Annotated in this window: 98 protein-coding genes and 3 tRNA genes (1 of these 101 only partly in view); 54 read left to right on the forward strand and 47 right to left on the reverse strand. The window is 64.0% G+C overall.

What is annotated here, in order from left to right:
- The 5 genes from ACNFH5_RS13225 to ACNFH5_RS13245 all read left to right on the forward strand — a co-directional run.
- Positions 1 to 556, forward strand: partial view of an alpha/beta hydrolase gene (locus ACNFH5_RS13225; protein ID WP_416746557.1) — the 3' portion only. 407 nt of this gene lie to the left of the window's left edge; only the last 556 of its 963 coding nucleotides appear in the window; its start codon lies off the left edge, out of view; it ends in the stop codon at positions 554 to 556.
- Positions 553 to 1314, forward strand: coding sequence for an SDR family oxidoreductase (locus ACNFH5_RS13230; RefSeq protein WP_416746559.1), 762 nt, complete (start codon positions 553 to 555; stop codon positions 1312 to 1314). Before ACNFH5_RS13225 ends, ACNFH5_RS13230 begins: the two co-directional genes overlap by 4 nt.
- A gap of 33 nt (positions 1315 to 1347) precedes the next feature.
- A complete protein-coding gene (locus tag ACNFH5_RS13235) occupies positions 1348 to 2031 on the forward strand; it encodes a hypothetical protein (RefSeq protein ID WP_416746561.1) in 684 nt (227 codons plus the stop codon).
- Between the two features lie 278 nt (positions 2032 to 2309).
- Positions 2310 to 2648, forward strand: a complete 339-nt coding sequence (locus ACNFH5_RS13240) for a ribonuclease E inhibitor RraB (RefSeq protein WP_024765445.1) — start codon at positions 2310 to 2312, stop codon at positions 2646 to 2648.
- Between the two features lie 215 nt (positions 2649 to 2863).
- Complete coding sequence (locus tag ACNFH5_RS13245) at positions 2864 to 3568, forward strand: type 1 glutamine amidotransferase (RefSeq protein WP_416746563.1); 705 nt, start codon at positions 2864 to 2866, stop codon at positions 3566 to 3568.
- A 195-nt stretch (positions 3569 to 3763) separates the two neighbouring features.
- On the opposite strand, the gene ACNFH5_RS13250 is transcribed toward ACNFH5_RS13245, so the two are convergent.
- The 5 genes from ACNFH5_RS13250 to ydcS all read right to left on the reverse strand — a co-directional run bounded on the left by ACNFH5_RS13250 (position 3764) and on the right by ydcS (position 9640).
- Positions 3764 to 5188, reverse strand: a complete 1425-nt coding sequence (locus ACNFH5_RS13250) for a gamma-aminobutyraldehyde dehydrogenase (protein ID WP_416746565.1) — start codon at positions 5186 to 5188, stop codon at positions 3764 to 3766.
- Positions 5189 to 5346: 158 nt separating this feature from the next.
- Positions 5347 to 6168: an ABC transporter permease gene (locus ACNFH5_RS13255; protein WP_416746567.1), complete on the reverse strand. Its 822-nt coding sequence runs from the start codon at positions 6166 to 6168 to the stop codon at positions 5347 to 5349.
- Positions 6158 to 7051, reverse strand: a complete 894-nt coding sequence (locus ACNFH5_RS13260; RefSeq protein WP_416747302.1) for an ABC transporter permease — start codon at positions 7049 to 7051, stop codon at positions 6158 to 6160. The genes ACNFH5_RS13255 and ACNFH5_RS13260 overlap by 11 nt, the downstream gene beginning before the upstream one ends.
- 5 nt (positions 7052 to 7056) lie before the next feature.
- Positions 7057 to 8076 (reverse strand): ABC transporter ATP-binding protein, encoded by a 1020-nt coding sequence (locus tag ACNFH5_RS13265; protein WP_416746569.1) that lies wholly within the window; start codon positions 8074 to 8076, stop codon positions 7057 to 7059.
- Between the two features lie 391 nt (positions 8077 to 8467).
- Positions 8468 to 9640 (reverse strand): putative ABC transporter substrate-binding protein YdcS, encoded by a 1173-nt coding sequence (gene ydcS / locus ACNFH5_RS13270; protein ID WP_416746571.1) that lies wholly within the window; start codon positions 9638 to 9640, stop codon positions 8468 to 8470.
- Between the two features lie 351 nt (positions 9641 to 9991).
- On the opposite strand from ydcS, the gene ACNFH5_RS13275 reads away from it, so the two are divergent.
- From ACNFH5_RS13275 to ACNFH5_RS13290, 4 genes are all read left to right on the forward strand, one after another.
- On the forward strand, positions 9992 to 11404 hold the full coding sequence (locus ACNFH5_RS13275; protein WP_416746573.1) for a circularly permuted type 2 ATP-grasp protein: 1413 nt from the start codon (positions 9992 to 9994) through the stop codon (positions 11402 to 11404).
- Between the two features lie 4 nt (positions 11405 to 11408).
- The gene (locus ACNFH5_RS13280; protein WP_416746575.1) at positions 11409 to 12359 is read left to right on the forward strand and encodes an alpha-E domain-containing protein; all 951 of its coding nucleotides are present in this window, start codon (positions 11409 to 11411) and stop codon (positions 12357 to 12359) included.
- Complete coding sequence (locus ACNFH5_RS13285; RefSeq protein ID WP_416746577.1) at positions 12356 to 13165, forward strand: transglutaminase family protein; 810 nt, start codon at positions 12356 to 12358, stop codon at positions 13163 to 13165. Before ACNFH5_RS13280 ends, ACNFH5_RS13285 begins: the two co-directional genes overlap by 4 nt.
- A gap of 67 nt (positions 13166 to 13232) precedes the next feature.
- Positions 13233 to 13967 carry a peptidase gene (locus ACNFH5_RS13290; protein ID WP_416746579.1) on the forward strand — a complete coding sequence of 245 codons (735 nt, stop codon included), beginning with the start codon at positions 13233 to 13235 and terminating at the stop codon, positions 13965 to 13967.
- 116 nt (positions 13968 to 14083) lie between these two features.
- Here the strand turns inward: ACNFH5_RS13290 and ACNFH5_RS13295 are convergent, their stop codons facing one another.
- Positions 14084 to 14887 carry a c-type cytochrome gene (locus ACNFH5_RS13295; protein ID WP_416746581.1) on the reverse strand — a complete coding sequence of 268 codons (804 nt, stop codon included), beginning with the start codon at positions 14885 to 14887 and terminating at the stop codon, positions 14084 to 14086.
- A gap of 690 nt (positions 14888 to 15577) precedes the next feature.
- Here ACNFH5_RS13295 and ACNFH5_RS13300 point away from each other — a divergent pair.
- From ACNFH5_RS13300 to ACNFH5_RS13315, 4 genes are all read left to right on the forward strand, one after another.
- Complete coding sequence (locus tag ACNFH5_RS13300; protein ID WP_416746583.1) at positions 15578 to 16783, forward strand: acetyl-CoA C-acetyltransferase; 1206 nt, start codon at positions 15578 to 15580, stop codon at positions 16781 to 16783.
- A 105-nt stretch (positions 16784 to 16888) separates the two neighbouring features.
- A complete protein-coding gene (locus ACNFH5_RS13305; RefSeq protein ID WP_416746585.1) occupies positions 16889 to 19033 on the forward strand; it encodes a 3-hydroxyacyl-CoA dehydrogenase NAD-binding domain-containing protein in 2145 nt (714 codons plus the stop codon).
- A gap of 169 nt (positions 19034 to 19202) precedes the next feature.
- Entirely contained in the window at positions 19203 to 19757 is a 555-nt protein-coding gene (locus ACNFH5_RS13310; RefSeq protein ID WP_416746587.1) for a cysteine hydrolase family protein, read from the forward strand.
- 204 nt (positions 19758 to 19961) lie between these two features.
- Positions 19962 to 20714, forward strand: a complete 753-nt coding sequence (locus tag ACNFH5_RS13315) for an amidotransferase (RefSeq protein ID WP_416746589.1) — start codon at positions 19962 to 19964, stop codon at positions 20712 to 20714.
- A 180-nt stretch (positions 20715 to 20894) separates the two neighbouring features.
- Here ACNFH5_RS13315 and ACNFH5_RS13320 read toward each other — a convergent pair whose 3' ends face one another.
- Positions 20895 to 21866: a magnesium and cobalt transport protein CorA gene (locus ACNFH5_RS13320; protein WP_416746591.1), complete on the reverse strand. Its 972-nt coding sequence runs from the start codon at positions 21864 to 21866 to the stop codon at positions 20895 to 20897.
- A gap of 99 nt (positions 21867 to 21965) precedes the next feature.
- Positions 21966 to 22187 (reverse strand): hypothetical protein, encoded by a 222-nt coding sequence (locus tag ACNFH5_RS13325; protein ID WP_416746593.1) that lies wholly within the window; start codon positions 22185 to 22187, stop codon positions 21966 to 21968.
- Between the two features lie 284 nt (positions 22188 to 22471).
- On the opposite strand from ACNFH5_RS13325, the gene ACNFH5_RS13330 reads away from it, so the two are divergent.
- Entirely contained in the window at positions 22472 to 22975 is a 504-nt protein-coding gene (locus ACNFH5_RS13330) for a macro domain-containing protein (RefSeq protein ID WP_416746595.1), read from the forward strand.
- 106 nt (positions 22976 to 23081) lie between these two features.
- Here ACNFH5_RS13330 and ACNFH5_RS13335 read toward each other — a convergent pair whose 3' ends face one another.
- Both ACNFH5_RS13335 and ACNFH5_RS13340 read right to left on the reverse strand, forming a co-directional pair.
- Positions 23082 to 23273: a hypothetical protein gene (locus ACNFH5_RS13335; RefSeq protein WP_081520664.1), complete on the reverse strand. Its 192-nt coding sequence runs from the start codon at positions 23271 to 23273 to the stop codon at positions 23082 to 23084.
- Positions 23274 to 23431: 158 nt separating this feature from the next.
- Positions 23432 to 24121: a crotonase/enoyl-CoA hydratase family protein gene (locus tag ACNFH5_RS13340; RefSeq protein WP_416746598.1), complete on the reverse strand. Its 690-nt coding sequence runs from the start codon at positions 24119 to 24121 to the stop codon at positions 23432 to 23434.
- Positions 24122 to 24358: 237 nt separating this feature from the next.
- Here ACNFH5_RS13340 and ACNFH5_RS13345 point away from each other — a divergent pair, with 237 nt between their 5' ends.
- Positions 24359 to 25633 (forward strand): hypothetical protein, encoded by a 1275-nt coding sequence (locus tag ACNFH5_RS13345; RefSeq protein WP_416746600.1) that lies wholly within the window; start codon positions 24359 to 24361, stop codon positions 25631 to 25633.
- Between the two features lie 22 nt (positions 25634 to 25655).
- A complete protein-coding gene (locus ACNFH5_RS13350; RefSeq protein WP_024765462.1) occupies positions 25656 to 25940 on the forward strand; it encodes a GNAT family N-acetyltransferase in 285 nt (94 codons plus the stop codon).
- Positions 25941 to 26157: 217 nt separating this feature from the next.
- Here the strand turns inward: ACNFH5_RS13350 and ACNFH5_RS13355 are convergent, their stop codons facing one another.
- Both ACNFH5_RS13355 and ACNFH5_RS13360 read right to left on the reverse strand, forming a co-directional pair.
- Positions 26158 to 27234: a 3-deoxy-7-phosphoheptulonate synthase gene (locus ACNFH5_RS13355; protein WP_138525137.1), complete on the reverse strand. Its 1077-nt coding sequence runs from the start codon at positions 27232 to 27234 to the stop codon at positions 26158 to 26160.
- Positions 27235 to 27413: 179 nt separating this feature from the next.
- Positions 27414 to 27833 (reverse strand): PilZ domain-containing protein, encoded by a 420-nt coding sequence (locus ACNFH5_RS13360; protein WP_416746603.1) that lies wholly within the window; start codon positions 27831 to 27833, stop codon positions 27414 to 27416.
- On the opposite strand from ACNFH5_RS13360, the gene ACNFH5_RS13365 reads away from it, so the two are divergent.
- The 5 genes from ACNFH5_RS13365 (at position 27832) to cysB (ending at position 31818) form a co-directional block, all read left to right on the forward strand.
- Positions 27832 to 28218 carry a thioredoxin gene (locus ACNFH5_RS13365; RefSeq protein ID WP_416746605.1) on the forward strand — a complete coding sequence of 129 codons (387 nt, stop codon included), beginning with the start codon at positions 27832 to 27834 and terminating at the stop codon, positions 28216 to 28218. The two genes, ACNFH5_RS13360 and ACNFH5_RS13365, sit on opposite strands and share 2 nt — an antisense overlap.
- Positions 28218 to 29165, forward strand: a complete 948-nt coding sequence (locus tag ACNFH5_RS13370) for a putative 2-dehydropantoate 2-reductase (protein ID WP_416746607.1) — start codon at positions 28218 to 28220, stop codon at positions 29163 to 29165. Before ACNFH5_RS13365 ends, ACNFH5_RS13370 begins: the two co-directional genes overlap by 1 nt.
- Before the next feature lie 17 nt (positions 29166 to 29182).
- Positions 29183 to 30094, forward strand: a complete 912-nt coding sequence (locus ACNFH5_RS13375) for a 5'-nucleotidase (RefSeq protein WP_416746609.1) — start codon at positions 29183 to 29185, stop codon at positions 30092 to 30094.
- A gap of 96 nt (positions 30095 to 30190) precedes the next feature.
- Complete coding sequence (locus ACNFH5_RS13380) at positions 30191 to 30676, forward strand: universal stress protein (protein WP_416746611.1); 486 nt, start codon at positions 30191 to 30193, stop codon at positions 30674 to 30676.
- 167 nt (positions 30677 to 30843) lie between these two features.
- Positions 30844 to 31818 carry an HTH-type transcriptional regulator CysB gene (cysB, locus tag ACNFH5_RS13385; RefSeq protein ID WP_088417489.1) on the forward strand — a complete coding sequence of 325 codons (975 nt, stop codon included), beginning with the start codon at positions 30844 to 30846 and terminating at the stop codon, positions 31816 to 31818.
- Positions 31819 to 32179: 361 nt separating this feature from the next.
- Here cysB and ACNFH5_RS13390 read toward each other — a convergent pair whose 3' ends face one another.
- The 3 genes from ACNFH5_RS13390 to ACNFH5_RS13400 all read right to left on the reverse strand — a co-directional run bounded on the left by ACNFH5_RS13390 (position 32180) and on the right by ACNFH5_RS13400 (position 34611).
- A complete protein-coding gene (locus ACNFH5_RS13390) occupies positions 32180 to 33364 on the reverse strand; it encodes an MFS transporter (RefSeq protein WP_416746613.1) in 1185 nt (394 codons plus the stop codon).
- Between the two features lie 82 nt (positions 33365 to 33446).
- Positions 33447 to 33791, reverse strand: coding sequence for a hypothetical protein (locus tag ACNFH5_RS13395; protein WP_416746615.1), 345 nt, complete (start codon positions 33789 to 33791; stop codon positions 33447 to 33449).
- A gap of 85 nt (positions 33792 to 33876) precedes the next feature.
- Positions 33877 to 34611: a phosphoadenylyl-sulfate reductase gene (locus tag ACNFH5_RS13400; RefSeq protein ID WP_416746617.1), complete on the reverse strand. Its 735-nt coding sequence runs from the start codon at positions 34609 to 34611 to the stop codon at positions 33877 to 33879.
- A gap of 190 nt (positions 34612 to 34801) precedes the next feature.
- Here ACNFH5_RS13400 and thrH point away from each other — a divergent pair, with 190 nt between their 5' ends.
- Positions 34802 to 35419, forward strand: coding sequence for a bifunctional phosphoserine phosphatase/homoserine phosphotransferase ThrH (thrH, locus tag ACNFH5_RS13405; protein ID WP_416746619.1), 618 nt, complete (start codon positions 34802 to 34804; stop codon positions 35417 to 35419).
- 251 nt (positions 35420 to 35670) lie between these two features.
- Here thrH and pabB read toward each other — a convergent pair whose 3' ends face one another.
- The gene (gene pabB, locus ACNFH5_RS13410) at positions 35671 to 37014 is read right to left on the reverse strand and encodes an aminodeoxychorismate synthase component I (RefSeq protein WP_416746621.1); all 1344 of its coding nucleotides are present in this window, start codon (positions 37012 to 37014) and stop codon (positions 35671 to 35673) included.
- A 162-nt stretch (positions 37015 to 37176) separates the two neighbouring features.
- Between pabB and ACNFH5_RS13415 the strand changes: the two genes are divergently transcribed.
- From ACNFH5_RS13415 to ACNFH5_RS13445, 7 genes are all read left to right on the forward strand, one after another.
- Entirely contained in the window at positions 37177 to 39885 is a 2709-nt protein-coding gene (locus ACNFH5_RS13415) for a LuxR C-terminal-related transcriptional regulator (RefSeq protein ID WP_416746623.1), read from the forward strand.
- A gap of 1 nt (position 39886) precedes the next feature.
- Positions 39887 to 42610, forward strand: coding sequence for a LuxR C-terminal-related transcriptional regulator (locus ACNFH5_RS13420; RefSeq protein WP_416746625.1), 2724 nt, complete (start codon positions 39887 to 39889; stop codon positions 42608 to 42610).
- A gap of 230 nt (positions 42611 to 42840) precedes the next feature.
- Entirely contained in the window at positions 42841 to 43296 is a 456-nt protein-coding gene (locus ACNFH5_RS13425) for a DUF6160 family protein (RefSeq protein ID WP_017516894.1), read from the forward strand.
- An 89-nt stretch (positions 43297 to 43385) separates the two neighbouring features.
- Positions 43386 to 44147 carry a C39 family peptidase gene (locus ACNFH5_RS13430; protein ID WP_416746627.1) on the forward strand — a complete coding sequence of 254 codons (762 nt, stop codon included), beginning with the start codon at positions 43386 to 43388 and terminating at the stop codon, positions 44145 to 44147.
- 48 nt (positions 44148 to 44195) lie between these two features.
- The gene (locus ACNFH5_RS13435; RefSeq protein WP_416746629.1) at positions 44196 to 45200 is read left to right on the forward strand and encodes a transporter; all 1005 of its coding nucleotides are present in this window, start codon (positions 44196 to 44198) and stop codon (positions 45198 to 45200) included.
- 18 nt (positions 45201 to 45218) lie between these two features.
- On the forward strand, positions 45219 to 46817 hold the full coding sequence (locus tag ACNFH5_RS13440) for an outer membrane protein transport protein (RefSeq protein ID WP_416746631.1): 1599 nt from the start codon (positions 45219 to 45221) through the stop codon (positions 46815 to 46817).
- A gap of 55 nt (positions 46818 to 46872) precedes the next feature.
- Complete coding sequence (locus ACNFH5_RS13445; RefSeq protein ID WP_416747304.1) at positions 46873 to 48009, forward strand: MalM family protein; 1137 nt, start codon at positions 46873 to 46875, stop codon at positions 48007 to 48009.
- A gap of 215 nt (positions 48010 to 48224) precedes the next feature.
- On the opposite strand, the gene ACNFH5_RS13450 is transcribed toward ACNFH5_RS13445, so the two are convergent.
- From ACNFH5_RS13450 to ACNFH5_RS13475, 6 genes are all read right to left on the reverse strand, one after another.
- Positions 48225 to 49211, reverse strand: a complete 987-nt coding sequence (locus ACNFH5_RS13450) for an alpha-L-glutamate ligase-like protein (protein ID WP_416746633.1) — start codon at positions 49209 to 49211, stop codon at positions 48225 to 48227.
- Between the two features lie 3 nt (positions 49212 to 49214).
- Positions 49215 to 50747 (reverse strand): inactive transglutaminase family protein, encoded by a 1533-nt coding sequence (locus ACNFH5_RS13455; RefSeq protein ID WP_416746635.1) that lies wholly within the window; start codon positions 50745 to 50747, stop codon positions 49215 to 49217.
- A 4-nt stretch (positions 50748 to 50751) separates the two neighbouring features.
- Entirely contained in the window at positions 50752 to 51294 is a 543-nt protein-coding gene (locus ACNFH5_RS13460; protein WP_416746637.1) for an ATP-dependent zinc protease, read from the reverse strand.
- A gap of 274 nt (positions 51295 to 51568) precedes the next feature.
- The gene (locus ACNFH5_RS13465; RefSeq protein WP_416746639.1) at positions 51569 to 52462 is read right to left on the reverse strand and encodes a DUF2950 domain-containing protein; all 894 of its coding nucleotides are present in this window, start codon (positions 52460 to 52462) and stop codon (positions 51569 to 51571) included.
- A 10-nt stretch (positions 52463 to 52472) separates the two neighbouring features.
- Positions 52473 to 54113, reverse strand: a complete 1641-nt coding sequence (locus tag ACNFH5_RS13470) for a DUF3300 domain-containing protein (RefSeq protein ID WP_416746641.1) — start codon at positions 54111 to 54113, stop codon at positions 52473 to 52475.
- A 160-nt stretch (positions 54114 to 54273) separates the two neighbouring features.
- Entirely contained in the window at positions 54274 to 55092 is an 819-nt protein-coding gene (locus tag ACNFH5_RS13475; RefSeq protein WP_017516884.1) for a pyruvate, water dikinase regulatory protein, read from the reverse strand.
- A gap of 166 nt (positions 55093 to 55258) precedes the next feature.
- On the opposite strand from ACNFH5_RS13475, the gene ppsA reads away from it, so the two are divergent.
- The 8 genes from ppsA (at position 55259) to ACNFH5_RS13515 (ending at position 63312) form a co-directional block, all read left to right on the forward strand.
- Positions 55259 to 57628 (forward strand): phosphoenolpyruvate synthase, encoded by a 2370-nt coding sequence (gene ppsA, locus ACNFH5_RS13480; protein WP_416746643.1) that lies wholly within the window; start codon positions 55259 to 55261, stop codon positions 57626 to 57628.
- 65 nt (positions 57629 to 57693) lie between these two features.
- Positions 57694 to 58668, forward strand: a complete 975-nt coding sequence (locus ACNFH5_RS13485) for an alpha/beta fold hydrolase (RefSeq protein WP_416746645.1) — start codon at positions 57694 to 57696, stop codon at positions 58666 to 58668.
- A gap of 96 nt (positions 58669 to 58764) precedes the next feature.
- Positions 58765 to 59253, forward strand: a complete 489-nt coding sequence (rraA, locus tag ACNFH5_RS13490) for a ribonuclease E activity regulator RraA (RefSeq protein WP_416746647.1) — start codon at positions 58765 to 58767, stop codon at positions 59251 to 59253.
- A 98-nt stretch (positions 59254 to 59351) separates the two neighbouring features.
- A complete protein-coding gene (locus ACNFH5_RS13495; protein WP_416746649.1) occupies positions 59352 to 60350 on the forward strand; it encodes a zinc transporter ZntB in 999 nt (332 codons plus the stop codon).
- 48 nt (positions 60351 to 60398) lie between these two features.
- Positions 60399 to 60653 (forward strand): CrfX protein, encoded by a 255-nt coding sequence (locus ACNFH5_RS13500; protein ID WP_416746651.1) that lies wholly within the window; start codon positions 60399 to 60401, stop codon positions 60651 to 60653.
- 2 nt (positions 60654 to 60655) lie between these two features.
- Entirely contained in the window at positions 60656 to 61480 is an 825-nt protein-coding gene (locus ACNFH5_RS13505; RefSeq protein WP_017516811.1) for a mechanosensitive ion channel family protein, read from the forward strand.
- A 73-nt stretch (positions 61481 to 61553) separates the two neighbouring features.
- The gene (sigX, locus tag ACNFH5_RS13510) at positions 61554 to 62144 is read left to right on the forward strand and encodes an RNA polymerase sigma factor SigX (RefSeq protein WP_416746653.1); all 591 of its coding nucleotides are present in this window, start codon (positions 61554 to 61556) and stop codon (positions 62142 to 62144) included.
- A 109-nt stretch (positions 62145 to 62253) separates the two neighbouring features.
- Positions 62254 to 63312, forward strand: coding sequence for an OmpA family protein (locus ACNFH5_RS13515; protein ID WP_416746655.1), 1059 nt, complete (start codon positions 62254 to 62256; stop codon positions 63310 to 63312).
- Positions 63313 to 63378: 66 nt separating this feature from the next.
- On the opposite strand, the gene cobA is transcribed toward ACNFH5_RS13515, so the two are convergent.
- The 12 genes from cobA to acnB all read right to left on the reverse strand — a co-directional run bounded on the left by cobA (position 63379) and on the right by acnB (position 80311).
- Positions 63379 to 64116 carry a uroporphyrinogen-III C-methyltransferase gene (cobA, locus tag ACNFH5_RS13520; RefSeq protein WP_416746657.1) on the reverse strand — a complete coding sequence of 246 codons (738 nt, stop codon included), beginning with the start codon at positions 64114 to 64116 and terminating at the stop codon, positions 63379 to 63381.
- A gap of 36 nt (positions 64117 to 64152) precedes the next feature.
- The gene (locus ACNFH5_RS13525) at positions 64153 to 66867 is read right to left on the reverse strand and encodes a molybdopterin-dependent oxidoreductase (RefSeq protein ID WP_416746659.1); all 2715 of its coding nucleotides are present in this window, start codon (positions 66865 to 66867) and stop codon (positions 64153 to 64155) included.
- A gap of 22 nt (positions 66868 to 66889) precedes the next feature.
- The gene (nirD, locus tag ACNFH5_RS13530) at positions 66890 to 67219 is read right to left on the reverse strand and encodes a nitrite reductase small subunit NirD (RefSeq protein WP_416746661.1); all 330 of its coding nucleotides are present in this window, start codon (positions 67217 to 67219) and stop codon (positions 66890 to 66892) included.
- 56 nt (positions 67220 to 67275) lie between these two features.
- A complete protein-coding gene (nirB, locus tag ACNFH5_RS13535; RefSeq protein ID WP_416746663.1) occupies positions 67276 to 69726 on the reverse strand; it encodes a nitrite reductase large subunit NirB in 2451 nt (816 codons plus the stop codon).
- A 274-nt stretch (positions 69727 to 70000) separates the two neighbouring features.
- Positions 70001 to 71665, reverse strand: coding sequence for a protein kinase domain-containing protein (locus tag ACNFH5_RS13540; protein ID WP_416747306.1), 1665 nt, complete (start codon positions 71663 to 71665; stop codon positions 70001 to 70003).
- Positions 71666 to 71808: 143 nt separating this feature from the next.
- Positions 71809 to 73020 (reverse strand): nitrate/nitrite transporter, encoded by a 1212-nt coding sequence (locus tag ACNFH5_RS13545; protein ID WP_416746665.1) that lies wholly within the window; start codon positions 73018 to 73020, stop codon positions 71809 to 71811.
- 469 nt (positions 73021 to 73489) lie between these two features.
- Positions 73490 to 73981, reverse strand: coding sequence for a cytochrome C (locus tag ACNFH5_RS13550; protein ID WP_416746667.1), 492 nt, complete (start codon positions 73979 to 73981; stop codon positions 73490 to 73492).
- A 70-nt stretch (positions 73982 to 74051) separates the two neighbouring features.
- Positions 74052 to 74480, reverse strand: a complete 429-nt coding sequence (locus ACNFH5_RS13555) for a thioesterase family protein (RefSeq protein WP_416746669.1) — start codon at positions 74478 to 74480, stop codon at positions 74052 to 74054.
- Between the two features lie 110 nt (positions 74481 to 74590).
- Positions 74591 to 75283 (reverse strand): polysaccharide lyase family 7 protein, encoded by a 693-nt coding sequence (locus ACNFH5_RS13560; RefSeq protein WP_416746671.1) that lies wholly within the window; start codon positions 75281 to 75283, stop codon positions 74591 to 74593.
- A gap of 236 nt (positions 75284 to 75519) precedes the next feature.
- Positions 75520 to 76098 (reverse strand): ANTAR domain-containing response regulator, encoded by a 579-nt coding sequence (locus ACNFH5_RS13565; RefSeq protein WP_416746673.1) that lies wholly within the window; start codon positions 76096 to 76098, stop codon positions 75520 to 75522.
- A 2-nt stretch (positions 76099 to 76100) separates the two neighbouring features.
- Positions 76101 to 77306, reverse strand: coding sequence for a CmpA/NrtA family ABC transporter substrate-binding protein (locus tag ACNFH5_RS13570; RefSeq protein WP_416746675.1), 1206 nt, complete (start codon positions 77304 to 77306; stop codon positions 76101 to 76103).
- 395 nt (positions 77307 to 77701) lie between these two features.
- Entirely contained in the window at positions 77702 to 80311 is a 2610-nt protein-coding gene (acnB, locus tag ACNFH5_RS13575; RefSeq protein ID WP_416746677.1) for a bifunctional aconitate hydratase 2/2-methylisocitrate dehydratase, read from the reverse strand.
- Positions 80312 to 80693: 382 nt separating this feature from the next.
- Here acnB and ACNFH5_RS13580 point away from each other — a divergent pair, with 382 nt between their 5' ends.
- Complete coding sequence (locus tag ACNFH5_RS13580; RefSeq protein WP_416746679.1) at positions 80694 to 81170, forward strand: DUF1289 domain-containing protein; 477 nt, start codon at positions 80694 to 80696, stop codon at positions 81168 to 81170.
- Between the two features lie 148 nt (positions 81171 to 81318).
- Here ACNFH5_RS13580 and ACNFH5_RS13585 read toward each other — a convergent pair whose 3' ends face one another.
- Positions 81319 to 82182, reverse strand: a complete 864-nt coding sequence (locus ACNFH5_RS13585; protein WP_416746681.1) for a universal stress protein — start codon at positions 82180 to 82182, stop codon at positions 81319 to 81321.
- 165 nt (positions 82183 to 82347) lie between these two features.
- Here ACNFH5_RS13585 and ACNFH5_RS13590 point away from each other — a divergent pair, with 165 nt between their 5' ends.
- Positions 82348 to 82965, forward strand: a complete 618-nt coding sequence (locus ACNFH5_RS13590; protein ID WP_416746683.1) for a tRNA-(ms[2]io[6]A)-hydroxylase — start codon at positions 82348 to 82350, stop codon at positions 82963 to 82965.
- Positions 82966 to 83112: 147 nt separating this feature from the next.
- On the opposite strand, the gene ACNFH5_RS13595 is transcribed toward ACNFH5_RS13590, so the two are convergent.
- The 3 genes from ACNFH5_RS13595 to ACNFH5_RS13605 all read right to left on the reverse strand — a co-directional run bounded on the left by ACNFH5_RS13595 (position 83113) and on the right by ACNFH5_RS13605 (position 85801).
- On the reverse strand, positions 83113 to 84444 hold the full coding sequence (locus tag ACNFH5_RS13595; protein WP_275607661.1) for an SPFH domain-containing protein: 1332 nt from the start codon (positions 84442 to 84444) through the stop codon (positions 83113 to 83115).
- Positions 84445 to 84567: 123 nt separating this feature from the next.
- The gene (lpxH, locus tag ACNFH5_RS13600) at positions 84568 to 85290 is read right to left on the reverse strand and encodes a UDP-2,3-diacylglucosamine diphosphatase (RefSeq protein WP_416746686.1); all 723 of its coding nucleotides are present in this window, start codon (positions 85288 to 85290) and stop codon (positions 84568 to 84570) included.
- 4 nt (positions 85291 to 85294) lie between these two features.
- Positions 85295 to 85801 (reverse strand): peptidylprolyl isomerase, encoded by a 507-nt coding sequence (locus ACNFH5_RS13605; RefSeq protein WP_275607659.1) that lies wholly within the window; start codon positions 85799 to 85801, stop codon positions 85295 to 85297.
- 121 nt (positions 85802 to 85922) lie between these two features.
- On the opposite strand from ACNFH5_RS13605, the gene ACNFH5_RS13610 reads away from it, so the two are divergent.
- Together ACNFH5_RS13610 and cysS are read left to right on the forward strand one after the other, a co-directional pair.
- A complete protein-coding gene (locus ACNFH5_RS13610) occupies positions 85923 to 87605 on the forward strand; it encodes a glutamine--tRNA ligase/YqeY domain fusion protein (protein WP_416747308.1) in 1683 nt (560 codons plus the stop codon).
- Positions 87606 to 87608: 3 nt separating this feature from the next.
- A complete protein-coding gene (gene cysS / locus ACNFH5_RS13615) occupies positions 87609 to 88997 on the forward strand; it encodes a cysteine--tRNA ligase (RefSeq protein WP_416746688.1) in 1389 nt (462 codons plus the stop codon).
- Between the two features lie 63 nt (positions 88998 to 89060).
- Here the strand turns inward: cysS and folD are convergent, their stop codons facing one another.
- On the reverse strand, positions 89061 to 89915 hold the full coding sequence (gene folD / locus ACNFH5_RS13620; RefSeq protein WP_416746690.1) for a bifunctional methylenetetrahydrofolate dehydrogenase/methenyltetrahydrofolate cyclohydrolase FolD: 855 nt from the start codon (positions 89913 to 89915) through the stop codon (positions 89061 to 89063).
- A gap of 262 nt (positions 89916 to 90177) precedes the next feature.
- Here folD and ACNFH5_RS13625 point away from each other — a divergent pair.
- From ACNFH5_RS13625 to ACNFH5_RS13665, 9 genes are all read left to right on the forward strand, one after another.
- A tRNA-Arg gene (locus ACNFH5_RS13625) sits at positions 90178 to 90254 on the forward strand.
- 31 nt (positions 90255 to 90285) lie between these two features.
- Positions 90286 to 90361 (forward strand) — tRNA-His (locus ACNFH5_RS13630).
- A gap of 52 nt (positions 90362 to 90413) precedes the next feature.
- A tRNA-Leu gene (locus tag ACNFH5_RS13635) sits at positions 90414 to 90498 on the forward strand.
- Positions 90499 to 90640: 142 nt separating this feature from the next.
- A complete protein-coding gene (tig, locus tag ACNFH5_RS13640) occupies positions 90641 to 91951 on the forward strand; it encodes a trigger factor (RefSeq protein WP_416746692.1) in 1311 nt (436 codons plus the stop codon).
- Between the two features lie 93 nt (positions 91952 to 92044).
- Complete coding sequence (clpP, locus tag ACNFH5_RS13645) at positions 92045 to 92683, forward strand: ATP-dependent Clp endopeptidase proteolytic subunit ClpP (RefSeq protein ID WP_081516473.1); 639 nt, start codon at positions 92045 to 92047, stop codon at positions 92681 to 92683.
- Between the two features lie 107 nt (positions 92684 to 92790).
- The gene (gene clpX / locus ACNFH5_RS13650; RefSeq protein WP_017519553.1) at positions 92791 to 94071 is read left to right on the forward strand and encodes an ATP-dependent Clp protease ATP-binding subunit ClpX; all 1281 of its coding nucleotides are present in this window, start codon (positions 92791 to 92793) and stop codon (positions 94069 to 94071) included.
- 134 nt (positions 94072 to 94205) lie between these two features.
- Positions 94206 to 96602, forward strand: a complete 2397-nt coding sequence (gene lon, locus ACNFH5_RS13655) for an endopeptidase La (RefSeq protein WP_416746694.1) — start codon at positions 94206 to 94208, stop codon at positions 96600 to 96602.
- A 136-nt stretch (positions 96603 to 96738) separates the two neighbouring features.
- Positions 96739 to 97011 carry a nucleoid-associated protein HU-beta gene (hupB, locus tag ACNFH5_RS13660; RefSeq protein ID WP_003087931.1) on the forward strand — a complete coding sequence of 91 codons (273 nt, stop codon included), beginning with the start codon at positions 96739 to 96741 and terminating at the stop codon, positions 97009 to 97011.
- A gap of 227 nt (positions 97012 to 97238) precedes the next feature.
- Complete coding sequence (locus tag ACNFH5_RS13665) at positions 97239 to 99128, forward strand: SurA N-terminal domain-containing protein (RefSeq protein ID WP_416746699.1); 1890 nt, start codon at positions 97239 to 97241, stop codon at positions 99126 to 99128.
- Positions 99129 to 99215: 87 nt separating this feature from the next.
- Here the strand turns inward: ACNFH5_RS13665 and fabI are convergent, their stop codons facing one another.
- The 8 genes from fabI to gloB all read right to left on the reverse strand — a co-directional run bounded on the left by fabI (position 99216) and on the right by gloB (position 110037).
- Positions 99216 to 100013, reverse strand: a complete 798-nt coding sequence (gene fabI / locus ACNFH5_RS13670) for an enoyl-ACP reductase FabI (protein ID WP_416746702.1) — start codon at positions 100011 to 100013, stop codon at positions 99216 to 99218.
- Between the two features lie 28 nt (positions 100014 to 100041).
- Entirely contained in the window at positions 100042 to 101652 is a 1611-nt protein-coding gene (locus ACNFH5_RS13675) for an ABC transporter ATP-binding protein (protein ID WP_416746704.1), read from the reverse strand.
- 1 nt (position 101653) lies between these two features.
- Complete coding sequence (locus ACNFH5_RS13680) at positions 101654 to 102673, reverse strand: ABC transporter permease (RefSeq protein ID WP_416746706.1); 1020 nt, start codon at positions 102671 to 102673, stop codon at positions 101654 to 101656.
- Between the two features lie 4 nt (positions 102674 to 102677).
- Positions 102678 to 103760 (reverse strand): microcin C ABC transporter permease YejB, encoded by a 1083-nt coding sequence (locus ACNFH5_RS13685; RefSeq protein ID WP_416746708.1) that lies wholly within the window; start codon positions 103758 to 103760, stop codon positions 102678 to 102680.
- Positions 103760 to 105625 (reverse strand): extracellular solute-binding protein, encoded by a 1866-nt coding sequence (locus ACNFH5_RS13690; protein ID WP_416746710.1) that lies wholly within the window; start codon positions 105623 to 105625, stop codon positions 103760 to 103762. Before ACNFH5_RS13690 ends, ACNFH5_RS13685 begins: the two co-directional genes overlap by 1 nt.
- Entirely contained in the window at positions 105622 to 107451 is a 1830-nt protein-coding gene (locus tag ACNFH5_RS13695; RefSeq protein ID WP_416746712.1) for an extracellular solute-binding protein, read from the reverse strand. The genes ACNFH5_RS13690 and ACNFH5_RS13695 overlap by 4 nt, the downstream gene beginning before the upstream one ends.
- Before the next feature lie 116 nt (positions 107452 to 107567).
- Positions 107568 to 109178, reverse strand: coding sequence for a LysM peptidoglycan-binding domain-containing protein (locus ACNFH5_RS13700; RefSeq protein ID WP_416746714.1), 1611 nt, complete (start codon positions 109176 to 109178; stop codon positions 107568 to 107570).
- A gap of 79 nt (positions 109179 to 109257) precedes the next feature.
- The gene (gene gloB, locus ACNFH5_RS13705; protein WP_416746716.1) at positions 109258 to 110037 is read right to left on the reverse strand and encodes a hydroxyacylglutathione hydrolase; all 780 of its coding nucleotides are present in this window, start codon (positions 110035 to 110037) and stop codon (positions 109258 to 109260) included.
- A gap of 89 nt (positions 110038 to 110126) precedes the next feature.
- Between gloB and ACNFH5_RS13710 the strand changes: the two genes are divergently transcribed.
- The 4 genes from ACNFH5_RS13710 to ACNFH5_RS13725 all read left to right on the forward strand — a co-directional run bounded on the left by ACNFH5_RS13710 (position 110127) and on the right by ACNFH5_RS13725 (position 114687).
- Positions 110127 to 110882 carry a class I SAM-dependent methyltransferase gene (locus ACNFH5_RS13710; protein ID WP_416747310.1) on the forward strand — a complete coding sequence of 252 codons (756 nt, stop codon included), beginning with the start codon at positions 110127 to 110129 and terminating at the stop codon, positions 110880 to 110882.
- An 11-nt stretch (positions 110883 to 110893) separates the two neighbouring features.
- On the forward strand, positions 110894 to 111337 hold the full coding sequence (gene rnhA, locus ACNFH5_RS13715; RefSeq protein ID WP_024763291.1) for a ribonuclease HI: 444 nt from the start codon (positions 110894 to 110896) through the stop codon (positions 111335 to 111337).
- A gap of 72 nt (positions 111338 to 111409) precedes the next feature.
- Positions 111410 to 112147 carry a DNA polymerase III subunit epsilon gene (gene dnaQ / locus ACNFH5_RS13720; RefSeq protein ID WP_416746719.1) on the forward strand — a complete coding sequence of 246 codons (738 nt, stop codon included), beginning with the start codon at positions 111410 to 111412 and terminating at the stop codon, positions 112145 to 112147.
- 287 nt (positions 112148 to 112434) lie between these two features.
- Positions 112435 to 114687: an Orn/Lys/Arg decarboxylase N-terminal domain-containing protein gene (locus ACNFH5_RS13725; protein WP_416746721.1), complete on the forward strand. Its 2253-nt coding sequence runs from the start codon at positions 112435 to 112437 to the stop codon at positions 114685 to 114687.
- The last annotated feature ends 53 nt before the right edge of the window (positions 114688 to 114740 follow it).

The following is a 114740-nucleotide window of genomic DNA, read 5'->3' on the forward strand; positions in this document are numbered from 1 at the left end:
CGCCGTAGCGGCTTATCGTGCATTGCTCGACAAGGGCATCCCCGCACCAACCATCGCGGTAGCCGGCGACTCCGCCGGCGGCCACCTGACCCTGCAGTTGGCGCTGGAAGCCAAGGCGCTGGGCCTGCCGATGCCAGGTGCGCTGGTCACTTTCTCGCCGGTGACCGATCTCTCCGGCGAGCATTTGCACGCCCCGGCGGCGGGCGATCCGCTGATCACCCGCGCCTGGATGGACAGCGCCATGGAGATGTTCTGCCCGCCCGGCGTGCCCCGCGCGGACGCCCAGTTGTCGCCGCTGCACGCTGATCTCAGCGGCCTGCCGCCGCTGCTGATCCAGGTTGGCGAGGACGAGGTGTTGCGCAACGACAGCCTGCGATTCGTCGATGCGGCACGGCGTTACGGCAACACCGTGCAACTGCAGCGCTTTCCCGGCTGCTGGCATGTGTTCCAGGCTCACGCCGGCCTGCTGGACGTGGCCGACCGTGCCTTGCAGGACGTCGCCCATTTTGTCGCCAGCCATCTACAGGTCGCCCCCTTGCAAGGAGTGCAGCGATGAACACCATTCTGATCAGCGGGGCGGCCTCGGGCATCGGCGCCGCCACCGCGAAACTGTTTCATCAGCGCGGCTGGCGCGTTGGCCTGATCGACCTCAATCCCGAACCGCTGGCGGCGCTGGCTGCCGAGCTCGGCGGCGCCTGGCAACGGGCGCTGGACGTCACGGACGCCGAGGCTGTGACGGCGGCGGTGCGCGGATTCGCCGACGCACACGACGGCCATCTGCGCCTGCTGTTCAATTGCGCGGGCATCCTGCGTTTCGGCCGCTTCGAGGACATCAGCCTTGCCGAGCACAACCGCATCATCGCCATCAACGTGCAGGGCGTACTCAATTGCTGCTACGCCGCGCTGCCGTACCTCAAGCGCACGCCGGGCGCGCAGGTGCTGAACATGGGCTCGGCATCCGGGCTCTATGGCGTGCCGCAGATGGCCAGTTATTCGGCCTCGAAGTTCGCCGTGCGCGGGCTGACCGAGGCGCTGGAGCTGGAGTGGCGCGAGCTGGGCATTCGCGTCGCCGACCTGATGCCGCCGTTCGTGCGCACGCCGATGGTCGCCAGCCAGACCTTCGAACCGCCGGTGTTGCGCCGCCTGGGCGTCACCCTGGTGGCTGAGGATATTGCCCAGGCCGCGTGGCGGCAGGCCCAGAGCGGCGGCGTGCATCGGCCCATTGGCGCGATGTTCCGCGCGATGTACTGGTCCGGCCAGCTGTCGCCACCGGCGATCAACCGTTGGGTGATGGCCTGGCTCAGCCGTGCCTGAGTAGACTGGAGGGGCGGCGAAGGAGGCCGTCCCATGCAGCGAAATCCGGAACCCCAGCCTTCGGCCTGGCAGCGCGTGCTGCAGGACATCACTTCACCCTTCGACCGCATCAGCGAGATGACCTATGGGGTGATCATGACCCTGACCATCATCTCGGTGATTTCCGCCGCCAGCGGCGGGGCCAGCCGGCAGGATCTGATCGTCGCTGCACTGGGTTGCAACCTGGCCTGGGGGCTGGTGGACGCGATGCTGCTGCTGGTGCGTCTGCGGGTCGAGCGGGTGCATCGGCACGGCCGCCTGCGAGCCCTGCGCAGGACGTCCAGTGATATCGATTTCCGCGAGGGCCTCGACGAGTTCCTGCCGCCGCGGCTGGTGGCTGCGCTGCAACCAGACGAGGTCTGGCGACTGCGCCAGCGGCTGATGCGCTCGGACCTGGGTACCGGGCAATTGCGTCATGGGGGCGCGGAAGTCTGGCTGGCGGCGCTGCTGATCGTGCTGCTGGTCAGCGGCATCACGCTACCGCTGATCCTGCCGCTGTGGCTGGTGCCAGATGATCTGCTGGCGCTCCGCCTGGCCCAGGGTATCGGCGTGGTCATGCTGTTCGGCTTGGGCTGGCTGCTCAGTCGCTGGTCCGGCGACTCACCCTGGCCGGGGGCGCTGGGTTTCATGGCGCTGGGCGTGGCCATGACAGGCCTGTGCATAGCGTTGGGCGGCTAGCGACGCGGGATGGCGCCTTTCTGCCGCCCGTCGCCGCCGAACGGCGCGAAGCGCCAAAGGAGCGGCAGGTCGCGAGCTCAGGCGCTACTCTGAGAAATGTGGCCGGGACATTTCCGCGGCGCCATTCGTCGCGTTCGGCGGAGTTGGCCACCATTTCGGGGGACGTTGCGTCATTTGACGTTTCCCGGCGGCACACTGAAGTGCCCGGAATACGCCCTTGCAGGGCGTGTTCGTTGGCGGGGAATACACTCTGAACGTCTCGACAGGAGGTGCGTACCATGGAAAAGCCCCTCTCGGAGGATATCAGCGTCAACGTGTTGCGCCGGATGAAGGAAGGTGGCTTCGATTTCGCACGCATTCATCCCATCGACTTTTTCGCCATCTTTTCCGATGAACAGAACGCCCGCAAAGCTGCCCGGCAGTTTCGCGGCGAGTCGCTGAGAACCCAGGTCGAAGCCCGCGATGACGGCGGCTGGAGCCTGCAGATCAGCAAGGTGATGTTCGCCACCCATGCCGCCATCGGCGATTTCGAACACGACCTTGAGGAAGTCGTGGTGCCACTGGGCGGAATTCTCGATGGTTGGGGTGTGACCCAGGAGGTCACCTCCCTGCGTTGATCGCAACACGTCGTTGAGCCGTCGCGCGACGGCCGATCTTCTACCCGCGCTCTTTACCCGTAAGAATGAAAATGCGCGCTGTCGCCAGCAGTGACGGCGCGCCTTTTTTCGCCTGGGCAACGGCGCCTGCGCGGCAGCCGTGCAAGGACAAGCTTGCGGACACGCCAGGTTTCTTCATCGCCACCGATGCGGCAGACTGCCGCGCGGAGGTGACCATGACCGATATCCTGATCCTGACCCACGTCGATTTCTGCCCGCCCGGCCACCTGGGCGCGGTGCTCGACCGTCTGCAACTGCCGTTCGATGTGCTTCGCGTCGACCTGGGCGAGCTGGAAGGCTACGACCTGGAGCGGCCCAAAGCGGTGGCCATCATGGGCGGGCCCATGAGCGTGAACGACGAGCTGCAGTGGCTGCGCGACGAGATCGCCGCGATCCGCCGTTTCATCGAGCGCGACGTACCGATGATCGGCCACTGCCTGGGCGGCCAGTTGCTGGCCAAGGCGCTGGGCGCCGACATCCACCGCCTGCCGTACACCGAGCTGGGCTGGCAGCCCATGCGGCGCCAGGAAGCGCAGAGCCCGTGGCTGGCGCACCTGCCTGAGGAATTTCCGATCTACCAGTGGCACGGCGACACCTTCGACATTCCCGAAGGTGCCACCCGCGTGCTGTCCAGCCCCTGGTGCGAGAACCAGGCGTTCAGCTATGGCGAGCGCATCCTCGGCCTGCAGGGGCATCCGGAGATGACCGAAGAACTGGTCAGTGATTGGGTCAACGGTTTCCCGGAGTACCTCGATCCGAGCCAGCCGAGCCAGGAAAGCGCCGAGGTGATGCTTGAGGGCCTGCCGCAGCGGGTCGCGGCGATGAACCAGGTGGCGGAGGGGTTCTACCGCCATTGGTTGAAGCTGGCCGGGTTGATCTGATCCGGCGATCTTTGCGGCGCTGGGATATCGCGGACGGAGTCCGCTCCTACGCAGAAGCGGGCTCTTCGTAGGAGCGAGCTTGCTCGCGAACAACCCCCGCTACGGGGCCAGGGTTCGCGAGCAAGCTCGCTCCTACAGGTCAGGTTCACGCCGTAGGGCGTACAACCGTTTGCGGCTGTACGCCGGTGTCGCGGCTCAGTGCTTGAACATGATGTGCCGCGCCACGGTGTAGTCCTCCAGGCCGTACATGGACAGGTCCTTGCCGTAGCCGGACTGCTTGAAGCCGCCGTGGGGCATCTCGCTGCACAGCATGAAGTGGGTGTTCACCCAGGTGCAGCCGTACTGCAGCCGCGCGGCCACCCGTGAGGCGCGGCCGACATCCTTGGTCCACACGGACGAGGCGAGTCCGTAGTCGGAGTCGTTGGCCCAGCGCACGGCTTCGTCCGCATCGCTGAATGGCGTTACCGACACGACCGGGCCGAACACTTCGCGGCGGACGATCTCGTCGTCCTGCTGGGCGTTGGCCACCACCGTGGGTTCGTAGAAGAAGCCCTTGCCGCTGACCACCTTGCCGCCGGTAGCGATCTGGATATGCGGGCTGGCCTTGGCACGCTCGACAAAGCCGGAGACGCGGTCGCGCTGGGCCGCGGTGATCAGCGGGCCGAGTTCGGTATTCGGGTCATTCTGCAAACCCGTCTTGAGACTCGATACCGCGCTGGCGAGATCCGCGACGAAGTTGTCGTAGACCTTTTTGCCGGCGTAGATACGGCACGCGGCGGTGCAATCCTGCCCGGCGTTGTAGAAGCCGAAGGTGCGGATGCCGGCAATCACGTCCTCCAGGTCTGCGTCGTCGAACACGATCACCGGCGCCTTGCCGCCCAGCTCCATGTGCAGGCGCTTCACGCTATCGGCGGCGCTCTTGATGATGGCCTTGCCGGTACCCACCGAGCCGGTCAGCGAGACCATGCGCACCAGGTCATGGCTGACCAGCGGGGCGCCCACGCTCGGGCCGCGACCGAAGACCATGTTTACCACGCCGGCGGGGAACAGCTCGGCGATGAATTCCGCGACGCGCAGGGCGGTCAGCGGCGTCTGTTCGGAAGGCTTGAGCACCACGCAGTTACCGGCGGCCAGGGCCGGGCCCAGTTTCCACGCGGCCATCATCAGCGGGTAGTTCCAGGGCGCGATGGAGGCGACCACGCCCACCGGGTCACGGCGAATCATCGAGGTGAAGCCGGGCAGGTACTCGCCGGCGGCGGAGCCGGGCAGTACGCGGCAGGCACCGGCGAAGAAACGGAACACATCGGCGATGGCCGGGATCTCGTCATTCAGCGCGGCGGCATAGGGCTTGCCGCAGTTGTCCGATTCCAGCTTCGCCAGTTCCTCGGCGTGCTCCTCGATACGGTCGGCCAGGCGCAGCAGGAGCATGGCGCGGTCTTTCGGCGCAGTCTGCGACCAGCCGTCGAAGGCAGCGTCGGCGGCGCGCACCGCGGTGTCCACCTGGGCTTCGCTGGCTTCGGCGATCTGGCCGATCACTTCGCCCGTGGCGGGATTGAGGACGTCCAGCTTCGTGCCTTCGCCGGCGACGAATTGGCCGTTGATGAGTAGTTTGGTTTGCATGGGGGCTCCTCTCGTCAGTGGGGGTTCCCTCTCCCCAGCCCTCTCCCTGAAGGGAGAGGGAGCTTTTCGTGCCGGCTGAAACCGTGGTTTCCTCCTGCGCCGATCCAGTCCCCTCTCCCTTCAGGGGGAGGGTTAGGGAGGGGGCGCATGGCACAAGGTCACTTGCCACTCCCCGCCACATCACTGGTCCCGCGTGTGAGGTAGTACGCGCCGAGGATCGGCAGCATGGTGGCGAGCATCACCAGCATGGCCACGACGTTGGTGACAGGCACGTCGCGCGGGCGGGTCAGTTGGTTGAGCAGCCACAGCGGCAGGGTGCGCTCGTGGCCGGCGGTGAAGGTGGTGACGATGATCTCGTCGAACGACAGGGCGAAGGCCAGCATGCCGCCAGCCAGCAGCGCCGTGGCGATGTTCGGCAGGATGATGTAGCGGAAGGTCTGCCAGCCGTCGGCGCCCAGGTCCATGCTCGCCTCGATCAGGCTGAAGGATGTGCGGCGGAAGCGGGCGATCACGTTGTTGTAGACGATCACTACGCAGAAGGTCGCGTGGCCGATGACGATGGTCAGGAAGCCGGGCTCGATCCCCAGTGTCTTGAATGCCGAGAGCAGGGCGATACCGGTGATGATGCCGGGCAGGGCGATGGGCAGGATCAGCATCAGCGAGATGCTCTCCTTGCCGAAGAAGTCGCGGCGGTACAGCGCACCGGCGGCAAGGGTGCCGAGGATCATGGCGATCAGCGTGGCCACGCAGGCGATCTTTACCGACAGCCAGATGGCATCGAGCACATCGCCGCGGCCGAAGGCGATGCTGAACCACTTCAGCGTGAAGCCCTGCAGCGGGAAGCTGTAGGCCGACTCCTCGGTGTTGAAGGCGTAGAGCAGGATCACCAGGATCGGGAAGTGCAGGAATACCAGCCCGCCCCAGGCCGCCAGGCGCAGGAACCAGGAGGGGCGATCGGTGGAGTGGGCATCAGAGCGCATCGAAGGCCCCCAGCCGTTTGGCGATGGAAAGATAAACGGCAATCAGCACGATGGGCACCAGGGTGAAGGCCGCCGCCAGCGGCATGTTGCCCACCGCGCCTTGCTGGACGTAGACCATGGTGCCGATGAACAGCCCGCTGGGGCCCACCAGTTGCGGGATGATGAAGTCACCCAGGGTCAGGCTGAAGGTGAAGATCGAGCCGGCCACCACGCCGGGGAAGGCCAGCGGCAGGATCACCTGGAAGAAGGTCTGCCGGGGATGCGCGCCGAGGTCCGCCGAGGCCTGCAGCAAGGAGGGCGGCAGGCGCTCCAGGGCCGCCTGGATCGGCAGGATCATGAACGGCAGCCAGATGTAGGTGAATACCCAGAAGCGTCCGATGTGCGAAGTCGACAGGGTGTTGCCGCCCACGCCGGGCACTTCCAGCAGCAGGTCCAGCAGGCCGAGCAGATGCAGGTGTTCGATTACCCAGTAGAGGATGCCGCCTTTGGCGAGGATCACCGTCCAGGCGTAGGCCTTGACGATGTAGCTGGCCCACATCGGCAGCATCACCGCAATGTAGAAGAAAGCCTTCTCCTTGGGCCCGGCATAGCGCGCCATGTAGTAGGCAATGGGGAAGGCGAGGATCGCGCTGGCCACCGAGACGGTAATTGCCATGCTGAAGGTGCGCAGGACAATGTCGTAGTTGGCCGGGTTGAACAGCGCCTTGTAGTTGGCCAGGGTCAGGTCCGGCGTCACCGCCATGGTGAAGTCGTCGAAGGTGTAGAAGCTCTGCCAGAGCAGGGCGAACAGCGAGCCGATGTAGATCACCCCGAACCACAATAGCGGCGGGATCAGCAGCAGCAGCAGGTAGAGCGTGCTGCGCCGGTAGAGGAAGCTGGAGATCGCCCTCACGACGCCGGCTCCTCGAGCAGCGGCACCAGCGCGCTGCGTGCCCAGCAGGCGGTCACCGCATCACCCGGTTTCGGCCTCTGCTCCTCGCGCTCGCCGTTGGGCAGCGCGGCGACCAGGCGCACGCCGTTCTCCAGTTCGATCTCATAGCGGCTGCTGGCGCCCATGTACTGCACGTCGAACAGGGTGCCGCTGACTTCCAGTTCGCCTTCGCCGGCGCGGCCGAAACGCACGTGTTCCGGGCGCAGCGAGTACGGGCGGGATTCGCCGAGCAGGCGCTGGGCGAGATCGCCGCGCAGCACGTTGGCGGTGCCGACGAACTCGGCGACGAAGCGCGTGGCCGGGCGGCGGTAGAGATTGCCGGGGGTATCGACCTGTTCGATGCGGCCCTTGTTGAACACCGCCACGCGGTCGGACATGGACAGCGCTTCGCTCTGGTCATGGGTGACGAAGATAAAGGTGATGCCCAGCTGGCGCTGCAGTTTCTTCAACTCCACCTGCATCTGCTCGCGCAGCTTCAGGTCCAGCGCGCCGAGGGGTTCGTCCAGCAGCAATACGCGCGGTCGGTTCACCAGCGCTCGCGCCAGCGCGACGCGCTGACGCTGACCGCCGGAAAGCTGCGCCGGTTTGCGCTTGCCGTAGCCGGCCAGGGCGACCATGCCGAGGGCTTCCTCGGCGCGGTGGTAACGCTCGGCCTTGGCCACGCCCTTCACCTTCAGGCCGTAGGCGACGTTGTCCAGCACGTTCATGTGCGGGAACAGCGCATAGTCCTGGAACACCGTGTTCACGTCGCGCTCGTAGGGCGGCAGGCCCGCCGCTTCCGCGCCATGGATGCGGATGGAGCCGGAGGTGGGCTGCTCGAAGCCGGCGATCAGCCGCAGGCAGGTGGTCTTGCCCGAGCCGGAAGGGCCGAGCATGGAGAAGAACTCGCCGTCACGAATCTCGATGGACACCGCATCGACGGCGCGCACCTCGCCATAGTGACGGCTCACGTCAGTGAACTGGACGGCTGTGGTCATGCTGCGGGCTACCTGCGTGGCGGGGGCTGCATCAGAAAAGGTAGCGCATGGGGGAAAGGGCGCTTGTTCAGCCGGAGAACAGGGTGTAGCTGGTAGCGCGTTCCCTCTCCCTAACCCTCTCCCTGAAGGGAGAGGGGACTGTTCGGCATGTGCGGTTGGTTCATCGCTTAATGCGAAAGCGAAGTATCCGGCTGACTCTGTATTCAGCTTTCGCTCGGATGACCCCCTCTCCCTGAAGGGAGAGGGGACTGTTCGGCATGTGCGGCTGGTTCATCGCTTAATGCGAAAGCGAAGTATCCGGCTGACTCTGTATTCAGCTTTCGCTCGGATCGCTCCCTCTCCCTTTAGGGAGAGGGCTGGGGAGAGGGGCTTTCCGGCGCGGAGTACAGCGTCACCTCCCACCCATGATCGCAATGTAGTCCTGCGTCCACCGGCTGTACGGCACGCACTGCCCCTGCTCGCACTTGGCTTGCGGGGTCTTCCAGAAGGCGATGCGGTCGAACTGGTCGTAGCCATTGGTGGCGCAGCCTTTTTCGCCGAGCAGCTGGCTACCGGTGCAACCGTCGGGCGCGGCGGGGACCGAGCCGAACCAGGCGGCGACGTCACCCTGCACCTTGGGTTCCAGCGACCAGTTCAGCCACTTGTAGGCGCACACCGGGTGTTTGGCGTCCGCATGCAGCATGGTGGTGTCGGCCCAGCCGGTGACGCCTTCGCCAGGGATGGTCGAGGCGATCGGTTGCTTCTCGCCCTGCAGCGCGTTCACCTGGTACGGCCAGGAGCCTGACGCGGCCACGCCTTCGTTCTTGAAGTCGCTCATCTGTACCGTCGCGTCGTGCCAGTAGCGGTGGATCAGCTTCTGCTGCTCGCGCAGCAGCTTGAGGGCGGCGGCGTACTGCTCCTCGTTGAGCTCGTAGGGGTCCTGGATGCCCAGGGCGGGCTGGGCAGTCTTCAGGTAAAGCGCGGCGTCAGCGATGTAGATCGGGCCGTCGTAGGCCTGCACGCGGCCCTTGTTGCTCTTGCCGTCAGGCAGCTTCTGCTCGGTGAACACCACGCTCCAGCTTTCCGGCGCCTTGGGGAAGACCTTGGTGTTGTACATCAGCACGTTCGGCCCCCACTGGTAGGGCGTGCCGTAGTGCTTGCCGTCCACCGTGTGCCAGGGCGCGTCCTGCAGACGCTGGTCGACGTTCTTCCAGTTGGGCACCAGGGCGATGTTGATCGGCTGCACACGCTTGCCGTAGACCAGCCGCAGCGAGGCGTCGCCCGAGGCGGTGACCAGATCGTAGCCACCCTTGGCCATCAGGCTGACCATCTCGTCGGAGGTAGCGGCGGTCTTTACGTTGACCTTGCAGCCGGTGTCCTTCTCGAACTGGCTGACCCAGTCGTAGTTCTTGTCGCTCTCGCCCCGTTCGATGTAGCCGGGCCAGGCAATGATATCCAGCGCGCCTTCGGGGTTACCGAGCTGCTTGAGCGCCTCGGCGGCCTGCAACGTGCCGCTGGAGAGCAGGCTGACGCCGGCGAATGCCAGCGCCGCGACTTTCGTTGAAAACAATTGCACGGATGACATGGACGGACTCCTGTTGTTCTTCGTTGTGGGAGCCACTGCGATACCAGCGCGCAGAAATTTGGCACCTCTGTTGATCGCTGCATGTCCATAGCGAATGGACACGCTCTTGCAGCGTAGTTCCGGGCCCATAGGCTGACAAGAAAGCCCCTGGCGCCCCGCAAAGGCCCGCCCGCCGGCGCTCGCGGCCCCAAACGGGGCGAGCTGGGGCGGGCGGCCGGGAAAAGCGCACCGAGCTGGTGCGAGGTGCATCGGCAGCCTTTGCAAGTCATTGAACCAACAGGAAATCGACCTCTGGCACGGGCCTTGCGACGGCCTTCGCAGCCGAGGACGAGCGGCAACAAGGAGTAGAAGATGGCTCGGGTGTTCTATGACGAAATGCATGACGCCGCTGGCGCCTGCCGACCGCACTACACGGAGTTCGCCCGCTGGCTGGCGGACATGCCCGGCGAACAGCTGCAACAGCGTCGTCGCGAAGCCGACCTGCTGTTCTATCGCGCCGGCATCACCTTCACCCTTTACGGCGACGACCAGGGCACCGAGCGCCTGATCCCCTTCGACACCATCCCGCGCAGTATCCCCGCCAGCGAGTGGAAGATCATCGAGGCCGGCTGTATCCAGCGCGTCCAGGCGCTCAATCTGTTTCTCGCCGATCTCTACCACGACCAGCGCATTCTCAAGGAAGGCCTGATCCCGCCCGAGCAGGTCCTGGCCAACGACCAGTACCAGTTGGCCATGCAGGGCCTGGACGTGCCCGGCAACGTCTACGCGCACATCGCCGGGATCGATCTGGTTCGCGACGGCAATGGCGCCTACTACGTCCTCGAGGACAACCTGCGCACGCCCAGCGGCGTCTCCTACATGCTGGAGAACCGCAAGATGATGATGCGCCTGTTCCCCGAGCTGTTCGGCGCCCAGCGCATCGCGCCCATCGACCACTACCCGAACCTGCTGCTCGACACCCTGCGCCAGGCCAGTGAAGTGGAGCAGCCCTGCGTGGTGGTGCTGACGCCTGGCCGCTTCAACAGCGCCTATTTCGAGCACGCCTTCCTGGCCCGCGAGATGGGCGTGGAGCTGGTGGAAGGCGCTGACCTGTTCGTCCGCGACGAGCGCGTCTATATGCGCACCACCTCCGGCCCGATGCCGGTGGACGTGATCTACCGGCGGGTGGACGACGACTTCCTCGACCCGCTGGCCTTCAACCCCGATTCCATGCTCGGCGTGCCCGGCCTGCTGGCCGCCTACCGCGCCGGCAATGTGGTGCTGGCCAACGCCATCGGCACCGGCGTGGCCGACGACAAATCGGTCTACCCGTACGTGCCGGAGATGATCCGCTTCTACCTCGACCAGGAACCCATCCTGCACAACGTGCCGACCTGGCAATGCCGCCGTCCGCAGGACCTGTCCCACGTGCTGGCGCATCTGCCCGAGCTGGTGGTGAAGGAGGCCCAGGGCTCCGGCGGCTACGGCATGCTGGTCGGCCCGGCGGCCAGCACGGCGGAAATCGAAGCCTTCCGCGCCCGGCTGATGGCGCGCCCGGAGGCCTATATCGCGCAGCCGACCCTGAGCCTGTCGACCTGCCCGACCTTTGTCGAGAACGGTATCGCCCCGCGTCACATCGACCTGCGGCCCTTCGTGCTGTCCGCGCCGGACAACGTGCGCCTGGTGCCCGGCGGGTTGACCCGCGTGGCGCTGCGCGAAGGCTCGCTGGTGGTCAACTCGTCACAAGGTGGCGGTACCAAGGACACCTGGGTAGTCGAGGACTGACACCATGCTGAGTAGAACCGCTTCCGACCTGTACTGGATGTCGCGTTACCTGGAGCGCGCCGAGAACCTCGCGCGCATGCTCGACGTGTCCTACTCGCTGTCGCTGATGCCTCAGGATGGCCGTGGCGATGGCCTGGAGGAGCTCGCCATGCCGCTGCTGATCACCGGCAACCTCGACGCCTATCTCGCCCGCCACGGCGAGCTGCACGCCGAGCGCCTGTTGAACTTCTTCGCCCTGGATGCGCAGAACCCGGCGAGCATCTATTCCTGCTTCGGCGCGGCCCGCGCCGGTGCTCATGCGGTGCGCGGGCGCATCACCACCGACATGTGGGAAAACATCAACGCCACCTGGCTGGAGATGCGCGACATCGCCCACCAGGGCCTGCTGCGCTACGGAATCAGCCACTTCTGCGAATGGGTGAAAGACCGCTCGCACCTGTTCCGTGGTGCCACCTTCGGCACCAGCATGCGCAATGACGCTTTCCACTTCATCCGCCTGGGCACCTACATCGAGCGCGCCGACAACACCCTGCGCCTGCTCGACGCCCGCCACCAGGTGCTGGGCGAACACAGTGCCGGCCCAGCCGAGGGCTCGGCGCGCGGCTATTACCAATGGACGGCGCTGCTGCGCGCGCTATCGGCTTTCGAGGGCTACACCGAACTGTACCGCGACGCCCTCAATGCACGGAACATCGCCGAACTCCTGCTGTTGCGCGAGGACGTACCGCGCTCGCTGCTGGCCTGCGCCGAGGAACTGCGCCAGATACTCGCCAGCCTGCCCGGCGCCAACGGCCGTCCGGCCCAGCGCCTGGCCGCCGAGCTGGAAGCGCGGGTGCGCTACACCGGCATCGACGAGGTGCTGGGCAACGGCCTGCACCCCTGGATCACCGACCACATCGGGCTGGTGCGCCAGCTCGCCAACGCCATTCACAGCTCGTACCTGGAGGCCGCATGAAACTCTCCATCCGCCATGACACCACCTACCGCTACGAAGACCAGGTGCGCGCGAGTATCCAGTACCTGCGCCTGACCCCGCAGGAAAGCGAGCGCCAGCATGTGCTCGACTGGCAGTTGCACCTGCCGCGTCCGGCGCATCCGCAACGCGACGCCTACGGCAACATCCTCCACGTGCTGACCCTCGACGAGCCCCACGAGGCCATCGCCATCGCCGCCCACGGCAACGTCGAAATCGACGTGGAGAACGAGTGCGAGCACGATCACTTGTCGCCGCTGCCGTTCCTGCGCAGCACCCGGCTGACCCAGGCCGATGGTGCGTTGCAGGAGTTTGCCCGCGCCCAGTGCGCCGAGCGCCGCGACCGCAAGGCCATGATCCACCTGATGCAGGCGTTGAATGAGCGCATTGCCTACGTGCCTGGCTCGACCCAAGTGGACAGCACCGCCGCCGAAGCCTTTGCCGCCGGGCAGGGCGTCTGCCAGGACCACGCCCACGCCTTCCTCGCCTGCCTGCGCTATCTGGGCGTGCCGGCGCGCTACGTTTCCGGCTATCTCTACACCGATGTCGAGGAGCACCTCGCCAGCCACGCCTGGGCCGAAGCCTGGGTCGGCGACGCCTGGTACAGCTTCGACGTGACCAACGTGCTCGACCGCCCCGAGCGCCACCTGAAACTGGCCGTCGGCCTGGACTACCTCGACGCCTGCCCGGTGCGCGGCATGCGCCGGGGCGGAGGCGGCGAGCAGATGCACGCCCGCGTCACCGTTGCGCCGGGGCACCTGCAGCAGATGCAGCAGGCGCAGCAGTGAGGATGCGTGGCACAAGCGCCGGCACCGGCATAAGATCGGTGCCAGTTCCTACCGCCATGAGAAAGCCATGACCTACTGCGTCGCCATGAACCTCGCCCAGGGCCTGGTCTTCGTTTCCGATTCGCGCACCAACGCCGGCGTCGACAACATCGCCGTATTCCGCAAGCTGCACATCTTCGGCACGCCCGGCGAACGTCTGATCGTGGTGCAGAGCGCCGGCAACCTGGCCACCTCGCAGTCGGTGATCAGCACGCTGCGCCAGCGCATGGGCAGTGACGGGCTGAACCTGGGCAATGTCGAGAATCTGTTCGAGGCGGCCCGTTTGGTGGGCTCGACGCTTCGCGAAGTGGTCGACCACGATGAGAACATTGGCCAGAACCAAGGCGTCGACCTGGGCAGTTCGTTCCTCGTCGGCGGGCAGATCGGCACCGAGGTGCCTCGCCTGTTCAACGTCTACCCGCAGGGCAACTTCATCGAGTCGTGCCGCGATACGCCTTACTTCCAGATCGGCGAGAGCAAGTACGGCAAGCCGATCATCGACCGCGCCATGAGCTATGCCACGCCGCTGGAGCAGGCGCTGCGCTGTGCGCTGATCAGCTTCGACTCGACCATCCGCAGCAACCTCTCGGTAGGCATGCCGCTGGACCTGCTGGTGTACCGCGAAGGCAGCCTGGAGGTGCCGGCGGGGTACCGGATCCAGGAAGGCGATGCGTATTTCGAGGGGATTCGCGGGCAGTGGGGCGCGGGGTTGCGCCAGTTGCTCGGCGAGCTGCCGGCGCCGCCGGGGGATTACTGGCACTGACGGTTTGCTGCGGGGTGGGTTCGCGAGCAAGCTCGCTCCTACAGGGTTAACGCAGGAGCTCGCTCGTTGTAGGAGCGAGCTTGCTCGCGAACCCACTGCCGTGCTGATCTGTCCGATCAGCTCCCGGCTTTAACTTTCCGCCCGGCCATGTGCTTCAGGTAGGCAACGATCTGGTCCAGTTCCTGCTCGCTGACCACATCGGTGGCAAAGCCCTTCATTCGCGCCTCCGGCCAGTGCCGCAGGCTCTGCGGGTCGCGGATGTACTGCTTGAGGTAGCCCGCGGCGAAGTACTCGGTGGGATTGTGCGGCAGGTTCAGGTCCGGGCCGAATTGCGAGTCGCCGGCGCCGTTCAGGCGATGGCAAGCCAGGCAGTTCTTCTGGAACTGGGCAAAGCCCTTCTGCACTGAATCGGGCGCATTCTTCGCCGGCAGCAGCGCCGGGAAACGTTCTGCCAGGGGCTTGAGGTAACGGATACTGGCAACCTGGAACGGCCACTGTTCCGGGCCAATGCCGGCGGCTTTCGGGTCGGTCCACACCAGGTAGAACGGCCCGGCTGACGGCTTGCCGTCGCCCAGCTTTGGCCAGGGTTTGTCGGCTTCCTCGATGGCCAGCCAGGCGCGCGAACCTTTTTCCGCCAGCAGCGGCGCCGCCGGCAGTTCGGCGGCAAAACCATCCAGCGCCACGGCCTGCAGATGATCACCGGGTTTCAGGCCTTGCAGCAGCGCCGCCAGAGGTACCGCGCGGTAATGCATGGTGCGGTTGTAGGAAACGTCGGCGGGAATCTCGATGTCTTGTGCCTGGGGATCGGCCAGCAATTGCTCGCTGGTCAGGCTGTGCTTGCCATCGGGCAGTTCCAGGGTGAGCGTCGCGGCGAAAGTGGTGGGGCAGAGCAGGAGCAGCGTCAGCAGCAGTGGGCGCATGGCGGGTTCCGGTGGGCGGGTGGGCCGCGGAACATTAGCAGAGGTGCGGGCGCAGCAGGAGGTGGGTGGCTCCCGCGCTGCGTTGACCGTGGCTCGCGAATGGCGGCACGCGGTACGCAGCGGCGGGGTAGCCGGGTGTTGGCCCTAGCCGACCAGACGACTCAGATTGGGGATGATCAGTACAACGGTGGTTGCGAAGACGATCAGGCTAGCCTGACGCCATTTTCTCGATTGTTTGTCCATGATGTCCTTCCGCCTTTCTTGTTCTTGGCACGGCTCACTCACGGCCTGTTGATAGTGGCGCTCATGCCTTGGCTTCTGGTTTCTCGAGCCGAGCCGGCAAAACCCGGCAACGGCACTCTTCGCATCATCTGCACGCTTTTCATTCACTGCACATCGGAGTCTAAGCCTAGTGCCGCGCGGGCTTAGACCGTCTGGCAGCAAGTGATGCAGTTCCAGGCATATTCCCTCTATATGACCGGGGCGTGACAGCTCTGTTCAGCTTTTCGACCGTTCGTCCGCCTGCGCCGTCAGCCCCTGTCCAGAGCCTTCGAAGCCGCCACCGTCGGTCGGTGGCTGAGCGTGGCGGTCAATTGCGCTGAGCGCTGCGGTCATTGCCCCTGGCTGTCACGCCGCTAAGGTAGGCCGACACGCCACGCCTGCGTGACGACAACTCTAAGAGAGAACGCCATGACCGAAGCATTCATTTACGACGCGGTGCGTACTCCCCGCGGCAAAGGCAAGAAGGACGGCGCGCTGCACAGCGTCAAGCCAGTCAACCTGATGGCCGGTGTCCTGCGTGCGCTGCAGCAGCGCAACCAGCTCGATACCGCCCAGGTCGACGACATCGTCCTGGGCTGCGTGACTCCGGTGGGCGACCAGGGCTCGGACATCGCCAAGACCGCTGCGCTGGTGGCCGATTGGGACGAGCAGGTTGCCGGCGTACAGATCAACCGCTTCTGCGCCTCGGGCCTGGAGGCGGTCAACCTGGGCGCCATGAAGGTGCGCTCGGGCTTCGAGGACCTGGTGGTAGTCGGCGGCGTGGAATCCATGTCCCGCGTGCCCATGGGCTCCGACGGCGGCGCCTGGGCGCTGGACCCGGAAACCAACCTGCACACCAGTTTCGTTCCCCAGGGCATCGGCGCCGACCTGATCGCCACCCTGGAAGGTTTCAGCCGCGCCGACGTCGACGCCTTCGCCCTGCGCTCCCAGCAGAAGGCCGCCAAGGCTCGCGCCGAAGGACTGTTCGCCAAGTCGCTGGTGCCAGTCACCGACCAGAACGGCATCGTCCTGCTCGACCATGACGAGTTCATCCGCGGTGATTCCACCCTCGAAGGCCTCGGCGCGCTCAAGCCCAGCTTCGAGATGATGGGGCAGATGGGCTTCGACGCCAGCGCACTGCGCAAGTACAGCTTCGTCGAGCGCATCGAGCACGTGCATACGCCGGGCAACAGCTCCGGCATCGTCGATGGCGCCACTGCCATGCTCATCGGCTCCGAAGCCAAGGGCCGCGAGCTGGGCCTGAAGGCCCGCGCGCGTATCGTCGCCACCGCGGTGACCAGTACCGACCCGACCATCATGCTCACCGGCCCCGCGCCGGCGACCCGCAAGGCACTGGCCAAGGCAGGGCTGAAAGCCGAGGACATCGATCTCTATGAAGTGAACGAAGCCTTCGCCTCGGTGGTGATGAAGTTCATGAAGGACATGGGCGTGCCGGAGAGCAAGGTCAACGTCAACGGCGGCTCCATCGCCATGGGCCACCCGCTGGGCGCCACCGGCTGCATGATCCTCGGCACCCTGCTGGACGAGCTGGAGCGGCGCAATCTGCGCTATGGCCTGGCCACTCTCTGCGTGGGCGGCGGCATGGGTATAGCCACCATCATCGAACGAATCTGATCGAGTAGGAGCGAGCTCGCTCGCGAACAGCCCAGAGCTTCGCGAGCAAGGACTAGGCGTCCCCCTCGCTCCTACTGGTCTCCCACCCTTGGGAAGAGAACAAAAATGACTGATGCCATCCGTTATGAAAAAGGCCAGGACAACATCGTCGTCCTGACCATGGACATGCCCGGCCAGAGCGCCAACACCATGAATGGTGCGTACCGCGAGGCCATGGCCGCCACCGTTGCGCGCCTGGAAGCCGAGAAGGGCTCGATCGCCGGCGTGGTGATCACCTCCGCGAAGAAGACCTTCTTCGCCGGCGGCGACCTCAATGAACTGATCAAGGTGACCAGGGCCGACGCCCAGGCTTTCTACGAAGGCATCCTGGTGCTCAAGGGCCAGCTGCGCCGCCTGGAAACCCTCGGCAAGCCCGTGGTCGCTGCCATCAATGGCGCGGCCCTGGGCGGCGGCTGGGAAATCTGCCTGGCCTGCCACCACCGCATTGCCCTGGACGAAAGCCACGTCCAGCTCGGCCTGCCGGAAGTCACTCTGGGCCTGTTGCCCGGCGGTGGCGGCGTGGTGCGCATGGTGCGCCTGCTCGGTCTGGAGAAGGCCCTGCCGTACCTGGCCGAAGGCAAGAAAGTGCGCCCGGACCAGGCGCTCAAGGCCGGTCTAATCCACCAGTTGGCCTCCAGCCGCGAGGACATGCTGGCCAAGGCCCGCGAGTGGATCGCCGCCAACCCGGCCGCCAAGCAGCCGTGGGACACTACCGGCTACAAGATCCCCGGCGGTACGCCGTCCAGCCCGGCCGTGGCACAGATGCTGGCCATCGCCCCCAGCGTGTTGCGCGACAAGACCAAGGGCTGCTTCCCGGCGCCGGAGAAGATCATGTGCGCGGCCGTTGAAGGCGCCCAGGTGGACTTCGACACCGCCCAACTGATCGAGGCGCGCTACTTCACCGAGCTGACCACCGGCCAGGTGGCGAAGAACATGATCGGCACCTTCTGGTTCCAGCTCAACGAGATCAATGCGGGCAAATCGCGCCCGCAAGGCATCCCGCCGCAGCAGACGAAGAAAGTCGGTGTGGTCGGTGCGGGCATGATGGGCGCGGGCATCGCCTACGTCTCGGCGGCCGCCGGCATCGATGTGGTGCTCAAGGATGTCTCCCTTGAAGCAGCAGAGAAGGGCAAGGCCTATTCCGCCGGCCTGCTGGACAAGAAAGTGGGCAAGGGCCAGATGGGCGCCGAGAAGCGCGATGCCTTCCTCGCCCGTATCAAGCCGACCGCCAGCGACGCCGACTTCGAAGGTTGCGACCTGATCATCGAAGCCGTGTTCGAGGACCGTGGGCTGAAGGCCAAGGTCAGCGCCGCTGCCGAGTCCGCTGCCCTGGCGGATGCGGTGATCGCCTCCAACACCTCGACCTTGCCGATCACCGGCCTGGCCGAAGCCGTGGCGCAGCCGCAGAAATTCATCGGCCTGCACTTCTTCAGCCCGGTGGACAAGATGCCGCTGGTGGAGATCATCCGCGGCGAGAAGACTGACGACGTCACCCTGGCCCGCGCCTTCGACTACGTCCTGCAGATCAAGAAGACCCCGATCGTGGTTCACGACAGCCGCGGCTTCTTCACCTCCCGCGTATTTGGCACCTTTACCAACGAAGGCCTGGCCATGCTCGGTGAGGGCGTGTCGGCGGCGATGATCGAAAACCGGGCGCGCCAGGCCGGCATGCCGGTGGGCCCGCTGGCGATCAGCGACGAAGTGTCGATGAGCCTGATGACCCACATCCGCGAGCAGACCCGCAAGGACCTGGAAGCCGAAGGCAAACAGTTGCCCAGGCACCCGGCGTTCTCCGTGGTGGACCTGATGGTCAACGAATACAAGCGTCCGGGCAAAGCAGCCGGCGCCGGTTTCTACGACTATCCCGCCAACGGCAGGAAGCACCTGTGGCCGGAGCTCAAGCAGCGCTTCGAGAAGGCCGACGCGCAGATATCCGCCGAAGACGTGCGTGACCGCATCCTCTTCGTGCAGGCCATCGAGACGGTGCGCTGCGTGGAGGAGGGCGTGCTGACCTCCACCGCCGACGCCAACATCGGCTCGATTTTCGGCATCGGCTTCGCGGCCTGGAGCGGCGGCGCGCTGCAGTTCATCAACCAGTACGGCCTGAAGGACTTCGTCGCCCGCGCCCAGTACCTGGCCGAGCAATACGGCGAGCGCTTCCTGCCGCCGGCGCTGCTGCTGGAGAAGGCGGCGCGCAACGAGCGGTTCTGAGCGTACGTGTAGGAGCGAGCTTGCTCGTGAACCACCCTCGCTGCGGGGCCGTTCGCGTGCGAGCTCGCTCCTACAAATCGTCGCTCCACAAAACCGGCCCGAGTGGCCGGTTTTTTCTTGCTTGCTCAGGTCGTAGGATGGCGCCTTCCGACTCGCCAGGACCGCACCGATGAATGCTCCCGCCCTGTTGATCATCGACCAGCAGCAAGGCATGCGCACTAGCCCCGAGCCGCGCAACAACCCGCAGGCCGAACTGCGCATCGGTGAGCTACTGGCAGCCTGGCGCCAGGCAGGCTGGGCGGTGGTGCATGTGCGGCATATTTCCCGTACACCAGGCTCACCGTTCTGGCCGGGCCAGCCCGGCGCGGAATTCCAGCCGGAACTGGCGCCGCTGAACCACGAGCACGTGGTGGAGAAGAACGTCCCCGACGCCTTCATCAACAGCGCCCTGGAACGCTGGCTGCGCGTGCGCGGCATCGAATCGGTGGTGATCTGCGGCGTCAGCACCAACAACTCGGTGGAAGCCACGGCGCGGACGGCGGGCAATCTGGGCTTCGCCACCCAGGTGGTGGCGGATGCCTGCTTTGCCTTCGAAAAACGCGATTTCAACGGTGTGCTGCGCAGCGCGGAGGAGGTCCACGCCATGTCCCTGGCCAACCTGCAAGGCGAATATGCGCACGTGCTGGATGCGAACTCGGTCCTGCGTGAGCGGTCACTGGACTGAATCCTTGCCAACCGGCCGTCACCCCTGTGCGCCGGTGCAATTGAAGGAAGTCGGTTTTTCCGGTATTTCCCCTGAAATTCCTGCACAAGAATCGGCCTCGGCATCTTGTGCGGTGAAAAAATAGGGCGTAATTTTCACGCGCGTTTTATCAGTGTCAGGAAAACCATCCTTATCAGCCGCTAACCCCCCAGGAATCACCCCTGCATGTCGTTGCACATCTGCATTCTGGAAACCGACATCCTCCGCCCCGAACTCATCGATCAGTACAAGGGCTATGGCTGGATGTTCCAGCAACTGTTCGCCAAGCAACCCGTTCCGGCCGAGTTCAAGGTCTACAACGTGGTGGAAGGGCATTACCCGCCCGAAGATGAGAAGTTCGACGCGTACCTGGTGACCGGCAGCAAGGCGGACTCCTTCGGCACTGATCCCTGGATCCAGACCCTCAAGGACTATGTACTCAAGCTCTACCAGCGCGGCGACAAGCTGCTGGGCGTGTGCTTCGGCCATCAGTTGCTGGCGCTGGTGCTGGGCGGCAAGACAGAGCGCGCCAGCCAGGGCTGGGGCGTGGGTACGCACGACTACTGCATTGAGGAACAGCCGGAGTGGATGAGCCCGTCGCTGGGCGATGGCCTGACCCTGCTGATCAGCCACCAGGACCAGGTCACCGAACTGCCCCACGGCGCGCGTCGCATCGCTTCCAGCGACTTCTGCCCGAACGCCGCCTATGCCATCGGTGACCAGGTGCTGTGCTTCCAGGGCCACCCGGAGTTCCAGAGCGACTACTCCCAGGCGATCCTGGAGCTGCGCAAGCACATCTTCAGCGAGCCGATCTTCCAGTCCGGCATCGACAGCCTGGCGCGCCCGCACCAGGGCGCTGTGGTGGGCGAGTGGATGATGCGCTTCGTCCAGCAAGGCCGTGACCAGAAGAAGAAAGCCGAGAAGAAAAGCGCGGCCTGATTCCTGCCGTGTTGACTGAAAACGCCGCTCAATCGAGCGGCGTTTTCGTTGGTGCCGTGGGACATCGTTCCCGGTTGGATAGGTGCAGAGCCGAGCCGATCGCGGACAGAGTCCGCTCCTACACCCGCCGGCAAGCGTAGGAGCGGACTCTGTCCGCGATTGCCTCCCGGCTGGCGCGGATCACAACCAATCCGCCTGTTTGAAACTGATGTACAACCCGACGCAGCCCAGCACCAGCAAACCCATGATCAGGAAGTAGCCGTAGTGCCAGTGCAGCTCCGGGATGTATTCGAAGTTCATCCCGTAGATGCCGGCCACGGCGGTGGGGAACGCCAGGATTGCCGCCCAGGCTGCGAACTTGCGCTGCACCACGCTCTGTCGTGATGATTCCAGCGCCAGTCCGACTTCGATGGTCTGGCTGGCGACGTCGCGCAGGGTGGTGAGGTCTTCCAGCAGACGGTTCACGTGGATCGCCACGTCGCGAAAGTAAGGCCGCATCTGCTTGTCGATGAAGGGGAAGTCCAGGCGCTGCAGCTCCTGGCAGATCTCCACCATGGGCGCGGCATAGTGCTTGAGCTTGAGTACCTCGCGGCGCAGACCGTAGATTTTCTCGATCTGCTCCTGGGTCAGCGATTTGCGCAGCACCTGCTGCTCCACCTCCTCGATTTCCCCACGGATCGCCTCGACCACCGGCTCGTAGTTGCTCATCACGAAGTCCAGCAGGGCATAAAGCACGAAGTCGGTGCCATGGGCCAGCAGCAGCGGTCGCGCTTCGCAGCGCTGTCGGACCTGGGCGTAGGACTGGGAAAAGCCGTGGCGCGCGCTGATGATGTAGCCGATGCCCGCGAATAGGTGGGTTTCGACGAACATCAGCCTGCTATCGGCGCGGATCGGTGAATAGATGACGATGAACAGCGCATCTCCGAAGGTTTCCAGCTTCGGCCGGCTGTGCTTTTCCAGGGCGTCGGACACGGCCAGTTCGTGGAGGTTGAACTGCCGTTGGAGGTTGAACATCTCTTCCGGCGTAGGCTCCTGCAGGCCGGTCCAGACGAAGTGGTCGGGCTGGCACGCCCAGCGGTAGCCGTCCTCGAGCGGGATGTCGGAGACCTTGCGGCCCTTGCTGTAGACGGCGGAAGCGATGACTCGGCCCATGCTGAAGCCCACCCTGCTGTGAATCTGGTGTGGAGTCGGGAGTCGTTCTGCAGGGATTGAGTGTTGGCCAGCCTGGCGCGACGCGCCAGCGAAGAAGGGTCAGGAGTGCGGTCTGAGCGCTTCCTGGAGGCCCTGCAATGCCACGGGCACCGCCTGGTTGAAGCGTTCGAAGAGCCCGCTGCGGTCGATGTTGTCCACCGGGGCGTGGCGCGCGCCGTCGAAGCCGGCAGTGAGGGCGGTAACCACCAGGGTCACGATGGTGTAGAGCCCCAGGGCGGCGAGTGCGCCGTTGCGGGCATAGCGGTGGGCTTGGCGATTCATGCTGGCGACTCGGGTCCGGGTAAGTGATGGCCCAGTGTCGCTTTGGTCATTTCGATTGAATAACGATGCCGGTTGGTTCCGAGTATCAGGCGCATTGATAGATGGCGGCGCGAGTACCAGGCGCAGGGCGGTGGGCGGCGGGATGACGTCGGATGTTTCCGGGACTCTGGCGGGCTTCATGGCTGCTTGACCCTCGTCAAGGAGGGGGAGGTTACCCGGCGTAACGTGGAAATCAGGTGGTGGCGCGAGGCTGCCACGGACTTCCCGGACGCAAGGAACTTCCCATGATTCGATACGTTGAAGGCGACATTCTGCTGAGCAAGGCGCAAGTCATCGCCCACGGCATTGCGCCGCAGGACCATTTCGACAGCGGGCTGGCGCTGGATCTGCGCGAGCGCTGGCCATCGATGGTGCGCGACTACCGTCACGCCTCGCATTCGAACGCGCCTAAGCCGGGCTCGATCTGGATCTGGTCGGGTGTTGACGCGGACGGTTCCACCCGCTGCATCGCCAACCTGCTCACCCAGGGCATGCAAGGCGACGGGCGCGCGGCGAAGCCGGCCGGAGCGACAGTGGAGAACGTCGGCCACTGTTTGAAGGAGTTGGCCAGGTACCTGCAAAGCGAGCATGTTGAAAGCGTGGCGCTGCCGCGCCTGGCGACCGGTGTTGGTGGGTTGGACTGGAAAGAGGTGAAGCCGCAGGTAGAGCGGTACCTGGGCGACCTGGATGTCAGCGTGGTGGTCTATGAGACCTACCGCCGAGGTGTGGTGGCCGTCGAAAATCTCTGAGGTTGCGTCATTGACCCTGAAAGGCCCGGCATCACGCCGGGCTTTTCGCTTCGGGCTCGACTGCATGACGTCACCTGCTGCAGGCGGCTGGTGGGGTGTGAAGGTTTCAGCCTTGCTTGGAGGCGGCTTCGACGTTCACTTGGCTGGCGGACTGCTCGGATTGCTGTTGCTGGATAGCGGCCTGGGTCATGTGAACCATGCGGTCCTGCATCAGCGGGGACTCTTCGGCGAAGCTGGCCTGGGCGGCAAAAGCGGTAGCGGCGGCCAGTACGCTGGCGGCGATGATGTTGAGTTTCATGATGAACACCTCCGGGTTGGTTTTGCTTGGGTTCATCTATAGGTTAATGCGTAATAATTTTTGAAAAATAGCAAACAGGATTAATCAGTGTTGCCTTTTGAGTAACAGTGGTGGCATGAAAAAGCCCGGCACATGGCCGGGCTTTATTCCTCGAGCGATCAGGCCAGGTGGTTCCTGTCCAGCTCGATGGACTTGTCGAGGGTTTCCAGCAGCTGCTTGCGCACTTTCAGCTTGGTGTTGCGGTGCGCTGTCATGTTCAGCTTCTTCAGGTGCTGGGCGGCCTCCAGGGCAGCAGCTTGCAACTGTTCGGCCGGGACCACCTTGTCGAGGAAACCGGCGTCCACGGCGTCGCGCGGGTTGAACATCTCGGCGTTCACCACGGAGCGGGTGAAGGCGGAACGGCGCAGGCGATCACGAGCCAGCTCGATGCCGACGTGGTGCATGGTCATGCCGATGGCTACTTCGTTGAGGCCGATCTGGAACGGGCCGTCGACGCCAATGCGGTAGTCCGCCGAGAGCAGGATGAAGGCGCCCTTGGCCACCGCGTGGCCGGTGCAGGCGACGATGACCGGGAATGGGAGGGACAGCATGCGGCGGGCCAGGGTAGAGCCGGCGGCCACCAGGTTCACGGCGTTTTCCGGACCGGAGGTCATCACCTTGAGGTCATAGCCGCCGGAGAGGATGCCCGGCTGGCCGGTGACGATGACGATGGCACGGTCTTTCTCCGCCTGGTCCAGGGCCTGGTTGAAGGCTTCGATGACCGCCGGGGAGATGGCGTTCACCTTGCCGTTGTTCAGGGTCAGGGTGGCGATGCCGTCTTCGAATTGGTAGCTGATCAGCTCACTCATGGCAGAGAGTCCTGGGTTGGAGTCCTTGGGTTGGAAGTGGCCAGAACATACTGACGCAGGGCAGGGGCGTAAAGCGTTTTGGCTGACTGATGAGTCAGCCGCATGCCACGAAAATCGGCCGATTTCTGTGCGCTATGCACGCAATTTCCGACGGCGCTCGTGGAGAGGTTCAGGGTGTGCTGTTAAGCTGCCAGTATCCCTGCGTCCCGCTCTCGCACAATCCAGGATGTGCCTTCCATGTCGAAGATTCTCAAGTGGTCTCTTTTTGCCGTTGTTGCGATCGCCCTCATCATCAAGGCGTCGCTCTGGCTCTCCGTACGCAGCGTGGTGAACGACGCCATCGCCCGCGTTTCGCCGTTCATGGAAATTACCTACGGCGGCATTTCCTCGTCCTTCGACGGCCGGGTGGGCCTGCAGAACGTGGTGATCAGGGTACCGATGGCCCATGACAGCCTGAAGGTCGCCCATGCCCAGCTGAAGTTCAACGGCCTGCGTGAACTGCTCAGCTTCAAGGAGCGTCTGGGTGACGGCAAGCTGCCGGAGCAGATGGCAGTGGACCTGAAAGGTGTGGAACTGCAGATTCACGGCCCGTTCATGCAATCGCTGTATGCCCAGCCGGCGGAGGCGAGCGCTTTCACCGCGATGAGCGAAGTGGCCTGCGGCAATGTGCACAACATCGGTGTCGATGAGCTGCTGCAGATGGGCTACCGCACCCTCGAATCGGACATCGAATTCTCCTACCGCATGCAACCGGGCGCGCAGACCCTGACCTTTGACCTGCGCAGCGATACCCGCGACATGCTGGATATGCACACCAGCATGACGCTGATGAACGTCTCCGAACGCCCCGGCGACATGCGTGTGAACCCGCCGCGGGTGTCGCAGTTGGTCGTCGAGATGAACGACAACCAGTATCAGCGCCGCGTCAGCGAGTTCTGCCGGGGCAAGCTCGGCGTGGACCAGAAAGCGTATACCGCGATGGCGCTGGAGCAATTCGACAAGGCCCTGCGCCAACAGCGCATTGCCCTCGACAAGCCACTGCTCGAAGCCTACGGCCGCTACCTGAGCGATCCGCGCTCGCTGCGCGTGGAGCTGACGCCCACCGAAGGCATGGCCTGGGACGGTCTGCAGTTTTTCGAGCCTAAGGATGTGATCCAGATGCTGCATCCGGTCGTCTTAGTGAACCAGGAGTCGGTCACACCGCTGGGGTTCGCCTGGGTCGATCCGCTGAAGAAAAAAATCACGCCGGAAAGCCAATATCAAATGGTTTCGGCCCCGGAAACGGTTGAGTCGCAGGCCAAAACGCAGCAATATGAGTTCGTTAGCGTTGAAAGCCTTGCCCAGTACACCGGCAAGCGTCTGCAGTTCATCACGTTTGATGGTGCGTATTACCAGGGTGTGCTGCACAAGGTGGAGAACGGCCGAGTCTATATCACCGTCATGATTGGGACGGGCTCGGCAGAAATGTTCCTCCGCCTGAACAAGATCAATCAGGTGCGGGTCATGTTGTGAGGCCCCCGGAAGGAGAGAGCAAGTGAGTGAGTCGTTGTCCATCCAGCATGATGAAACCAGCCACCAGTTCGTAACGACTGTTGATGGTCATCGCGCCTATCTGGCCTACATGGATCTGGGCAAGCAGACGCTCGACATCTATCGCACTTTCGTTCCCGACAGCCTGCGTGGCCGTGGCATCGCCGCCGCACTCACCGAGCATGCGCTGCAGTTCGCCGAGCGCAAGGGCTACAGCGTCATCCCGTCGTGCTCCTACGTCGAGCGCTACCTGGAGCGCCGCCAGCGCCACACCGATACCGCGCTCTGAGCTTCAGGGCGCAGAAAAAGCCCGGCAAATGCCGGGCTTTTTTGTGCCTGATGCAATTCCATCCCCGACATCGGCGGCAGCTTTGTAGGAGCGAGCTTGCTCGCGAACCGCTTGAAGCTGGTATAGGCGGAAACTCCGTTCGCGAGCAAGCTCGCTCCTACATGGGCCAAGAAAAAAGCCGGGCATATGCCCGGCTTTTTCATTGCCGCTGGAAGCGTCAGCCGCGCTGACGCTTGGGCAGGACGTCCTTGAGCTTGGTGTGCATGCTGCGCACGGCCTTCTCGGTGGTGTCCCAGTCGATGCAGGCGTCGGTGATCGATACACCGTACTGCAGCTGGCACAGGTCCTTCGGGATCGGCTGAGCGCCCCAGCCCAGGTGGCTTTCCACCATCAGGCCGACGATGGAGTTGTTGCCTTCGGCGATCTGGTTGGCGACGTTGTCCATCACCAGCGGCTGCAGGGCCGGGTCCTTGTTGGAGTTGGCGTGGCTGCAGTCGACCATCACGTTCAGCGGGATCTTCGCCTTGGTCAGTTCCTGTTCGCACAGGGCGACGCTGACCGAGTCATAGTTCGGCTTGCCGTTGCCGCCACGCAGCACCACGTGGCCGTAGGCGTTGCCCTTGGTAGTGACGATGGAGACGCCGCCTTCCTGGTTGATGCCCAGGAAACGGTGCGGGCTGGAAACCGATTGCAGGGCGTTGATCGCCACGGTCAGGCTGCCGTCGGTGCCGTTCTTGAAGCCGACCGCCGAGGACAGGCCGGAAGCCATCTCGCGGTGGGTCTGGGATTCGGTGGTGCGCGCGCCGATGGCCGACCAGCTGATCAGGTCCTGCAGGTACTGCGGGGAAATCGGGTCGAGCGCCTCGGTGGCGGTGGGCAGGCCCATTTCGGCGAGGTCGCGCAGCAGCTGGCGGCCGATGTGCAGGCCGTCCTGGATCTTGAAGGAGTCGTCCAGGTACGGGTCGTTGATCAGGCCCTTCCAGCCGACGGTAGTGCGCGGCTTCTCGAAGTACACGCGCATCACCAGGAACAGGGTGTCGGAGACTTCCGCGGCCAGCACCTTCAGGCGCTCGGCATACTCGTGGGCGGCCTTGATGTCGTGGATCGAGCAGGGGCCGATCACCACGAACAGGCGGTGGTCCTTGCCGTCGAGGATGTCGCGCACGACTTGGCGGCCGTTGGCGACGGTGCGCAGGGCGGCGTCGGTCAGGGGGATTTCGCGCTTGAGCTGCTCCGGCGTGATCAGTGTCTCGTTGGAGGCAACGTTAAGGTCATCGATCTGTAAATCAGCCATCGTGGTACTCAATCAGGTCACGGGTGCCGGCCGCCAGGAATCCCCGTGCGAGGGGCGCAGGCAAATGTGTCGCTAAGGGGAACCCGAACCTTAACCGTTCAGGCCTCGCCTCGACAATGGTTCGATGCAGGAAAATGCCCGCAACACGGGCATTTGCGCGACTTTCTGCGGGGCGGCGATCAGACCGCGCAAAACAATGGGAAGTCGGCGGCGTTGCGCGCGATCCATTCCAGCGCCAGGTCCTCGATCGGCTGCTCGTCGCCCAGCACCTGTGCCTGCTGGCGGCGGTAATGCTCGATCTGGCAGACCTGCTCGATCATCCGGGCGCGAAACAGGGTGTCTTCGTCGATGAAGGCAATGCCCACGCGGTAGTCGCTGCTCTGCTTGCGGCTCCAGGCGATGACGCCTGGATAGCGCGCGGCGTCGCCCAGCAGGGGGATGCGCAGTTCGATGGAAGTGCCGCGGCGAAAACCCCGCGGTGAATTGCACGCCACGCCGCCGAGGCTGATATTGTGCAACCGCTGGCGCGGCAGGAAGGTCTGCTTGCGGATGACCAGCTCGACCGGAAGGTCGCAAGGGTGACGCAGGAACTGACGCATGACGGAACGCTCCGACTGCAATCTTTATAGTGGTGGCACCTTGAGTATAGTGCCGGCCCTGGAGCTGACTGACCTGGATGCCGACCGCCGGCTGCTGGAGCTGCCGGGCGTTTCGCTGCTGGTTTTCACCGGCGCGGGCTGCTCCACCTGCCGCTGGGCGCGGCAGGCTTTGCCGCAGTTCCACTTGCCGGTGGACCGCCTGTGCTGGATCGACGCGGGGCACAGTGGCGGGCTGGTCGAGCGCTATGAAGTCTTCCACCTGCCTTCCCTGTTCCTGGTGCGCGACGGCCATTTCCTGGGCCCGGTCCACGCACCGTTGCGCCCCGAACCCCTGATCCAAGCCCTGCGCGCTGCCTTGTTGCGCCCTGTTGAGGAATTGCCTTGATGAATCTGCGAATCGGCATCATCGGAACCGGCGCCATTGGCGGTTTCTATGGCCTGATGCTGGCCCGCGCCGGCCATGACGTTCATTTCCTGCTGCGCAGCGAGTATCCCGCCGTTGCGCAGAACGGCTTGCGCCTGAACAGCCAGGTGCACGGCGCGCTGAGCCTTTCGCCGGTGAATGCCTACGATGACGCGACGAAGATGCCGCCCTGCGACTGGCTGCTGGTGGGCGCCAAGACCACCAGCAATGCCGAACTTGCGCCGCTGATCATTCAGGCCGCCGCGCAGGGGGCCAAGGTCCTGCTGTTGCAGAACGGCCTCGCAGTGGAGGACGAACTGCGTGCGCTGTTGCCCGAGCACATCCATCTGCTGGGCGGGCTCTGCTTCATCTGCGTTCACCGCGCGGAGCCGGGCGTGATCGAGCACCAGGCCTTCGGTGGAGTGAACATCGGCTATCACTCCGGCCCAGCGCAGGAGGCCGAAGCGCGCCAGGCGATCGTGGAGGAGGGCGCCGCGCTGTTCCGCAGCGCCGGCCTGGACTCCAACGCCATGCCCAATCTGGAGCAGGCGCGCTGGCAGAAACTGGTCTGGAACATTCCCTACAATGGCCTTTCCGTGCTGCTCGACAGCGGTACGCGGGCGATCATGGATAACCCTGACAGCCGCACCCTGGTCGCCGAGCTGATGGAGGAAGTCATCGCCGGCGCCGCCGCTTGCGGGCACTTGCTGCCACAGGGCATCGTCGGCGCGATGCTCAGCTCCACTGACGCCATGCCGGACTACCTGCCCAGCATGTACCATGATTTTGCCCAGGGCCGGCCGCTGGAGCTGGGTGCTATTTACGCCGCGCCGCTGGAGGCTGCACGCCGGGCCGGGCGTGAACTGCCGAAGATCGAGGCGCTGTATCGCGCGCTGCGCTTCATCGACGCGCGCAACCAGGCTCGCTGATGAACGCCGGGGGAAGCATGGCAAAAGGACTGGGCGACAAGCTGGTGGTGGCGATTTCCTCGCGGGCGCTGTTCGATCTGCGGGAGAGCCATCAGGTCTATGAAAGCGAAGGTGTCGAAGCCTATCGCCAGTACCAGATCGCCCGCGAAGACGACGTGCTGCCGCCGGGCGACGCCTTCGCCCTGGTGCAGAAGCTGCTGGCCCTCAACGGTGGAACCGAGAGCGCGCCGGTCGAAGTCATCCTGGTTTCGCGCAACAGCGCCGATACCGGCCTGCGTGTGTTCAACTCCATCCAGCACTATGGCCTGGGCATCTCCCGCGCCGCCTTTGTCGGCGGCCGCAGCCCCTATCCCTACCTGAAGGCGTTCAACTGCCACCTGTTCCTCTCCACCCATATAGAGGATGTGCGCAATGCGCTGGACGCCGGCTTTGCCGCCGCGACCATCCTTTCCGGCGGTGCCCGCCGGGAGGCCAATGGCGAGTTGCGCTTTGCCTTCGACGGCGATGCGGTGTTGTTCTCCGACGACTCCGAGCGCGTCTACCAGCAGGGCGGGCTGGACGCCTTCCAGACCCACGAGCGCGAATCCGCCCGCGAGCCGCTTCGTGGCGGGCCGTTCAAGCCCTTCCTGGCAGCACTCAACCGCGTGCAGCAGGCCTTCCCGCAGGAGTCCTGCCCGATCCGCACGGCGCTGGTCACCGCGCGTTCCGCACCGGCTCACGAACGGGTGATCCGCACGCTGCGCGAATGGGACATCCGTTTGGACGAATCGCTGTTTCTCGGTGGTCTGGACAAGGCCGCTTTCCTCGAGGCATTCGCCGCCGACGTATTCTTCGACGACCAGCCGATGCACTGCGAGAAAGCGCGGGATGTGGTGGCGACCGGCCATGTTCCCCACGGCGTCAGTAACGAGAAGAAGGTCGCCGGATAGCCACCTGGCCGCGACATCCGGCCTTCTCGGAGCGATTCGCGTTCTCCTGCTACGCTGCTGGATAGGCCCCGCCGCGCAGGCAGTCGAGGAGGCCGCATGATCCGAACGATTCTTTACGCCACCGACCTCGGTCTTTACGCCCCCTACGTCCTTCAGCACGCACTTTCGCTGGCCCGCGCCTACAGCGCCGAGGTTTACGTCGTGCATGCGGTGGAGCCGCTGGGGCTGTTCGCCGAGTCCGTTCTGCAGACCTACCTGGACGAAGGCACGCTGAAGGAGATGCGCACCAATGGCCTGACCAACGTCATGGGCAGCATCGAGCAGCGGGTGATGGAAGGGTTCCGCGATGAACTGGGGGAAGCGCGCCAGGACGCCGAGCTGATCCGCTCGGTGCGCGTGATACAGGGCGATGCACCGATGGTGATTCTCGACGAGGCCAAGCGCCTGGACGTCGACATTATCGTTGCCGGCAGCCACAGCCATGGGGAAGGGCTGAATACGCCGCTGGGGCGCACCGCCGCGCGCCTGGTGCAGCTGGCCGAGGTGCCGGTCTACCTGGTGCCGATGCTGCAGCATCGTTGAATGCTTTGTGACGATATGTCGGACAAGCCCGGAATTTCCGTAGGGCTTTAGACGAATGGCATGCAGGGCAAAAAAAAACGTCTAGTTTTATTCCTTAAACCATTAATATGGTTATAAAACGATAAGCCCTTGATCGCGGGTCGCGACATTCATTTCGAGGAAAGTCCATGAAGCTTCAGCAACTGCGCTATATCTGGGAAGTCGCGCACCACGATCTGAACGTCTCCGCCACTGCCCAAAGCCTGTATACCTCCCAGCCCGGCATCAGCAAGCAGATCCGCCTGCTGGAAGACGAGCTGGGCGTCGAAGTCTTCGCCCGTAGCGGCAAGCACCTGACCCGCGTCACTCCGGCCGGTGAGCGAATCATCACCACCGCCGGCGAAATCCTGCGCAAGGTCGAGAGCATCAAGCAGATCGCCCAGGAATTCTCCAACGAAAAGAAGGGCACGCTGTCCATCGCCACCACCCACACCCAGGCGCGCTATGCGCTGCCCGGCGTAATCAGCGGCTTCATCAAGCAGTACCCGGACGTCTCCCTGCACATGCATCAGGGCACGCCGATGCAGATCGCCGAAATGGCTGCCGACGGCACCGTCGACTTCGCCATTGCCACCGAGGCGCTGGAGCTTTTCGGCGACCTGATCATGATGCCGTGCTACCGCTGGAACCGCTGCGTGATCGTGCCCCAGGGCCACCCGCTGACCAAGGTGCCGAAGCTGACCCTGGAGCTGCTTGCCGAGCAGCCCATCGTCACCTACGTATTCGGCTTCACCGGCCGCTCCAAGCTTGACGAGGCCTTCAACCAGCGCGGCCTGGTGCCGAAGGTAGTGTTCACCGCCGCTGACGCCGACGTGATCAAGACCTACGTGCGACTGGGCCTGGGCGTGGGCATCGTGGCCCACATGGCGGTCGATCCGAAGCTCGACAGTGACCTGGTGATGCTCGATGCCAGCCATCTGTTCGAGTCCAGCGTGACCAAGATCGGCTTCCGTCGCGGCACCTTCCTGCGCGGCTTCATGTGCGACTTCATCGAGAAGTTCGCCCCGCACCTGACCCGTGACCTGCTGGCCAAGGCCGTGCAGTGCCACAACAAGACTGAGCTGGACGAGCTGTTCGACGGTATCGAACTGCCGATCTACTGATTGCGCGCGGGTTTCCGTTTGATGCCGTAGCCTGTCTGCTCCAGAAAAAACGCCGCGATCCTCCCCGAGAGTCGCGGCATTTTTCATTGGCCGGTTCTCGAGGCTGCAGGTCGACCCCTGACGCTTTCTGTAGGAGCGAGCTTGCTCGCGAAAGGAGCTACCGAGCACGCCGATGTGGGTCTGTTCGCGAGCAAGCTCGCTCCTACAAAGGCGCCTGTTTCAGCCGATACGCCAGCGCAGCAATTGTTGGTCTGTTCGCGAGCAAGCTCGCTCCTACAAAGGCGCCTGTTTCAGCCGATACTCCAGCGCGGCAATTGTTGGTCTGTTCGCGAGCAAGCTCGCTCCTACAAGGTGCCCTGTTTCAGCCGATACGCCAGCGCAGCAAAAGCAGGGCGGCGAATGCCAGCGCCGCGCCGACAAGGAAGGTCCAGCTGGCGCCGAAGCTTTGCCATAACCAGCCGGCCAGCACGCTGGCCATCAGCATGGCGATGCCGCTGGCGAGGTTGAACACACCGAAGGCGGTGCCCTTGAGGTCCGCTGGCGTGGTGTCGGCGATCAGCGTCGCCAGTAATCCCTGGGTAAACCCCATGTGCAGGCCCCAGAGTGCGACACCGAGGAGCATCAGCGGCGTGCTGTCTGCCCCGGCCAGCAGCAGGTCCGCCGCCACCAGCAATAGCATGCCGATGGCCAGCAGGCCGGTGCGGTCAGTGCGGTCTGACCACCAGCCCACCGGGTAGGCCGAAAGCATGAACAGCAGGGCCATCACCACCATCACCACTGGCGTCCAGGCCATCGGAAGGCCGATATCCTGGGCGCGCAGCACCAGAAAGGCTTCGCTGAAGCGGGCGAGGGTAAAGACCGCGCCGATGCCGACAACCCACCAGTAGCGCGTCGGGAAGCTGCGCAGAGCGTCGCGATGGATCGGCGAGCGGAAGCGATGCGTGCCTTCGGCGTGCTCGGGTTCCTTTACGAAGAAGACAATGGCCAGCACCGCGATAGCGGCCGGAATACAGGCAAACCAGAACACCAGCGGCAGATTGTTGCCCAGCCAGAGCATCAGCACGATCGCCAACAGCGGGCCGGCGAAAGCGCCGACGGTATCCATGGACTGGCGCAGGCCGAAGCAGGCGCCACGGATCGATGGCGGTGAGACATCGGCGATCAGGGCGTCGCGGGGTGCGCCGCGGATGCCCTTGCCGATGCGATCGAGCAGGCGCGCGGCGAAGATGGTCTCGCCCGAGGTAGCCAGCGGAAACAGCGGCTTGGACAGCGCCGCCAGGCCGTAGCCGAACAGCACCAGGCCCTTGCGCCGGCCGAGGAAGTCACTGATGGCGCCGGAGAATACCTTGACGATCAGCGCGGTGGCCTCGGCGATGCCCTCGATCAGACCTACCGCGACCATGCTCAGCCCCAGGCTGCCGACCAGGAACAGCGGCAGCAGGCTGTGCAGTAGCTCGGAGGACACGTCCATGAACAGACTGACGAACCCCAGCGCCCAGACAGTGCCGGGAATGCGAGGGCGTGGACGATCCGAGCTGTCGGCCATGGTGAAACATCCTTGGAGGGGAGAACAGTCTGGCCGATCGACTATCAAGAAAGCGTCAAGTCAGACGCTTACAGGCACGTACTCATAGACGGTCAAGATCGTCGCGCTGGGCCAGTTCGGCCAGGGCTTCGCGGGAGTCCAGCGGTAGCTCGCCACGGCCTTCGAGCACTTCGTGCAGGAAGCTCATGAACACCGTGTAGACGACCTCGCGGCCGTCATCGTGGCGGACGACGAAGAAGGGCGCGGTGTCCACTCCATACTGGGCCGCGACCAGCCAGCCGGTGCTGGCTGGGTTGCGCTCGTCGGCGACCAGGGTGCGGTCGATACGATTCAGGTGACCGCCCTTGACCAGGCGTTCGTGGACTTCGCGGCACTTGCGGCAGTCCTGACCGTCGGCCAGGACCTTCTTCACCAGGGTGATGCGCATGGGATCGGCTCCGCCGCAGGCATGCAGGCGTCCGATCCTGGGCTGCGGGCTGACAGGGAAATTTCCGTCAGCCGAGGGTAAGGCTTCAGGCCTTGCTGATCAAATTGCCGGCGTGCAGGCCGCACTCTTTCTGCGTGGCTTCTTCCCACCACCAGCGGCCTTCGCGCTCGTGCTGGTTCGGCAGCACAGGGCGGGTGCAGGGTTCGCAGCCGATGCTGATGAAGCCGCGCTCGTGCAGGTTGTTGTAGGGGATTTCCAGCATGCGGATGTAGGCCCAGACTTCCTCGCTGCTCATGTTGGCCAGCGGGTTGAACTTGACCAGCGGTTTTTCCGGAGTGGAGAAAGCGCCGTCCAGTTCGACCACGGCGACCTGGCTGCGGGTGCCGGGGCTTTGGTCCTTGCGCTGGCCGGTGGCCCAGGCGGTCACGGTGGACAGCTTGCGCTTGAGCGGCTCGATCTTGCGGATGCCACAGCACTCGCCGTGGCCGTCCTTGAAGAAGCTGAACAGGCCCTTCTCCTTGACGAACGGTTCCAGCAGGCGCGGGTCCGGGGTCATCACGTCGATGGCGATGCCGTAGTGCTCGCGGACCTGCTCGATGAAGCGGTAGGTCTCCGGGTGCAGGCGGCCGGTGTCCAGGCTGAACACCTTGACGTTCTTGTTGAGCTTCCAGGCCATGTCCACCAGCACCACGTCCTCGGCGCCGCTGAAGGAAATCCACAGCTCGTCGCCGAAGTGCTCGAAGGCAAGCTTCAGGATGTCCTGTGGGGCTTTGCTGGCATAGCTCGCGGCGATTTCCGCGATATCGAACGGGAGGCTCATCAGGCGGTATTCCTAGTTTTAATGGCGCAGGGGCGCTCTGTGGGCGCGATGGTAGCAAAGAGGCGGATATGCCCCTAAATAACCATCAGGAAGGTGGACTGTGGTGTTTGGGTATAAGTGCCGCGTTGCGCCGCTTGGAGCGAGCCGCTAGAGTGCCGCCTCTCAAGTCAATCCTGCGGGGAAATCGTTCGTGGAAATCGCCTGTCTCGACCTGGAAGGGGTTCTGGTTCCGGAAATCTGGATCGCCTTCGCTGAAAAAACCGGTATCGAAGCGCTGAAGGCGACGACCCGCGATATTCCGGATTACGACGTGCTGATGAAGCAGCGTCTGCGCATCCTTGACGAGCACGGCCTGAAGCTGTCCGACATCCAGGAGGTGATCGCCACCCTGAAGCCACTGGAAGGCGCGGTGGAGTTCGTCGACTGGCTGCGCGAGCGCTTCCAGGTGGTGATCCTCTCCGACACCTTCTACGAGTTCTCCCAGCCGCTGATGCGCCAGCTCGGTTTCCCGACCCTGCTGTGCCACAAGCTGATCACTGACGAGACTGATCGCGTCGTCAGCTACCAGCTGCGCCAGAAGGATCCGAAGCGTCAGTCGGTCATCGCCTTCAAGAGCCTGTACTACCGTGTCATCGCCGCTGGCGATTCCTACAACGACACCACCATGCTCTCCGAAGCTCACGCCGGCATCCTGTTCCATGCGCCGGAGAATGTGATTCGCGAGTTCCCGCAGTTCCCGGCGGTGCACACCTATGAGGACCTGAAAAAGGAATTCCTCAAGGCGTCCAACCGCCAGCTCAGCCTGTAAGATCGGCCGAGACGAAAAAGCCCCGCAAGTGCGGGGCTTTTTCTTTCCGGCAGTTTTTTGTAGGAGCGAGCTTGCTCGCGAATTGCCCCAACATCGATGTGGCCGGTGGATCTGTTCGCGAGCAAGCTCGCTCCTACAGTCGTTCGGCCTGCGGCATCAGCGTTACAGGGCCGTAGGGCGGATAACGTTCGACGTTATCCGCCGATCAGCCTTGGCGTCAGTCCGCTCTGGAGTTCCGCCGGGCGTAGGCCCTACAGGTTCTCCAGCGTCCGCAGCAGCACACCCACCTTGGTCAGCGATTCCTCGTATTCCTCTTCCCATTTTGAGTCGGCCACGATACCGCCGCCTGCCCAGCAGCTCGCCTGGCCGTCTTTCACCAGCACGGTGCGGATGGCGATGGAGCTGTCCATCTCGCCGCGCACGTCGAGGTAGAGCAGGCTGCCGCAGTAGATGCTGCGCTGGGTTGGTTCCAGCTCGTCGATGATCTGCATGGCGCGGACCTTCGGCGCACCAGTGATGGAGCCGCCCGGGAAGCTGCCTTCGAGGAGGTCCAGTGCATCCTTTCCGTCCGCCAGTTCGCCACGCACGCTGCTGACCAGATGGTGCACGTTGGGGTAGGTCTCTACCGCGAACAGCTCGGGCACGCGCACACTGCCTGGGCGGCAGCTGCGCCCCAGGTCGTTGCGCAGCAGGTCGACGATCATCAGGTTCTCGGCACGGTCCTTCTCGCTGGCGAGCAGGGCTTCGGCATTCCGCTGGTCGGCCTCGGGCGTGTCGCCGCGCGGGCGGGTGCCCTTGATCGGGCGGGTTTCCACCTGGTTGCCGTGGAGCTGGATGAAACGCTCCGGCGACAAGCTGAGGATCGCGCCTTCAGGCAATGCCATGTAACCGGCAAAAGGAGTAGGGCACGCCTCGCGCAGCGCTCGGTATGCCAGCCACGGGGAGCCGCTGCAAGGCGCGCGGAAGCGCTGGGTGTAGTTCACCTGATAGCAGTCGCCGGCGAGGATGTAGCTGTGCACGCGCTCCAGTGCCTCGCGGTACTGCTCGCGGCTCAGGTCCGGGCGGAATGGCGCGCCAAGCCCAAAGGGCGGCAGCGCCTCATCGTCGCGAGCCCCTTCGAACAGGGCGATCAGGCGCTCCCGCTCGCTCCTTGCCAGCGACGGGTGGAACACCAGTTGGCTACTGCGTTCCTCGTGATCGGTGATAAGCGCCCAAGCGTACAGGCCCAGGCGCGCATCGGGGAGGGCGAGGTCGTCGAGGTTCGGCTCGCGCAGGCGCTCGACGCGCCGACCGAAGTCATAACCGAGATAACCGATCATTCCGCCGACGAATGGCACTTTGTGATTGTCCGGGACTTTTGCCTCGCCCAGGCTCTGCAAGGCGGATCTTGTGCGAGCGAAAAAGCTCTTGGCCGATTCGTCGGCAGTCGGTGCCAGTTCTGCCAATGGCCAGGCGCTCAGAAGGTCATAGCGTCCACGTGTGGCAATGGGGCGGCCGGCGTCCAGGAGAACGGCACCAGGTGCCCGATGGATCAGGGCGAAGCGTTCGCCCGGGTCTTCCCGGTAAGGAAGCGGGTACAAAAAACAGTCAGGCATGGGTAACAGCGTGCAGGCAATTGAGGTGATCAGGTCGGCTGAAGTGTCGATCCTAGAGCTATTTCTTCGGTTTACGCAGGAAACGCATTCTGATAAGAAGTGACGAATCCCACGCGGACAGTGCTCCGTACCAACAACGATAATGACATAGGGATACAGGCCGTGGATGTAGTGCTCGAGCCCGCAGCCGGCAGCCTTCTGCGCTCCAGATTAACACCCCCCCGGGTGCCTGCTGATTATTTGATTCGTCCCGAGGTCCAGAATGCCCTGGACCGACATCCTTATGCCTCGATACTGCAGTTCTGCGCCCCAGCCGGTTTCGGCAAGACCACCGCGCTGGCGGCACTGGCCGGCAGGCGTGCCAGTGAAGGCCATCAGGTCGCCTGGCTCTCCCTTGAGGGTGATGACGACGACCCCGGCCGTTTCTGCCTGAAGCTCATCCAGGCGTTGGCCAGCGCTGTGCCGGGCACCGGCGAGGACGCGCTGGGCTATGTGCGCAACACCATGCGCGTGCCCGTGGTCGCGGTCATGGAAAGCCTGCTGATGGACCTTTCCCGCGACGAGCGCAAGGTACTGCTGGTACTCGACGACCTGCATGAGATCACCCATTCCGACGTCTTCGCCGGCCTCAATCGCCTAGTGCAATACGCCCCGCCAGGCCTCACCCTGGCGATCGGCAGCCGTTCGCAGCCGCCGCTGAACCTTGCCACCTGGCGCGCCAAGGGGCTGCTGCTGGAAGTTGGCCAGGACGAGCTGCGCCTTTCCCGCGACGAAACCCGCGAATACCTGGCCCGTGATGGCCTGCAACTCGAAGATAGCTGCCTGCAGTCGCTGCACAACCAGACCGAAGGTTGGATGGCGGGGGTTCATCTGGTCAGCCTGTGGCTACGCCAGCAGCCGGGAACACCGGAAGATCTCAAACTGTTCAGCAGTGACAAGGCGGCGGTGGGCGATTACCTGCTGCGCGCGGTGTTCGAGCGCCTGCCGGCCGATGTGCAGGACGCATTGCTATCACTGGGGATCGCCAATCGCCTGAATGGCGACCTGGCCAACACGCTGGCCGGTCGCCAGGACGGCCAGGCGCTGCTGGAGCACCTGGACAGCATGCAGCTGTTCCTCCTGCCGCTGGACCGTGATCGCCAGTGGTACCGCTTCCACCAGTTGTTCGCCGATTTCCTCCGTGCGCGCCTGCGCGAGCGCGACCCGGAGCGCTTCAAGCAACTGCATTTCAACGCCAGCCTTTGGTTCACCAACCATCACATGCCGACCCTGGCCATCGAGCACGCCTGCCTCGCCGAGGACCCGGAGATGCTCGCCGCGCTGGTGGACGGGTGCGGCCTGGAGCTGATCAACCGCGGCCAGCTCTACCTGATTTCACGCTGGCGCAAGCACGTGCCGGACGAGATCGCCGAGCGCTACCCGATCCTCGTGCTCAGCGACGTCTGGACCCGCGCCACGGAGCTCAGCCTGCCTGAAGCCAATCGCATGATCGATGAGCTGCTGGCGCGCTGGGGCGACTCGCGCGGCAACGGCCCGATGGGCAATCAGTACCTCTCGGCGCTGGCGGTGAAAGCCGTGCTGGCCTTGCAGAAGGATGACCTCGAACAGTGCATCACTCTGGCGCGCAAGGTGGAGAGCCAACTGGGGCAGAATTCGGCATTCCTTGAAGGCGCCATCCTGCTGATCGGCGCCTTCGCCCAGGTCATCCGCGGCCAGGCGGAGCAGGCGCGCCGCCTGATGGGGCTGGCGCAACAACGCAATCACTTCCTCGACGGCCGCTACCTGCACATGCAGCAGTGCACCATCGAAGTGGTGCTGGCGCTGGAACAGGGCCAGGTCAAGCAGGCGCAGATGCTCATCGAGCGCGTGCGCGAGCAGGCCATGCCGTTGTTCGACAAACGCTCCCAGGCCCTGGCGCTGCCGGCCATCGCCGAAGCGCTGACGGCTTACTACCGCACCGAACTGGACGGCCTGGAAGATCGCCTGCGCTGGGCGTTGGGCCGGGTCGACGTGGTCAACCCCATCGATCTGTACGCACAGGGCATGCAGTGCCTGGCGCGCATCCAGCGCCTGCAGGGGCGCGGCAAGGAGGCGCTGGCCACGCTCGGGCTGATGCAGACCCTGGCTTCGCGCAACCAGTCCTGGCGCTTCTTCGCCATGGCGGTGGGCGAGGAGATCAACCTGATCCTCCAGGAAACCGCCACCGATCGCTGCAAACGCGCCGAGCAGCGCCTCAAGGCGATCGATTGGGTGAAGCTCGCCAGCCATTACAAGCAGATGCCGTTCAACCCGGTGCTCTGGGTGCAGGGCATCAGCCGCGTGCGCCTGCTCCAGGCGCGCGGGCACTTCAGTGAGGCGCTGCACGAAATCACCCAACTGCGCGGCATGCTGCAGGCGGGCTGGCACGGCCTGCAACGGCTGCGCCTGGACCTGCTGGCGGCTCTGAGCTACCAGCGCCTGGGCTACCAGGAACGTTCCCACAGCCTGCTCGGCCAATGCCTGGTCGGCGCCGAACGGGAAGGGGTGCGGAGCATTTTCATCGAGGAAGGCGAGGGGATTCGCCAGTTGCTGCAGCAGCTGGAGTCCACCGAGCGACAACCGGCACTGCAGGTCTTCATTCGTGGAATGTTGACCGTCTGGCCGGGGCAGGAAGCACGCAGGTCGCCCGAGGTGCTCGAAGAAGGTCTGACTGACCGAGAGCGCGAAGTGGTATGCCTGGCGGCCCAGGGACTCTCCAACGAGGAGATCGGCCAGCAGCTGTCGCTGGCCCTGGGCACCGTCAAATGGCACCTGCACAACATCTACGAGAAGCTCAAGGTGCGCAATCGGACCCAAGCGATACGCCGTGCCCGCGAGCTGAGTCTGCTCTGACATGACGACCCTGACCACATTGCCGCAGCAGCCTACGCCGCTGCTGCGCACCAAGCTGTTCCCGCCGCGCACCGACAGCGTTTCGCTGCTGCAGCGGCGGGCATTGATCGACCGCCTCTACGCCAACCGCACGCAGCGCGTGCTGATCCTCAGCGCCCCAGCCGGCTTCGGCAAGAGCACCATTCTCAGCCTGTTCCGCCAGCGTTTGCTGGAGGGCGGTGCACGGGTTGCCTGGATGTCCTGCGACGAGGGCGACAGTGAGCCGCAGCGCCTGGTGCAGTACCTGGTGGCGAGCATCCGCAGCGTCGAGGCGGACTTCGGCACCAACACCTCGAACCTGCTGCAGTCGGACATGACTCTGCCGCTGGAAGGCATCATCGACGCCTTCCTTTCCGATCTGCGCCGTCTCGACGGGCCGCTCTACCTGCTGCTCGACGACTTCCACCAGATCCGCCACCCGGCCCTGGCCCACGGCGCGCGCTACCTGATCGAGCACCTGCCGGACAATATCCGCCTGGTTACCAGCACCCGCTACCGCCCACGCTTCCTGGTGGACGAGCCGGGCCTGGCGCCCTGGGCTTTCTGCCTGAGCGGCGACGATCTGCGCCTGACCCGCGAGGAAACCGACACCTTCCTCACCGAACTCAAGGGCCTGGCCCTGAGCGACAGCGAGCTCAAGCTGCTGCACAAGCGCACTGAAGGCTGGATCACCGCGTTGCACCTCGCCGCCCTGGCGCTGGCGCGCAACCCGGATCGCGCGGCGCTGCTCAAGGGGCTTTCCGGCACCGAACGCGACCTCGCCGACTACCTCGCCGAGGACGTGCTGCGTAGCCTGCCCGAACCCTTGCAGCAGTTTCTCGACCAGACCTCGGTGCTCGACGAATTCTGCGCCGAACTGTGCAATGCCCTGACCGGGCGCCGCGACGGCCTGGATATGCTGATGCGGCTGCAGAACGAGCAGCTGTTCATCATCCCGCTGGACGACCAGCGCGAGTGGTTCCGTTACCACCACCTGTTCGCCGAATTCCTCCAGGGCCGCCTGGCGCGCAACTCCGACCCGACGCCGTTGCTGCATGCTGCCGCGCGCTGGTGCGAAGGGCGTGATATGGCCGACCGCGCGATCAAGTACGCCCTGCGCGCACGCGACTATGCCTTCGCTGCCGACTTGCTGGAGCGCCAGGGCGCCAAGCTGATTGCCGGCAACCGGGTCTACGGCATTCTTGGCATGCTCAGCAGCATTCCCGCCGAGGTGATCCGCGAGCATCCGGTGTTCCAGATTTTCTATGCCTGGCAGTTGGCCTTCGAACAGAAGTTCGCCGAGGCCGAGGCGCTGATCGAAGAGCTCAGCGGGCGGTTGCTGCAAGGGCAGGGCAAGGTGCGCCACTTCGGCATGGCCGAGCTGCTCGCCGTGGCCCAGGTGCTCAAGGCACTGGTGCTGCTCTATCAGGACAAACTGGAAGGTTGTCTGAAGGTGGCGCGCCAGTGGTTGGCGTTGGTGCCGGGTAATCAGCCGGTGTTCCGCGCCAGCCTGTCGTGCATCCAGGCGGCAGCCTATGCGCTGCTGGGCGACTACGCTGAGGCGGCCAATGCCATCGGTGTGGCCCGCGATTGTCTGCGCATGGCCGACAGCGAATACCTGCAGGTCGTGGTCAGCATGATCGAGGCGCTGATCTGCAAGGAGCGCGGCGAGCTGGAGCGCGGCCGGACCATCGCCGAAAGCGCGCGCAGCCGCGTGGAGCGCGTCTTCGGTCGGCGCAGCCGGGTCGGTGGGCCGCTGTCGCTGGCCTATGCCGACCTGCTGTACGAGCAGGATCGCCACGCGGCGATCCTCGCCGAACTACCGCTGGCCACCACCTGGCGCGACGTCGCCACGCCGGTGGAACTGATCAGCCGAGGCAAGCTGGTGATGGCCAAGGCGCGATTCTTCGCCGGCGAGGCCGAACAAGGGTTGGCGCAGCTCGACGAATGGCTGGTTGGCCTGCAGTCGCCCGGCTATGAACGGGTGCATGCGCTGGCGATGAGCTGCAAGGTGCAATTGCTGCTGTGGATGCGTCGGCCCAACGAGGCCGAGCGGGTCTGCCTGCAACTGGAACGGCACCTGTCCGGACTCAATGCCGAACGCTATGCCGACGCCCATACCGCCCTGGTCCTGGCCGAAGCGCGCCTGGCGCTGTCGGAGCGTCGTGCCGAACGGGCGCAGCAGCGTCTGGAATCGTGCCTGGCGGGCTTTACCTCGCCCTATCAGCGCGACCGGCGGCTGCGTCTGTCGCTGTTACTTTCTGTGGCGTATTGGCAGAAAGGTAACAGCGAAAAAGCCTTTGCCTTGTTCGCCCCCACCCTCGAGGAAGCCTGGAATCTGGGCTACCGGCGGCTGTTCCAGGATGACGCGCTGTGGCTGCTGCCGCTATGGGATGCCTGGAAGGGTGCCGAGCCCAAGCGCGCATCGGCCTGGCAGGGGGTAGCGGAAATGCTCCGCGAGCAGTGCCGCAGACTTTCCGTCGACCCGGAAAGTTTCGATGAAAATCAGGATGTTAGCCATCGCGAACGGGAGATTCTGCGGCTCGTCGCGGCGGGTTTGTCGAACCGGGATATCGCCCAGGCGGTGCATCTGTCGGAGGCCACCATCAAGTGGCATCTGCACAACCTGTTCGCCAAGCTCGGCGTGCGCAGTCGGACCCAGGCGGTACTCAAGGGGAAGAGTCTGGGATTGCTGAGCGAAGCTTGAGTCAGACGGTTGGTTTGCGCCATCCCTTGGATGGGCTGGCAGGTTCACGGCGGGTCAGTAGCTTGGAGATCAGGACGCGAAGCCTCGTGCTTCACGAATCCATGCCCGCGGCGCCTAAGGAAGAAGTCGGGGGTCTGGAAGATCGGCAGCAGCCGGTCAACCTGCAGCGGGGTAGGACGCCCCTTGCAGTGCCTGGGGCAACCCCACCTGAACACTGGAGAGTTATAACAATGAAAATCAAGCAACTGGTTCTTGCAAGCGCAGTTCTGGCCGCTCCGTTCCTGGCACATGCCGACATGAAATCCATGGATGACGCTGCACTGTCCGGTATCACCGGCCAGGATGGCATCAGCATTTCCGGTACCTTCAACGCCTCCATCGGCGCTGTCACCTACAAGGACGCCGACACCAACGGCGGTTCCCTGGTCCTGCAGGGTATCCACCTGCCGAGCGTGACCATCGCCGACAACGCCCCGATGACCGTCGACGTGGTGAAAACCAACATCACTCCGGTTGGCGGCGGCACCGCCGTTGCCACCGAGCAACTGGCCATCGGCCTGCCCACCGTGACCGGCGACGTCACCATCGACGCGGTCAAGGTCGGCACCGGCGGCGCCAGCATCGGCTCGCTGACCGTTTCCAACCTGAACCTGGCCGGTTCGACCGTGAAGGTCTGGGGTCACTGATCCCAAGGGTGAAGCGCAGTCCCCCTTGCCGGCGTCTGCCGGCAAGGGTCTTCCAGGATTGATTTCCAGTATTTGAAGAGAGGGGTGGGATGTTCGAGATTCTGCTGGGAAGCCTGCTGGGCCTGTTCGGTTTTACCCAGGCCGTGGATACCAAGCCGCAACAGCAGGGCACAGTGAACATCTCGCAGCCGCTCACGCCCAACGGTCCCTTCCGCGAGTCGGTCCAGCTCGAGCCGATGAGCCAGGTGCAGTTCCGCAACGTCATCCGCCAGGCCTACGACTACAGCTGCGGCTCTGCAGCGCTGACCACGCTGCTGGATTACTACCTGGGCCGCAACCTGGAAGAGCGTCAGGTCATGGAAGGCCTGATCAAGTACGGCGAGGCCGACAAGATCGTCCAGCGCCGTGGATTCTCGCTTCTGGACATGAAGCGCTACGCCGCCGCACTGGGCTACAAGAGTGGCGGCTTCCGTGCCGAGTTCTCCGACCTGGACTCGCTCGAACACCCGGCGCTGGTGCCGATCCACTATGCCGGCTTCAAGCATTTCGTCGTGGTCCGCGACGTCTACAACGACCACGTTTTCGTTGCCGATCCTGCCTTGGGCAACATCAGTTTCACCCGCGCCCGTTTCGAGGAAATCTGGGACCAGAACGTACTCTTCGTCATCTACCCCAGCGGCCAGGAGCCCAGGAACGCCCTGGAGCTGCGCGAGGCCGACCTGCGCCTGGTGGACGACCGGACTGTCAGCCTGCTGGCTTTCCGCGAATTCCCGGAGATGAGCAAGGTCACCCAGAACCAGATTGGCGAAGCCGCCACGAATGGAGATGTCCAGTACATCCGGCGCAAGTGATCGCCCGATCGGCCCATACGAATAAGAACAAGACCAGGGGATAGCAACATGGATTTCAAGGGGTTTGCGTGCGTTGCCGCTCTGGCCTTGCTGGCAAGTACCAGCACATTCGCCGAAGAAGCGACAACCGAAGACGCGCGAGATGCGCTGGCCAAGAAGGATACCGACGCCGACAGCGCCAAGGCGTTGGAGCAGGTATTCCAGGCAGCCGAGAAGAGCTACACCCTGCTCAAGAAGGGTGAGCGCCAGCTGACCTACGGCTTCGACTACACCCTGATGCGCGACACCCGTCTGCAGGCCGTGCGCAGTGGCGAGAACGTCTACAGTGTGCTGGCCCAGAGCGAGGCGCAGCACACCTTCACCAACTCCTTCACCTTCGACTACGGCATCTGGGACAACCTGACTTTCAGCATGCGCCTGCCGTTCGTGGCCAAGTACGACACCGAGCGCGACATCCATGCCTACAGCCTGGGCGACGTCTCCGCGACCCTGCGCTGGCAGCCCTGGGCCGCGCGCCGCGGCCGGCCGGTCACCACGCTCTACGCGACCCTCGGCCTGCCCACTGGCGACAGCCCGTACAAGGGCAACGTGCAGGACGACGTATCCACCGGCGCCGGTTACTACAGCCTCGGCGCGGGGGCCAACATGTCCTACGTGATCGACCCGGTCGTGCTCTACGGCTCGCTCGGTTACACCTACAACATGAAGGTCGACGACATCCACCAGAACCAGTTCGGCGAAGAACTGGAGAAGGTGGTACCGGGCGATACCCTCAACTTCGCCATGGGTATGGCGTACGCGCTGTCCTACGACGTGTCCCTGGCCACTTCCTACCAGATGGCCTACTCGTTCAAGAACAAGTACTACTTCAACGACCGCACGGTCGAGGCGCCCGAGCAGACCAGCGCGATCATGAACTTCTCGCTCGGCCTGCGAACATCGCCGGATTACATCGTCAACGTGAACGCCGGTTTCGGTCTGACCGAAGACTCGCCGGATGTACTGCTGGGGGTTTCCCTGCCCCTGGATATCCAAGGCCTCAAAGCCCAGTAACCGACGAGCGACCACCACATGACTATGCGCATTTCGCCCCTCGCGGTGGCGATGGCAGGGGTAGGGTTTGGCTGGGCGACGCTGGCCAACGCCCAGTTGGCCAACGACCTGACCATCGGCAACCCCAAGGCCATGGCCATGGCCAACGCGGTCACGGCCGACTCCACCGGCATCGACGCGGTGCACTACAACCCCGCCGCCCTGACCAAGCTCAAGGGCCGTCAGACCCAGATCAAGCTGATCACCGGGGTCATGGATATCCGCGCCGGCTTCAAGGCGCCGCCGGATTACGGCTCTTCCTCCTTCGGCCTGGACGACGACCCGGTGGCGGGCGAAAACAGCCGCACCCTGACCCCGACCATGTACCTGCCCGGCCTCGGCGGCATGACCGACATGCCACTGCTGGTGGCGCCGCTGGCTGGCTTGTCGATCAACCCGCCGGGCTCCAAGTTCACCTTTGCCACCAACGTCTACGCGCCCCAGGCCCTGGGCTATTCGCGCGATTCGGACAGCGATCCGGCGCGCTACGAAGGCCGCCGCGTCTCGCTGCAGCGCATCACCTACTTCTCGCCCTCGGTGGGCTACGAGGTCAACGACGACCTGTCGGTGGGCTTGAGCGTCGGCTTCTCTCACCAGGCCATGGCGCTGGACACCGACTTCCGCAACCCAGGCCTGCTCACCGGCCTGCTGCAGACCCTGCACGACACTACCTGCGTGCCCGGCGCCCAGGAGATCGTCGAACTGGTATTCAACGTCTGTGGCGGCCGCATCGGCCCCTACGACTCATTGGCCAACCTCAAGCTGGACATGCAGCAGACGCTCTCGCCCAGCTTCAACCTGGGGGTGCTCTGGGAGCCCTACGATTGGCTGGCCTGGGGCGCGACCTACCAGAGCGAGTCGCGCATGCACCTCAAGGGCAAGTATCGCGTCGACTACACCAAGGACTGGCAGGGCTTCTGGTCGGGCATGCAGAGCTCGGTGTTCGGCGCTTTCCTCAGTCCGCTGTTCCCCTACGGCAACGCCGAGGAAGAACATGGCGTGGCCACGCTGAACATGGTCAACCCGGACAGCTTCTCCACCGGCATCAAGCTGCGTCCGTTCGACAAATGGCAGTTCAACTTCGACCTGAAGTGGACCGACTACAGCGACTGGAACAAGCTGGAAATCGAATTCGACAAGGAACTCGACCTGCTGCGCATCGCCAAGAACTTCGCACCCAACGGCGCCACCGACCACAGCATCATCCTCGACCGTGGTTACCAGGACACCTGGAGTTACGCCATGGGGATGCAGTACGACGTCAACGACCGTCTGCAACTGCGCGCCGGCTACGAGTACCGCCCCTCGGCAATCCCCAAGGACAAGGCCGATGCCCTGGTGCCCATCGGCGACGCCGACCTCTACGGCCTGGGCCTGGGCTACCAGTGGGACAAGGACACGGTGATCGACCTGGGCTTCAACTACTTCGTCTCCAAGCAGAGCATCAAGGCAGGCACCAGCTGCAACCTGAACTGCACCGGCATCGACAACCTGGTCTACAACCCCTATGCCGGCCTCGACGTCAGCACCACGGTGAAGGCCTACGTCTTCGCCATGACTTACCGCACCACTTTCTGAGGGCTTGAACATGAGCAGGCTGACCCTCCTGATTTCCTGCTGCGCCGCCATCGGCATGAGCGCGTCGGCGCAGGCAGCCAGCGGCCGCTACTTATCGTGGATCGACGACAGCGGCCAGGTGCACAACACCTTCGTCGACGCCAACTACGCCCAGCAGCAGCGCCAGGCGGACAAGCGTATCGACCAGAGCGATCGCGCGCGGCTGATCGATCTCAGTGCCACCCAGTGGCCGGGCAGCCGGCCGGCGGGGGAGAGTAAGCGCCGCTACTTCACCTGGGTGGACGCCCAGGGCAACCTGCAGAACAGTTTCTATGCTGCCGGTCAGGTGGCACCCGGCCGTGCCGACTACGTGCTGCCCAACGGCGACCACTCCTCCGAGTACATCGACGCGGAGTCCTATGAGGATCGCGGTTTCGTCCGTAGCGAAAACGGCAACCCTTACTTCACCTGGGTCGACGACAAGGGCCAGGTGCGCAACTCGCCGATCACCGCGGAGCAACGTGGCGAGATGTTCCGTCGGGGCGAGCAGGGCGGCAGCAACATCGCCTTCACTGAAGGCCGCCAGATCGACTTGAAGACGCGCCCGAGCAACTTGCCGGGGCTCGATGGCGCGGGCGAGCAGACCGATGCCATGAAGGCGCTGCTCAAGGGCAGCGGCAAGACCCTGGATGACCTTTACGTCGACCTGCAGCGGCGTTGCTGCGATCAGATGGGCGACGGCGATTTCACCGAGTTGTCGGCGGAGGAACCGCGCTACGAGGAGCTGAACAAGTTCTCGCCGAGCTTCGACTTCCCCATGGGCAAGAGCTATTTCGTGGCGATGAAGCTGCCCAGCTCCCAACGCGTCTACGGCCTGCGCGTGCGCAGTTTCGCCAATCACCAGGTGGTCTACCCGTCGCTGCTGTTCCTCGATGAACAGAAGCGCCCGACCCGGCTGGTGAGCGATGCGGTGTACAAGCTGAACCCGGAAACCTGGTACCGCTATGCGTTCATCGAGGGGACCATCCCGGTGCGCGCCAACCAGGGCGAGCGCTACGTGCTGCTGCTCACCACCGACGAGGACCGCAGCCTGCAGACCCTCGACAACAAGCCCTACAAACGCCCGCTGGAAGACCTGGCGGTGAACGAGGCGGGGATGAAGGTGCGTGAGCACGGCGACCAGGGCGGGTTCGAGCTGGCAGTGGTGCGCTGAGCTGATGCTCTTTGTAGGACCGAGGGGACGCCTGGTTCTTGCTCGCGAACCGCCCAACTGCGGAGTCGCCGCGGAGTCCGTTCGCGAGCAAGCTCGCTCCTACAGTCCTGCGCCACCGCTCATTGTCGGAGCGCCCCATGGTCGCGATCGCGGGCACCGGAGGGCAATAAAAAAGCCCGGCATTTTTGCCGGGCTTTTTCATGGGGCAGGGCGCCTCAGACTTCCTTCGGATGCACGTGGCCGAAGAGTTGCTGGGAGAAGCGCACGCGCTCCTCCACGGTCTCCTTCACGCCCTTGGCTTCCAGTTCGGCGATATGCGCTTCGACGGCATGGGTGCGCAGGGTGAGACCGCAGTCGTTGGCGATCTGGATGTTCAGGCCGGGGCGTGCGTTGAGTTCGAGGATCAGCGGGCCCTTGTCCTGGTCCAGCACCATGTCCACGCCGATGTAGCCCAGGCCGCACAGCTCGTAGCAGCCGGCGGCGAGCTTCATGAAGCCGTCCCAGTTGGGCAACTGCACGCCGTCCACCGCATTGGTGGTGTCCGGGTGCTTGCTGATCTTGTTGTTCAGCCAGGTGCCGCGCAGGGTCAGGCCGGTGGCCAGGTCCACACCCACGCCGATGGCGCCCTGGTGCAGGTTGGCCTTGCCGTTGGACTGGCGGGTCGGCAGGCGCAGCATCGCCATCACCGGGTAGCCCATCAGAACGATGATGCGGATGTCCGGCACGCCTTCGTAGCTGATGCTCTTGAAGATCTGGTCCGGGGTCACCCGGTACTCGATCAGCGCGCGGTCGCGGTGGCCGCCCAGGGAGTACAGGCCGGTGAGGATGCTCGACAGCTGGTGCTCGATTTCCTCATGGCTGATGATCCGCCCGGAGACCGTCTTGTAGCGCTCTTCGAAGCGGTCGGCGATCACCAGGATGCCGTCGCCGCCGGCGCCCTGCGCCGGCTTGATCACGAAGTCGCTGCGCTCGCCGATGATTTCCGGCAGGCGTTCGATCTCCTTCTCGGTGGAGATGATCCCGTACATTTCCGGTACGTGGATGCCCGCCTCGATGGCGCGCTGCTTGGTGATGATCTTGTCATCGACGATCGGGTACAGGTGCCGTTGGTTGTACTTCAGCACGTAGTCCGCGTTTCGCCGGTTGATGCCCATGATGCCTTTGGCTTCCAGGGCTCTCCATCGCTTGATCAGGCCGAACATGGCTTAGTCCTTGAGGAAGGCTTTGAAGCGGAACAGTTCGGTCAGGCGGTATCCGCGGTAGCGACCCATCGCCAGCATGAACGACACCAGGATCAGCAGCACGGCCGGGAAGGTGAACACGAAGTACACCAGCTCCGGTACGCGCATCAGGATGTGCGCCAGTGCAGCGGCGAACAGTGTTCCGATGGCGGCCTTCATGGCGTGGGCGGCGCCGCGTTCTTCCCAGGTGATCGACAGGCGTTCGATGCTCATGGTCAGGATCACCATCGGGAACAGGGCGACCGACAGGCCGCTCTCGAAGCCGAGCTTGTGACTGAGCAGGCTGATGGCGGCGATCATCACCACCACGAAGGTCAGCACCACCGACAGGCGTGGCAGCATCTGCAGCTTCAGGTGTTCCAGGTACGAGCGTAGCGACAGGCCCAGCGCGGTGATCACGGTGAACAGGCCGATACCCCACTGCAGGCCGGTCTCGCGGAAGGCCAGGGCGATCAGCACCGGGGTGAAGGTACCCAGGGTCTGCAGGCCGATCAGGTTGCGCAGCACCAGGATCACCAGTACACCGAACGGGATCATGATCATGATCTGGAAGGTCTGCTGGGTGGACAGCGGCAGGCCGTACAGCGAGTACTCGAGGAAGGCTGCGTCGGTGTTCTCGTCCGACAGCTTGGCCAGGCGGATGGCATTCATCTCGCTGCTGTTGAGGCTGAAGCTGACCTGGGCCTTCTTGCCGCCCTCGATGGACAGCAGGCTCTCGTCACCCAGCCACCAGATCAGGCGGTCGTTGGGCAGGCCGCGTTCGCCGGTTTCCGGGTTGAAGTACAGCCATTCCTTGCCGTTGTAGCTGCGCAGCCAGAGTTCGGGCTGCTGCGGCTGGTTGGCGATCAGGCGGATGGTGTGCACGCGCTCCAGCGGCACGTGGGCCACCGCGAGCAGGGTCTCGACCACGTGGGAGCGCTTGTCCAGGCTGGTGTCGCCGGCCAGCAGCAGTTTCACGTTGTCATCGTTGAGGTTGTTGGCGCGCTTGATCGCTTCGCTGACGAAGGTCTCGACGTCCGCCGAGTGCTGGCGGATGGGCGCGATCAGGGCTTCGGCGGCGATCTTGTCCGGGCCTTCCAGGGGCAGGCTGTCACGGAAGATCGGGCCCTTTTCCTTGGCCTTCTCGCTGGCGCCGGCATAGCGCTTGGTCAGCACCAGGCGGTAGTAGAGGGTCTGCTGGCCGGTGGCGCGGCGCGAGGACCAGGTGACCTTGCGGTTGCCATCGGAGCGGTTGATGCCCACGCCGTAGTTGTTGGAGACGAAGCTCTCGTTGAGGCTGACGTAATCCTGGGTCAGCGGCGGTACGAACATCTGCACCTTCACCGGGGTCTTCGGCGTGGCGACGAACTCGACCTTGGCGTCGATGTTCCATAGGTCGTCGGTCTCGGCCTCGGTCATGGGAATGCCGAGGACGAAGATCTGGTAGGCGGTGATCGCGACGCCCAGCGTCAGCAGGATGGCGATCAGGACCTTCAGATGCAGGGTAAGAGAGCGCATGGGATTACTCGGCAGGTTTCGCTACGGGTTGGCAGCCGGGCTTGCCGGCGGCGTATTTCAGGCTCGGGTCGACCAGGGCGCCGAAGCGCTTGAGCGCGTCGGAGCCGATCAGAAGCGGGTATTGGAAGGCGCTGCGGTCGGTAAGGTTCACTTCGATGGTGCGCAGGGCCTTGCCCATGCACAGCTCGAGCTCGATTACCGGACGCGCGGTGTAGGCCTTGCCTTCGTCAGGATCGTAGTCACCGTGGCGGCGCTTGATCTTGCTGATGCGCGCCAGGGGCTTCTCGATCGGCTGGCTGTCGGCGGTGTCGGTGGCCAGGTAGAAGCGCACCCAGGTCTCGCCGTCGCGCTTGAAGCGCTTGATGTCGCGGGCACTGAGGGATGCGGTCTTGGCGCCGGTGTCGAGCTTGGCGGCCAGTTCGATGTCCAGGTCGTTGATCCGGGCGTATTCGTTCAGGCCATAGACGGCCTTGCCGGCAGCGGCGCTGATGCCGGGTAGCAGGAAGATGCTCAGGAAAAGGAGCAGGGCTGTGGGCTTGAGTCTCATGGGCCTTGATGAGTGAGTGGCCGCAAAGCCTTGAAAAGAAACGCCCCGGTCGTCACCCCATGTGGCTGTGGCCGGCATGCCGGCCGGCGGGGCCTGGTGACGCCAGGCAATAGCGCGGCGAATTCTATCATGTGGTTTTTCGCTGGCGACAGTCGGTTGGCGCCTTGGCAGGGTATTTGTTTCAGGCTCATGACAGCCCGGAGCATGCTCCGGGATTCCCCTGAGCCCGTCCGGCTGACAGGCGGCCGGAAGGGCTCGGGAAGGGTTCAGTCGCTCAGGGTTTGGTTTCCGGCAGGGTCACCTCTGTCCAACTGCTGTCCGGGTCGAAACGGGTCATCTTCATGGCGATCTTGCTGCTCTCCGGTCCGAGGTTCTTGGAGAAGATTTCGCCATCGTGGCTGATCATGAAGCTCATGACACCGCTGTCGCCGTACTTCACCGGCCAGGCAACCAGAGCGAAGCCGCGGGTCATCTTGCCGCCGATCAGATAGTCGTAAGCGCCGCCGGGCGCCGAGGGGCCCTGGGCGGTGAGGATGCGATAGTGGTAGCCATGCCAGCCATCACCGGGCAGCTCGTCGCCGAACAGTGGGCCGAGCGGACTTTGCGCGCCACCTTCTTCTTCCGGCCAGTACAGGCCGTCATGCTGCCCGTCACTGCTGACGAATTTCTGGGCGTACTCCAGAACCCCGTCACCATTGCGGTCGACCTCAGCGAAGTCCATCTGCGCGTCGTGGTAGGCCTGTACGGCCTCCAGTGCCGATTCCTCATTGCGGCCGATGCGGCGGATGCGGATTTCCTCGCCGCCAGCCTTGGCGTTGAAGGCCCAGCCTTTTTTCTCGTGGACGATTGGCAAGGGCAGGGTCCAGGGATCGTTGCCGACGACCAGGTGGGCGAGATGGGGGTTGTCCTTCTCGATCTGATGCTTGTCCTTGTAGTGCGCGAGGAAGGCGTCAACCTCGGCGCGGTCGATGCCCGCCGTGGGGATGTAGCTCTGCCAATCATTGCCCAGCAGCGCCGCGAGGCGCTCGGGATCGGCCTTTTCGGTTCCCAGGGCGGCGACGAAGGCATCTGCGGCCGCGTCGGGGGTGGGGAAGCTTTCCTGTGCCAGCAGGCTGGCGGGCAGGGCGGCGAGGAGGGCGAGCGCCAGCAGGCGCGATGCGATGGGCATGGCTCGTCTCCTATCGGCGTCCGCCGCCACGCGGTGCGCGGGCGGGGCGTTGCACGGTATGGCCGGCGCGGGCGGCCTGCGGGCGACTTGCCGCGGCGCGACTGACCTGGCCCCGGTTGGCGAATTCACGGGATTGTCTCGGGTTGTTGGCACCGGCGAAGGCATTGTTGCGTGGGGCCTGGGTTCGGGAGTGCTGCTGGCGCGCCTGTTCGCGGATCTGCTGATTGTTCTGCGCCCGAGGCCGCTGCTGAGCCTGTGCGCTGCGGTTCTGTGCCACGTTCTGCGCGCGCTGACGGGCTTCGGGATTGTTCTTCAGTTCGCGCGTGGCGTTCTGCGCGCGCTCACGGGCCTGATTGACGTCGCGCGGCTCGCGATTGGCTTGCTGGGCGCGCTGCAGGGCTTGCGGGTTGTCGCGCAGGTCGCGGGTGGCTGCCTGGGCTCGTTCCCGAGCCAGGGCGTTGTTCGCGGCAGGTGGGGCGATGCCGCGTTCAGCCAGGCTCTGCTGCGCTCGTGAGCGCTCCTGAGCGCGGGTTGAGTCGAACCCGCGCATTGCTTCGCGCTGTTCGCCGCCGGCCAGCCGCCGGTTGTACTGCTCGCGGCTGCGGTTGTCGCGGTAGGGCACCCCGTTGCGGTAGGTCGGGTCATGGCGCCACGCGGCACGGTTGCCATTAACGTTCTGGCTGAACTCGCGATTCACGTTTCGATTGACGTTCCGGTTGCTGTTGAAGTTGTTGTAGTGCTCAACGTCCACATCGATCTCATGGTCGTCCCAGTCGCAGTCGCCCCAGAGCGAGCCGACGATGGCGACGCCCGCGCCAAATGCCAAACCGCTGGCCAGCGCGGTGGCGACGGGGTATTGGGGCGGTGGCGGATAGTAGACCGGCGGGCTGGACGGGTAGGCCCAGGTGCCATAGACCTGCGTGGGGTTGTAGCTGGGGACGTAGACTACTTGCGGATCGGCGGGCTCGATGATGATCGTCTGCGCTGGCGCTGCCTGCTGAACGACCTGGGTGCCGCCGGATGCAGGCTGGGCCGGGGCCGGTGGCGCCGGTTTCACGGTGACGGTCTGTTGCTCGTTCGACTGCAGGTTGCCGGCCGCCTGGGCCTGGCGGCGCAGGCGCTGGATGGAATCCATCACCGCGTCGGGCTGGGCGAGGAAAGCATCGCCTACGCGCTGCACCCAGACCGGGTCCTGGCCCAGCGTGGCCAATGCCAGCGGGAAAGCGACCAGCGATTGCACGCTTGGGTCCCATGGCTGATCTGCCACCTGCTTGACGGCGTCGTCGCCACTGACTTTGGGGTGAGCTTTCGACCATGCTGCCGCGTCGGCGACGTTGCCGGGATAGGTGGTCGCCATAAGGACCTGGGCCAGCAGGGAATCGGGATACAGCGCCAGGGGGGCGAGCATCTGGTCCAGTTGCTCGGTGCTGAACACCGCCTGGGCTTGTTGCTCCGCCGCTTGAGTAGCGGGTGGCGTGGCTGGCGGCGCGGGCGCAGCAGCCGGGGCCGGCGGTGGCGGCGCAGGCGTAGCGGCGGGCTGGGCGGCGGCGGGGGTGCTAGGGGGTGGCGTCTTGGCGTTGGGTGGTTCGTCCGAATCACAACCCGACAGCGCCAACAACACGACCAGCATCAGATACTGACATTCTCGCATGGCGCTCTCCTGTGCCGTTGCCGTGGAATGCCCGCCCCATGACCTGAGTCATGGGGAAATCGTGGGTCTGGAGAATGATAGGCGCAGCGGCGAAAAGCTGCCGAAAAGACAACGGCCGGGATGGCCGGCCGTCGAAAGGAGGGAGTGCGAGGCGCGGTGGTTACTTGAGGCGGCGCTCGACGCCTTTTTCCACCAGGATCTTCGCGGAGATTTCCTCCACCGAGAAATGCGTGGAATTGATGTAGGCGATGTTCTCGCGGCGGAACAGGTTTTCCACCTCGCGAACCTCGAATTCGCACTGGGCGAAACTGGCGTAGCGGCTGTTGGGCTTGCGTTCGTGGCGGATGGCGGTGAGCCGGTCCGGGTCTATGGTCAGACCAAACAGCTTGTGCTTGTAGGGCTTGAGCGCGTTGGGCAACTGCAGGCGCTCCATGTCTTCTTCGGTCAGCGGGTAGTTCGCCGCGCGGATACCGTATTGCAGGGCCATATAGAGGCAGGTGGGCGTCTTGCCGCAGCGCGAGACACCGACCAGGATGAGGTCGGCCTTGTCGTAGTAGTGGGTGCGGGCGCCGTCGTCGTTGTCGAGGGCGAAGTTCACCGCGTCGATCCGCTCCATGTAGTGCGGGTTATGGCCGATGCTGTGGGATTTTCCGACGGAGTACGACGAGTCTGAGGATAATTCTTGCTCGAGCGGGGACAAAAAGGTCGAGAAGATGTCAATCATGAAACCGTTGGATTGCGCAAGGACCGAACGGATCTCACGATTGACGATGGTATCGAAGATGATCGGTCTTGCCCCGTCTGCCTCCGCAGCCCGGTTGATTTGCTGTACCATGACGCGCGCTTTTTCTTCGGTATCGATGTAAGGTCGCGTCAGTTTGGTGAAGTTGATGTTCTCGAACTGCGCCAGAAGGCTCTGGCCGAGGGTTTCGGCAGTAATGCCGGTGCCGTCGGAAATGAAGAATGCAGTTCGTTTCATGTGCGCTGCGGGCCTTATTAGGTAGGATTGAATCCTGGTTATGATAGGCCCCACGTTTGCAAGGCCCTTTGCCGGGGCATTCTCACCCATTTTTCCGGCTCCGGCCAGAAGGGTGGGGCCGCTCCGACTTGTATGACCTTTTCCAACACTTAGTGGAGAGATCACCTTGGTAGAGTACGTAGTTTCCCTCGATAAGCTCGGCGTCCACGATGTCGAACATGTGGGGGGCAAGAACGCATCCCTGGGCGAAATGATCAGTAACCTCGCCGGTGCCGGCGTTTCCGTACCGGGTGGCTTCGCCACTACCGCCCAGGCCTACCGTGACTTCCTCGATCAGAGCGGCCTGAATGATCGCATCCACGCGGCGCTCGATGCCCTCGACGTGGACGACGTCAACGCCCTGGCCAAGACCGGCGCGCAGATCCGCCAGTGGGTGATGGAAGCCGAATTCCCCGCCCGTCTCGACGCCGAGATTCGCAAGGCTTTCGCCGAGATGGCCGGCAGCAACGACAACATGGCCGTGGCCGTGCGTTCCTCCGCCACCGCCGAAGACCTGCCGGACGCGTCCTTCGCCGGTCAGCAGGAAACCTTCCTGAACATCCGCGGCGTGGACAACGTGATCCGCGCGGCCAAGGAAGTCTTTGCCTCCCTCTTCAACGACCGTGCCATCGCCTACCGCGTGCACCAGGGCTTCGACCACAAACTGGTCGCCCTGTCCGCCGGTGTGCAGCGCATGGTCCGCTCGGAAACCGGCACTGCCGGCGTGATGTTCACCCTGGACACCGAGTCCGGTTTCCGTGACGTGGTGTTCATCACTGGCGCCTACGGCCTCGGCGAGACCGTGGTGCAGGGTGCGGTGAACCCCGACGAGTTCTACGTCCACAAGCCGACCCTGGAAGCCGGCCGCCCGGCCATCCTGCGCCGCAACCTGGGCAGCAAGGCCATCAAGATGATCTACGGCGACGAAGCCAAGGCCGGCAAATCGGTCAAGGTAGTCGACGTGGAGAAGGCCGACCGCGCGCGCTTCGCCCTGTCCGACGCCGAAGTGATCGAGCTGGCCAAGCAGGCCCTGATCATCGAGAAGCACTACGAGCGTCCGATGGACATCGAGTGGGCAAAGGACGGTGACGACGGCAAGCTGTACATCGTGCAGGCCCGCCCGGAAACGGTGAAGAGCCGTTCCAGTGCCAACGTGATGGAGCGCTACCTGCTCAAGGAAAAAGGCAAGGTCCTGGTCGAAGGCCGCGCCATCGGCCAGCGCATCGGTGCCGGTCCCGTGAAGGTGATCCACGACGTTTCCGAGATGGACAAGGTCCAGCCGGGCGATGTGCTGGTCTCCGACATGACCGATCCGGACTGGGAACCCGTGATGAAGCGCGCCAGCGCGATCGTCACCAACCGTGGCGGCCGTACCTGCCACGCAGCGATCATCGCCCGCGAACTGGGCATCCCGGCAGTCGTCGGTTGCGGCAACGCTACCCAGGCGCTGAAGGATGGCCAGCGTGTGACCGTTTCCTGCGCCGAAGGCGACACCGGCCTGATCTATGAAGGCGAGCTGGGCTTCGACATCCGCCAGAACTCGGTCGATGCCATGCCGGAGCTGCCGTTCAAGATCATGATGAACGTCGGCAACCCCGACCGCGCCTTCGATTTCGCCCAGCTGCCGAACGAAGGTGTGGGCCTGGCCCGCCTGGAATTCATCATCAACCGCATGATCGGCGTGCACCCCAAGGCGTTGCTGAACTTCGCCAGCCTGCCCGCGGACATCAAGGAAAGCGTCGAGAAGCGCATCGCCGGCTACGACGATCCGGTTGGCTTCTACGTCGAGAAGCTGGTCGAGGGTGTCAGCACCCTGGCCGCCGCCTTCTGGCCGAAGAAGGTCATCGTGCGTCTGTCGGACTTCAAGTCCAACGAATACGCCAACCTGATCGGCGGCAAGCTCTACGAGCCGGAAGAAGAAAACCCGATGCTCGGCTTCCGTGGCGCTTCGCGCTACATCAGCGAGTCCTTCCGCGACTGCTTCGAGCTCGAATGCCGCGCGATGAAGAAGGTCCGCAACGAAATGGGCCTGACCAACGTCGAGCTGATGGTGCCGTTCGTGCGTACCCTGGGCGAAGCCTCTCAGGTCGTTGACCTGCTGGCCACCAATGGCCTCAAGCGTGGCGAGAACGGCCTGCGCGTCATCATGATGTGCGAGCTGCCCTCCAACGCCCTGCTGGCTGACGAGTTCCTCGAGTTCTTCGATGGCTTCTCCATCGGCTCCAACGACCTGACCCAGCTGACCCTGGGCCTGGACCGTGACTCGGGCATCGTCGCGCACCTGTTCGATGAACGTAACCCGGCGGTGAAGAAGCTGCTCTCCAACGCCATCCAGGCGTGCAACCGCGCCGGCAAGTACATCGGCATCTGCGGCCAGGGTCCGTCGGACCATCCGGACCTTGCCAAGTGGCTGATGGAGCAGGGCATCGAGAGCGTGTCGCTGAACCCCGACTCAGTCCTCGACACCTGGTTCTTCCTCGCCGAAGGCCAGTCCTGACGGTTCCTTCTCCATCCTGAGAAGGGCGGGTGATTTCACCCGCCCTTTTTTATGCAAGCGATTCCATGCAAAGCAGCAGTCAACTCTTTCCCGTCGCGCTGGTGAGCGCCGAACTGCGGGGCGACCTCACCGAGGACGTCTACCGCCTCAAGCCAAACAACAGCCCCGACTCCAGCGTCGAGCTGGCAGTCACCCGTCTCGGTCGTCCGGATGGGCGCCGTGGTGTGCCTGTGATCCTGTTGCATGGCAGTTTTTCCAATCGCCGCTTCTGGTTCTCCCCCAAGGGCATCGGCCTGGGCGCGTACCTGGCGCGTGCGGGGTTCGACGTGTGGATTGCCGAGATGCGTGGCCACGGCCTGTCGCCGCGCAACGAGGACTACGATCGCAATCGGGTGGCCGATTACGCACGCTTCGACCTGCCCGCCATCGCCAATTTCGTGGTTGAGCAGAGCGGCCAGGCGCCGCACTGGGTCGGCCACTCCCTGGGTGGCGTGACCCTGGCTGCCGCGCTGGGCGGCGGTTACCTGGACGAGCGGCAGGTGGCCAGCGCAGCGCTTTGCGGCAGTCAGATCAGTCGCACCTACTGGCCTCTGAAACTACCACCGGTGGCATGGAGCGGGCGTTTCCTGCTCAAGCGCATGGGCGGTCTGTCTGGCGCCCGCCTCAAGCGCGGTCCGGAAGACGAGCCCCTGGGGCTGGCCCTGGAAGCATTGCACTGGTACAGCCTGTTCGGCCGTTTTGGTGAAAAGGACAACGACTGGTGGAGCGGGCTGCAGAAGGTTTCCCTACCGGTGCTGGCCATCGGTTCCGATGGCGACATCCAGGATCCGGCCTGGGCTTGCCGCAAGCTGCTGGAGCAGTTTGGTTCCCAGGTCCGGCAGTTCCTGCACCTGGGCAAGCGCCAGGGCTTTTCCGAGGATTTCGGTCACGTCGAGATGCTTATCAGCAAGGGTGCGCAGCGTGAGGTCTGGCCCTTGTTGCAGTACTGGCTGGAGCACGGTGCGTTGCCTGAAGGGCAGGGCGCCCTGGCCCAGGCTTGAGCTTGGCGCGGCAGGGAGTAGACTGTGACGCCATTGCGGCTTTCGGTCACATCCAGGCCTGAAACCCTGCCGGATTTCATCAAGAGGAGCTTCTCCATGCATTACGTCACCCCCGATCTGTGCGATGCCTACCCGGAGCTGGTCCAGGTCGTCGAGCCGATGTTCAGCAACTTCGGCGGGCGGGACTCCTTCGGTGGCGAGATCGTCACCATCAAGTGCTTCGAGGACAACTCGCTGGTCAAGGAGCAGGTCGAGAAGGATGGCAAGGGCAAGGTACTGGTGGTGGATGGCGGTGGCTCGCTGCGTCGCGCCCTGCTGGGCGACATGCTGGCCGAGAAGGCCGCCAAGAGCGGCTGGGAAGGCATCGTGGTGTACGGCTGCATCCGGGACGTCGACGTGATTGCACAGACTGACCTGGGCGTGCAGGCACTGGCCAGCCACCCGATGAAGACCGACAAGCGCGGTATCGGCGACCTGAACGTCGCGGTGACCTTCGGCGGCATCACCTTCCGCCCGGGCGAGTTCGTCTATGCTGACAACAATGGCATCATTGTTTCGCCTAAAGCATTGAAAATGCCGGATTAATTCGAACCTTCCAGTAAGAGTCCGGTCAATGCCGGAAGCGAAAGCTTCCGGCATTTTTCATGGGGCTCGCGAAGGCGACCTCAAGCGAAGGAAAGGGCATGCAGCAGTACGAGAGCGGCACGGAACGCGGACTGATCGACGGCTTTGTGCTGGATGGTCGCGGCGGCGGCCGGCGAATCACTCGCAGCGAATTACCGTTGCTGGATCTCAAGCCCGAGGAAAGCCTCTGGGTGCACTGGGATCGCGGCGTACCCGAGGCCCAGGCCTGGCTGCGCGAATCCAGTGGGCTGAACGAATTCGCCTGTGACCTGCTGCTGGAGGAGGCTACCCGTCCGCGCCTGGTGGACCTGGGGGGCGAGCGCTTGCTGCTGTTCCTGCGCGGGGTCAACCTGAACCCTGGCGCGGTGCCGGAAGACATGGTGTCGCTGCGCGTCTACGCCGAGTCGCAGCGCGTCATCTCCCTGCGCCTGCGCCCGCTCAAGGCGGTGGCCGACCTGCGTGCCGACCTGGATGCCGGGACCGGCCCGAAGACCGCCTCCGAAGTCGTGCTTTACCTGGCTCATTACCTCACCGACCGCGTCGACACCCTGATCGGCGGCCTTGCCGACCAGCTCGATGCCATGGAAGAGGCAATCGAAGAAGACGAGCGCAGCATCCCCGACCAGCACCAGTTGCGCACCCTGCGACGACGCGCCGCAGGCTTGCGCCGTTACCTCGCGCCGCAGCGGGAAATCTATTCGCAGATGATCAGGTACAAGGCGTCCTGGACGGTCTCCGATGACGCCGACTACTGGAACGAGCTGTACAACCGACTGACCCGCAACCTGGAAGAACTGGAGCTGGTGCGCGAGCGTATCAGCCTGATCCAGGAAGCCGAACATCGTCGAATCACCGAGCGGATGAACCGCACCATGTACCTGCTTGGTATCATCACCGGCTTTTTCCTGCCCATGAGCTTCGTGACCGGGCTTCTGGGCATCAACGTCGGCGGAATTCCGGGCGCGGACGCGCCTTATGGGTTTGTCGCGGCCTGCTTCCTGATTGGCGGCCTGGCTGCGTTCCAGTGGTGGATATTCCGACGCCTGCGTTGGCTCTAGGTGTGACTTTTGAGGTGGTGAGGGCGTCAAGCACCTCACACAGGCGAGGTGCGCATGCACGACCCATTTGAAGAATCCCTGCGCGATCTGCTGCGAATGCCCCCGGAACAGCCGGGGGACGATTCGCGTCTGGATCGCGTCCTGAAGACCGCCAACCGGCAGGTGGGTGCGGGCGATCTGTTCAGCCTGATGGGGCACTGGCTCCAGGCCCTGTCCATCGGCGTGAGCCGAGGCGCCGCGCATCTTGCACCTGTCTCGCGTCACGCGCAGAATTCCGCCCCTTCCGCTGACAAGGCCGACTGAACATGCAATTCGACATCTGGACGCAAAGCCTGCTCACCGCCATGAACACCCTGTGGGGCAAGCTGGCCGGGTTCATTCCGAACCTGCTCGCCGCGCTGGTGATCGTGCTGCTCGGCTTCGTTGTCGCCAAGTTGCTGGACGCACTGCTGTCCAAGCTGCTCGCCAAGCTCGGCCTCGACCGCCTGATGGCAGGCACCGGCCTGACCAAGCTGCTGTCGCGCGCGGGCATCCAGGTACCGGTTTCCACACTGATCGGCAAGATCGTCTACTGGTTCGTGCTGCTGGTGTTCCTCGTCTCCGCCGCAGAGTCCCTGGGCCTGCAGCGCGTCTCGGCGACCCTGGACATGCTGGCGCTGTACCTGCCCAAGGTCTTCGGTGCGGCTCTGGTACTGATCGTCGGCATCCTGCTGGCCCAACTGGCCAACAGCCTGGTGCGCGGCGCCGCCGACGGCGTCGGCCTGGAGTACTCCAATGGCCTGGGCCGAGTCGCCCAGTGGCTGGTCATCATCATCAGCATCTCGGTGGCCATCGGGCAGCTCGAGGTGAAGACCGATCTGCTCAACTACATCATCGCCATCGTGCTGATCACCATTGGCCTGGCCGCCGCGCTGGCGCTGGGGCTGGGCAGTCGCGAAGTGGCGGGGCAGATCATCGCAGGGATCTACGTGCGGGAGCTGTATCAGGTCGGACAACAGGTGAAAGTGGCGGATGTCGAAGGCATCATCGAGGAAATTGGTACCATCAAGACTATCCTGCTGACAGATGAGGGTGAGCTGGTGTCGATCGCCAACCGCATCCTGCTCGATCAGCGTGTAACCAGTCGCTGAAGATGATGACCGATTGCCGGTACGGCTTCCCGAAAGCCGCGCCGGACGCTGACTTGACCTGGCCCGACCCGACTTGAACAAGCCGCAATCACTGTCCTTGCGCTATGACCCGCGCCAGCTCACCGACGAGGAGCTGGTGGAGCGTTCTCACGAGGAGCTTTACCACGTGACGCGGGCGTATGAAGAGCTGATGCGGCGCTACCAGCGCACGCTCTTCAACGTCTGCGCGCGCTACCTGGGCAACGACCGGGACGCCGATGATGTGTGTCAAGAGGTCATGCTCAAGGTGCTGTATGGTCTGAAGAACTTCGAAGGAAAGTCGAAGTTCAAGACGTGGCTGTACAGCATCACTTACAACGAGTGCATTACCCAGTATCGGAAGGAACGGCGCAAACGCAGATTGCTCGATGCGCTGAGTCTGGATCCAGTCGAGGAAGCTTCTGAAGAGAAGACGCCAAAAGTCGAAGAACGGGGTGGGCTAGACCGCTGGCTAGTTCATGTCAATCCCATTGATCGGGAAATCCTCGTGCTTCGATTTGTTGCGGAACTGGAGTTTCAGGAGATCGCCGACATCATGCACATGGGGCTCAGCGCCACAAAAATGCGCTACAAACGTGCACTCGATCGAATGAGAGAAAAGTTTTCGAATGTGACGGAATCTTAGTCCGGGAAATATTGTCTCTCTGTTTGGCAAGTTCTGATAAACTTGCCACCCAAGTTGTACGGCCTATGGTTAGGACAACTTATTGACCACCAAGATGGGGATTTAACGGATGAAACTGAAGAACACCTTAGGCGTCGTAGTTGGCTCGCTGATCGCCACCTCCGCTATCAACGCGTTCGCCCAAGGCGAAGGCGCTGTCGAAGTCGAAGCCTTCGGCAAGCGCTACTTCACCGACAGCGTTCGCAACATGAAGAACGCGGACCTGTACGGCGGTTCCGTAGGTTACTTCCTGACCGACGACGTCGAGCTGGCTCTGTCCTACGGTGAGTACCACGACGTACGTGGCACCTACGAGACCGGCAACAAGAAGGTCCATGGCAACCTGAGCACTCTGGACGCCATCTACCACTTCGGTACCCCGGGTGCCGGCAACCTGCGTCCGTACGTTTCCGCAGGTATCGGCCACCAGAGCCTGACCAACATCAACTCCGAGAACGGCAGCCGTCAGAACCTGACCATGGCCATGATCGGTACCGGTCTGAAGTACTACTTCACCGAGAACTTCTACGCCAAAGCCAGCCTGGACGGTCAGTACGGTCTGGAGCAGCGCGTCAATGGTCACCAGGGCGAGTGGATGGCTGGCCTGGGCGTTGGTATGAACTTCGGTGGCGGCGCCAAGCCGGCCCCGGCTCCCGAGCCGGTTGCTGAAGTCTGCTCCGACTCCGACAACGACGGCGTCTGCGACAACGTCGACAAGTGCCCGAACACCCCGGCCAACGTCACCGTTGACGCCAACGGCTGCCCGGCTGTTGCCGAAGTCGTTCGCGTACAGCTGGACGTGAAGTTCGACTTCGACAAGTCCAAGGTTAAAGAGAACAGCTACGCTGACATCAAAAACCTGGCTGACTTCATGAAGCAGTACCCGTCCACCTCCACCACCGTTGAAGGCCACACCGACTCCGTCGGCACCGACGCCTACAACCAGAAGCTGTCCGAGCGTCGTGCTAACGCCGTTCGTGACGTACTGGTCAACGAGTACGGTGTTGAAGGCGGCCGCGTAAACGCTGTTGGTTACGGTGAGTCCCGTCCGGTTGCTGACAACGCAACCGCCGAAGGCCGCGCTGTTAACCGCCGCGTAGAAGCCGAAGTGGAAGCCCAAGCCAAGTAATTGGTCTGAGCTGACGAGAAAAACCCGGCCCAGGCCGGGTTTTTCTTTGCCTGCAGAAAAGTGAGCTCAGGCAGTGCAGGCCCGGACGGCCTGCTGGGCTGCGGCGGCGACTTCGCCAATCACCAGGATCGCCGGGCTTTTCAGGGTGAAGCGCTGGGCGTCGTCCAGCATGTCCGCCAGGTGGCTGCGGTACTCGCGCTGGGCGGGCAGGGAAGCATTCTCGATCATCGCCACCGGCGTGTTGGCAGCCATGCCTCCCTCAAGCAGGCCGTCGCGGATTTCCGCCAATTTCGCTACGCCCATGTACACCACCAGTGTGGTGCCGCCCTCGGCCAGGCCGCGCCAGTTCAGCGGGCTGTCATCCTGGGTATGTGCAGTCACCAGGGTCACGCCCCGGCTGACACCGCGCAGGGTTACGGAGATGCCGCACTGAGTAGCGGCTGCCAGTCCTGCGGTGATGCCGTTGACCAGTTCGCACTCGACTCCTCGCGCGGCAAGCCAGTCGGCCTCTTCGCCGCCCCGGCCGAAGATGCACGGATCGCCGCCTTTAAGACGAGCCACGCGGCGCCCCTGGCGTGCGTAGCGCAGCATCAGGCGATGGATGAAATCCTGCGGTGTGGAGCGGCAGCCGCCGCGTTTGCCGACAGCAATGACTTGCGCGGCAGGGCAGTGCTCCAGCACTGCAGGATTGACCAGGTCGTCGATCAGCACCACGTCGGCCTGCGCCATGGCCCGCACGGCCTTCAGGGTCAGCAACTCCGGATCGCCGGGGCCAGCACCGATCAGCCAGACTTTTCCACTCATGTCGTTCTCCTCAGACTGCCGTCTTTGCGACTTGATTCAGGCGGTGGCGGCCAGCGGCTTCTGAAGCAGCAGGCGCTTGATTTCCGGTACGCAGGAGCCGCAGGCGGTCCCGCACTTGAGCTCGCATTTGAGGCCTTCCAGATCCAGGCCTTTCTCGATGCCGGCCTGGATGCGGCTTTGGCTGACGTTCAGGCAGTTGCACAGGGTCTTGTCCGCTGCCGTGGTGGGCTTGCCGGGGGCGGCGCTGAGCGGGGCGAGCAGCCAGCGGCGCAGCTCCTGGTCGGCACGGCCTTCCTTCCACAGTTCGCGCAGCCAGGCGCGGGCGGCGGTTTCGCCGGCCAGGCGCAGCGAGACAATTCGAGATTGTTCGATGCGCACGCGTTTACCGACGGTGCGGCGCGGGTCGTCATAGGCCATGACCGGGCCCTCGCCGAGGTCGAGCAGGGCATCGATGCGGGCCAGCCACTCTGCGCAGGGCGCTTCTGCGTGCGCGGCGCGAATCACCAGGGCCGGGCGCTCACGGCCGGTGGGGCTGAAGCTGGCGTAGCGCAGCTCTTCGAACTGCGGGCGCAGGGCATCGAAACGCTTCTGTACGTTGCCTTCCACGAGCGCGAAGAATTGCCAGGGCAGCTCGACGCGGCTGACTTCCACGGTGGCGTGCTTGAGCTCCGGCTGGCGCGACAGTGGGTCCACCGCCGGCAGCGTGAGTACATTGATGCCCAGTCCCTTGAGGAAACGGTCGCCCCAGTGCATCGGCAGGAAGGCCTGGCCTGGGCGAAGGCGGTCGTCTGCCTGCACCGGCAGCACCAGTTCGCCACGGCGGCTATGCAGGCGTACCAATTGACCGTCACTGATGCGTCGGCGGCGCAACTCGTCCGGGTGCAGACCGAGCACGGCCTCTTCCACGTGGCCGAACAGTTGCGGCGCTGTCCCGGTGCGGGTCATGCCGTGCCACTGGTCGCGCAGGCGGCCGGTGTTGAGGATCAGCGGGTAACGCGCGTCGCGCTTTTCCTTCGGAGGGCGGTAAGGTTCGGCGATCAGTCGGGCGCGGCCGTTCGCGGTGGGAAACTGTCCATCGTCATACAGGCGCTTGGTGCCTTGCTGCGCCCCAGAGCGGAAGGGCCATTGCTGCGGGCCACGGGTGTCCAACAGCGCGTAGTCGATGCCGGAGAGGTCGAGGTCGCGCTCACGGGTCAGCAGTTTGTATTCATCGAACAGCGCGGACGGCGAGTCAAAGTCGAACAGGCCGGGCTCACCAGGGCGCAGGCGCTGCTGCAGGCGGCGGGCGAAGTCGCAGACGATGCTCCAGTCCGCCCGCGCCTCGCCGATTGCCGGGATGGCCGGGCGTACATGACTGATGCGGCGCTCGGAATTGGTCACGGTGCCTTCCTTTTCGCCCCAACTGGCGGCTGGCAGCAGCAGGTCGGCGTACTGGCAGGTTTCGCTGGTGGTGAAGGCTTCCTGGACGATGACGAAAGGGCAGGCGGCCAGGGCTTCGCGCACGCGGGTCTGGTCCGGCAGCGATTGGGCCGGGTTGGTGCAAGCGATCCACAAGGCTTTGATGCGCCCATCGCGCACTGCGTCGAAGAGTTCGATGGCACTCAGTCCGGGGTTCTCCGGCAGTTGTTCGACGCCCCAGTAAGCGGCGACTTCCGCGCGGTGCTCGGCATCAGCGGCTTCGCGGTGACCAGGCAGCAGGTTGGACAGGCTGCCGGTCTCGCGCCCGCCCATGGCGTTGGGCTGGCCGGTAAGGGAGAAGGGGCCGGCGCCAGGGCGGCCGATCTGCCCGGTGGCCAGGTGCAGGTTGATCAGCGCGCTGTTCTTCGCGCTGCCGGCGGTGGACTGGTTCAGGCCCATGCACCACAGCGAGAGAAAGGATGGCGCCTGGCCGATCCACTGTGCGGCGCGTTGCAGGTCGTCCACGGCGATGCCGCAGATTTCCGCCACGGCCAGCGGACCGTAGTCGCGTACCAGGGCTTTCAGTTCGTCCAGTCCATCAGTGTGGGCGTCGATGAACGCGCGGTCGATCCAGCCCTCCCAGAGCATGATGTGGAGGATGCCGTGGAACAGTGCTACGTCAGTGCCGGGCAGGATCGCCAGGTGCAGGTCGGCTTGTTCGGCAGTGTCGGTGATACGCGGATCGATGACGATCAGCTTCTTCTCCGGGTGTCTGGCGCGCGCTTCTTCCAGGCGGCGGAACAGCACCGGGTGGGCGTAGGCCATGTTACTGCCGGCGATCATCACGCAGTCGGCCAGCTCGATATCCTCGTAGCTGCAGGGCGGAGCGTCGGCGCCCAGGCTGCGTTTATAGCCGACCACCGCCGAGGACATGCACAGGCGCGAGTTGCTGTCGATGTTGTTGGTGCCGACCAGGGCGCGGGCGAGCTTGTTGAAGGCGTAGTAGTCCTCGGTCAGCAACTGGCCGGAGACATAGAAGGCCACGCTGTCCGGCCCGTGCTCGCGGATGGTTTCGGCGAAGATGCCGGCCGCGTGTTCCAGCGCGGTGTCCCAGTCCGTGCGGCTACGCGCCAGGTCCTTGCCAAGACGCAGTTCCGGGTAGTGCGCGCGGGCGTTTGCGTCGCCGCTGAGGTGCAGCGTCGAGCCCTTGCTGCACAGGCGGGCGAAGTTGGCCGGATGCTGCGGGTCGCCTTGCACGCCCAGGATGCGCTCGTCGTCGTGCTCGATCAGTACGCCGCAGCCGACGCCGCAGTAGCAGCAGGTAGATGCGGTGGTGCGACGGTTCTGGTTCATGGCTCGACCTCGTTCGGCTGACTCAGGCGCAGATGCTCAGGGGTGCACGCAGGGCCAGCAGCACGCGACCATCCTCGACCTTCACCTCGTGGCGATGGGCGCAGCCCTGGTCGGGGGCGACTGCCTCGCCGCTGGCCAGCTCGATCTGCCAGTTGTGCAGCGGGCAGGCCACGCGCTTGCCGTAGATCAGCCCCTGGGACAGCGGGCCGCCCTTGTGCGGGCAGCGGTCGTCGAGGGCGAAGACTTCGTCCTCGGAGGTGCGGAAGATCGCGATGTCGCCCTGGGGGCCGGCGATGACGCGCGAGCCCAGCGGGTTGATGTCGTCCAGGGCGCAGATGTCGAACCAGTTCATGGGGTGTCTCCAGCAATCGGATGGGAAGGGCCCCGATGGCGGGGCCCGGCGGGCAGTCAGGCGGTTTCCAACTGCTTGAGCGGAATCCGTTCGAATTCCTTCTTCAGCGGCTGCTGGGCAATGCGTTCCTGCCACGGGTCCTGCTCCAGCGACAGGGAGAACTGCAGGCGCGCATTGAGCGCCCGGCGGTTTTCCGGGTCTTCCAGCACGGCTTTCCTGATGCGTTCCATGCCGACCCGTTGCAGGTAGTGCACGGTACGTTCGAGGTAGAAGGCTTCTTCGCGATAGAGCTGGAGGAAGGCACCGCTGTACTCGCGGACTTCGTCGGAGGTCTTGAGCTTGACGAAGAACTCCGCCACCTCGGTCTTGATCCCGCCGTTGCCGCCGATGTACAGCTCCCAGCCCGAATCCACGCCGATGATGCCAATGTCCTTGATGCCGGCTTCGGCGCAGTTGCGCGGGCAGCCGGAGACCGCCAGCTTGACCTTGTGCGGCGACCACATGTTGAACAGGTCGTGCTCAAGATCGATGCCCATCTGGGTCGAGTTCTGCGTACCGAAGCGGCAGAACTCGCTGCCCACGCAGGTCTTCACGGTGCGGATGGACTTGCCGTAGGCGTGGCCGGAAGGCATGTCCAGCTCCTTCCAGATCGCCGGCAGGTCGTCCTTCTTGATGCCGAGCAGGTCGATGCGCTGGCCGCCGGTGACCTTGACCATGGGCACCTGGTACTTGTCGGCGACGTCGGCGATGCGGCGCAGCTCGGCGGCGTTGGTGACGCCACCCCACATGCGCGGAACCACCGAGTAGGTGCCGTCCTTCTGGATGTTGGCGTGGGCGCGCTCGTTGATCAGGCGTGACTGCGGGTCGTCCTTGGCTTCGCCCGGCCAGGTGGAGATCAGGTAATAGTTCAGCGCCGGGCGGCAGGTAGCGCAGCCGTCCGGGGTGCGCCAGTCCATGAAGCGCATGGCGCTGCTCAGGGTGATCAGGTGATGGTCGCGGATCGCCTGGCGCACCTGGCCGTGGTTGAGGTCGCTGCAACCGCAGATGGCTTTCTCGCTCTTGGGCTTCACGTCCGCCGCGCCGCCCACGGTACTGATCAGGATCTGCTCCACCAGCCCTGCGCAGGAGCCGCAGGAACTGGCGGCCTTGGTGTGCTTTTTCACCTCGTCGACGCTGAACAGGCCGTTCTCCTGGATCGCCTTGACGATGGTGCCTTTGCACACGCCGTTGCAACCGCAGACTTCGGCGCTGTCGGGCATGCTCGCCGCGCTGCTTTGGCCCTGGTGGCCGACGTCGCCCAGACTGCTTTCGCCGAACATGAGGTGGTCGCGGATCTGCGCGACGTTGTGGTTCTCGCGGATCTGCCGGAAGTACCAGCCGCCGTCGGCGGTATCGCCGTAGAGGCAGGCGCCGACCAGTACGTCATCCTTGATCACCAGTTTCTTGTACACGCCGCCGATGGGGTCGGAGAGGGTGATGGTCTCGGTGCCTTCGCCGCCCATGAACTGGCCGGCGGAGAACAGGTCGATGCCGGTGACCTTGAGCTTGGTGGAGGTCACCGAGCCCTGGTAACGGGCGAAGCCGAGCATGGCCAGGTGGTTGGCGCAGACCTTGGCCTGCTCGAACAACGGCGCCACCAGGCCGTAGGCGATGCCGCGGTGGCTGGCGCATTCGCCCAGCGCATAGATGCGCGGGTCATAGGTCTGCAGGGTGTCGTTGACCAGGATGCCGCGGTTGCAGGGCAGGCCGGTCTTTTCCGCCAGTTCGGTGTTGGGGCGGATGCCGGCGGCCATTACCACCAGGTCGGCGGCGATCACTTCGCCGTCCTTGAAACGGATGGCGCAGACGCGGCCGCTGCCGTCGTCGAGCAGCTCTTCGGTGAGGGTGTTCAGGCGGAAGTGGATGCCGCGCGATTCCAGCGCTTCCTGCAGCAGCTTGCCGGCGGTGCGATCCAGCTGGCGCTCCAGCAGCCAGTCGGAGAGGTGCACCACGGTGACGTCCATGCCGCGCTGCTTGAGGCCGTTGGCCGCCTCCAGGCCGAGCAGGCCGCCGCCGATGACCACCGCGTGGCTGTGGCTGACGGCGGTGTCGATCATGGTCTGGGTGTCAGCGATGTCGCGGTAGCCGATCACGCCCTGCAGACGGCTGCCCGGCACTGGCAGGATGAAAGGGTTGGAACCGGTGGCGATCAGCAGGCGGTCGTACTCGGCCTCGGTGCCGTCTTCTGCATAGACCTTGCGGCGATGACGGTCGATGCGGGTGACCTTGCGGTTGAGCAGCAGGCGGATACCGTTCTCGCTGTACCAGTTGAGGTCGTTGAGGACGATGTCCTCGAAGGCCTGCTCGCCGGCCAGCACGGGCGAGAGAAGGATGCGGTTGTAGTTGGGGTGGGGCTCGGCGCCGAACACGGTGATGTCGTAGAGGTCGGGCGCGATCTTCAGCAGTTCTTCGAGGGTACGCACGCCGGCCATGCCGTTGCCGATCAGTACGAGCTTGAGCTTTTTCATGTCAGGGCTCCGTCACGCAAAGCTGAAACACGGAAAACAAAAAAGGCGTCCCGCCGGTTACCCAGCGAGGACGCCTTTGTCCAAGTCCCGTTCGATCGGGAAGTGCGAGCCTCTTCGTTGAGGGACGCGCTTTTGTAGATTGTTGCTGGGGTCATTGCAGGGGCTGTGCCAACTTGCCTGGGCCCCGGTTTCCGGCGCTTCCGGGTGGATCGTCCGACTTATCGGCCTTTCTGCTGCACTGCGGTGAGGCGGTCTGAACCGAACTGGTGCGCCTTCACCCTCCGTGCAACAACCAGAGCAGCAGCCCCAGGTTGATCGCCAGCGAGGCCAGGGCGATGCCGCGCCAGACCCGTAGCGGCTCGCGTTCCAGCACGGGGCGCGGGCGTGCCGGGGCCTGCCGTTCGCCTTGCTCCAGGGCGAGCAGGCATTCCTCGGCAGTTTCGAAGCGCTGTTGCGGCTGCACGGAAGTCAGTTTCGCCAGCCAGTTGTCGAGCCAGGCGGGCACGTCCGGGCGATAGCGGCTGGCCGGGGTGAGCGTGCCGAAGCGCGGATGCTGGAAGGCTTCGATCTCGCCGTAGGGGTAATGGCCGCACAGCAGGCGATAGAGTGTGACACCGGCGGCGTAGAGGTCCTGACGGGCGTCCGGCGCCGCGCCCTGGAAGGATTCCGGTGCCAGGTAGCTTGGCGTGCCAGGCAGGTCGTGCGGGTCTTCCTGCGACAATCCCGGGCAGTAGGCCAGGCCGAAGTCCAGCAGGCGCAGCTCGCCGTCGTCGGCCCAGTGCAGGTTCTCCGGCTTGATGTCGCGGTGCAGGATGTTGCGCCGGTGCAGTTGGCCCAGGCCACGCAGCAAGCGCTGGGCGAGGTCCAGCCAGTCGGGGAGGGGGAGCGGGCCGTTGAGTTTCAGGTGCTCGTCCAGCGTCTGCCCCGGGTACTCGCGCATCACGTAGTAAAGGTGCTGGCGCTGCGGCAGGCTGTGCAGCTCGGGAAAGTAGCGACCCTGCACGCGGCGCAGGAACCACTCCTCCAGCAGCAGCGCCTGGGCAGCTTCCGGGGAGTCACGCAGCGCCGGCGGCAGGGTCTTGAGCAGCCAGGGGCGACTCTGCCGGTCGCGCACGCGGTAGATCAGCGACTGGCGCGACTGGGCCAGCTTGCCGATGACCTGCCAGCCTTCGAATTCCTGGTCGTCTCGCAACGTGGGTGGTGCGGGCCAGTGGTCGAGCTGGGCGAGGGCGTCGCCGAGGCTCGCGGGCGGCAGTTCGTCTACTCGCAGGAGCAAGGCGCTGGCGTTGTCCTGGCTGCCGGCCAGATGTGCGGCGCTGACCAGTGCGTCGGCGCAGGCTTGCAGGCTCTGTGCGTCCTCCAGCAGGCGCTGGATGGCGCTGTCGCCCAGGGCGGCCCAGATGCCGTCGCTGACCAGCAGAAAGCTCTGCCCGGCTTCCAGTTCGCCATCACAGTAATCCACGATCAGGTGCTGATCGAGGCCCAGTGCGCGCTTGAGCACGTGCTGCATGCCGGGCTGTTCCCAGACGTGATCCTGAGTCAGGCAATCCAGAACGCCCGCGTGCCAGCGATACAGGCGGCAGTCGCCGACATGGGCAAGGGTAAAGCGCCGGCCTCGTAGAACCAGCGCAGTGAGGGTCGTTAGCAGCGGCTGGCCACCGCCGTTGGCCTGTAGCCAGCGGTTCTGCGAGATCAGCAGGCGGTCCAGGGCCTGGGCGACGGCCCAGGTCTCGGGGGTGGCGTAGTAGTCGACGGCCAGCGCCTCCAGTGTCAGGCGCGCGGCCAGGCCGCCGTCGGCGCAGTGGCTGACGCCGTCGGCGATGGCGAACAGATGCCCCTTGCTGGCGGCCAGCCCGGCGGGCGGGGTGACCACCCGCAGGGCATCCTGGTTTTCGTCTCGCGGGCCGGTGGCGCTGGCCTGGCCGAAGCTCAGGCGCAGCTCTTTGTAGGAGCGAGCTTGTGACCCACAGGGATGTGGGGAATGCCGAATATTGTCGGGAACAGAGTCGGCCTCGCGAACGCCTGTCGCGGTGACCTCCGCATGAAGCGGTTCGCGAGCAAGCTCGCTCCTACAGGCCATGCTCAGACTCGCGCCGCGGTAACGGCGGCGCTGCCCCAGGTGGTGCGCCAGCGAGCTTTCACGGCGTGCAGGCCGAACCAGGCGAGTACACCGAGGCTGGCGAACAACCACAGGCCGATCTGGTAGTCACCGGTGGCTTGCTTGATTGCACCCAGGCCCGCCGTCAGGCAGAAGCCACCGATACCGCCAGCCATGCCTATCAGGCCGGTCATCACGCCGATGGTCTGGCGGAAGCGCTGCGGCACCAGCTGGAACACTGCGCCGTTGCCCGCGCCGAGGCTGAGCATGGCGACCACGAAGAGGCTGAGCGCAGCCACCGCGCTGGGCAGGTGGAAGCCGACGGCGGCAATGCAGATCGCGGCGACGGTGTACATCACCAGCAGGCTGCGGATGCCGCCAATGCGGTCGGCCAGGGCACCGCCCAGTGGACGCATCAGGCTGCCGGCGAAGACGCAGGCGGCGGTGTAGTAGCCGGCTGTCACCGGGTCGAGGCCATATTGGTCGTGGAAGTAGCCGGGCAGGGTGCTGGCAAGGCCGAGGAAGCCGCCGAAGGTGACGCTGTAGAAGAACATGAACCACCAGCTATCACGGTCGCCCAGGGCCTTCAGGTAATCCCCCAGGGATTTTGCCGGCGGCCGCTCCGGGGCGTTGCGGGCGAGCAGGGTGAACACCACCAGGGTCGCCAGCAGCGGGATCAGCGCGAAACCGAAGACGTTCTGCCAGCCGAAGGCAGCGGCGATGGCCGGGGCGAACAGCGCGGTCAGCACGGTCCCGGAGTTGCCGGCGCCGGCGATGCCCATGGCCTTGCCCTGGTGCTGCGGCGGGTACCATTGCGACGCCAACGGCAAAGCCACCGCGAACGAAGCGCCGGCCATGCCCAGCAACACACCGAGAATCATCGCCTGCTCCAGGCTGTGGATGCCCAATTGCCAGGCGCCAAACAGCGCGCAGATGACGATCACCTGGCCGAGGATGCCGGCGGCCTTGGGCGACCAGCGATCGGCCAGCAGCCCCATTAGGAAGCGCAGGATGGCGCCGGAGAGGATCGGCGTGGCTACCATCAGCGCGCGCTGCTGGGTAGTCAGTTGCAGATCGGTGGCGATCTGCACCGCCAGCGGGCCGAGGACGTACCAGACCATGAAGCTCAGGTCGAAGTACAGGAAGGCGGCAAACAGGGTCGGCGCATGGCCGGCTTTCCAGAAACTCGTGTTCATCGAACACCTCATCAGCAACGGTAGAGGAGCCCGGTCGTGCGCCGCGTGGCAGCCGCCGGGTTCGAGAAGGTCGTGGGGGCTGATGACGTTTTGACGCAAGCCGCGTTGCTGCGACAAATCACGCCAGGCTAGGCGCGGGATGCAGGAAATGGTCATTCCCTTTTCAAGTCCCGCAACGACGCATGGCGCCGTCGCGGTCGCGGTCGCGGCAAAACGTCATCAGACCCCAGTGCCCCTGCGCCGGGGCAAACGAAAAAGGCGTCGCTCCACCCACCGCACTGTGCGGGTGTGGATGCGACGCCTTTGTCGAAGTCGGGTAATCGCCGTTGATTACCATCGCCTTGTGCAGAGCAAGGCGCGGGCCAAAAGGGGAAACGTAGTCGGATCAGCAAGTTAGTAGATGGTCAGGTTCTACGTTTGTGCCCCAACGGGGCGCACGCGCGAATGACGTGCTCCCCGTTGGGGCGATTCAGGGCGCTGGCGGGGACGGGAAAATCACCACCGGCCCCTTGGGCGTCCCGCCGGGCGGTACGTAGTCAGGAGCCCTGTTTCCGGCTGCACCAAGGTGGCGGACGTAGCGATAGATTCCGCGCAGGTCGGCTTCGTCCATGATGCGCAGCGTGTGGGATGGCATCGGCGGACGGAAGTTGGCCTGGCGCGCTATGGCCAGCCATTGCTCTTCGTCATAGGCCTGCATGGCCAGGCGCAGGTTGCCGGCATACGTGGTGCCCCAGGGGCCGCTCCAGCCGAGCTGGTCACCGGTGAGCCAGGTGTTTTCCGGGACCTTGTCCGGAGCGAGGATGTAGCCGGCGGTATGGCAGTCGTTGCAGCCGGCGACCTGCACCAGATAGCGGCCGCGCTGCACCGGGTCGGTTTCCGCCGCCAGGGCGAGTGAAAGCAGGGAGTGGAAGGGTAGGCACAGACAACCGGACAGCGCGCCCACCCGAAGGAAGGACGGCATGCTGGAATCTCCTCTGAAGGCTGATGGGTACAACTCCAGAGGTATAGCGCGCCGCCGCTTCGCTTGCTGCTCAGTCGATCCGGTTGACGTTGGGGAAGGTGTCGCGGAAGGCCTCGGGGATCGGCACGACCTTGTTGGTCTTGTAGTCGAAGAACACGAAACCGGACTTGGCCATGGCCACCAGGGTGTCGTCGGCCGGGCGGGTGATGCGGAAGATGATGTCGCCGCCGTACTTGTTGAAGTCCATCACGCCGACCTCGAACAGCAGTTGGTCGCGGGCGTGGGCCTCGGCGCGGTAGGTGGTGGCCAGGTCGGTGACGATGATGCCCGTCTCGCGGATACCGTAGTCGAACAGGAAGCGCGCGCGGGCCTCGGAGATCATTGAGATCATCGAGTCATTGCCCAGGTGGTTGGCGCCGTTGATGTCGGTGACACGGACGGTGAGCTTGGTGGTGTAGATGAAGAGTTCTTCGGGGAATTCCAGTTTCAGGCGGGCCATGGGCGCTCTCGATGACAATGCGGCGGGCAGTGCGGTGGTTGTGTGGGCGTGCCTTGCATTCTACGCGCAGCCCGCCCGCCCCGCGCCTCATCAGGGCAGTGAATGGCGTTTCAGCGATGCGCCATGTTCAGGTGGAAGATGGTCACGCGTGCGCCCTCGCTGCTGTTGCCGTAGTTGTCGTTGATGTAGGCGCCGGCCTTGAAGTAGAGCAGTTGCTTGGACCAGGTGGTGCTGAGGATCTTGCGGTAGTAGTTGGCGCGGCCGTCGGAGGTCTCCACGCGGATTGCCAGGTTTCCCACCGAGGTGACGCGCAGGCTGTAGTTGAAGGCCTGGTCCAGGGCGATATTGTCGATCAGCGGGACGTTGATGCTGGCGCTGTCGTCAGGGTGGTTGCGCACCAGGGCTTCCAGGCGCCCACTCTGCAGGGTGGGCAGGTAGTGGTACTGCAGCTTGACCAGCGGTTCGCCGTTGCCGGTGTAGGGCGAGCGGCTGTGGATCTGGCCAATGATGATCTTGTTCTTCGACGGCACCTGCTGGACGCTCATGGTGACGCGCAGTTCGTTATCGCCCTGGTTGTAGTACCAGTTGGAGACTTCGCCGTTTGGTGTGGTCTCGCGCAGCTCGCTGCGTGGGTAGACGCTGTCTGAGGTGTGCGAGCCAGTGACGGGCACCCAGAACACCACTTGGCTGCCGCCGCGCTGGAAGTAGCGGCTTTCATAGCCTCTGGCGATCTGTTGGGTGGTGACTTCGGTGGGGCTTGGGTCGGTAGGAACGCTGAGGTTCCAGGTGCTGAGGTCGATCATGGGCTTGCCCTTGCTGGGCCGCGAGTGCGGCGAGGTCGGGTGGCGCCGAGGTGCCTAGCCGGCGGCGACCACTGCGATGCGTCATCGAACCCTGCCGATGGCGCTCCGGGGCCCGGCCAGATGACCGGGCGGCCGCAGCATAGGGCCTGACCAGCGAGGCGGGGGCCATCTGAGTGGCTGGCGAAATGATCGCGCCTTGCCGCCGCTGGCAGTTGGCCGGCCTCACCTTTTCAAGGTCAGTGCCCCAACATCTCGTGCATAGCGATGATCTGTTCGGCCACCTGCACCAGTTTCTGCTGACGGCCCATGGCCTGGCGGCGCATCAAGGTATAGGCCTCTTCCTCGGCGCAGCCTTTCATCTTCATCAGCAGGCCCTTGGCGAGCTCGATGCGCTTGCGCTCGGCCAGTTGCTGCTCGCGGGCATGCAGTTGGGCGCGCAGGGCCTGGTCGCTCTCGAAGCGCGCCATGGCAACGTCGAGGATCGGCTGCAGGCGCTCGGCCTGGATGCCTTCGACGATGTAGGCGCTGACCCCGGAGCGGATGGCCCGGCGCATCACCTGCGGATCGTGCTCGTCGGTGAACATGACGATGGGGCGCGGCTGGTCGCGGCTGACCAGCACCACCTGTTCCATCACGTCGCGGCCGGGGGATTCGGTATCGATGAGGATCACGTCAGGGTGCAGGGCTTCCACCCGTCGCGCCAGGTCGACCGTGAGGCCTGATTCGTCGATGACTTCGAAGCCACATTCGACCAGGGCAGCTTTGAGGCGCCCGACCTTCTTCGGGGTGTCGTTGATCAGCAGGACGCGCAGCATGCTCAACCTCGCTCCGCCAGGGCATTCAGTTCGAAGCTGTGGGCGTAGCTGGCCGGATCGCTGCCATCCCAGAGGCGGCCGTCGATCAGGGTCGAGGCGCGCATCTCGGCGTTCGGCACGCTGACGCCGACGGCGCTGGCAGCTTCGCGATACAGGTCGAGATGCTGCACCTGGCGGGCGATGCCGAGGTAATCGACATCCTCACGCAGCAGGCCCCAGCGGCGGAACTGGGTCATGAACCAGATGCCATCGGAGAGCCAGGGGAAAGTGGTCTGGCCGTTGTTGAAGAAGCGCAGTGGGTGGGCATCCTGCCAGGCGTGGCCGAGGCCATCCTCGTAGCGGCCGAGCAGACGCGGCTGGATGCTGGCGAGCGGGGCGTCGACGTAGTCTTCGCTGCTGATCAATTGGGCAGCGCTGCGCAGGTTGTCCTCGCTGGTCTCGATGAATCGACTGGCGTCGAGCAGGCTCATCACCAGCGCGCGGGCGGTGTTGGGGTATTGCTCGACGAAGGCGCGAGTGGTGGCGAGCACCTTTTCCGGGTGGTCCGGCCAGATCTGCTGGCTGGTGGCGAGGGTGAAGCCCATGCCTTCGTCCACCGCCAGGGCGCCCCAGGGGCCGCCGGCGCAGAAGCCGTCGATGCGTCCGGCTTTCAGGTGCTCGACCATCTGCGCCGGCGGCACGACCAGGCTGCGCACATCCTGCAGGGGATGGATGCCGTGGCTGGCCAGCCAGTAGTAGAGCCACATCGCATGGGTGCCGGTGGGGAAGGTATGGGCGAGAGTGAGTTGCGCACCGTTCTGGCGCACGTGGCGTTGCAGTGCTTCAGCAGAGGTCACGCCGTCACGCATCAGCGGAGCGGAAAGGTTGATCGACTGGCCGTTCTGGCACAGGCCCATGAGCACAGCCATGTTGGTGGCCGGTGCGCCGCCCAGGCCCAGTTGCAGGTCGTAGATGAGACCGTAGAGGCTTTGCGCCGCATCCAGCTCGCCGCTGAGCAGGCGGTCGCGCAACCCGGCCCAGGAGTTCTGCCGCTGCAGGTTGAGGGTCAGCCCATAGGGCTGGCCAAAGCCCTGGGTTGCGGCGACCACCAGCGAGGCGGAGTCGGTGAGGGCCATGAAGCCCAGGTTGAGCGCGGTCTTCTCCGGCGCATCGGAGCCGGCCACCCAGGCCAGGCTGTCCGGCAGTGAGCTGGTGCTGCTGTCGATCATCTCCACCTCTGAACGCACTCTCAACACAAAAAAGCGCCGCGCCACCTGCCATCAAGGGGAGGTAGCCGCGACGCCATTGTCGGAGCGATCCGCCTTTGGATCGCAGTTGTCAGGAGTGCAGCAAGGGCTGTGCCAGGGGCGGTGCGGAAAAAAGAAGCCCCGCCATGGAGGGCGGGGCGCAGAGGAAGGGAGCGCACCTCTGGAGGGTTCCACAAGGGCACCTGAGCACGGATATCGGCAGGAGCCTGCTGTCCACCTTAGCCCCGGACGCTCCCGGTGCAACCGGTCAATAAGTATTAGGCCCATCGTTAGGGTAGGGTTGAAGCCCTCTATTTCGGGCTTTACAGAAAAGAAAAGCCCCGCACGAGGCGGGGCTTTTCATCACGCTAGGAGTCTCAGACCTGAACGGCCGGGATCTTCGCGTTGGCTGCAGCTTCGCGGAACTCGGCGATCTGGTCGAAGCTCAGGTAGCGGTAGATATCGGCAGACATGCTGTCGATGTCCTTCGCGTAGGCCATGTACTCCTCGACGGTCGGCAGCTTGCCGATGATCGAAGCGACGGCGGCCAGCTCGGCGGATGCCAGGAACACGTCGGTGGCGTCGCCCAGACGGTTCGGGAAGTTACGGGTCGAAGTGGAGACCACGGTCGAACCGGTCTGTACGCGAGCCTGGTTGCCCATGCACAGCGAGCAGCCCGGCATTTCCATGCGCGCGCCAGCCTTGCCGTAGATGCCGTAGTAGCCTTCCTCGGTCAGCTGGTGGGCGTCCATCTTGGTCGGCGGAGCCAGCCACAGACGGGTCGGAATGCCACCCTTGACCTTGTCCAGCAGTTTGCCGGCAGCGCGGAAGTGACCAATGTTGGTCATGCAGGAACCGATGAAGACTTCATCGATCTTGCGGCCTTGCACGCTGGACAGCAGACGGGCGTCGTCCGGGTCGTTCGGAGCGCAGAGTACCGGCTCCTTGACGTCGGCCAGGTCGATCTCGATGACCGCGGCGTACTCGGCGTCCTTGTCGGCTTCCAGCAGTTGCGGGTTGGCCAGCCAGGCTTCCATCGCTTGCGCGCGGCGCTCCAGGGTGCGGGCGTCGCCGTAGCCTTCGCCGATCATCCAGCGCAGCAGAGTGATGTTGGACTTCAGGTACTCGGCAATGGCCTCTTCCGGCAGCTTGATGGTGCAACCGGCAGCCGAACGCTCGGCGGAGGCGTCGGACAGCTCGAAGGCTTGTTCGACGGTCAGGTCGTTCAGACCTTCGATCTCGAGGATGCGGCCGGAGAAGATGTTCTTCTTGCCTTTCTTCTCGACGGTCAGCAGGCCAGCCTGGATCGCGTAGTAGGGGATGGCATGGACCAGGTCACGCAGGGTGATGCCCGGCTGCAGCTTGCCCTTGAAGCGCACCAGAACCGATTCCGGCATGTCCAGCGGCATGACGCCGGTGGCAGCGGCGAAGGCCACCAGGCCGGAACCGGCCGGGAAGCTGATGCCGATCGGGAAGCGGGTGTGCGAGTCGCCGCCGGTGCCGACGGTGTCAGGCAGCAGCATGCGGTTCAGCCAGCTGTGGATGATGCCGTCGCCCGGACGCAGGGAGACACCGCCGCGGGTCATGATGAAGTCCGGCAGGGTGTGGTGGGTCTTGACGTCGATCGGCTTCGGATAGGCAGCGGTGTGGCAGAAGGACTGCATCACCAGGTCGGCGGAGAAGCCCAGGCAAGCCAGGTCTTTCAGCTCGTCGCGGGTCATCGGGCCAGTGGTGTCCTGGGAACCGACGGTGGTCATCTTCGGTTCGCAGTAGGTGCCCGGACGTACGCCCTGGCCTTCGGCCAGACCGCAGGCGCGGCCAACCATCTTCTGGGCGAGGGTGAAGCCCTTGCCACTGTCGGCAGGCGCTTCCGGCTTCTTGAACAGGTCGGACGGAGCCAGACCCAGCTCGGCACGGGCCTTCTCGGTCAGGCCACGGCCAACGATCAGCGGGATACGGCCGCCGGCGCGGACTTCGTCCAGCAGAACCGGGGTCTTCAGCTCGAAGGTGGTGACCACTTCGCCGCTGTCATGACGCACGACCTTGCCTTCGTACGGGTACACGTCGATGACGTCGCCCATGGCCAGGTTGGTGCAGTCGAATTCGATCGGCAGGGCGCCGGCGTCTTCCATGGTGTTGTAGAAGATCGGGGCGATCTTGGTGCCGAAGCAGAAGCCGCCAGCACGCTTGTTCGGAACGTAGGGGATGTCGTCGCCGAAGAACCACAGCACCGAGTTGGTGGCGGACTTACGGGACGAACCGGTGCCGACCACGTCACCGACGTAGGCAACCGGGAAACCCTTGGCCTTGACGGCTTCGATCTGCTTCAGCGGACCGACCGCGCCCGGCTGGACCGGTTCGATGCCGTCGCGGGCCATTTTCAGCATGGCCAGGGCGTGCAGCGGGATGTCGGGGCGCGACCAGGCGTCCGGAGCGGGGGACAGGTCGTCGGTGTTGGTTTCGCCGGGGACCTTGAACACGGTCAGGGTCAGCTTCTCGGCGACGGCCGGCTTGGCCTTGAACCACTCGCCTTCGGCCCAGGATTGCAGCACGGCCTTGGCGGCGGCGTTGCCTTTCTTGGCGCGCTCGGCGACGTCGTGGAAGGCATCGAACATCAGCAGGGTGTGCTTCAGTTGCGCGGCGGCAACTTCGGCCAGCTCGGCGTTATCCAGCAGCTCGACCATGGTGGCGATGTTGTAGCCGCCTTGCATGGTACCCAGCAGCTCGAGGGCGCGGGTCTTGGAGAGCAGCGGGGAGGTAGCTTCACCCTTGGCAACGGCGGACAGGAAACCAGCCTTGACGTAGGCAGCTTCGTCAACGCCCGGCGGTACGCGGTTGGTGATCAGGTCGAGGAGAAATTCTTCTTCGCCGGCCGGCGGATTCTTCAGGAGTTCGATCAGACCAGCGGTCTGTTCGGCGTTCAGCGGCTGGGGCACGACGCCCTGGGCGGCACGCTCTTCTACGTGTTTGCGATAGGCTTCAAGCACAGTATTTCCCTCATCAGTGGTCCCGGAGGACGCGTATCCAGGAGACCCCTCCGATCCATTCGTCAGGCATGGTGGACGGTAATCCACTGACCTACGACGGCACCGGCGATCTCCGGGCAGAAGCTGTTTTCAAAGTTTTACGCCGGTGGGGCCTGGGACGTAGTGGGCTGGGCGCTTGAGGGAGGCGCCCAGACCGTGCGGCTGCCGGAATCTGTGCTTCGTGACGCTTTGAAAACAGCTTCTTTCGGACAATGACGCCAAAAAGGCGCAGCCATTCTAATGGAATTAATGGGCCTTGGTAAGCCGATTTGCGTGGTGCCCGAGGGTGATCTTGCCTAGACAAAGGGCTAACATGCCCGCTTTGCCAGCTATCTGTTCAGCCATGTCTTCGCAACGCATCAAAACCCCCTGTGTCGGGCTCTGCTCGACGGTCTATGGCGACCTGGTCTGCCGTGGCTGCAAGCGCTTCCACCACGAAGTGGTGAACTGGAATCGCTACGGCGACGAGGAGAAGCGGGCGGTCCTGACCCGTCTGGAGATCCTGCTGACGCAGGTGATGATGGCCAAGCTGGAAGTCTTCGATGCGCCCTTGCTGCGCAGCCAGCTAGAGCAGCGACAGATCCGCTTCGTGCCTGAACAGTCGCCGTATTGCTGGGCCTACCAGCTAATCGCTCGCGGCTCGCGGATGATCAACCAGGTGGAGGCCTACGGCCTGGCGCTGCTGCCGGAATTCCGCGAATGGCCGCTGCCGGACCTGCGCGACGCCATCGACAAGGAGTTCTTCATCCTGTCCGAGGCACATTACGAGCGCTATATCGCGCCGAGCTTCCTGGCTGGCGCGCTGGAGTCGCGGGTCTGATCTCTTCTGGCTAATAAAAAAAAGCGCCCGGACGGGCGCTTTTGCTTTCTGTAGGAGCGAGCTTGCTCGCGAACCTTTTCCCGCCTGCTGCGATGCTGGGCGGTTCGCGAGCAAGCTCGCTCCTGCAGGTTGGGTCTCAACGTGATCGTCAGGGTTTGGCGACCAACTCCTCCAGGTGGGCGATGATGTCGTCCGGCTTGAGGACCAGGATGTCGCTTTCCAGCGTATCGAGAACCACTTCCGCGGTGTTGCCGATCAGCGCGCCGGCGAAGCCGGTCCGCGCCACGCTGCCGATCACTGTCACCGCCGCGTCGAGATTGTGCGCGGCGCGGGGAATCAGCACGTCCGCCGGGCCTTCCTCGATGTGCAGGTGCTGGTCGTCGACGCCGTATTCGGCCTGAAACGCCTTGCAGGCCTCGCGGTACTTGGCCTCGATGGTCTCGCTGAGCTGGAAGGTCGGGTCGGCGGCCGAGAGCATCGGCGAGGGGTGGGCACTGATCACGTGCAATTGGCCATGGGCGAGGCCGGCGATGTCATAGGCGTGGCTGACGATCCCTGAGTGCAGGGTGCGGTGCTCGATGTCGTTGTTGCCCACGTCCACGGCGGCGAGGATGTTACGCCCCGCCCAGGGCAGGCTGGTCTTCACCAGCAGCACCGGTGACGGACAGAAGCGCAGCAGCTTCCAGTCGTCGGGAGTGAGCAGGGCTTTCTTCAGCGGGTTGTCCGGGCTGTGCTGCTTGATCACCAGCCCGCAGCCTTCGGCCTGCTGCTCGGCGATGATGGTCTGGTGCAGGTTGTCCTTCCAGGCTTGGCGGCTGGAAGCGCTGAAGCCCTCCTGGCGCAGCACCTCGGCGACTTCCTCGAGCTTAGCGCTGTAGTCGGCGCGCCGCTCGCAGGCCAGCAGGTGCAGGTGCGACTGGGTCACGCTGGCGATCAGGCGGGCCCGTTTCAGCGCGAGACCTTCCGGCTGGTCCGGGTCCACGACTACGAGGATGCTACGGATGGCTTGCATGATCGTCTCCCTTCGTGCGCGTTGTTTATGTGGAACAACTGTAGTCGGGATATCGCCGTCATGACGTTGAGGCATATCAAGGGCGGACGCTGGTTCCGCGCGGCTGCATTCGTATAATGCCCCGCATTTATGACACCGGCCAGCCGGTGGAACGCTTCGTTGGAGTTGAGCATGCTGTCTGAAATCAGGGAATTCCTCGGTTGTGCCACGCCGGATTCGTGGGTGGAAGCCGCACTGCGGGATCAGGCGGTGATGCTGATCGACCACAAGAACAACGAGTTCAAGGCCGCCAGCACGGCCCTGGCCCTGATCGCCAAGTACAGTGCCCACGAGGAGCTGGTGAACTTCATGTCGCGCCTGGCCCGCGAGGAATTGCGCCACCACGAGCAGGTGCTGGCGATCCTGAAGAAGCGTGGCATCCCGCTGCGGCCGATTTCCGCCAGCCGCTATGCCTCCGGCCTGCGCGCCGTGGTGCGCAACCACGAGCCGCACAAGCTGGTGGATACTCTGATCGTCGGCGCTTTCATCGAGTGCCGCAGTTGCGAGCGTTTTGCTGCGCTGGTGGATCATCTGGATGTTGACCTGGCCAAGTTCTACGGCTCGTTGCTCAAGTCCGAGGCGCGGCACTTCCAAGGTTACCTGAGCCTGGCGCGTCGTTATGGCGATGATGCGGACATCGATCGCCGCGTGGTGGAGATTCGTGAGGTGGAGGCTGGCCTGATCCAGTCGCCGGACAGCGAGTTCCGTTTCCACAGCGGCGTGCCGGTCGAGCTGGCAGCCTGATCTTTCTGCCGAAATAAGAAAGCGCCCGACTGGGCGCTTTTTCATTTCGGCTCTTCGTAGGAGCGAGCTTGCTCGCGAACCAGCCCAGCGCCGGAGCTTCTGGGAAATACATTCGCGAGCAAGCTCGCTCCTACAAAAGAGTCGAACTCAGTCCTTCACCTTCAGATCCAGCGCCAGATCGCGCGCGGCCTTGGTGGCCAGCACCCCCATCAGTTGGCCGATCTCGTCCTGGCGGCTGCTGGCGCTGGTCGGGCCGCCGGCCATCATCACGCTGGGCACCGGCGCCTGGGCGGCGGCCTCGGCCCATACCTTGTTGATGGCGATCAGTGCGTCGAGTTTGGGCTGCAGCGCGCCGTCCGCCTTGATCACCGCTTCACGGGCGTAGGCATCAGCGTCGGCGGTGATCTTGGTGGCCTGGGCGGTCACGGCGGCCTTGTCGCGCAGCAGTTCGGCGGTCTGTTTCTCGATCTCGGCGCGCTGCTTCTCGCGCTCGGCGTTGATCACCGCCAGTTGCTTGTCGGTTTCCGCCTGGGTGGTGCGCTCGATCTGGTCGCGCAGGGTTTCCTGGCGCTTGGCTTCCACTTCCTTCTCGCCGCGGGCGGTGACCAGCAGCTTCTCTTCCTCTTCCTTCAGACGGTTCTGGCGGGCTACGGCCAGCTCGGCCAGGGCCTGCTGTACCTTGACCATGCGCTGCTTGTACTGGGGGTTCGGATCGACGTTGGTGATGCGCGCTTCCACCACTTCCACGCCGAACTTGCGGAACTGCTGCTGTTTGCGCACCGGGATGCCCTTGGCATCGGTGACCTTCTCGGTGACGAACTGACTGGCGTTGTTGTCGCCGAAGCTGCCTTGCTCGGTGCCGGCCTGAAGGATGGCGGTCTGGTGGGGCAGGGGGCCGCGCGGGCCGCGGACTTCCTTGCGCTTGATCAGGTACAGGCCGTCGTTGAGCTGGTTCTCGAACTCGGCGGCGAATTCGCTGCGGGCGCCGGCGTAGTAATCGTCGGCGCTCATCAGCGAGGCGGTGGCCTGCAGGGTTTCCTTGATCGCCGGCACCAGCGCGGTGCGGATGAAGTTGTCCGGGTTGCGGTATTCCTGGGCCATCTTCAGGAAGGAGTCGCCACCGGGAAGGCGGAAGCGCGCCGAGGACTCGACCTTGGCGTCGACGTTGCCGAGGAACACGATGGGGAAGGCTTCGATGGTGGCGCCGAGGGCGTCGTTGTCGGGGTTGTTGTCGTTCTCGTCCATGACCAGCACGGACTGCACGCTGATCGCCTTCTTCCAGGTGGTGGCGCGGCCGAACCACTTGGTGGCGTAGCCCACGTCGTCGACGATCTTCTCTTCGCCGAAGATGGTGCGCACGTGGGTCATGTAGCCGGCTTCGTTATAGAAGAACACCCCGTTGAACAGGACGAAACCGACCGCGGCCACCGCCAGCGGCGCGGCGGCATATTTGATGAGGCTTTCCTTGGATACCAGCATGGTTCTTCCTTGAGTGAGCAAAGCGGCGATGCTGCGCAAGGCCGCCAGTGCCGGTCAAGAGGAAACCTCTGACAGTGCGTGTAGGTTGGCGTCGGAAGGCCACCATGGCAGTGGCCGGCGCTCTCAGAGCGGGAAGGGCGCCTGCTGCAACCCCTGGTCGTCCGCTTCCAGGGCCCAGCCCTGACGGTCCCAGTCGCCGAGGACGATGCGCCGGGCAGGGCGTCCGTCGATCTCCAGCTCGTGTACCGCAGGGCGATGGGTGTGGCCGTGGATCAGGATGCGTACGCCCTTGTCGCGCATGATGCGCTCCACTTCCGCCGGGGTGACGTCGACGATCTCGCTGGCTTTCATGCTCGTCTGCGCGCGGCTTTCCTTGCGCAGCTTGCGCGCCAGCTTGTGGCGGGTGGCCAACGGCAGGTTGCGCAGGATGAACAGCGTGAGCGGATTGCGCAGCCAGCGGCGCAGCTTCACGTATGCCTCGTCGAGGGTGCACAGACTGTCGCCGTGCATCAGCAGGACCTTTTCGCCGCCCAGGTCGATCAGGCTCGGGTCGCGCAGCAGGGTGCAGCCGGCCTCGCGGCAGAACGCCTTGCCGATCAGAAAGTCGCGATTACCGTGCATCAGGTAGATGCGTGTGCCGCTGTCAGACAGTTCACGCAGGGCACGGGCGATGGAGTGCTGGAACTCGTCCATGCCGTCGTCGCCGATCCAGGCTTCGAAGAAGTCTCCGAGGATGTACAGCGCTTTGGCCGTGCGGGCGCGGGTAGACAGGAAATGCAAGAACGCCCGGGTAATGTCCGGGCGTTCCGCTTCGAGATGCAGGTCCGAGATGAACAGGACGCTCATCGACTCACTCGCCGAGGATTTCGGCTTTCTCGATGATCACGTCGTCGGCCGGCACGTCCTGGTGGCCAGAGCGCATGGTGGTGGCCACGCCCTTGATCTTGTTGACCACGTCCATGCCGTCCTTCACCTGGCCGAATACGCAGTAGCCCCAGCCCTGAACGGTCGGTGCGCTGTGGTTGAGGAAGTCGTTGTCAGCCACGTTGATGAAGAACTGAGCGCTGGCCGAGTGCGGCTCCATGGTGCGGGCCATGGCGACGGTGCCGATCTTGTTGCCGACGCCGTTGTTGGCTTCGTTCTTGATCGGCTTGTTGGTGCTCTTCTGCTTCATGCCCGGCTCGAAACCGCCGCCCTGGATCATGAAGTTGTTGATCACACGGTGGAAAACGGTGTTGTCGTAATGGCCGGCCTTCACGTACTCCTTGAAGTTGGCCACGGTTTCGGGCGCCTTGTCGTCGAAGAGTTCAAGGGTGATATCGCCGAAGTTGGTCTGCAGTTTGACGGTGGTAGTCATCAGGGAATTCCGCTCTTTGGAAAAATCGAAGGCCTGTCAGGGGGTTGACAGCTTCGGCTATGATAAGCGCTTTGGTTTGGCTGGCCTACCCTGGCCGAACACCAGCATGATCAAGGACACCATGAGCAAGCCTACCGCCGATACGAAAGAAGCCACTGTTGCCGCCAACTTCCTGCGCCCGATCGTTGCGGCCGACCTGGAAAGTGGCAAGCACCAGAAGATCGTCACCCGCTTCCCGCCGGAGCCCAACGGCTACCTGCACATCGGTCACGCCAAGTCCATCTGTCTGAACTTCGGCCTGGCCAAGGAGTTCGGCGGTGACTGCCACCTGCGCTTCGACGACACCAACCCGGCGAAGGAAGACCAGGAGTACATCGACGCCATCGAGGCCGATGTGAAATGGCTGGGCTTCGAGTGGGCTGGTCAGGTGCGCTATGCGTCCAACTATTTCGACCAGTTGCACGACTGGGCGGTCGACCTGATCAAGGCCGGCAAGGCCTTCGTCTGCGACCTGAACGCCGAGGAAATGCGAGCCTATCGCGGCTCCCTGACCGAGCCGGGCAAGAACAGCCCGTTCCGCGAGCGTTCGGTGGAGGAAAACCTGGACCTGTTCGCCCGCATGAAGGCCGGCGAGTTCCCGGACGGCGCCCGCTCGCTGCGCGCGAAGATCGATATGGCCTCGCCAAACATCAACCTGCGCGACCCGATCCTCTACCGTATCCGCCACGCTCATCACCACCAGACCGGCGACAAGTGGTGCATCTACCCCAGCTACGACTTCACTCATGGTCAGTCGGACGCTATCGAGGGCATCACCCACTCCATCTGCACCCTGGAGTTCGAGGATCACCGCCCGCTGTACGAGTGGTTCCTGGCCAACCTGCCGGTCCCGGCGCAGCCGCGCCAGTACGAATTCGCGCGCCTGAACCTGAACTACACCATCACCAGCAAGCGCAAGCTCAAGCAACTGGTCGATGAAAAGCACGTGAATGGCTGGGACGACCCGCGCATGTCGACCCTCTCCGGCTACCGCCGCCGCGGCTACACCCCAGCGTCGATCCGCGCCTTCTGCGACATGATCGGTGTGAACCGTGCCGGCGGCGTCGTGGACATTGGCATGCTGGAATTCGCCATCCGTGACGACCTCGACGCCAACGCTAGTCGTGCGATGTGCGTGCTCAAGCCGCTGAAAGTGGTCATCACCAACTATCCGCAAGGCCAGGTCGAGAACCTCGAACTGCCGCGCCATCCGAAGCAGGACATGGGTGTGCGCGTGCTGCCGTTCAGTCGCGAGATCTACATCGACGCCAGCGACTTCGAGGAAGTCCCGCCGGCCGGCTACAAGCGCCTGATTCCGGGCGGCGAAGTGCGCCTGCGCGGCAGCTACGTGATCCGCGCCGACGAAGCCATCAAGGACGCCGCCGGCAATATCGTCGAACTGCGCTGCAGCTACGACGAGAACACCCTGGGCAAGAACCCCGAGGGCCGCAAGGTCAAGGGCGTGATCCACTGGGTGCCGGCTGCCGAGAGCGTCGAGTGCGAAGTGCGCCTGTACGACCGCCTGTTCCGCTCCGCCAATCCGGAGAAATCGGACGAGGGCGGCAGCTTCCTCGACAACATCAACCCCGACTCCCTGGTGGTGCTCAAGGGCTGCCGCGCGGAGCCGTCGCTGGCCAGCGCCACTGCCGAGGATCGTTTCCAGTTCGAGCGTGAAGGCTACTTCTGCGCGGATGCCAAGGACTCCAAGGCTGGTGCCCTGGTGTTCAACCGCACCGTGACCCTGCGCGATTCCTGGGGGCAGTAAGGGATGGCTGACTTGCAGATCTACAGCACGCTGTCCAAGACCAAGGACAGCTTCAAGCCTTTGGTGGGTAACCAGGTGCGGATGTACGTGTGCGGCATGACCGTGTACGACTTCTGCCACATCGGCCACGCCCGTGTGATGGTGGCGTTTGACGTCATCGCCCGCTGGCTGCGCCATCGCGGCTATGACCTGACCTATGTGCGCAACATTACCGACATCGACGACAAGATCATCCGTCGCGCCCAGGAGAACGGTGAGTCGTTCGAAGACCTGACCGCCCGCATGATCGCCGCGATGCACGAGGACGAGGCGCGCCTGTCGGTCCTGCGTCCGGACATCGAGCCGCGCGCCACCGGCCATATTGCCGGCATGCACGAGATGATCCAGACCCTGATCGACAAGGGCTACGCCTACGCGCCGGGCAACGGCGACGTCTACTACCGGGTCGGCAAGTTCGCCGGCTACGGCAAGCTGTCGCGCAAGAAGATCGAAGACCTGCGCATCGGTGCGCGGATCGAGGTCGACGAATCCAAGGAAGATCCGCTGGACTTCGTGCTCTGGAAGGGCGCCAAGCCGGGCGAGCCGAGCTGGGAATCTCCGTGGGGCGCCGGTCGTCCGGGCTGGCACATCGAGTGCTCGGTGATGTCCACCTGCTGCCTGGGCGAGACTTTCGACATCCATGGCGGCGGCCCGGACCTGGTGTTCCCGCACCACGAAAACGAGATCGCCCAGAGCGAGGCGGCCACTGGCAAGCTCTACGCGGCCAGCTGGATGCACGCCGGCGCGGTACGTGTGGATGGCGAGAAAATGTCCAAGTCCCTGGGCAACTTCTTCACCATTCGCGAAGTGCTGGAGAAGTACCATCCGGAAGTCGTGCGCTTCCTGCTGGTCTCCAGCCACTACCGCAGCCCGATCAACTATTCCGAAGACAACCTGAAGGAAGCCAAGGGCGCGCTGGAGCGTTTCTATACCGCGCTGCGCGGCTTGCCGCAGGTGACGGCCGAGGGGGGCGAGGAGTTCGTCGAGCGCTTCGGTGCGGCGATGGACGACGACTTCGGTACGCCGGAAGCGGTTGCCGTGCTGTTCGAGATGGTCCGCGAGGTCAACCGCCTGCGTGAGAGCGATCCGGCGGCAGCGGCTGCACTGGCGGCGCGCGTGCGTGAGTTGGGTGCGCTGCTGGGGGTTCTACAGTTGGATGCCGACGAGTTCCTCCAGGCTGGCGCGGCTGGCAAGGTCGACGCGGCGCAGGTCGAGGCGCTGATCCAGGCTCGCCTGGATGCACGTGCGGCGAAGAACTGGGGCGAGTCCGACCGCATCCGCGATGAGCTGACCGCTCTGGGCGTGGTGCTGGAAGACGGTAAGGGCGGTACTACCTGGCGTCTCGCCGAGTAATCGCTACCCGCAAATGAAAAAGGCCGCTGATCAGCGGCCTTTTTCTTGCGCGTCGACAACCGGTCAGGGGTGCAGGTGTTCGGCAGCGTACAGGGTGTTTTCCAGCAGGCAGGCGCGGGTCATCGGGCCGACGCCGCCCGGCACCGGAGTGATCCAGCTGGCACGCTCGGCGGCCACGTTGTATTCCACGTCGCCGACCAGCTTGCCGTCTTCCTGGCGGTTGATGCCCACGTCGATGACGATGGCGCCTTCCTTGATCCACTCGCCTTTGACCAGACCCGGCTTGCCGGCGGCGACGACCACCAGGTCGGCGCGGCGCACGTGGTCGGCCAGGTCGCGGGTGAAGCGGTGGGTAACGGTGACGGTACAGCCGCCCAGCAGCAGTTCCAGCGCCATGGGGCGGCCGACGATGTTCGATGCGCCCACTACCACTGCATCCAGGCCGTACAGGTCGACGCCGGTGCTTTGCAGCAGGGTCATGATGCCTTTCGGGGTGCAGGGGCGCAGCAGCGGGATGCGCTGGGCCAGGCGACCGATGTTGAAGGGGTGGAAGCCGTCCACGTCCTTGTCCGGGCTGATGCGTTCCAGCAGCTGGGAAGCATCGAGGTGGGCGGGGAGGGGCAACTGGACGAGGATGCCATCGATGGCCGGGTCGGCGTTCAGGCGGTCGATCAGCGACAGCAGTTCTTCCTGGGTGGTGCTGGCGGGGAGGTCGTACGCCTGGGAGAGGAAGCCGACCTCTTCACAGTCCTTGCGCTTGTGCGCGACATAGACCTGAGAGGCGGGGTCGCTGCCGACCAGGATCACAGCCAGGCCAGGGATGCGCAGTCCTTGCTGGCGGCGTTCATTGACGCGTTGGGCAATCTGCTGGCGGAGGCTGGCGGCGATCGCTTTGCCGTCGATCAGTTTTGCAGTCATGTCGGGGGGATAACCATTAAGGCGGGTGAAAAGAAGGCGCGCATTTTCGCATGCTGCCTCCATAAGGCAAAGGCGGGAGCCCGTGATTTGGCGTAACTCCTTTATCTCTTTGAATTTTTTTTAAAAAAGTTGTTGACGGGGTATGGCCTCATCGATAACATGCGCCCCGCTTGCCGAGCACAGCCTGAAACACGAAAGAGGCGGTGCCAACCGATTCGGTGGTTTCCACTGGGTCTGCTTAGCAAGGGTTGCCGCCACTAAAGCGCCCGTAGCTCAGCTGGATAGAGCATCCGCCTTCTAAGCGGATGGTCGCAGGTTCGAGTCCTGCCGGGTGCGCCAAGTGGCGTTCGGTACAAGCAAATGTAATATGGTGGGCGTAGCTCAGTTGGTAGAGCACAGGATTGTGGCTCCTGGTGTCGTGGGTTCGATTCCCATCGTCCACCCCATATTCCGAAGCGCCAGGCCCAGAGCCTGGCGTTTTCGTTTCTGCGGTACCCTGCGGACGTGGTGAAATTGGTAGACACGCTGGATTTAGGTTCCAGTGGCGCAAGCTGTGAGAGTTCGAGTCTCTCCGTCCGCACCATCTTCTTTCCATAAGCTCTCGCATCCGTGAATTCCCGCAGCTTCCAGTCAGGGTGACTTCTGCATTTCTAGCTACTAGAATGCTTGCCCTTGATTCTGGGAGCCGGAAGGACCGGCTTACGTCTGTGCCACGAGGAATATCCATGCAAGTTTCCGTTGAAAGCACCTCCGCTCTTGAGCGCCGCATGACCGTTGGCGTGCCGGCCGAGCGCATCGAGACCGAAGTCAACAAGCGTCTGCAGCAGACCGCTCGTCGCGCCAAGGTTCCTGGCTTCCGTCCCGGCAAGGTGCCGATGAGCGTGATCCGTCAGCGCTACGAAGCCGCCGCTCGTCAGGAAGCCCTCGGTGACCTGATCCAGGAAACCTTCTACGAAGCCGTGGTCGAGCAGAAGCTGAACCCGGCCGGTGCCCCCTCCGTCGAGCCGAAAGTGTTCGAGAAGGAAAAGGGCCTCGAGTACATCGCTACCTTCGAAGTCTTCCCCGAGTTCCAGGTTGCCGGTTTCGACGGCATCAAGGTTGAGCGCCTGCAGGCTGACGTGGCCGATGCCGACCTCGACAACATGCTGGAAATCCTGCGCAAGCAGAACACCCGCTTCGAAGCCGTTGACCGCGCCGCTCAGAACGACGACCAGGTAAACATCGACTTCGTTGGCAAGATCGACGGCGAAGCCTTCGCTGGCGGTTCCGCCAAGGGCACCCTGCTGGTGCTGGGCTCCGGCCGCATGATTCCGGGCTTCGAAGAAGGCCTGGTCGGCGCCAAGGCCGGCGAAGAGCGCGTTCTGAACGTGACCTTCCCCGAGGACTATCAGAACCTGGACCTGGCTGGCAAAGCCGCCGAGTTCACCGCTACCGTCAACAGCGTCGCCGAGCCGAAGCTGCCGGAACTGAACGAAGAGTTCTTCGCTCTGTTCGGCGTGAAGGAAAGCACTCTGGAAGGCTTCCGCACCGAAGTTCGCAAGAACATGGAGCGTGAGCTGCGTCAGGCCATCAAGTCCAAGGTGAAGAACCAGGTGATGGAAGGTCTGGTCGAGACCAATCCGATCGAAGTTCCGAAAGCCCTGATCAGCAACGAGGTCAATCGTCTGCGCGTCCAGGCTGTCCAGCAGTTCGGTGGCAACATCAAGCCCGACCAACTGCCGGCCGAGCTGTTCGAAGAGCAGGCCAAGCGCCGCGTCGTGCTGGGTCTGATCGTCGCCGAGCTGGTCAAGCAGCACGAACTGAAGGCTGACGAAGCCCGCGTTCGCGAAATGATCGAAGAGATGGCTTCGGCTTATCAGGAGCCGGAACAAGTTGTTTCCTGGTACTACAAGAACGACCAGCAACTGAACGAAGTTCGTTCGGTTGTACTGGAGGAACAAGTTGTAGATACTGTCCTGCAGAAGGCCAATGTGACCGACAAGCAGGTATCCTACGAAGACGCGGTCAAGCCTGCAGAAGCTCCGCAAGCGGCCTGATCCAGCGCTTCGTTCGATTGTCACAAGCCAGCCTTCGGGCTGGCTTGTGCGTCTATAGAGACATGACTTTTTATTAGGGAGTGATCGTCGGACATGCATAATCCTTATATGCCGCAAGTTCCGAACATTCAGGCCGCTGGTGGTCTGGTGCCGATGGTGGTGGAGCAGTCCGCCCGCGGTGAGCGTTCCTACGACATCTATTCGCGCCTGCTGAAGGAGCGGATCATCTTCCTGGTCGGCCAGGTCGAGGACTACATGGCCAACCTCGTGGTTGCCCAGCTGCTGTTTCTCGAAGCCGAGAATCCGGACAAGGACATCCACCTCTACATCAACTCCCCGGGTGGCTCCGTGACTGCTGGCATGTCGATCTACGACACCATGCAGTTCATCAAGCCAGACGTCTCCACCATCTGTGTGGGCCAGGCGTGCAGCATGGGTGCCCTGCTGCTGGCTGGCGGTGCCGCTGGCAAGCGCTACTGCCTGCCGCATTCGCGCATGATGATCCACCAGCCGTTGGGCGGCTTCCAGGGCCAGGCCTCGGACATCGAGATCCACGCCAAGGAAATCCTCTTCATCAAGGAGCGCCTGAACCAGGTGCTGGCGCATCATACCGGCCAGCCGCTGGACGTCATCGCCCGCGATACCGACCGTGACCGCTTCATGAGCGGCGACGAGGCCGTCAAATACGGTCTGATCGATCAGGTCTTCACTCAGCGTCCTTCCGCCAGCTGAGTCTCCCCGCTGTACCGCGGCCGGTAATCCGGCCGCTCGCGGGCTTGAAAATGCCTGCGAATGCCTTCATCTTGTCCTTCACGTATATCCCCGATTGGAACGATCGAATGACTGACACCCGCAACGGCGAGGACAACGGCAAGCTGCTGTATTGCTCCTTCTGCGGCAAGAGCCAGCACGAAGTGCGCAAGTTGATTGCCGGCCCCTCGGTCTTTATCTGCGACGAGTGCGTTGACCTGTGCAATGACATCATCCGTGAGGAGGTGCAGGAAGCACAGGCGGAGAGCAGTGCGCACAAGCTTCCGGCGCCGAAAGAGATCCGCACCATCCTCGATCAGTACGTGATCGGCCAGGAACGTGCCAAGAAAACCCTGGCAGTAGCGGTTTACAACCACTACAAGCGCCTCAACCAGCGTGAGCGCAAGGACGACGTCGAACTGGGCAAGAGCAACATCCTGCTGATCGGGCCGACCGGCTCGGGCAAGACCCTGCTCGCCGAGACCCTGGCGCGCCTGCTCAATGTTCCCTTCACCATCGCCGATGCCACCACCCTCACCGAGGCTGGCTACGTGGGCGAGGACGTCGAGAACATCATCCAGAAGCTGCTGCAGAAGTGCGATTACGACGTCGAGAAGGCCCAGATGGGCATCGTCTACATCGACGAAATCGACAAGATCTCGCGCAAATCCGACAACCCGTCGATCACCCGCGACGTGTCCGGTGAAGGCGTTCAGCAGGCCTTGCTGAAGCTGATCGAAGGCACCGTGGCTTCCGTACCGCCTCAAGGCGGCCGCAAGCACCCGCAGCAGGAATTCCTGCAGGTCGACACCCGCAACATCCTGTTCATCTGCGGTGGCGCGTTCGCTGGCCTGGAAAAGGTCATCCAGAACCGTTCCACCAAGGGCGGCATCGGCTTCAACGCCGAGGTTCGCAGCCAGGAAGCGGGCAAGAAGGTTGGCGAGGCGCTGCGTGAGGTTGAGCCGGAAGATCTGGTGAAATTCGGTCTGATCCCCGAGTTTGTTGGTCGACTGCCGATCATCGCGACCCTTGACGAGCTGGACGAGCCTGCGCTGATGCAGATTCTGACCGAGCCGAAGAACGCGCTGACCAAGCAGTACGCCAAGCTCTTCGAAATGGAAGGCGTGGACCTGGAGTTCCGTCCGGACGCGCTCAAGGCCGTTGCCCGTCGCGCGCTGGAGCGCAAGACCGGCGCCCGTGGCCTGCGTTCGATTCTCGAAGGCATCCTGCTCGATACCATGTACGAGATCCCCTCGCAGAACGATGTCAGCAAGGTGGTGATCGACGAAAGCGTCATCGAGGGCTCCTCCCAGCCGCTGCTGATCTACGAGAACAGCGAGCAGCCGGCCAAGGCTGCACCTGACGCCTGAAACCAGAAGGGGGCCCTAGGGCCCCTTTTTTCTTCCCATCTACCGCGCTTGTTTTTTCCCAGTCCTAACCCCATCTTAGGCCGAAGGGTCCAATCCCATCGTTTTGGCCAAGTGCCGCTGTAGAGCCGAATATCATGAAAACACTCGTCGAGTTGCCCCTGCTGCCCCTGCGTGACGTAGTGGTGTATCCGCACATGGTCATCCCGCTGTTTGTGGGCCGTGAGAAATCCATCGAGGCCCTCGAGGCCGCCATGACCAGCGACAAGCAGATCCTGTTGCTGGCGCAGAAGAATCCGGCCGACGACGATCCGGGCGCGGACGGCCTGTACCGCATGGGCACGGTGGCCACCGTCCTGCAGTTGCTCAAGCTGCCCGATGGCACCGTCAAGGTGCTGGTCGAAGGCGAGCAGCGCGGCCAGGTAGAGCGCTTCATCGACGAGGAAGCCTACTGCCGCGCGGAAGTTTCGATCATTGATGAGGTCTCCGTCGGCGAGCGCGAATCCGAAGTCTTCACCCGCAGCCTGCTCAGCCAGTTCGAGCAGTACGTGCAACTGGGCAAGAAGGTCCCGGCCGAAGTCCTGTCTTCGCTCAACAGCATCGATGAGCCCGGCCGCCTGGTAGACACCATGGCTGCGCACATGGCGCTGAAGATCGAGCAGAAGCAGGAAATCCTCGAGATCACCGAGTTGTCCGCCCGCGTCGAGCACGTGTTGGCCATGCTGGATGCCGAGATCGACCTGCTGCAGGTCGAGAAGCGCATTCGCGGTCGCGTGAAGAAGCAGATGGAGCGTAGCCAGCGCGAGTACTACCTCAACGAACAGATGAAGGCCATCCAGAAAGAGCTGGGTGACATCGATGAAGGCCACAACGAAGTCGAGGAGCTGAAGAAGCGCATCGACGCCGCCGGCCTGACCAAGGAAGCCCTGGCCAAGGCCACTGCGGAGCTGAACAAGCTCAAGCAGATGTCGCCGATGTCCGCCGAGGCGACCGTGGTGCGTTCCTACATCGATTGGCTGGTCAACGTGCCGTGGAAGGCCGAGAGCAAGGTGCGCCACGACCTGGACAAGGCCGAGGACATCCTCGATGCCGACCACTACGGCCTGGAAGAGGTCAAGGAGCGCATCCTTGAGTATCTCGCCGTACAGAAGCGCGTGAAGAAGCTCAAAGGCCCGGTACTCTGCCTGGTTGGCCCGCCCGGCGTAGGCAAGACCTCGCTGGCCGAGTCCATCGCCCGCGCGACCAACCGCAAGTTCGTGCGCATGGCCCTGGGTGGTGTGCGTGACGAGGCCGAGATTCGTGGCCACCGTCGGACCTACATTGGCTCCATGCCCGGTCGTCTGATTCAGAAAATGACCAAGGTCGGCGTGCGCAATCCGCTGTTCCTGCTCGACGAGATCGACAAGATGGGCAGCGACATGCGTGGCGATCCCGCGTCGGCGCTGCTGGAGGTGCTCGATCCGGAGCAGAACCACAACTTCAACGACCACTACCTCGAAGTCGACTACGACCTCTCCGACGTGATGTTCCTCTGCACGGCGAACTCCATGAACATTCCGGCAGCATTGCTGGACCGCATGGAAGTCATCCGCCTGCCGGGTTACACCGAGGACGAGAAGATCAACATCGCCTCGAAATATCTTGTACCGAAACAGACTGCGGCCAATGGTCTCAAGAAGGGCGAGGTGGTCTTCGAGGAAGCCGCTACCCGTGACATCATTCGCTATTACACCCGTGAAGCCGGTGTGCGTAGCCTTGAGCGCCAGATCGCCAAGGTCTGCCGCAAGGCGGTCAAGGACGGTGGCAAGGCCAAGCGCATCGACGCCGTGGTGACTCCGGATTCGCTGGAAAACTACCTGGGTGTGCGCAAGTTCCGCTACGGCCTGGCCGAGCAGCAGGACCAGATCGGCCAGGTGACCGGCCTCGCCTGGACCCAGGTGGGCGGCGAATTGCTGACCATCGAGTCGGCCATGGTTCCCGGCAAGGGTGCACTGACCAAGACCGGCTCGCTGGGCGACGTCATGGCGGAGTCAATCACCGCCGCGCTGACCGTGGTTCGTAGCCGTTCGAAGAGCCTGGGCATAGCCCCGGACTTCCACGAGAAGCACGATATCCACATCCACGTGCCCGAAGGCGCGACCCCCAAGGACGGCCCTAGCGCGGGCATCGGCATGTGTACCGCGCTGGTCTCAGCGATCACCCAGATTCCGGTCCGCGCGGATGTTGCCATGACCGGTGAGATCACCCTGCGTGGTCAGGTGCTGGCCATTGGTGGCCTGAAGGAAAAACTTCTCGCTGCGCACCGCGGTGGAATCAAGACTGTGATCATTCCCGAGGAAAACGTACGAGATCTTAGGGAAATTCCAGATAATATTAAGGCCGATCTCGTTATTAAACCGGTTAAATGGATTGACGAGGTCCTGCAAATTGCGCTGCAATACGCCCCGGAGCCCTTGCCCGATGCGGCTCCCGAGATGGTTGCAAAGGATGAGAAGCGCGAGTCTGATTCCAAGGAGCGAATCAGCACGCATTAGTTGGGGGGCTTTCTTGACACTGTTTTTGAGCCCTTGTTATAAAGCGGCACTTGCTTTGTCAGTTGGCAAACCAGCACCTGCTTTTGCTTACACCTAACACATAGAAACATACTCAACAGAAATAAGGGGACTTAGAGTGAACAAGTCGGAACTGATCGATGCTATCGCCGCATCTGCTGATATCCCGAAAGCTGTTGCCGGTCGCGCTCTGGACGCGGTGATCGAGTCCGTAACTGGCGCCCTGAAGGCTGGTGACTCCGTCGTACTGGTCGGCTTCGGCACCTTCGCTGTCAAAGAGCGTGCTGCTCGCACCGGTCGCAACCCGCAAACCGGCAAGCCGATCAAGATCGCTGCTGCTAAGATCCCGGGCTTCAAGGCCGGTAAAGCCCTCAAGGACGCTGTCAACTAAGCGTCTTTTTGGACTTGACCTGGACCGGTTCAACTTCGGTTGGGCCGGTCACGGAGCGATGACCCGGCTGGCGTAGGTCGGTTGGAATCATCAGGGGTCACGGGCTCAATGCCCGCAAGCTCCACCAGTTACGAGAAGGCGCATCCTCGGATGCGCCTTTCTTATATCCGCCTTTTTTCCACGCCGCGCCGCCATTGAAGGTGGGTCGTGGCCGCGTCGGGGGCCGCATGCTGCAAAACATCAGGGACAATTCCCAAGGCTGGATCACCAAGACCATCCTGGGCGTGATCGTTGTCCTCATGGCTTTGACCGGGTTCGATCAGATCATTCGCGCAACCCACCACGAGAACGTCGCTGCTCAGGTCAACGGTGAAGACATCGGTCTGCCGGAACTGCAGCAGGCTGCGGACATGCAGCGTCGCCAGTTGATGCAGCGCCTGGGCAAGGACTTCGATTCGTCCATGCTCGACGACAAGCTGCTCAAGGATTCCGCGCTGAAGTCGCTCATCGAGCGCAAGCTGATCCTGCAGGCCGCGCAGAACGACAAGTTCGCCTTCTCCCAGCAGGCGCTGGACCAACTGATCCTGTCGACCCCTGAGTTCCAGGTGGACGGCAAATTCAACGCTGACCGCTTTGACCAGGTCATCCGCCAGATGGGCTATGACCGCATGCAGTTCCGCCGCATGTTTGGCGAGGAAATGCTGATCGGTCAGCTGCGCGCCGGCATCGCCGGTACCGGCTTCGTCACCGACGACGAGCTGAACGCCTTTGCTCGCCTCGAGAAGCAGACCCGCGACTTCGCCACCCTGACCGTCAAGGCCGACCCGGCCAAGAGCAAGGTCGAGGACAGCGAAATCAAGGCCTACTACGACGCCCACAGTACCGAGTTCATGACCCCTGAGCAGGTCACCATCGACTACATCGAGCTGAAGAAGTCCGCCTTCTTCGATCAGGTCGAAGTGAAGAAGGAAGACCTCGATGCCCTTTATCAGAAGGAAATCGCCGGCCTGTCCGAACAGCGCGACGCCGCGCACATTCTGATCGAGGTGAACGACAAGCAGAACGACCAGCAGGCCAAGGCCAAGATCGACGAGATCAAGGCGCGCCTGGACAAGGGCGAAGACTTCGCCAAGCTGGCCAAGGAGCTGTCCAATGACACCGGCTCCGCCGCCAACGGTGGCGACCTCGGCTTCGCCGGTCGCGGCGTGTATGACCCGGCCTTTGAAGAGTCGCTGTACGCGCTGAAGAAGGGCGAAGTCTCCGCCCCGGTGAAGACTTCCTACGGCTGGCACCTGATCAAGCTGCTGGCTGTCGAAGCGCCGGAGGTTCCGACCTTCGACAGCCTGAAGGCCAAGCTGGAGCACGAAGCCAAGACCCAACTGGTCGAGCAGCGCTTCGTCGACGCCACCAAGCAACTGGAAAGCTCCGCCTACGAGGCTTCCGATCTGGGCCAGCCGGCTCAGGACATGGGCCTGAAGGTGCAGACCAGCAAGCCGTTCGGCAAGGAAGGCGGCGAGGGCGTGACTGCCAATCGTCAGGTCATCCAGTCCGCTTTCAGCCCGGAAGTGCTGGAAGAGGGCGCCAACAGCGGCGCCATCGAGCTGGACCCGGACACCGTGGTCGTGCTGCGCGTGAAGGAGCACCACAAGCCTGAGCAGGAAACCCTGGAGCAGGTGAGTGCCGATATCCTCAAGCGCCTGCAGGTCGAGCACGCTGCCACCGATGCCAAGGCTCGTGGCGAAGCACTACTGGCGGGGCTGCGCGACGGCAAGATTCCGCTGACCCAGGCTCAGGAAGGCCAGCAGTGGAAGGTCGTGGAAGCGGCTGCCCGCGGGCAGGAAGGTGTCGATCCGGTCGTGCTGCAGAGCGTGTTCCGCATGGTTCGCCCGGAAGGCGCCGACAAGCCCAGCCTGGGCGGCGTCGCGCTGCAGAACGGTGACTTCGTGCTGGTCAAGCTCAGCGGTGTGAGCGAGCCAGACGCCAAGCCGACCGAGCAGGAGAAAGCGATGTACCAGCGCTTCCTTGCCTCGCGTAGCGGTCAGGATGATTTCTCGGCCTTCCGTCGCTACCTGCAGGACCAGGCGAAGATTGAGAAATTCGACGACGCCAAGAAGTAACTGACAAGGGCCGCGCAAGCGGCCCTTGTTCTTTCAGGCAAAAGAAAAGGCCGCATCAGCGGCCTTTTCTTTGTTCGGTTGAAAGCCTTAGTCGTCGCCCAGCGGGCCCATAGCCGTGGTGTTGAAGCCGCCGTCGACATAGAGGATTTCGCCGCTGATGCCGCTGGCCAGGTCCGAGCAGAGGAAGGCGCCGGCGTTGCCGACTTCCTCGATGGTTACGTTACGCCGCAGCGGCGTCTGGCGTTCGTTGGCGGCGAGCATTTTGCGGAAGCTCTTGATGCCCGAGGCGGCCAGGGTGCGGATCGGACCGGCGGAGATGGCGTTGACGCGGGTGCCCTCTGGGCCAAGGCTGCCGGCCAGGTAGCGCACGCCGGCTTCCAGACTGGCCTTGGCCATGCCCATGACGTTGTAGTTGGGCATCGTGCGTTCGGCGCCCAGGTAGGAGAGGGTGAGCAGGCTGCCGTTGCGACCCTGCATCAGCTCGCGACCGGCCTTGGCCAGGGCGACGAAGCTGTAGGCGCTGATGTCGTGGGCGATGCGGAAGCCGTCGCGCGTGGTGACATCGGTGAAGTCGCCGTCGAGCTGGTCGCCTGGCGCGAAGCCCACCGAGTGGACGATGCAGTCCAGGCCGTCCCACTGCTTCGCCAGCGCGGCGAACACGGCGTCGATGTCTGCGTCGCTGGCCACGTCGCAGGGGAAACACAGTTCGGCACTGGAGCCCCAGCCGGCAGCGAACTCCTCGACGCGGCCCTTGAGCTTGTCGTTCTGGTAGGTGAAGGCGAGCTCGGCGCCTTCCCGGTGCATCGCCGCGGCGATGCCGGAGGCGATGGACAGCTTGCTGGCGACACCGACGATCAGTACGCGTTTACCGGCTAGAAATCCCATGTTCAGTGTTTCCTTGTCTGCTGCTGGCTCAGGCTTGCGTGGGCACCATGAAGGCTGCTTCCAGCAATTGCTGTGTGTACGCGTGCTGCGGCGCGGCGAAGACTTCATCGGCCATGCCCTGTTCGACTACCTTGCCGTGGCGGATCACCATCAACTGGTGGCTCAGGGCTTTCACCACTGCCAGGTCGTGGCTGATGAACAGGTAGGTCAGGTTGTACTTGGCCTGCAGCCCACGCAGCAGTTCGACCACCTGGCGCTGCACGGTGCGGTCCAGTGCCGAGGTCGGCTCGTCCAGCAGGATCAGCGCCGGCTTCAGCACCAGGGCGCGGGCGATGGCGATGCGCTGCCGCTGGCCCCCGGAGAACTCATGGGGATAGCGGTGGCGGGTATCCGGGTCAAGCCCGACTTCCTTCAGCGCTTCAATGATCGCCTGCTCGCGCTCTTCGACGGTGCCCATGCCATGGATATCCAGGCCTTCGCCGACGATCTGGCCTACCGACATGCGCGGGCTGAGGCTGCCGAACGGGTCCTGGAAGACTACCTGCATCTCGCGCCGCAGAGGCCTGACTTCCGCCTGGTTCATACCTTCGATGGCCTGGCCTTCGAAGCGGATGCCGCCTTGGCTGTTGATCAACCGGAGGATGGCCAGGCCCAGGGTCGACTTGCCCGAACCGCTCTCGCCGACGATGCCCAGGGTCTGGCCGCGCGGCAGGCTGAAGTCGATGCCATCCACCGCCTTGACGTGGTCGACGGTCTTGCGGAACACGCCTTTCTTGATCGGGAACCACACGCGCAGGTCGTCGACCTCCAGCAGCGGCGCACCGGGCTCGTTCTGCGCGGGGGTACCGCTGGGCTCGGCGCCGAGCAATTCGCGCGTGTAGGGGTGCTGCGGGGCCGTGAAGAGGGTATCGCAATCGGCCTGCTCGACGATGCAGCCGCGCTTCATCACACAAACGCGATGGGCGATGCGCCGGACCAGATTGAGGTCGTGGGTGATCAGCAGCATGGCCATGCCCAGGCGCTGCTGCAGGTCGCGCAGCAGGTCGAGGATCTTCAGCTGTACCGTGACGTCTAGCGCCGTGGTCGGTTCATCGGCGATCAGCAGTTCCGGCTCGCAGGCCAGCGCCATGGCGATCATCACCCGCTGCCGCTGGCCACCGGAAAGCTCGTGCGGGTAGGCCTTGAGGCGGCTGGCGGGGTTGGGGATGCCGACCAGATCCAGTAGCTCCAGCGTGCGTGCACGGGCCTGGTTGCCGCTCATGCCCTTGTGCAGCGCCAGCACTTCGCCGATCTGTTTCTCGATGGTGTGCAGCGGGTTCAGCGAGGTCATGGGTTCCTGGAACACCATGGCGATGCGGTTGCCGCGGATGCCGCGCAACTTGCGCTCGGGCAGCTTGAGCAGGTCCTTTCCGGCGAACTGGATGCTGCCGGAGGGATGGCTGGCGGTAGGGTAGGGCAGCAGGCGCAGGATGGAATGCGCGGTGACCGACTTGCCGGAGCCGCTTTCGCCCACCAGTGCCAGGGTCTCCCCTTTTCGGATGTCGAAACTGATGTGTTCCACCGCGCGTACGTGGTCGTCGCCGCAGAGGAAGTCGACGGACAGGTCGCGGACTTCGATGAGGTTCTCGTTCTGGCTCATGTCACTTCCTCGGGTCGAAGGCATCGCGGGCGGCTTCACCGATGAACACCAGCAGGCTCAGCATTACGGCCAGCACCACGAAGGCGGTGATGCCCAGCCAGGGCGCCTGCAGGTTGGACTTGCCCTGGGCGACCAGCTCGCCCAGCGACGGCGCGCCGGCGGGCAGGCCGAAGCCGAGGAAGTCCAGGGAGGTCAGGGTGCCGATCGCGCCGGTGAGGATGAAGGGCATGAAGGTCAGTGTTGAAATCATCGCGTTGGGCAGGATGTGGCGGAACATGATCGCGCCGTTACGCATACCCAGGGCTCGCGCGGCGCGCACGTATTCCAGGTTTCGGCCACGGAGGAACTCGGCGCGTACCACGTCCACCAGGCTCATCCAGGAGAACAACAGCATGATTCCCAGCAGCCACCAGAAGCTCGGCTGCACGAAGCTGGCGAGGATGATCAGCAGGTAGAGCACCGGCAGGCCCGACCAGATTTCCAGGAAGCGTTGGCCAAGCAGGTCGATCCAGCCGCCGTAGAAGCCCTGCAGGGCGCCCACTGCGACGCCGACGATGGAGCTGAGGACGGTGAGGATCAGGGCGAACAGCACGGACACGCGGAAGCCGTAGATCACCCGCGCCATCACGTCGCGCGCCTGGTCGTCGGTGCCCAGCCAGTTTTCCGCAGTGGGGGCGGAGGGCGCCGGCACGCGCAGGTCGTAGTTGATGGTGTCGTAGCTGTAGGCGATCGGCGGCCAGAGGATCCAGCCGTTCTTCTGCGCAATCTGCTCGCGCATGTACGGGCTCTTGTAGTTCGCCTCCATGGGGAACTCGCCGCCGAAGGCGGTTTCCGGGTAACGCTTGACCACCGGGAAGTACCACTCGCCGTCGTAGCGGATCGCCAGTGGCTTGTCGTTGGCGATCAGCTCGGCGCCCAGACTCAGGATGAACAGTGCGAGGAACAGCCAGAGCGACCACCAGCCACGCTTGTTGGCCTTGAAGCGCGCCCAGCGGCGCTGATTGATGGGAGACAGGCGCATCGGATTACTCCCGGTTCTCGAAGTCGATGCGCGGATCGACCAGCGTGTAGAGGACGTCGCTGACCAGCTTCATGATCAGGCCGAACAGGGTGAAGATGAACAGCGTGCCGAACACCACCGGGTAGTCGCGGTTCAGCGCCGCCTCGAAGCTGAGCAGGCCCAGGCCGTCGAGGGAGAAGATCACTTCGATCAGCAGCGAGCCGGTGAAGAAGATGCCCAGCAGGGCCGAGGGCAGGCCCGCGATGATCAGCAGCATGGCGTTGCGGAATACATGGCCGTAGAGCACGCGACGCTCGGTGAGGCCCTTGGCGCGGGCGGTGACCACGTACTGCTTGCCGATCTCGTCGAGGAAGCTGTTCTTGGTCAGCAGGGTGATGGTGGCGAAGTTGCCGATCACCAGCGCGGTGATGGGTAGCGCCAGGTGCCAGAAGTAGTCGCGGACCTTGCCGCCCCAGGTCAGCTCGTCGAAGTTGTTGGAGGTCAGCCCGCGCAAGGGGAACCAGTCCCAGTAGCTGCCGCCGGCGAACAGTACCACCAGCAGGATGGCGAAGAGGAACGCAGGGATGGCGTAGCCGACGATGATTGCCGAGCTGGTCCAGACGTCGAAATGGCTGCCGTGGCGCACCGCCTTGGCGATACCCAGTGGGATCGACACCAGGTACATGATCAGCGTGCTCCATAGCCCCAGGGAGATGGACACGGGCAGCTTCTCGACGATCAGGTCGGTGACCTTGGCGTCGCGGAAGAAGCTCTGGCCGAAGTCCAGGTACACGTAGTTCTTGAGCATGATCCAGAAGCGTTCGGGCGCCGGCTTGTCGAAGCCGTACATCTTCTCGATTTCCTTCACCAGCTCCGGGTCCAGGCCCTGGGCGCCGCGGTAGTGCGTGCCGGCAGCTGCGACTTCACCGCCGCCGCCGGAGATGCGCCCAGTGGCGCCGCCGCTGGCGGCATCGAAGCCTTCCAGCTTGGCGATCATCTGCTCCACCGGGCCGCCGGGGGCCGCCTGGATGATGATGAAGTTGATCAGCAGGATGCCGAACAGGGTGGGGATGATCAGCAGCAGGCGCCGCAGGATGTAGGCCAGCATCAGTTGGTCCCTTGGGCGCCGGCGCCATCAGCCGGCGTTTCGGCCGCAGCCTTGGTATCGGTTTTGCTCGGCTCGGCCTTCTCGCGGGCTTGCCACCAGGTCTGCAGCGCGTAGCTGTAGGGCGGGAGTTTTTCCGGGTGGGCGATGCGGTTCCAGTAGGCGATGCGCCAGTTGCCCAGGTACCAGTTGGGCACTACGTAGTGGCCCCAGAGCAGGGCTCGATCCAGCGCGCGGGCGTGGCGTACCAGGCTTTCGCGGGAGTCGGCGTTGATCAGGCCTTCCACCAGGGCGTCGATGCCCGGGTCGCGCAGGCCGATGAAGTTGCGGCTGCCGGGCTTGTCGGCGCTGCTGGAGTGCCAGAACTCGCGCTGCTCGTTGCCTGGCGAGCTGGACTGCGGCCAACTGCTGACGATCATGTCGTAATCCCGCGAGCGCAGGCGGTTGATGTACTGCGAGACGTCGACCCGGCGCAGTTGCATGTCGATGCCCAGCTCGGCGAGGTTGCGCTTGAAGGGCAGCAGCACGCGCTCGAAGTCGGCCTGGGCGAGCATGAACTCGAAGCTCAGCTGCTTGCCGTCCGGACCGACCATCTTGTCGTTCTCGATCTTGTAGCCGGCCTCCAGCAACAGTTGGTAGGCCTTGCGCTTCTGCTCGCGGATGATGCCGCTGCCGTCGCTGGTGGGCGGCACGTAGACCTGGGTGAAGACCTGCGGCGGCAGCTTGTCGCGCAGCGGTTCGAGGATTTTCAGCTCTTCCGCGTCCGGCAGCTCCTTGGCGGCCATCTCGGAGTTCTCGAAGTAGCTGCCGTCGCGCAGGTAGGAGCCGAAGAACAGCTGCTTGTTCGTCCATTCGAAGTCGAACAGGTTGGTGATGGCTTCACGCACGCGCGGGTCCTGGAACACCGGGCGGCGGATGTTGAAGGCATAGGCCTGCATGCCCCACGGGTTGCCGTTTACCGGCTCCTCGCGAACGATGCGGCCGTCGCGCACGGCGGGCGAGTCGTAGGCGGTCGCCCAGTTCTTAGCGATGCGCTCGTCGTTGAAGTCGAACTGCCCGGCCTTGAAGGCTTCCAGCGCGACGGTCAGATCGCGGTAGGACTCCACCACCACGGCGTCGAAATTGTTGAAGCCGCGGTTCACCGGCAACTTGTCGCCCCACCAGTCCTTGACCTTCTCGTAGCGAATCGAGCGGCCGGCCTCGACCTTGGCGATGCGGTACGGACCGCTACCCAGTGGCGGCTCCATGTTGGTCTTGTTGAAGTCGCGGCTGGCCCACCAGTGCTTGGGCAGGATCGACAGCTGGCCGAGGATCAGCGGCAGCTCGCGGTTGTCGCCGTGCTTGAAGTCGAAGCGCACGCGCAGCTTGTCCTCGGCCACCACCTTGTCGACGTCCGCATAGTAATTGCGGTACATCGGGTCGCCATCCTTCATCAGGGTCTCGAAGGTGAACACGACGTCTTCGGCGGTGACCGGAGTGCCGTCCTGGAAGCGTGCCTCGGGGCGCAGGTAGTAGCGGACGAAGCGGTGCTCCGGGTCCTTTTCGATCTTTTCGGCGAGCAGACCGTATTCGGTGAAGGGCTCGTCGAGAGAGTGGAAGGTGAGGGTGTCGTAGATCAGGTTGATCTGCGGGGCCGAGTTGCCCTTGGCGATGAAGGGGTTGAGGCTGTCGAAACCGCCGAAGTCGGAGAGACGCAACGTGCCGCCCTTGGGCGCATCGGCATTGACGAAGTCGAAATGCTTGAAGTTCGCCGGGTATTTCGGCGCCTCGTCATACAGGGTGATGGCGTGCTGCGGCGCGGCCTGCGCACTGCCCAGCAGTCCCAGCAACAGGCCGGCGCAGAGCGCGGCGCGGCGGGGGCTTTTCATAGGGTTTTCTCCTGGTCTTTTTGCCACCAGGCTCGCAGACCCAGCGTGTAGGGCGGCGTGGTGACGAAGGCGAAGCGGTTGCGGTACGCCAGTCGGTGCTTGTTCAGGTACCAGTTGGGAATGCTGTAGTGCTGCCACAGCAGCACCCGGTCCAGGGCGCGGGCCGCAACTTCCTGCTGGTCGCGATCGGTGGCGCCGAGGAGTTTTTCGAGCATCGCGTCCACCACGGGGTTGGCGATGCCCGCATAGTTCTTGCTGCCCTTGACCGCCACCTGGCTGGAATGGAAGTACTGCCATTGTTCGAGGCCGGGGCTCAGTGTCTGGGGCAGGGTCATCAGAATCATGTCGTAGTCGAACTGGTCCAGACGCTGTTTGTACTGGGCGCGGTCCACGGTGCGCAAGCTCGCATCGATGCCGATGCTGGCGAGGTTCTCGCGATAGGGCTGAAGTATCCGCTCAAGGCTGGGGTTGACCAGCAGGATCTCGAAGCGCAACTGCTTGCCGCTGGCGTCCAGCAGACGATCGCCGGAGAGCTTCCAGCCGGCTTCGCCCAATAGACCCAAAGCGTGGCGCAGGGTTTCCCGCGGAATGCCGGCGCCCTTGGTAACCGGCACCGTGAAGGGGCGCTTGAAGAGTGCCTCGGGCAGTTGCTGGCGGTACGGGGAGAGCAGCAGCCACTCCCTGCCCTGGGGCGCACCGGTGGCTGCGAAGGTGCTGTTGGGGTAGTAGCTGCTGGCGCGTACGTAGGAGTCGTTGAACAGCGCGCGATTGGTCCATTCGAAATCGAACATCATCCCCAGTGCCTCGCGCAGGCGGCGATCGGCAAAGGTTGCGCGGCGGGTGTTGAGGAACAGCGCCTGGGTCTGGGTAGGGATCTGGTGGGGGATTTCCACCTTCACCACGTCCCCCCTGCGCACCGCCGGGAAGCGATAGTTGCTGCGCCAGTTCTTCGCCTGGTGCTCGATGTAGATGTCGAATTCGCCTGCCTTGAAGGCTTCGAAGGCGATGCCGGCGTCGCGGTAGAAGTCCACCTCGACGCGATCGAAGTTGTACTTGCCGCGGTTTACCGGCAGGTCCTTGCCCCACCAGTCCTTGACCCGCTCGAACACCAGCCGTCGACCTGGCGCCACTTCGGTGATCCGATACGGCCCGCTGCCCAGTGGCGGCTCGAAGGTGGTCGCCTGGAAGTCGCGGCCCTTCCAATAGTGCTGCGGCAGCACTGGCATCTCGCCCAGGCGCAGGATCAGCAGCGGGTTGTCATGGCGCTTGAAGACGAAGCGGATGCTCTGCGGCGAGAGGATGTCGACCCGCTGCACTTCCTGCAGGTTGGTGCGGTACATCGGGTGGCCATGCTTGAGCAGGGTGCGGTAGGAAAACGCCACGTCGTAGGCGGTGATCGGCTTGCCGTCGTGGAAGCGCGCTTCCGGGCGCAGGTTGAACACCACCCAGCTGCGATCGTCGGCGTACTCCACACTGCGGGCGATCAGTCCGTAGCTGGAGGCGGGCTCGTCGCCGGACGGGTCATACAGGCCGGTGCCGACCATCAGCGGTTCGTTCAACTCGCTGACCCCGTACTGCAGGAAGTCCGCGGTGCTCACCGGCGGGCTGCCCTTGAAGGTGTAGGGGTTCAGGGTGTCGAAGGTGCCCAGGCCCATCAGTCGCAGCAGGCCGCCCTTGGGGGCCTTGGGGTTGACCCAGTCGAAGTGATCGAAGTTGGCCGGGTACTTGAGGTCGCCGAATTGCGCGTAGCCGTGGCTCTCGGTGATCTGGGCGGAGGCGGGGAGGCCCAGGAATAGTCCCAGGAGCAGGAGAGACAAGCGACGCATCAGGCGTAGGATCCGATCCCGGCTGGCTGAAGGAGGTTAGCGTCGTACAGTAGCAGCTTGTCCTTGCTGCCAGAAGACATGCGGCCGGGGCTGTGCGCCCCGGCGCAGGGTGACACTCAGCGGCTGGCGGTATCGAGATACAGGGTGATGGTCTGGCCCGGCTTCAGGGCTCGGCCACTGCGGGGGTTCCAGCGCTTGATGTGCTGCATCTCGACGTTGAAGCGCTTGGCGATCAGGTACATCGAATCGCCCTGCTTGACCTTGTAGTAGGTCGCGGTGTCCTGCTTGGACTTGCTCTTGCTGCTGGAAGCCAACTGGGTGGCGGCGGCGCTCTGCAGCTTGAGGGTCTGGCCGGGCTTGACGCCATGGTTGTCCAGGCCGTTCCAGCGCTTGAGGTCTGCAACCTCGACGCCGTTCTTCTTGGCGATGTTCCACAGAGTGTCGCCATTCTTCACGGTGTAGCTGCGAGTAGTGACGCGGGCGCTGGCGATGGTCTTCGAGCTTTCCACCTGGGCCAGTTGGCGCGGGCTCTCCGGCTCGATGACCGGGCGGCCGGGCTGGCCGGGGATCACCAGGGTCTGGCCGTTACGCAGGCGGTTGGCGCTCAGGCGGTTGGCGGCCTTGAGCTCCGCCACGCTCAGGCGGTAGCGCTGGGCGATGCTGTGCAGGCTGTCACCCTTGCGCACGCGATAATGACCATTGTTCGAGGCCACCAGGGGCTTGAGCTGTACTGGCTCCAGGTTCGCGACGCCTGCCTTGAGGGAGTCGGCCTTGTCCAGCGGCACCAGCAGATGATGCGGGCCATCCAGGGTCACGCCGCGTTTGAAGGCGGGGTTGAGCTGCTGGAGTTCATCCTGGTCCAGATCGGCCACTGCGGCGACCTGGGAAAGGTCCAGGCCCGGCTTGACGCGAATCGAGGTGAAGTAGGGCTGGTTGGCGATCGGGCTGAGGTTGATGCCGTAGATGGTCGGGGCATTCACCAGCTGCGACAGGGCCAGCAGCTTGGGCACGTAGTCCTGAGTCTCCTGCGGAAGGGGCAGGTTCCAGTAGTCGGTGGGCAGGCCGAGGCGCTCGTTGCGCTCGATCGCGCGGCTGACGGTGCCTTCGCCGGCGTTGTAGGCGGCCAGCGCGAGCAGCCAGTCGCCGTTGAACATGTCATGCAGGCGGTTCAGGTAGGTCAGCGCGGCGTTGGTCGACGCGGTGATGTCGCGGCGGCCGTCATAGAAGTTGGTCTGGCGCAGGTTGAAGTGCGTGCCGGTGCTCGGGATGAATTGCCACAGGCCCACGGCCTGGGCGCGCGACACGGCCATCGGGTTGTACGAGCTCTCGATCATCGGCAGCAGCGCGAGCTCCAGCGGCATGTCGCGCTCTTCCAGTCGCTCGACGACGTAGTGCATGTAGGGCGCACCGCGTTCGCTGGCATTCTCCAGGAACGACTGGTTGCTCATGAACCACAGGCGCTGGCGTTCGATACGCGGGTTGGTATTGAGCTGGTCCTGTAGCTGGAAGCCGCCGCGCATGCGTTCCCAGATATCGTTCTGGGCCTGGTTCCATGCCGGCGTGAACTGCACGTCGACGGCGCGCGAGGCGCTGCGGGCCGGGCTGTTGCTGGCGACCTGGCTGGTCGACTGGCAGCCCGCCAGGCCCGCTGCGAGCAATACAATGGAGACTCGGATGGCACGTGCCAATGCGTCTAGATCGGAGGTATTTCTGGTCTTGGGCGGCATTGGCTGATGACTTTGTCCGGGGCAAAAATTTCGGCGATTCTAGAAACCGGGCCAGCCCTGGTCAAGATTTCGCCAGTCCTCAGAACTGGTCCTTCCAGCGGCGAATGGTCGCAAAGACCTCTTCCGGCGTGCGGATTTGCTGGCCGTCCCGCTCGTCGGCCATTTTCTTAACGGATGTTTCTGACACACGAAGGAAAGGATTCGTCGCACGTTCCAGGGCAATGGAAGAAGGAAGGCTGATCTTCCCCTGTTCACGCCAGCGACTGACCTCTTCGAAGCGCGCCAGGACTTCCGGATTCTCCGGTTCCACTGCGCAGGCGAAGCGCAGGTTGCTCAAGGTGTATTCGTGGGTGCAGTACACGGCGGTATGGCCGGGCAGGGCGGCCAGCCGGCTCAGCGAGGCGTGCATCTGCGCTGGGGTGCCTTCGAAGAGGCGGCCGCAACCGGCGGCGAACAGGGTGTCGCCGCAGAACAGCAGCGGTTGCCCGTGGTTGTCGCCGAAGTACGCGATGTGGCCCAGGGTATGGCCGGGTACATGGAAGACCTCGAACGTCAGGCCGAGCACTTCGACCCGGTCGCCATCCTCCAGCGCCACGTCGCGCGCCGGTATCTTCTCCCCGGCCGGGCCCAGCACGCGGGCGCCGGTTTCGGCCTTCAGTCGGGCGACACCGCCCACGTGGTCGGCATGGTGGTGGGTGACGATGATGTCGGTCAGCTTCCAGCCCGGATGGGCCAGTAACCATTGCTCGACCGGTGCGGCGTCGCCCGGGTCGACCACCGCGCATTCGCGGCGGGTCACATCCTGCAACAGCCAGAGGTAGTTGTCGGAAAAGGCGGGAAGCGCATCTATCTGTATCATGGGTGGAAAGTCGCCAAGTGGTGGGCATTGGCGCATAGTAGTGCGGATACGCACTTTTGTGTCGCGCTGTCCCACAGGGGGTAGTGATGATCGAAGAACCCTTCGCTCAGGCCGATGCCGACTGGCTGGAGCTGATCGACCAGGCCCGTCATTGGCTGTCCGGGCCGATCGGCGGAATGATGCTCGCCGAGGAACAGCGACTGCTGATCGACGAGCTGGAGCGCTATTTCGGTGGCTACCTGGTGCATTACGGGCCGCATGCGGAACTGCCGGCCAGTGTTGGCAACATCCAGCGCGGCGTGCGCCTCGGGCCGCCGCTGCCCGGCGTGGAAATCGCCTGCGACGAGGCGGCCTGGCCTTTGGGCGAGCACGCCGCCGATGTGGTGCTGCTGCAGCACGGCCTGGATTTCTGCCTGTCACCGCACCGCCTGCTGCGCGAAGCCGCGCGCAGCGTGCGCCCTGGCGGGCACCTGCTGGTGGTCGGGGTGAACCCCTGGAGCGCCTGGGGCATCCGCCACTACTTCGCCCGCGATGCCTTGCGCCGCGCCCGCTGCATCTCGCCGAACCGGGTCTGCGACTGGCTCAACCTGCTGGGCTTCGCGCTGGAGAAACGCCGCTTCGGGTGTTATCGTCCGCCGCTTGCATCGGCGAAATGGCAGGGCCGTCTGGCCCGCATGGAGACCTGGGGCCCCGTCCTGCAGGGCTCCGGCGCCGGCTTCTATCTATTGGTGGCGCGCAAGCTGGTGGTCGGACTTCGACCCCTGCGCCAGCCCCGTCGCGAGCCGCGTGGCCAACTGGTGCCGCTGCCGGTGGCCAAGGTCAGTCGCCGCGATTCCGAGTCCTGAAAGCGAGCCAAATGAGCGAAGAGAAAGTCGAGATCTATACCGACGGCGCCTGCAAGGGCAACCCGGGCCCGGGTGGCTGGGGCGCCGTGCTGTTCTACAAGGGCGCCGAGCGCGAACTGTGGGGCGGCGAGGCCGAAACCACCAACAACCGCATGGAGCTGATGGCCGCCATCATGGCCCTGGCCGCGCTCAAGCGGCATTGCGACGTACGCATCGTCACTGACTCGCAGTACGTCATGCAGGGCATTACCGAGTGGATGGTCAACTGGAAGAAGCGCGGCTGGAAGACCGCCGCCAAGCAGCCGGTTAAGAATGCCGACCTGTGGCAGGCGCTGGACGAGCAGGTGAACCGGCATACTGTCGAATGGCGCTGGGTGCGCGGCCATACCGGCCACCCCGGCAACGAGCGTGCCGACATGCTCGCCAACCGTGGCGTGAGCGAGCTGCCGCGCTAAGCGTCCGGCTATCAGAATCAAGTTCGCCGGGACCCGTCCGGGCGAATCAACTGCAAGAAGGTTTCACACAGAATGCGCAGCGTCGTACTCGATACTGAAACGACCGGTATGCCGGTCACCGACGGTCACCGGATCATCGAGATCGGTTGCGTCGAACTCGACGGTCGCCGCCTGACAGGCCGGCACTTCCACGTCTACCTGCAGCCCGACCGCGAGATCGACGAAGGCGCCATCGCGGTCCACGGCATTACCAATGAATACGTCAAGGACATGCCGCGCTTCCGCGAAGTGGCGGATGACTTCTTCGAATTCATCAAGGGCGCCCAGCTGATCATCCACAACGCGGCGTTCGACGTTGGCTTCATCAACAACGAATTCGCCCTGCTGGGGCAGTCCGAGCGTGCCGACGTCGCCGACTATTGCGGCATCCTCGATACCCTGTTGATGGCCCGTGAGCGCCATCCGGGTCAGCGCAACAACCTCGATGCCCTTTGCAAGCGCTACGGCGTCGACAACTCCGGCCGTGACCTCCACGGCGCACTGCTCGACGCCGAGATTCTCGCCGACGTCTACCTGGCGATGACCGGTGGCCAGACCAGCCTGTCGCTGGCTGGCGATGGTGCGGCCGGGGATGGCAGCGGGCGCGCCACTGCATCGGCGATCCGTCGCCTGGCGGCCGAGCGCGGGCTGACCCGAGTGATCCGCGCCACCGATGCCGAGATCGAGGCGCACGTCGCGCGCCTGGCGGTGATCGAGAAATCCGCAGGCGGCCCGTCGCTGTGGGCACAGATGGAAGCGCCGAAGGAGTAATCCTTCGTGCTACCTGAAAAAGGCCCCTGAACAGGGCCTTTTTCATTTCTGCGCAGCGCTTTTCTGTAGGAGCGAGCTTGCTCGCGAATGGAGTTCCCAGAGAGCTCCGGTGTTGGGTGGTTCGCGAGCAAGCTCGCTCCTACCGATATCAGGACGAGCCCCATTCCAGACCTGTCGGCAACGCGACGTTTTATTACAGCCGCAAGCCGAGCGCATTCCCCTACATTCCGTGAGTCCATACTCTGAAAGGGATCGACGCCAGTCGTACGTCCATTCAGGGGTTCACAATGTACAAAGACTTAAAATTCCCCATTCTCATCGTCCATCGCGACATCAAGGCCGATACCGTGGCCGGCGACCGGGTGAGGGATATCGCGCGGGAACTGGAGCAGGACGGCTTCAGCATCCTTTCCACTGCCAGTTCCGCCGAGGGGCGCATCGTCGCTTCGACCCACCATGGTCTCGCCTGCATCCTGGTCGCCGCCGAGGGGGCGGGGGAGAACCAGCGCCTGCTGCAGGACGTGGTGGAGCTGATCCGCATGGCGCGGGTACGCGCACCGCAGCTGCCGATCTTCGCCCTTGGCGAACAGATGACCATCGAGAACGCGCCGGCCGAGTCCATGGCTGACCTGCACCAGTTGCGCGGCATCCTTTATCTGTTCGAAGACACTGTGCCCTTCCTCGCCCGTCAGGTCAGCCGCGCCGCGCGCAAATACCTGGAAGGCCTGCTACCGCCGTTCTTCCGCGCTCTGGTGGAGCACACCGCGCAGTCCAACTATTCCTGGCACACGCCAGGTCATGGCGGCGGCGTGGCCTATCGCAAGAGTCCGGTGGGGCAGGCGTTTCACCAGTTCTTCGGGGAGAACACCCTGCGTTCGGACCTCTCCGTCTCGGTGCCCGAACTGGGCTCGCTGCTGGATCACACCGGCCCGCTGGCCGAGGCGGAAGCCCGCGCCGCGCGCAATTTTGGCGCCGACCACACCTTCTTCGTGATCAACGGCACCTCCACGGCGAACAAGATCGTCTGGCATTCCATGGTCTGTCGCGACGACCTGGTGCTGGTGGACCGCAACTGCCATAAGTCGATCCTCCACGCGATCATCATGACTGGCGCCATCCCGCTCTACCTGACACCGGAGCGCAACGAACTGGGCATCATCGGGCCGATCCCGCTGTCCGAGTTCAGCCGCGAATCCATCGTCGCGAAGATCGAAGCCAGCCCGCTGGCCCGCGGCCGCGAGCCCAAGGTGCGGCTGGCGGTAGTGACCAACTCCACCTACGACGGCCTTTGCTACAACGCGCAGATGATCAAGCAGGCCCTGGGCGACAGCGTCGAGGTGCTGCATTTTGACGAGGCCTGGTACGCCTACGCGGCCTTCCATGAGTTCTACGATGGCCGCTACGGCATGGGCACCAGCCGCGATGACAGCGGCCCGCTGGTGTTCACCACTCATTCCACGCACAAGATGCTCGCGGCCTTCAGCCAGGCCTCGATGATTCACGTGCAGGACGCCGGCGCTCGGCGCTTCGAGCAGGCGCGCTTCAACGAAGCCTTCATGATGCACATCTCCACCTCGCCGCAGTACGGCATCATTGCCTCGCTGGACGTGGCCTCGGCGATGATGGAAGGCCCGGCAGGGCGTTCGCTGATCCAGGAAACCTTCGACGAAGCCCTGAGCTTCCGCCGCGCCCTGGCCAATGTGCAGCAGAGCCTCGCCGAGGACGACTGGTGGTTCTGCGTCTGGCAGCCGCCGGGCGTCGAGGGCACCGACGAAGTGAAGACCCGCGACTGGGTGCTGGAGCCCAACGCCGACTGGCACGGCTTCGGCGACGCGGTGGAAGATTACGTGCTGCTCGACCCGATCAAGGTCACCCTGGCCACGCCGGGCCTCACCGCCGGCGGCCGCCTGGACTCGCGAGGGATTCCCGCCGCGGTGGTCAGTCGCTTCCTCTGGGAACGCGGGCTGGTGGTGGAAAAGACCGGGCTGTATTCCTTCCTCGTGCTGTTCTCCATGGGCGTGACCAAGGGCAAGTGGAGCACCCTGGTCACAGAACTTCTGGAGTTCAAGCGCAGCTATGACGCCAACCAGCCGCTGGCAGACGCCCTGCCCAGCGTCGCCCAGGCAGGCGGCGCACGCTACGCAGGCATGGGCCTGCGCGACCTGTGCGACGAGTTGCACCGCTGCTACCGCGACCATGCCACGGCCAAGGCGATGAAACGCATGTACACGGTGCTGCCGGAAATCGCCATGCGCCCGGCGGATGCCTACGCGCAGCTGGTGCGCGGTGAGGTCGAAGCGGTGCCGATCGATCGTTTGGAAGGGCGCATCGCGGCGGTGATGCTGGTGCCATACCCGCCAGGTATCCCGCTGATCATGCCGGGCGAGCGGTTCACCGAATCCACCCGCTCCATACTCGATTACCTGGCCTTCGCCCAGAGTTTCGAGCGCAACTTCCCCGGCTTCGACTCGGACGTGCATGGCCTGCAGGTGCGCGAACTAGACGGTGAGCGGCGCTATACCGTGGAGTGCTGCAAGTGACCGTCCGGCTCCTGACAGAGGTGACATACATCACTGTATGAAAAGTGGAACTA

The sequence above is a fragment of the Pseudomonas sp. NY15435 genome (assembly GCF_048068295.1).
In the GTDB taxonomy this organism is placed as follows: domain Bacteria; phylum Pseudomonadota; class Gammaproteobacteria; order Pseudomonadales; family Pseudomonadaceae; genus Pseudomonas.

Bases quoted from the DNA above. Each gene is read 5' to 3' on its own strand.
- ACNFH5_RS13230 (WP_416746559.1), top strand. From the start codon at position 553: ATGAACACCATTCTGATCAGCGGGGCGGCCTCGGGCATCGGCGCCGCC.
- ACNFH5_RS13235 (WP_416746561.1), top strand. From the start codon at position 1,348: ATGCAGCGAAATCCGGAACCCCAGCCTTCGGCCTGGCAGCGCGTGCTG.
- ACNFH5_RS13240 (WP_024765445.1), top strand. From the start codon at position 2,310: ATGGAAAAGCCCCTCTCGGAGGATATCAGCGTCAACGTGTTGCGCCGG.
- ACNFH5_RS13245 (WP_416746563.1), top strand. From the start codon at position 2,864: ATGACCGATATCCTGATCCTGACCCACGTCGATTTCTGCCCGCCCGGC.
- ACNFH5_RS13250 (WP_416746565.1), bottom strand. From the start codon at position 5,188: ATGCAAACCAAACTACTCATCAACGGCCAATTCGTCGCCGGCGAAGGC.
- ACNFH5_RS13255 (WP_416746567.1), bottom strand. From the start codon at position 6,168: ATGCGCTCTGATGCCCACTCCACCGATCGCCCCTCCTGGTTCCTGCGC.
- ACNFH5_RS13265 (WP_416746569.1), bottom strand. From the start codon at position 8,076: ATGACCACAGCCGTCCAGTTCACTGACGTGAGCCGTCACTATGGCGAG.
- ydcS (WP_416746571.1), bottom strand. From the start codon at position 9,640: ATGTCATCCGTGCAATTGTTTTCAACGAAAGTCGCGGCGCTGGCATTC.
- ACNFH5_RS13275 (WP_416746573.1), top strand. From the start codon at position 9,992: ATGGCTCGGGTGTTCTATGACGAAATGCATGACGCCGCTGGCGCCTGC.
- ACNFH5_RS13280 (WP_416746575.1), top strand. From the start codon at position 11,409: ATGCTGAGTAGAACCGCTTCCGACCTGTACTGGATGTCGCGTTACCTG.
- ACNFH5_RS13285 (WP_416746577.1), top strand. From the start codon at position 12,356: ATGAAACTCTCCATCCGCCATGACACCACCTACCGCTACGAAGACCAG.
- ACNFH5_RS13290 (WP_416746579.1), top strand. From the start codon at position 13,233: ATGACCTACTGCGTCGCCATGAACCTCGCCCAGGGCCTGGTCTTCGTT.
- ACNFH5_RS13295 (WP_416746581.1), bottom strand. From the start codon at position 14,887: ATGCGCCCACTGCTGCTGACGCTGCTCCTGCTCTGCCCCACCACTTTC.
- ACNFH5_RS13300 (WP_416746583.1), top strand. From the start codon at position 15,578: ATGACCGAAGCATTCATTTACGACGCGGTGCGTACTCCCCGCGGCAAA.
- ACNFH5_RS13305 (WP_416746585.1), top strand. From the start codon at position 16,889: ATGACTGATGCCATCCGTTATGAAAAAGGCCAGGACAACATCGTCGTC.
- ACNFH5_RS13310 (WP_416746587.1), top strand. From the start codon at position 19,203: ATGAATGCTCCCGCCCTGTTGATCATCGACCAGCAGCAAGGCATGCGC.
- ACNFH5_RS13315 (WP_416746589.1), top strand. From the start codon at position 19,962: ATGTCGTTGCACATCTGCATTCTGGAAACCGACATCCTCCGCCCCGAA.
- ACNFH5_RS13320 (WP_416746591.1), bottom strand. From the start codon at position 21,866: ATGGGCCGAGTCATCGCTTCCGCCGTCTACAGCAAGGGCCGCAAGGTC.
- ACNFH5_RS13325 (WP_416746593.1), bottom strand. From the start codon at position 22,187: ATGAATCGCCAAGCCCACCGCTATGCCCGCAACGGCGCACTCGCCGCC.
- ACNFH5_RS13330 (WP_416746595.1), top strand. From the start codon at position 22,472: ATGATTCGATACGTTGAAGGCGACATTCTGCTGAGCAAGGCGCAAGTC.
- ACNFH5_RS13335 (WP_081520664.1), bottom strand. From the start codon at position 23,273: ATGAAACTCAACATCATCGCCGCCAGCGTACTGGCCGCCGCTACCGCT.
- ACNFH5_RS13340 (WP_416746598.1), bottom strand. From the start codon at position 24,121: ATGAGTGAGCTGATCAGCTACCAATTCGAAGACGGCATCGCCACCCTG.
- ACNFH5_RS13345 (WP_416746600.1), top strand. From the start codon at position 24,359: ATGTCGAAGATTCTCAAGTGGTCTCTTTTTGCCGTTGTTGCGATCGCC.
- ACNFH5_RS13355 (WP_138525137.1), bottom strand. From the start codon at position 27,234: ATGGCTGATTTACAGATCGATGACCTTAACGTTGCCTCCAACGAGACA.
- ACNFH5_RS13365 (WP_416746605.1), top strand. From the start codon at position 27,832: ATGACGGAACGCTCCGACTGCAATCTTTATAGTGGTGGCACCTTGAGT.
- ACNFH5_RS13360 (WP_416746603.1), bottom strand. From the start codon at position 27,833: ATGCGTCAGTTCCTGCGTCACCCTTGCGACCTTCCGGTCGAGCTGGTC.
- ACNFH5_RS13370 (WP_416746607.1), top strand. From the start codon at position 28,218: ATGAATCTGCGAATCGGCATCATCGGAACCGGCGCCATTGGCGGTTTC.
- ACNFH5_RS13375 (WP_416746609.1), top strand. From the start codon at position 29,183: ATGGCAAAAGGACTGGGCGACAAGCTGGTGGTGGCGATTTCCTCGCGG.
- ACNFH5_RS13380 (WP_416746611.1), top strand. From the start codon at position 30,191: ATGATCCGAACGATTCTTTACGCCACCGACCTCGGTCTTTACGCCCCC.
- cysB (WP_088417489.1), top strand. From the start codon at position 30,844: ATGAAGCTTCAGCAACTGCGCTATATCTGGGAAGTCGCGCACCACGAT.
- ACNFH5_RS13390 (WP_416746613.1), bottom strand. From the start codon at position 33,364: ATGGCCGACAGCTCGGATCGTCCACGCCCTCGCATTCCCGGCACTGTC.
- ACNFH5_RS13395 (WP_416746615.1), bottom strand. From the start codon at position 33,791: ATGCGCATCACCCTGGTGAAGAAGGTCCTGGCCGACGGTCAGGACTGC.
- ACNFH5_RS13400 (WP_416746617.1), bottom strand. From the start codon at position 34,611: ATGAGCCTCCCGTTCGATATCGCGGAAATCGCCGCGAGCTATGCCAGC.
- pabB (WP_416746621.1), bottom strand. From the start codon at position 37,014: ATGCCTGACTGTTTTTTGTACCCGCTTCCTTACCGGGAAGACCCGGGC.
- ACNFH5_RS13420 (WP_416746625.1), top strand. From the start codon at position 39,887: ATGACGACCCTGACCACATTGCCGCAGCAGCCTACGCCGCTGCTGCGC.
- ACNFH5_RS13425 (WP_017516894.1), top strand. From the start codon at position 42,841: ATGAAAATCAAGCAACTGGTTCTTGCAAGCGCAGTTCTGGCCGCTCCG.
- ACNFH5_RS13430 (WP_416746627.1), top strand. From the start codon at position 43,386: ATGTTCGAGATTCTGCTGGGAAGCCTGCTGGGCCTGTTCGGTTTTACC.
- ACNFH5_RS13435 (WP_416746629.1), top strand. From the start codon at position 44,196: ATGGATTTCAAGGGGTTTGCGTGCGTTGCCGCTCTGGCCTTGCTGGCA.
- ACNFH5_RS13440 (WP_416746631.1), top strand. From the start codon at position 45,219: ATGACTATGCGCATTTCGCCCCTCGCGGTGGCGATGGCAGGGGTAGGG.
- ACNFH5_RS13445 (WP_416747304.1), top strand. From the start codon at position 46,873: ATGAGCGCGTCGGCGCAGGCAGCCAGCGGCCGCTACTTATCGTGGATC.
- ACNFH5_RS13450 (WP_416746633.1), bottom strand. From the start codon at position 49,211: ATGTTCGGCCTGATCAAGCGATGGAGAGCCCTGGAAGCCAAAGGCATC.
- ACNFH5_RS13455 (WP_416746635.1), bottom strand. From the start codon at position 50,747: ATGCGCTCTCTTACCCTGCATCTGAAGGTCCTGATCGCCATCCTGCTG.
- ACNFH5_RS13460 (WP_416746637.1), bottom strand. From the start codon at position 51,294: ATGAGACTCAAGCCCACAGCCCTGCTCCTTTTCCTGAGCATCTTCCTG.
- ACNFH5_RS13465 (WP_416746639.1), bottom strand. From the start codon at position 52,462: ATGCCCATCGCATCGCGCCTGCTGGCGCTCGCCCTCCTCGCCGCCCTG.
- ACNFH5_RS13470 (WP_416746641.1), bottom strand. From the start codon at position 54,113: ATGCGAGAATGTCAGTATCTGATGCTGGTCGTGTTGTTGGCGCTGTCG.
- ACNFH5_RS13475 (WP_017516884.1), bottom strand. From the start codon at position 55,092: ATGAAACGAACTGCATTCTTCATTTCCGACGGCACCGGCATTACTGCC.
- ACNFH5_RS13485 (WP_416746645.1), top strand. From the start codon at position 57,694: ATGCAAAGCAGCAGTCAACTCTTTCCCGTCGCGCTGGTGAGCGCCGAA.
- rraA (WP_416746647.1), top strand. From the start codon at position 58,765: ATGCATTACGTCACCCCCGATCTGTGCGATGCCTACCCGGAGCTGGTC.
- ACNFH5_RS13495 (WP_416746649.1), top strand. From the start codon at position 59,352: ATGCAGCAGTACGAGAGCGGCACGGAACGCGGACTGATCGACGGCTTT.
- ACNFH5_RS13505 (WP_017516811.1), top strand. From the start codon at position 60,656: ATGCAATTCGACATCTGGACGCAAAGCCTGCTCACCGCCATGAACACC.
- ACNFH5_RS13515 (WP_416746655.1), top strand. From the start codon at position 62,254: ATGAAACTGAAGAACACCTTAGGCGTCGTAGTTGGCTCGCTGATCGCC.
- cobA (WP_416746657.1), bottom strand. From the start codon at position 64,116: ATGAGTGGAAAAGTCTGGCTGATCGGTGCTGGCCCCGGCGATCCGGAG.
- ACNFH5_RS13525 (WP_416746659.1), bottom strand. From the start codon at position 66,867: ATGAACCAGAACCGTCGCACCACCGCATCTACCTGCTGCTACTGCGGC.
- nirD (WP_416746661.1), bottom strand. From the start codon at position 67,219: ATGAACTGGTTCGACATCTGCGCCCTGGACGACATCAACCCGCTGGGC.
- nirB (WP_416746663.1), bottom strand. From the start codon at position 69,726: ATGAAAAAGCTCAAGCTCGTACTGATCGGCAACGGCATGGCCGGCGTG.
- ACNFH5_RS13545 (WP_416746665.1), bottom strand. From the start codon at position 73,020: ATGAACACGAGTTTCTGGAAAGCCGGCCATGCGCCGACCCTGTTTGCC.
- ACNFH5_RS13550 (WP_416746667.1), bottom strand. From the start codon at position 73,981: ATGCCGTCCTTCCTTCGGGTGGGCGCGCTGTCCGGTTGTCTGTGCCTA.
- ACNFH5_RS13555 (WP_416746669.1), bottom strand. From the start codon at position 74,480: ATGGCCCGCCTGAAACTGGAATTCCCCGAAGAACTCTTCATCTACACC.
- ACNFH5_RS13560 (WP_416746671.1), bottom strand. From the start codon at position 75,283: ATGATCGACCTCAGCACCTGGAACCTCAGCGTTCCTACCGACCCAAGC.
- ACNFH5_RS13565 (WP_416746673.1), bottom strand. From the start codon at position 76,098: ATGCTGCGCGTCCTGCTGATCAACGACACCCCGAAGAAGGTCGGGCGC.
- ACNFH5_RS13570 (WP_416746675.1), bottom strand. From the start codon at position 77,306: ATGATCGACAGCAGCACCAGCTCACTGCCGGACAGCCTGGCCTGGGTG.
- ACNFH5_RS13580 (WP_416746679.1), top strand. From the start codon at position 80,694: ATGTCTTCGCAACGCATCAAAACCCCCTGTGTCGGGCTCTGCTCGACG.
- ACNFH5_RS13585 (WP_416746681.1), bottom strand. From the start codon at position 82,182: ATGCAAGCCATCCGTAGCATCCTCGTAGTCGTGGACCCGGACCAGCCG.
- ACNFH5_RS13595 (WP_275607661.1), bottom strand. From the start codon at position 84,444: ATGCTGGTATCCAAGGAAAGCCTCATCAAATATGCCGCCGCGCCGCTG.
- lpxH (WP_416746686.1), bottom strand. From the start codon at position 85,290: ATGAGCGTCCTGTTCATCTCGGACCTGCATCTCGAAGCGGAACGCCCG.
- ACNFH5_RS13605 (WP_275607659.1), bottom strand. From the start codon at position 85,801: ATGACTACCACCGTCAAACTGCAGACCAACTTCGGCGATATCACCCTT.
- ACNFH5_RS13610 (WP_416747308.1), top strand. From the start codon at position 85,923: ATGAGCAAGCCTACCGCCGATACGAAAGAAGCCACTGTTGCCGCCAAC.
- cysS (WP_416746688.1), top strand. From the start codon at position 87,609: ATGGCTGACTTGCAGATCTACAGCACGCTGTCCAAGACCAAGGACAGC.
- folD (WP_416746690.1), bottom strand. From the start codon at position 89,915: ATGACTGCAAAACTGATCGACGGCAAAGCGATCGCCGCCAGCCTCCGC.
- tig (WP_416746692.1), top strand. From the start codon at position 90,641: ATGCAAGTTTCCGTTGAAAGCACCTCCGCTCTTGAGCGCCGCATGACC.
- clpP (WP_081516473.1), top strand. From the start codon at position 92,045: ATGCATAATCCTTATATGCCGCAAGTTCCGAACATTCAGGCCGCTGGT.
- clpX (WP_017519553.1), top strand. From the start codon at position 92,791: ATGACTGACACCCGCAACGGCGAGGACAACGGCAAGCTGCTGTATTGC.
- lon (WP_416746694.1), top strand. From the start codon at position 94,206: ATGAAAACACTCGTCGAGTTGCCCCTGCTGCCCCTGCGTGACGTAGTG.
- ACNFH5_RS13665 (WP_416746699.1), top strand. From the start codon at position 97,239: ATGCTGCAAAACATCAGGGACAATTCCCAAGGCTGGATCACCAAGACC.
- fabI (WP_416746702.1), bottom strand. From the start codon at position 100,013: ATGGGATTTCTAGCCGGTAAACGCGTACTGATCGTCGGTGTCGCCAGC.
- ACNFH5_RS13675 (WP_416746704.1), bottom strand. From the start codon at position 101,652: ATGAGCCAGAACGAGAACCTCATCGAAGTCCGCGACCTGTCCGTCGAC.
- ACNFH5_RS13680 (WP_416746706.1), bottom strand. From the start codon at position 102,673: ATGCGCCTGTCTCCCATCAATCAGCGCCGCTGGGCGCGCTTCAAGGCC.
- ACNFH5_RS13685 (WP_416746708.1), bottom strand. From the start codon at position 103,760: ATGCTGGCCTACATCCTGCGGCGCCTGCTGCTGATCATCCCCACCCTG.
- ACNFH5_RS13690 (WP_416746710.1), bottom strand. From the start codon at position 105,625: ATGAAAAGCCCCCGCCGCGCCGCGCTCTGCGCCGGCCTGTTGCTGGGA.
- ACNFH5_RS13695 (WP_416746712.1), bottom strand. From the start codon at position 107,451: ATGCGTCGCTTGTCTCTCCTGCTCCTGGGACTATTCCTGGGCCTCCCC.
- ACNFH5_RS13700 (WP_416746714.1), bottom strand. From the start codon at position 109,178: ATGCCGCCCAAGACCAGAAATACCTCCGATCTAGACGCATTGGCACGT.
- gloB (WP_416746716.1), bottom strand. From the start codon at position 110,037: ATGATACAGATAGATGCGCTTCCCGCCTTTTCCGACAACTACCTCTGG.
- rnhA (WP_024763291.1), top strand. From the start codon at position 110,894: ATGAGCGAAGAGAAAGTCGAGATCTATACCGACGGCGCCTGCAAGGGC.
- dnaQ (WP_416746719.1), top strand. From the start codon at position 111,410: ATGCGCAGCGTCGTACTCGATACTGAAACGACCGGTATGCCGGTCACC.
- ACNFH5_RS13725 (WP_416746721.1), top strand. From the start codon at position 112,435: ATGTACAAAGACTTAAAATTCCCCATTCTCATCGTCCATCGCGACATC.